At 72.1% G+C, this 115,343-nt stretch carries 95 protein-coding genes and 1 pseudogene (2 of these 96 running past the window's edge); 59 read left to right on the plus strand and 37 right to left on the minus strand.

Going from position 1 to position 115,343, the window contains the following annotated elements:
* From ACZ66S_RS21945 to ACZ66S_RS21970, 6 genes are all read right to left on the minus strand, one after another.
* Positions 1-286 carry the start of a cytochrome P450 gene (locus ACZ66S_RS21945; RefSeq protein WP_469903190.1) on the minus strand. 941 nt of this gene lie to the left of the window's left edge, so only the first 286 of its 1,227 coding nucleotides appear in the window; its start codon is at positions 284-286; its stop codon lies off the left edge, out of view.
* A 149-nt stretch (positions 287-435) separates the two neighbouring features.
* Positions 436-672, minus strand: a complete 237-nt coding sequence (locus ACZ66S_RS21950) for a DUF6213 family protein (RefSeq protein ID WP_007380390.1) — start codon at positions 670-672, stop codon at positions 436-438.
* A 25-nt stretch (positions 673-697) separates the two neighbouring features.
* A complete protein-coding gene (locus ACZ66S_RS21955) occupies positions 698-2,083 on the minus strand; it encodes an NADP-dependent succinic semialdehyde dehydrogenase (protein WP_469903191.1) in 1,386 nt (461 codons plus the stop codon).
* A gap of 71 nt (positions 2,084-2,154) precedes the next feature.
* Positions 2,155-2,613: an NUDIX hydrolase gene (locus tag ACZ66S_RS21960; RefSeq protein WP_469903192.1), complete on the minus strand. Its 459-nt coding sequence runs from the start codon at positions 2,611-2,613 to the stop codon at positions 2,155-2,157.
* Positions 2,610-4,148: an ATP-dependent DNA ligase gene (locus ACZ66S_RS21965; RefSeq protein WP_469903193.1), complete on the minus strand. Its 1,539-nt coding sequence runs from the start codon at positions 4,146-4,148 to the stop codon at positions 2,610-2,612. Before ACZ66S_RS21965 ends, ACZ66S_RS21960 begins: the two co-directional genes overlap by 4 nt.
* A 29-nt stretch (positions 4,149-4,177) precedes the next feature.
* Positions 4,178-5,113 (minus strand): NAD(P)/FAD-dependent oxidoreductase, encoded by a 936-nt coding sequence (locus tag ACZ66S_RS21970; RefSeq protein ID WP_469903194.1) that lies wholly within the window; start codon positions 5,111-5,113, stop codon positions 4,178-4,180.
* Between the two features lie 64 nt (positions 5,114-5,177).
* Here ACZ66S_RS21970 and ACZ66S_RS21975 point away from each other — a divergent pair, with 64 nt between their 5' ends.
* Positions 5,178-5,750 carry a helix-turn-helix domain-containing protein gene (locus ACZ66S_RS21975; protein WP_469903195.1) on the plus strand — a complete coding sequence of 191 codons (573 nt, stop codon included), beginning with the start codon at positions 5,178-5,180 and terminating at the stop codon, positions 5,748-5,750.
* A gap of 94 nt (positions 5,751-5,844) precedes the next feature.
* Positions 5,845-6,681 (plus strand): prephenate dehydratase, encoded by an 837-nt coding sequence (locus tag ACZ66S_RS21980; protein ID WP_469903196.1) that lies wholly within the window; start codon positions 5,845-5,847, stop codon positions 6,679-6,681.
* A gap of 37 nt (positions 6,682-6,718) precedes the next feature.
* Here the strand turns inward: ACZ66S_RS21980 and ACZ66S_RS21985 are convergent, their stop codons facing one another.
* A complete protein-coding gene (locus ACZ66S_RS21985) occupies positions 6,719-7,192 on the minus strand; it encodes a Dps family protein (RefSeq protein WP_469903197.1) in 474 nt (157 codons plus the stop codon).
* A 232-nt stretch (positions 7,193-7,424) separates the two neighbouring features.
* Between ACZ66S_RS21985 and ACZ66S_RS21990 the strand changes: the two genes are divergently transcribed.
* The 5 genes from ACZ66S_RS21990 to ACZ66S_RS22010 all read left to right on the plus strand — a co-directional run bounded on the left by ACZ66S_RS21990 (position 7,425) and on the right by ACZ66S_RS22010 (position 12,006).
* Positions 7,425-8,393 carry an NADPH:quinone oxidoreductase family protein gene (locus tag ACZ66S_RS21990; RefSeq protein WP_469903198.1) on the plus strand — a complete coding sequence of 323 codons (969 nt, stop codon included), beginning with the start codon at positions 7,425-7,427 and terminating at the stop codon, positions 8,391-8,393.
* Positions 8,390-9,571: an acyl-CoA dehydrogenase family protein gene (locus ACZ66S_RS21995; protein WP_469903199.1), complete on the plus strand. Its 1,182-nt coding sequence runs from the start codon at positions 8,390-8,392 to the stop codon at positions 9,569-9,571. The genes ACZ66S_RS21990 and ACZ66S_RS21995 overlap by 4 nt, the downstream gene beginning before the upstream one ends.
* Positions 9,568-10,641 (plus strand): acyl-CoA dehydrogenase family protein, encoded by a 1,074-nt coding sequence (locus ACZ66S_RS22000; protein WP_469903200.1) that lies wholly within the window; start codon positions 9,568-9,570, stop codon positions 10,639-10,641. The genes ACZ66S_RS21995 and ACZ66S_RS22000 overlap by 4 nt, the downstream gene beginning before the upstream one ends.
* Before the next feature lie 181 nt (positions 10,642-10,822).
* Positions 10,823-11,680 carry a phosphatidylinositol-specific phospholipase C/glycerophosphodiester phosphodiesterase family protein gene (locus tag ACZ66S_RS22005; RefSeq protein WP_469903201.1) on the plus strand — a complete coding sequence of 286 codons (858 nt, stop codon included), beginning with the start codon at positions 10,823-10,825 and terminating at the stop codon, positions 11,678-11,680.
* Between the two features lie 131 nt (positions 11,681-11,811).
* The gene (locus tag ACZ66S_RS22010; RefSeq protein ID WP_365448636.1) at positions 11,812-12,006 is read left to right on the plus strand and encodes a hypothetical protein; all 195 of its coding nucleotides are present in this window, start codon (positions 11,812-11,814) and stop codon (positions 12,004-12,006) included.
* Between the two features lie 2 nt (positions 12,007-12,008).
* Here ACZ66S_RS22010 and ACZ66S_RS22015 read toward each other — a convergent pair whose 3' ends face one another.
* The 3 genes from ACZ66S_RS22015 to ACZ66S_RS22025 all read right to left on the minus strand — a co-directional run bounded on the left by ACZ66S_RS22015 (position 12,009) and on the right by ACZ66S_RS22025 (position 14,919).
* Entirely contained in the window at positions 12,009-13,247 is a 1,239-nt protein-coding gene (locus tag ACZ66S_RS22015) for a phosphodiester glycosidase family protein (protein WP_469903202.1), read from the minus strand.
* Positions 13,248-13,319: 72 nt separating this feature from the next.
* Positions 13,320-13,706: a DUF779 domain-containing protein gene (locus tag ACZ66S_RS22020; RefSeq protein WP_469903203.1), complete on the minus strand. Its 387-nt coding sequence runs from the start codon at positions 13,704-13,706 to the stop codon at positions 13,320-13,322.
* Complete coding sequence (locus ACZ66S_RS22025; RefSeq protein WP_469903204.1) at positions 13,684-14,919, minus strand: bifunctional class I SAM-dependent methyltransferase/NUDIX hydrolase; 1,236 nt, start codon at positions 14,917-14,919, stop codon at positions 13,684-13,686. The genes ACZ66S_RS22020 and ACZ66S_RS22025 overlap by 23 nt, the downstream gene beginning before the upstream one ends.
* Before the next feature lie 153 nt (positions 14,920-15,072).
* Between ACZ66S_RS22025 and ACZ66S_RS22030 the strand changes: the two genes are divergently transcribed.
* From ACZ66S_RS22030 to ACZ66S_RS22065, 8 genes are all read left to right on the plus strand, one after another.
* The gene (locus tag ACZ66S_RS22030) at positions 15,073-16,722 is read left to right on the plus strand and encodes a cellulase family glycosylhydrolase (protein WP_469903205.1); all 1,650 of its coding nucleotides are present in this window, start codon (positions 15,073-15,075) and stop codon (positions 16,720-16,722) included.
* A 157-nt stretch (positions 16,723-16,879) separates the two neighbouring features.
* A complete protein-coding gene (locus ACZ66S_RS22035; protein ID WP_469903206.1) occupies positions 16,880-18,931 on the plus strand; it encodes a galactose-binding domain-containing protein in 2,052 nt (683 codons plus the stop codon).
* Between the two features lie 24 nt (positions 18,932-18,955).
* Positions 18,956-19,546: a TetR/AcrR family transcriptional regulator gene (locus ACZ66S_RS22040; protein WP_469903207.1), complete on the plus strand. Its 591-nt coding sequence runs from the start codon at positions 18,956-18,958 to the stop codon at positions 19,544-19,546.
* 54 nt (positions 19,547-19,600) lie between these two features.
* Positions 19,601-19,936 carry a VOC family protein gene (locus tag ACZ66S_RS22045; RefSeq protein ID WP_469903208.1) on the plus strand — a complete coding sequence of 112 codons (336 nt, stop codon included), beginning with the start codon at positions 19,601-19,603 and terminating at the stop codon, positions 19,934-19,936.
* Positions 19,937-20,003: 67 nt separating this feature from the next.
* Positions 20,004-22,379, plus strand: a complete 2,376-nt coding sequence (locus tag ACZ66S_RS22050) for an ATP-binding cassette domain-containing protein (protein ID WP_469903209.1) — start codon at positions 20,004-20,006, stop codon at positions 22,377-22,379.
* A gap of 344 nt (positions 22,380-22,723) precedes the next feature.
* Entirely contained in the window at positions 22,724-23,086 is a 363-nt protein-coding gene (locus ACZ66S_RS22055) for a bifunctional 3-phenylpropionate/cinnamic acid dioxygenase ferredoxin subunit (RefSeq protein ID WP_469903210.1), read from the plus strand.
* Positions 23,083-24,243: an NAD(P)/FAD-dependent oxidoreductase gene (locus ACZ66S_RS22060; RefSeq protein ID WP_469903211.1), complete on the plus strand. Its 1,161-nt coding sequence runs from the start codon at positions 23,083-23,085 to the stop codon at positions 24,241-24,243. The genes ACZ66S_RS22055 and ACZ66S_RS22060 overlap by 4 nt, the downstream gene beginning before the upstream one ends.
* Before the next feature lie 87 nt (positions 24,244-24,330).
* Positions 24,331-25,458, plus strand: a complete 1,128-nt coding sequence (locus ACZ66S_RS22065) for an aromatic ring-hydroxylating oxygenase subunit alpha (RefSeq protein ID WP_469903212.1) — start codon at positions 24,331-24,333, stop codon at positions 25,456-25,458.
* Here ACZ66S_RS22065 and ACZ66S_RS22070 read toward each other — a convergent pair.
* A complete protein-coding gene (locus ACZ66S_RS22070) occupies positions 25,446-26,192 on the minus strand; it encodes an IclR family transcriptional regulator (RefSeq protein ID WP_469903484.1) in 747 nt (248 codons plus the stop codon). The genes ACZ66S_RS22065 and ACZ66S_RS22070 overlap by 13 nt on opposite strands.
* 208 nt (positions 26,193-26,400) lie before the next feature.
* On the opposite strand from ACZ66S_RS22070, the gene betA reads away from it, so the two are divergent.
* From betA to ACZ66S_RS22100, 6 genes are all read left to right on the plus strand, one after another.
* Complete coding sequence (gene betA / locus ACZ66S_RS22075; RefSeq protein WP_469903213.1) at positions 26,401-28,071, plus strand: choline dehydrogenase; 1,671 nt, start codon at positions 26,401-26,403, stop codon at positions 28,069-28,071.
* A 183-nt stretch (positions 28,072-28,254) separates the two neighbouring features.
* A complete protein-coding gene (locus ACZ66S_RS22080) occupies positions 28,255-29,724 on the plus strand; it encodes an aldehyde dehydrogenase family protein (RefSeq protein WP_469903214.1) in 1,470 nt (489 codons plus the stop codon).
* Between the two features lie 20 nt (positions 29,725-29,744).
* On the plus strand, positions 29,745-30,836 hold the full coding sequence (locus ACZ66S_RS22085; RefSeq protein WP_469903215.1) for a quaternary amine ABC transporter ATP-binding protein: 1,092 nt from the start codon (positions 29,745-29,747) through the stop codon (positions 30,834-30,836).
* Positions 30,833-32,842: an ABC transporter permease gene (locus tag ACZ66S_RS22090; protein WP_469903216.1), complete on the plus strand. Its 2,010-nt coding sequence runs from the start codon at positions 30,833-30,835 to the stop codon at positions 32,840-32,842. The genes ACZ66S_RS22085 and ACZ66S_RS22090 overlap by 4 nt, the downstream gene beginning before the upstream one ends.
* Before the next feature lie 13 nt (positions 32,843-32,855).
* On the plus strand, positions 32,856-33,821 hold the full coding sequence (locus ACZ66S_RS22095) for an ABC transporter substrate-binding protein (RefSeq protein WP_469903217.1): 966 nt from the start codon (positions 32,856-32,858) through the stop codon (positions 33,819-33,821).
* Between the two features lie 191 nt (positions 33,822-34,012).
* Positions 34,013-36,451, plus strand: a complete 2,439-nt coding sequence (locus ACZ66S_RS22100) for a GcvT family protein (RefSeq protein WP_469903218.1) — start codon at positions 34,013-34,015, stop codon at positions 36,449-36,451.
* Positions 36,452-36,477: 26 nt separating this feature from the next.
* Here ACZ66S_RS22100 and ACZ66S_RS22105 read toward each other — a convergent pair whose 3' ends face one another.
* Both ACZ66S_RS22105 and purU read right to left on the minus strand, forming a co-directional pair.
* Positions 36,478-37,269: an IclR family transcriptional regulator gene (locus tag ACZ66S_RS22105; protein ID WP_469903219.1), complete on the minus strand. Its 792-nt coding sequence runs from the start codon at positions 37,267-37,269 to the stop codon at positions 36,478-36,480.
* A 32-nt stretch (positions 37,270-37,301) separates the two neighbouring features.
* On the minus strand, positions 37,302-38,174 hold the full coding sequence (gene purU, locus ACZ66S_RS22110; protein ID WP_469903220.1) for a formyltetrahydrofolate deformylase: 873 nt from the start codon (positions 38,172-38,174) through the stop codon (positions 37,302-37,304).
* A 209-nt stretch (positions 38,175-38,383) separates the two neighbouring features.
* On the opposite strand from purU, the gene ACZ66S_RS22115 reads away from it, so the two are divergent.
* Positions 38,384-40,489 carry an alpha-galactosidase gene (locus tag ACZ66S_RS22115; protein WP_469903221.1) on the plus strand — a complete coding sequence of 702 codons (2,106 nt, stop codon included), beginning with the start codon at positions 38,384-38,386 and terminating at the stop codon, positions 40,487-40,489.
* Between the two features lie 131 nt (positions 40,490-40,620).
* Positions 40,621-40,830 (plus strand): annotated as a pseudogene (locus ACZ66S_RS22120) (RICIN domain-containing protein); the annotation flags it as partial.
* A 52-nt stretch (positions 40,831-40,882) separates the two neighbouring features.
* Here the strand turns inward: ACZ66S_RS22120 and ACZ66S_RS22125 are convergent.
* Entirely contained in the window at positions 40,883-44,482 is a 3,600-nt protein-coding gene (locus ACZ66S_RS22125; RefSeq protein ID WP_469903485.1) for a LamG-like jellyroll fold domain-containing protein, read from the minus strand.
* Between the two features lie 573 nt (positions 44,483-45,055).
* Here ACZ66S_RS22125 and ACZ66S_RS22130 point away from each other — a divergent pair.
* The 5 genes from ACZ66S_RS22130 (at position 45,056) to ACZ66S_RS22150 (ending at position 51,112) form a co-directional block, all read left to right on the plus strand.
* A complete protein-coding gene (locus tag ACZ66S_RS22130) occupies positions 45,056-46,075 on the plus strand; it encodes a LacI family DNA-binding transcriptional regulator (RefSeq protein ID WP_469903222.1) in 1,020 nt (339 codons plus the stop codon).
* Positions 46,076-46,282: 207 nt separating this feature from the next.
* Positions 46,283-47,530, plus strand: a complete 1,248-nt coding sequence (locus tag ACZ66S_RS22135; protein WP_469903223.1) for a sugar ABC transporter substrate-binding protein — start codon at positions 46,283-46,285, stop codon at positions 47,528-47,530.
* A 20-nt stretch (positions 47,531-47,550) separates the two neighbouring features.
* Entirely contained in the window at positions 47,551-48,507 is a 957-nt protein-coding gene (locus ACZ66S_RS22140; protein ID WP_469903224.1) for a carbohydrate ABC transporter permease, read from the plus strand.
* Positions 48,504-49,313, plus strand: coding sequence for a carbohydrate ABC transporter permease (locus ACZ66S_RS22145; RefSeq protein WP_469903225.1), 810 nt, complete (start codon positions 48,504-48,506; stop codon positions 49,311-49,313). Before ACZ66S_RS22140 ends, ACZ66S_RS22145 begins: the two co-directional genes overlap by 4 nt.
* A 62-nt stretch (positions 49,314-49,375) precedes the next feature.
* Positions 49,376-51,112, plus strand: coding sequence for an amylo-alpha-1,6-glucosidase (locus ACZ66S_RS22150; RefSeq protein WP_469903226.1), 1,737 nt, complete (start codon positions 49,376-49,378; stop codon positions 51,110-51,112).
* A gap of 6 nt (positions 51,113-51,118) precedes the next feature.
* Here the strand turns inward: ACZ66S_RS22150 and ACZ66S_RS22155 are convergent, their stop codons facing one another.
* The gene (locus tag ACZ66S_RS22155) at positions 51,119-52,366 is read right to left on the minus strand and encodes a cytochrome P450 (protein WP_469903486.1); all 1,248 of its coding nucleotides are present in this window, start codon (positions 52,364-52,366) and stop codon (positions 51,119-51,121) included.
* 50 nt (positions 52,367-52,416) lie between these two features.
* Positions 52,417-53,772, minus strand: a complete 1,356-nt coding sequence (locus ACZ66S_RS22160; RefSeq protein WP_469903227.1) for a glutamine synthetase family protein — start codon at positions 53,770-53,772, stop codon at positions 52,417-52,419.
* 259 nt (positions 53,773-54,031) lie between these two features.
* On the opposite strand from ACZ66S_RS22160, the gene ACZ66S_RS22165 reads away from it, so the two are divergent.
* From ACZ66S_RS22165 to ACZ66S_RS22205, 9 genes are all read left to right on the plus strand, one after another.
* Positions 54,032-54,220: a ferredoxin gene (locus tag ACZ66S_RS22165; RefSeq protein ID WP_266524449.1), complete on the plus strand. Its 189-nt coding sequence runs from the start codon at positions 54,032-54,034 to the stop codon at positions 54,218-54,220.
* 1 nt (position 54,221) lies between these two features.
* Complete coding sequence (locus tag ACZ66S_RS22170) at positions 54,222-55,412, plus strand: NAD(P)/FAD-dependent oxidoreductase (RefSeq protein ID WP_469903228.1); 1,191 nt, start codon at positions 54,222-54,224, stop codon at positions 55,410-55,412.
* Positions 55,413-55,423: 11 nt separating this feature from the next.
* Positions 55,424-56,230 carry an acetoacetate decarboxylase family protein gene (locus ACZ66S_RS22175; protein WP_469903229.1) on the plus strand — a complete coding sequence of 269 codons (807 nt, stop codon included), beginning with the start codon at positions 55,424-55,426 and terminating at the stop codon, positions 56,228-56,230.
* Between the two features lie 34 nt (positions 56,231-56,264).
* Positions 56,265-57,728 carry an aldehyde dehydrogenase gene (locus tag ACZ66S_RS22180; protein WP_469903230.1) on the plus strand — a complete coding sequence of 488 codons (1,464 nt, stop codon included), beginning with the start codon at positions 56,265-56,267 and terminating at the stop codon, positions 57,726-57,728.
* On the plus strand, positions 57,721-58,665 hold the full coding sequence (locus tag ACZ66S_RS22185; RefSeq protein ID WP_469903231.1) for a 3,4-dihydroxyphenylacetate 2,3-dioxygenase: 945 nt from the start codon (positions 57,721-57,723) through the stop codon (positions 58,663-58,665). The genes ACZ66S_RS22180 and ACZ66S_RS22185 overlap by 8 nt, the downstream gene beginning before the upstream one ends.
* 3 nt (positions 58,666-58,668) lie before the next feature.
* Positions 58,669-59,523, plus strand: a complete 855-nt coding sequence (locus tag ACZ66S_RS22190; RefSeq protein WP_469903232.1) for a fumarylacetoacetate hydrolase family protein — start codon at positions 58,669-58,671, stop codon at positions 59,521-59,523.
* Positions 59,524-60,094: 571 nt separating this feature from the next.
* Positions 60,095-60,763: a TetR/AcrR family transcriptional regulator gene (locus ACZ66S_RS22195; RefSeq protein ID WP_469903233.1), complete on the plus strand. Its 669-nt coding sequence runs from the start codon at positions 60,095-60,097 to the stop codon at positions 60,761-60,763.
* A 77-nt stretch (positions 60,764-60,840) separates the two neighbouring features.
* Positions 60,841-60,975, plus strand: a complete 135-nt coding sequence (locus tag ACZ66S_RS22200; protein ID WP_469903234.1) for a hypothetical protein — start codon at positions 60,841-60,843, stop codon at positions 60,973-60,975.
* A 205-nt stretch (positions 60,976-61,180) separates the two neighbouring features.
* Positions 61,181-62,638, plus strand: coding sequence for an APC family permease (locus ACZ66S_RS22205; protein ID WP_469903235.1), 1,458 nt, complete (start codon positions 61,181-61,183; stop codon positions 62,636-62,638).
* A gap of 63 nt (positions 62,639-62,701) precedes the next feature.
* Here ACZ66S_RS22205 and ACZ66S_RS22210 read toward each other — a convergent pair whose 3' ends face one another.
* On the minus strand, positions 62,702-63,412 hold the full coding sequence (locus ACZ66S_RS22210) for a type 1 glutamine amidotransferase (protein WP_469903236.1): 711 nt from the start codon (positions 63,410-63,412) through the stop codon (positions 62,702-62,704).
* Between the two features lie 93 nt (positions 63,413-63,505).
* Between ACZ66S_RS22210 and ACZ66S_RS22215 the strand changes: the two genes are divergently transcribed.
* The 6 genes from ACZ66S_RS22215 to ACZ66S_RS22240 all read left to right on the plus strand — a co-directional run bounded on the left by ACZ66S_RS22215 (position 63,506) and on the right by ACZ66S_RS22240 (position 72,871).
* The gene (locus ACZ66S_RS22215) at positions 63,506-64,996 is read left to right on the plus strand and encodes an aldehyde dehydrogenase (protein ID WP_469903237.1); all 1,491 of its coding nucleotides are present in this window, start codon (positions 63,506-63,508) and stop codon (positions 64,994-64,996) included.
* Positions 64,993-65,739, plus strand: coding sequence for a gamma-glutamyl-gamma-aminobutyrate hydrolase family protein (locus tag ACZ66S_RS22220; protein WP_469903238.1), 747 nt, complete (start codon positions 64,993-64,995; stop codon positions 65,737-65,739). Before ACZ66S_RS22215 ends, ACZ66S_RS22220 begins: the two co-directional genes overlap by 4 nt.
* A 366-nt stretch (positions 65,740-66,105) precedes the next feature.
* Positions 66,106-67,092, plus strand: a complete 987-nt coding sequence (locus ACZ66S_RS22225) for a hypothetical protein (protein WP_469903239.1) — start codon at positions 66,106-66,108, stop codon at positions 67,090-67,092.
* Between the two features lie 41 nt (positions 67,093-67,133).
* Complete coding sequence (locus ACZ66S_RS22230; RefSeq protein WP_469903240.1) at positions 67,134-68,990, plus strand: HSP90 family protein; 1,857 nt, start codon at positions 67,134-67,136, stop codon at positions 68,988-68,990.
* Positions 68,991-68,992: 2 nt separating this feature from the next.
* Positions 68,993-71,920: a hypothetical protein gene (locus tag ACZ66S_RS22235; protein ID WP_469903241.1), complete on the plus strand. Its 2,928-nt coding sequence runs from the start codon at positions 68,993-68,995 to the stop codon at positions 71,918-71,920.
* 111 nt (positions 71,921-72,031) lie between these two features.
* On the plus strand, positions 72,032-72,871 hold the full coding sequence (locus ACZ66S_RS22240) for an endonuclease/exonuclease/phosphatase family protein (protein ID WP_469903242.1): 840 nt from the start codon (positions 72,032-72,034) through the stop codon (positions 72,869-72,871).
* Between the two features lie 19 nt (positions 72,872-72,890).
* On the opposite strand, the gene exaC is transcribed toward ACZ66S_RS22240, so the two are convergent.
* The 5 genes from exaC to xylB all read right to left on the minus strand — a co-directional run bounded on the left by exaC (position 72,891) and on the right by xylB (position 79,584).
* Positions 72,891-74,414 carry an acetaldehyde dehydrogenase ExaC gene (exaC, locus tag ACZ66S_RS22245; protein ID WP_469903243.1) on the minus strand — a complete coding sequence of 508 codons (1,524 nt, stop codon included), beginning with the start codon at positions 74,412-74,414 and terminating at the stop codon, positions 72,891-72,893.
* A 56-nt stretch (positions 74,415-74,470) separates the two neighbouring features.
* Positions 74,471-75,751, minus strand: coding sequence for a GAF domain-containing protein (locus tag ACZ66S_RS22250; protein WP_469903244.1), 1,281 nt, complete (start codon positions 75,749-75,751; stop codon positions 74,471-74,473).
* 97 nt (positions 75,752-75,848) lie between these two features.
* Positions 75,849-76,448: an N-acetylmuramoyl-L-alanine amidase gene (locus ACZ66S_RS22255; RefSeq protein ID WP_469903245.1), complete on the minus strand. Its 600-nt coding sequence runs from the start codon at positions 76,446-76,448 to the stop codon at positions 75,849-75,851.
* Between the two features lie 474 nt (positions 76,449-76,922).
* Positions 76,923-78,131 carry an ROK family protein gene (locus tag ACZ66S_RS22260; protein WP_469903246.1) on the minus strand — a complete coding sequence of 403 codons (1,209 nt, stop codon included), beginning with the start codon at positions 78,129-78,131 and terminating at the stop codon, positions 76,923-76,925.
* Positions 78,132-78,138: 7 nt separating this feature from the next.
* The gene (xylB, locus tag ACZ66S_RS22265) at positions 78,139-79,584 is read right to left on the minus strand and encodes a xylulokinase (RefSeq protein WP_469903247.1); all 1,446 of its coding nucleotides are present in this window, start codon (positions 79,582-79,584) and stop codon (positions 78,139-78,141) included.
* Between the two features lie 182 nt (positions 79,585-79,766).
* Between xylB and xylA the strand changes: the two genes are divergently transcribed.
* Together xylA and ACZ66S_RS22275 are read left to right on the plus strand one after the other, a co-directional pair.
* A complete protein-coding gene (gene xylA / locus ACZ66S_RS22270; protein ID WP_469903248.1) occupies positions 79,767-80,933 on the plus strand; it encodes a xylose isomerase in 1,167 nt (388 codons plus the stop codon).
* A gap of 479 nt (positions 80,934-81,412) precedes the next feature.
* Positions 81,413-81,889: a hypothetical protein gene (locus tag ACZ66S_RS22275; protein WP_469903249.1), complete on the plus strand. Its 477-nt coding sequence runs from the start codon at positions 81,413-81,415 to the stop codon at positions 81,887-81,889.
* Positions 81,890-81,906: 17 nt separating this feature from the next.
* Here the strand turns inward: ACZ66S_RS22275 and ACZ66S_RS22280 are convergent, their stop codons facing one another.
* From ACZ66S_RS22280 to ACZ66S_RS22290, 3 genes are all read right to left on the minus strand, one after another.
* A complete protein-coding gene (locus ACZ66S_RS22280; protein ID WP_469903250.1) occupies positions 81,907-83,247 on the minus strand; it encodes an esterase-like activity of phytase family protein in 1,341 nt (446 codons plus the stop codon).
* Between the two features lie 212 nt (positions 83,248-83,459).
* Positions 83,460-84,731: an SWIM zinc finger family protein gene (locus ACZ66S_RS22285; RefSeq protein ID WP_469903251.1), complete on the minus strand. Its 1,272-nt coding sequence runs from the start codon at positions 84,729-84,731 to the stop codon at positions 83,460-83,462.
* A complete protein-coding gene (locus tag ACZ66S_RS22290; RefSeq protein WP_469903252.1) occupies positions 84,728-87,499 on the minus strand; it encodes a DEAD/DEAH box helicase in 2,772 nt (923 codons plus the stop codon). The genes ACZ66S_RS22285 and ACZ66S_RS22290 overlap by 4 nt, the downstream gene beginning before the upstream one ends.
* Before the next feature lie 297 nt (positions 87,500-87,796).
* Here ACZ66S_RS22290 and ACZ66S_RS22295 point away from each other — a divergent pair, with 297 nt between their 5' ends.
* Together ACZ66S_RS22295 and ACZ66S_RS22300 are read left to right on the plus strand one after the other, a co-directional pair.
* Positions 87,797-88,855, plus strand: coding sequence for a fatty acid desaturase family protein (locus ACZ66S_RS22295; protein ID WP_469903253.1), 1,059 nt, complete (start codon positions 87,797-87,799; stop codon positions 88,853-88,855).
* A gap of 157 nt (positions 88,856-89,012) precedes the next feature.
* Positions 89,013-89,195 (plus strand): hypothetical protein, encoded by a 183-nt coding sequence (locus ACZ66S_RS22300; protein ID WP_020137233.1) that lies wholly within the window; start codon positions 89,013-89,015, stop codon positions 89,193-89,195.
* A gap of 52 nt (positions 89,196-89,247) precedes the next feature.
* Here the strand turns inward: ACZ66S_RS22300 and ACZ66S_RS22305 are convergent, their stop codons facing one another.
* Positions 89,248-90,360, minus strand: coding sequence for a hypothetical protein (locus ACZ66S_RS22305; RefSeq protein WP_469903254.1), 1,113 nt, complete (start codon positions 90,358-90,360; stop codon positions 89,248-89,250).
* A gap of 136 nt (positions 90,361-90,496) precedes the next feature.
* Positions 90,497-90,796, minus strand: coding sequence for a hypothetical protein (locus ACZ66S_RS22310; RefSeq protein WP_469903255.1), 300 nt, complete (start codon positions 90,794-90,796; stop codon positions 90,497-90,499).
* Positions 90,797-91,147: 351 nt separating this feature from the next.
* Between ACZ66S_RS22310 and ACZ66S_RS22315 the strand changes: the two genes are divergently transcribed.
* On the plus strand, positions 91,148-92,509 hold the full coding sequence (locus tag ACZ66S_RS22315; RefSeq protein ID WP_469903487.1) for an FAD-dependent oxidoreductase: 1,362 nt from the start codon (positions 91,148-91,150) through the stop codon (positions 92,507-92,509).
* Here the strand turns inward: ACZ66S_RS22315 and ACZ66S_RS22320 are convergent, their stop codons facing one another.
* The gene (locus ACZ66S_RS22320) at positions 92,510-93,034 is read right to left on the minus strand and encodes a PadR family transcriptional regulator (protein WP_469903256.1); all 525 of its coding nucleotides are present in this window, start codon (positions 93,032-93,034) and stop codon (positions 92,510-92,512) included. It lies immediately after the preceding gene.
* 105 nt (positions 93,035-93,139) lie between these two features.
* On the opposite strand from ACZ66S_RS22320, the gene ACZ66S_RS22325 reads away from it, so the two are divergent.
* Positions 93,140-93,895: an alpha/beta fold hydrolase gene (locus ACZ66S_RS22325; protein WP_469903257.1), complete on the plus strand. Its 756-nt coding sequence runs from the start codon at positions 93,140-93,142 to the stop codon at positions 93,893-93,895.
* Positions 93,896-93,901: 6 nt separating this feature from the next.
* Here the strand turns inward: ACZ66S_RS22325 and ACZ66S_RS22330 are convergent, their stop codons facing one another.
* Positions 93,902-94,501: a class I SAM-dependent methyltransferase gene (locus ACZ66S_RS22330; protein ID WP_469903258.1), complete on the minus strand. Its 600-nt coding sequence runs from the start codon at positions 94,499-94,501 to the stop codon at positions 93,902-93,904.
* 151 nt (positions 94,502-94,652) lie between these two features.
* On the opposite strand from ACZ66S_RS22330, the gene ACZ66S_RS22335 reads away from it, so the two are divergent.
* From ACZ66S_RS22335 to ACZ66S_RS22355, 5 genes are all read left to right on the plus strand, one after another.
* Positions 94,653-95,426, plus strand: a complete 774-nt coding sequence (locus tag ACZ66S_RS22335) for an MHYT domain-containing protein (RefSeq protein ID WP_469903259.1) — start codon at positions 94,653-94,655, stop codon at positions 95,424-95,426.
* A 64-nt stretch (positions 95,427-95,490) separates the two neighbouring features.
* Positions 95,491-98,016 (plus strand): sensor histidine kinase, encoded by a 2,526-nt coding sequence (locus ACZ66S_RS22340; protein WP_469903260.1) that lies wholly within the window; start codon positions 95,491-95,493, stop codon positions 98,014-98,016.
* Entirely contained in the window at positions 98,013-98,486 is a 474-nt protein-coding gene (locus ACZ66S_RS22345) for a roadblock/LC7 domain-containing protein (protein WP_469903261.1), read from the plus strand. The genes ACZ66S_RS22340 and ACZ66S_RS22345 overlap by 4 nt, the downstream gene beginning before the upstream one ends.
* A gap of 22 nt (positions 98,487-98,508) precedes the next feature.
* Positions 98,509-98,922 carry a DUF742 domain-containing protein gene (locus tag ACZ66S_RS22350; RefSeq protein ID WP_469903262.1) on the plus strand — a complete coding sequence of 138 codons (414 nt, stop codon included), beginning with the start codon at positions 98,509-98,511 and terminating at the stop codon, positions 98,920-98,922.
* A gap of 129 nt (positions 98,923-99,051) precedes the next feature.
* On the plus strand, positions 99,052-99,657 hold the full coding sequence (locus ACZ66S_RS22355) for a GTP-binding protein (protein ID WP_355749842.1): 606 nt from the start codon (positions 99,052-99,054) through the stop codon (positions 99,655-99,657).
* A gap of 30 nt (positions 99,658-99,687) precedes the next feature.
* Here the strand turns inward: ACZ66S_RS22355 and ACZ66S_RS22360 are convergent, their stop codons facing one another.
* The gene (locus ACZ66S_RS22360; protein WP_469903263.1) at positions 99,688-100,116 is read right to left on the minus strand and encodes a PPOX class F420-dependent oxidoreductase; all 429 of its coding nucleotides are present in this window, start codon (positions 100,114-100,116) and stop codon (positions 99,688-99,690) included.
* A gap of 94 nt (positions 100,117-100,210) precedes the next feature.
* Between ACZ66S_RS22360 and ACZ66S_RS22365 the strand changes: the two genes are divergently transcribed.
* Positions 100,211-100,624 carry a roadblock/LC7 domain-containing protein gene (locus tag ACZ66S_RS22365; RefSeq protein ID WP_469903264.1) on the plus strand — a complete coding sequence of 138 codons (414 nt, stop codon included), beginning with the start codon at positions 100,211-100,213 and terminating at the stop codon, positions 100,622-100,624.
* Between the two features lie 123 nt (positions 100,625-100,747).
* Entirely contained in the window at positions 100,748-101,629 is an 882-nt protein-coding gene (locus ACZ66S_RS22370; RefSeq protein WP_469903265.1) for a DUF6397 family protein, read from the plus strand.
* A 1-nt stretch (position 101,630) separates the two neighbouring features.
* Here the strand turns inward: ACZ66S_RS22370 and ACZ66S_RS22375 are convergent, their stop codons facing one another.
* Positions 101,631-102,497, minus strand: a complete 867-nt coding sequence (locus tag ACZ66S_RS22375) for an acyl-CoA thioesterase (protein ID WP_469903266.1) — start codon at positions 102,495-102,497, stop codon at positions 101,631-101,633.
* Between the two features lie 37 nt (positions 102,498-102,534).
* Positions 102,535-105,048: a DEAD/DEAH box helicase gene (locus ACZ66S_RS22380; protein ID WP_469903267.1), complete on the minus strand. Its 2,514-nt coding sequence runs from the start codon at positions 105,046-105,048 to the stop codon at positions 102,535-102,537.
* 145 nt (positions 105,049-105,193) lie between these two features.
* Here ACZ66S_RS22380 and ACZ66S_RS22385 point away from each other — a divergent pair, with 145 nt between their 5' ends.
* Positions 105,194-105,988 (plus strand): metal-dependent hydrolase, encoded by a 795-nt coding sequence (locus ACZ66S_RS22385; protein ID WP_469903268.1) that lies wholly within the window; start codon positions 105,194-105,196, stop codon positions 105,986-105,988.
* A gap of 107 nt (positions 105,989-106,095) precedes the next feature.
* Here ACZ66S_RS22385 and ACZ66S_RS22390 read toward each other — a convergent pair whose 3' ends face one another.
* The 4 genes from ACZ66S_RS22390 to ACZ66S_RS22405 form a co-directional block, all read right to left on the minus strand.
* Positions 106,096-106,359: a type B 50S ribosomal protein L31 gene (locus ACZ66S_RS22390; protein WP_469903269.1), complete on the minus strand. Its 264-nt coding sequence runs from the start codon at positions 106,357-106,359 to the stop codon at positions 106,096-106,098.
* Between the two features lie 84 nt (positions 106,360-106,443).
* Positions 106,444-106,914: a DUF5709 domain-containing protein gene (locus ACZ66S_RS22395; RefSeq protein WP_469903270.1), complete on the minus strand. Its 471-nt coding sequence runs from the start codon at positions 106,912-106,914 to the stop codon at positions 106,444-106,446.
* Between the two features lie 296 nt (positions 106,915-107,210).
* Positions 107,211-108,992, minus strand: coding sequence for an ABC transporter ATP-binding protein (locus tag ACZ66S_RS22400; protein ID WP_469903271.1), 1,782 nt, complete (start codon positions 108,990-108,992; stop codon positions 107,211-107,213).
* Complete coding sequence (locus ACZ66S_RS22405; protein WP_469903272.1) at positions 108,989-110,935, minus strand: ABC transporter transmembrane domain-containing protein; 1,947 nt, start codon at positions 110,933-110,935, stop codon at positions 108,989-108,991. Before ACZ66S_RS22405 ends, ACZ66S_RS22400 begins: the two co-directional genes overlap by 4 nt.
* 306 nt (positions 110,936-111,241) lie before the next feature.
* Here ACZ66S_RS22405 and ACZ66S_RS22410 point away from each other — a divergent pair, with 306 nt between their 5' ends.
* Entirely contained in the window at positions 111,242-112,864 is a 1,623-nt protein-coding gene (locus tag ACZ66S_RS22410) for a peptide-N4-asparagine amidase (protein ID WP_469903273.1), read from the plus strand.
* A gap of 174 nt (positions 112,865-113,038) precedes the next feature.
* Here ACZ66S_RS22410 and ACZ66S_RS22415 read toward each other — a convergent pair whose 3' ends face one another.
* Positions 113,039-113,476, minus strand: coding sequence for a MarR family winged helix-turn-helix transcriptional regulator (locus ACZ66S_RS22415; protein WP_469903274.1), 438 nt, complete (start codon positions 113,474-113,476; stop codon positions 113,039-113,041).
* 94 nt (positions 113,477-113,570) lie between these two features.
* On the opposite strand from ACZ66S_RS22415, the gene ACZ66S_RS22420 reads away from it, so the two are divergent.
* On the plus strand, positions 113,571-115,343 hold the 5' portion of the coding sequence (locus ACZ66S_RS22420; RefSeq protein WP_469903275.1) for an ABC transporter ATP-binding protein. The gene runs 66 nt beyond the window's last position; 1,773 of the gene's 1,839 nt are visible here — the first part of the coding sequence; the start codon lies at positions 113,571-113,573; its stop codon lies off the right edge, out of view.

A 115,343-nucleotide genomic window follows, 5' to 3' on the forward strand; every position in this document is an offset into this window, starting at 1 on the left:
CGCCGGCCGCCCCGGAGCCCTGCGGGACGAAGTGCGGGGTGAACCGGGTGACCGCCCGGTCCCTGACCGCCTGGCGGCTGAAGCGCGGGTCGTCGGCCACCGCACGTACGTCGTCGTACCGGGTGACCAGCCACGCCCAGCCCTCGCCGTGGGGGAGCCGGATCCGGGTCAGGGGACCCTCGCGCATCAGCTCGGTCAGCACCGGGTCGAAGTCGACGCCCTTCATGTCGAGTGCCGGCCAGTGCCGGAGCGGGGGCAGGATCTCGGTGATCGTCTCTTCGCTCATCCCGCACCGTCTCGTCCCGGAACCTAGAACTGGTCCCGTCCACGATCACCCGGGGAACGGACGACGTCACGCCGGGTTGCACCGAACGCGGGACCGCGCGAGCGGTCACCCACGCTCCGCGGACGGCGACTGCCAGGGCGCCCCGACCGCTACGGCGCCCCGCCGCTGCTGTGCGCGATGCACGCGACGTCGATCCGATCGGCCAGCTTCGCGAGCTCGATCGTCAGCGCGGCGACCGTGTCCTCGTCCAGCCCGTCGGCCCCGGCCTCGACCAGGTGCAGCCACCGCCCGCCAAGACTGCGGAGCAGCTTGCTCACATCGGCCGCGGCCACCTGGAGGGTCCCGCGGTCGTCGACGATCAGAGGCAGAGTCACTTCGCGGTTCACACCCGGGATGTTAGCCGCGCAAGTGTCACGCTCCGTGCCAAACCGTCGTGATGTTGCAGAACTCCCTGATTCCGTGCCCGGACAGCTCACGCCCGTACCCGGACCGCTTCACCCCGCCGAACGGGAACGCCGGATGCGAGGCGGTCATCCCGTTGACGAACACCCCGCCGGCCTCCAGATCCCGGACGAACCGGTCGACCTCGGCCTCGTCGCGGGTCCACACGTTGGAACTGAGCCCGAACGCCGAGTCGTTGGCGATCAGCACCGCCTCGTCGAGGTCGGCCGCCCGGTACAGCGTGGCCACCGGGCCGAAGGTCTCCTCGCGGTGGATGCGCATCTCGCGGCTCACGTCGGCGACGACGGTCGGCGGGTAGTACCAGCCGGGCCCCTCTGGCCGTTCGCCGCCGCACAGCACGCTCGCCCCGCTGCGCCGGGCGTCGTCGACCAGCTCCTCCAGGTCGGTCCGCCCCTGCTCGCTGGCGAGCGGTCCGACCTCGGTGTCCTCCTCCAGCGGGTCGCCGACCTTGAGCGCCTCCATGCCCGCGACGAACCGCTCGGCGAACCGGTCGTAGACGTCCGTGTGCACGATGAACCGCTTGGCGGCGATGCAGGACTGCCCGTTGTTCTGCACACGGGCGGTCACCGCGATCTCGGCGGCCCGGTCGACGTCCGCGGACGGCATGACGATGTACGGGTCGCTGCCGCCGAGTTCCAGCACGGTCTTCTTCACCATGTCCCCGGCGGTGGCGGCGACCGCGCGTCCGGCGGGCTCGCTCCCGGTGAGCGTGGCCGCCTTGACGCGTTCGTCGCGCAGGATCTCGTCGATCGCGCCGGACCCGACGAGCAGGGTCTGGAAGCAGCCCTCCGGGTAGCCCGCCTGGTGGAAGAGGTCCTCCAGGAACAGCGCGGTCTGCGGCACGTTCGAGGCGTGCTTGAGCAGGCCGACGTTGCCCGCCATCAGCGCGGGCGCGGCGAAGCGGACGACCTGCCACAGCGGGAAGTTCCACGGCATCACCGCGAGCACGGGTCCGAGCGGCCGGTAGCGGACCAGGGCGCGGGAGGCGCCGGAGTCCTTGACGTCGTGCTCGGCGGGCTCCTCGTCGGCCAGCAGCGACTCCGCGTTCTCGGCGTACCAGCGCATCGCCTTGGCGCACTTGGCGGCCTCCGCGCGGGCCTGCTTGACCGGCTTGCCCATCTCGGTCGTCATGACCTTGGCGATGTCCTGCTGGAGGCCGTCGAGGAGTTCCGCGGCCCGGTTCAGCAGTCGGGCGCGGTCCGCGAAGGAGGTCGTCCGCCAGGTGCGGAACGTCGCCTCCGCGAGCTGGAGCCTGCGCTCGATCTCCTCCTCGCCCATGGCCTGGTACGTCTTGAGCGTCTCGCCGTTCGCCGGGTTCACCGTCGCGATGGGCATGACCGACCTCCTGAAGAGCTGAATGTGCTTCGACCTTCCCGCGCGGCGGGGGCGGCCGCAACGCGTGGACGTCAGGCCGAGTGCTCAGCCAGCCGGTCGAGAAACGCGGCCTGCGCCTTGACGATCACGGACCGGGCCCGGTCGAGGCCGAACCACTCGACGCGGTCCAGCTCGGGGAACTCCCGCGTCTGCCCGGACTTCGGCGGCCACTCCATGCTGAACACCCCCGGGACCACGGTCGCCGGATCGAGGTCCGCCTCGATCGCCCACGCCGTGACGACCTTGCCGTTCGTCTGCCGGACCTCACCGAGCGGTACGGCCTCCCCGTCGGGCGGCTCCAGCCCGAGCTCCTCCCGGAACTCCCGGCGAGCCGCGTCCCAGGCGGCCTCCCCGGGCTCGTACTCGCCCTTCGGGAGGGTCCAGGCCCCGGCGTCGCGCCGGGCGAAGAACGGGCCGCCCATATGGCCCAGCAATACCTCCAGGCCGTCCCCGGTGTGCCGGAACAACAGCAGGCCCGCGCTCGTCCTCACGGCCGCACCTCGGGGTGCGCGGCCAGCAGCGTCTCGACCGTGTCGGCGTCCTCGGGGCGCTTGTCCTCGCGGTAGCGGACCACGCGGGCGAAGCGGAGGGTGACCCCGGCCGGGTAGCGGGTCGACCTCTGGAGGCCGTCGTAGGCGATCTCGACGACGAGTTCGGGCCGTACGGTCACCACGTAACCGCTGCTGTCGACGGCCAGCTCCTGGAGCCGCTCGGTCTGCCAGGTGAGCATGGCGTCGGTCATGCCCTTGAAGGTCTTGCCGAGCATGGCGAAGCCGCCGTCGGCCGTGCGGGCGCCGAGGTGCAGGTTGGAGAGCCTGCCGGTACGGCGGCCGTGGCCCCACTCGGCGGCCAGCACCACCAGGTCGAGGGTGTGCACGGGCTTGACCTTCAGCCAGGAAGCGCCGCGCCGGCCCGCGCTGTAGGGCGCGTCGAGGGACTTCACGACCACGCCCTCGTGGCCGCGTTTCAGGGTCTCGGCGAGGAACTCCTCGGCCTCGTGGACGTCCTCGGGACCCGACACCAGCGTGCGCCGGACCCGCATCGGCTCCGGCACCAACCGGGCCAGCTCCGCGTGCCGTTCGGCGAAGGGCAGGTCGAGGAGGTCGCGGTCGTCGACCGACAGGGCGTCGAAGAAGACGGGCGAGACGGGCACCGCCTCGGCGGCCGTCGTCACGTCCACCCGGGAGCCGACCCGCCCCGCGGTCACCTGGAAGGAGCGCGGGCGCCCGTCCTCGTCGAAGGCGATCACCTCGCCGTCCAGGATGAACCGCTCACCCCGCAACTCCAGTGCCGCTGCGGTCAGTTCGGGCAGCCGGTCGGTGATGTCGTCGAGGGTGCGGGTGTACAGCCGCACGACGTCGCCGTCCCGGTGGATCTGGACGCGGATGCCGTCCAGCTTCTCCTCGACCACGCAGGTGCCGAGCTTCTCGACCGCCTCGGCCACCGAGGAGGCGCTGTGCGCCAGCATCGGCAGGACCGGGCGGCCGACGGTGAGCCGGAAGCGGTCCAGGGCGGGCGGGCCGTCGGTGAGCAGGGCCTCGGCCACGGTCTGGAGGGAGCCGGCGAGCATCACGGCACGGCGGACGTCGGCCGGGGGCGCCCCGGTCGCCTGGGCCAGGCCCTCGACCGCCACCGCGTCCAGCGCCCCCTGCCGCACCTCGCCGGTGATGAGACCGAGCAGGAACCGCTGCTCGGGCTCGGTGGCCGCACCCATCAACGCGCCGACCAGCCGGGCGCGTTCGGCCTGGGAACCCGCGCCCGCGACCTTGCCCAGCTCGCTCAGCAGGGCGTGCACCGCGCCGACGGTCAGGGTCGGCTCGGCGGCCGGGGCGACCGGGCGGCTCAGCACCTTCCAGCCGACGCCGAGCCGGCCCTGCGGGAGCCGTCCCGCCAGGTACGGGATGACGATCGGGACGTCGTCCGCCTCGGCGTCGCGGAACAGCTCGGCGAGGAGCGCGATCTTCTTCGAGCGCGCCGAGGTCTCGGCGACGTCCTGGGACACCTGGGCCAGCCGGGCAAGCAACATGACTCCAGGGTGTACCGGAGACGGCCGGTCTACACCCCGGCGGCCGCGTCGAGGTCGCTCATCAGCAGCTCGCCGTTGACGGTCGCGGCGGCCCGGTACCCGGCGCTCGCCGCGTTGATCACCTGTTCGCCGAAGCCGGCCACGTTGCCCACCGCGTACACCCCGGGCACGGTCGTCCGCCAGGTCGCGTCGACCACGGGGTAGCTGCCGAAGGGCGTCTCCTGGAACTCCGCCCCGAGCCGCTCCAGCAGGCCGTTCTGCGGGACGGCCCGCGGGGCGGTGAAGACGACCTCGCGCGGGTGCGCCGTGCCGTTCCGCAGCCGTACGGCGGTGAGCCTGTCGTCGGTCACCTCCAGTCCGGCGACCTCGCCCGGCACCACCTTGACGCCGGCCGCGGCCAGCCTGCGCAGGTCGTCGTCCGCGAGCTCGGACTCGGCGACCGTGTGGAGGAACAGGGTCACGTCCTTCGACCACTGGGAGACCATCAGCGCCTGGTGCACGCTCAGCGGGGTCGTGGCCAGCACGCCGAAGGCCTGGTCGCGGACCTCCCAGCCGTGGCAGTACGGACAGTGCAGGACGTCCTTGCCGAAGCGCTCGGCGACCCCGGGCACGTCCGGGAGCTCGTCCCTGAGGCCGGTCGCGACGACCAGGCGACGGGCCTGGACCACGCGTCCGCCCGCGAGGGTCACGGTGAAGCCCGGCGCGACCTCGGTCACCCGGTCCCGGACCAGCTCGACGCCGTACCCCTCGACCTCCTCGCGGCCGATCGCCAGGAACTCGGCGGGTGCCATGCCGTCCCGGGTGAGGAAGCCCTGCATGTGCGCGGAGGGCGTGTTGCGCGGTTCACCCGCGTCGACGACCAGGGTGCGACGCCGGGCCCGGCCCAGGACCAGGGCGGCGGACAGACCCGCCGCGCCGCCACCGACCACGATCACTTCGTATGTCTCGCCGTATGTCTCGGTCATGCCGACACGGTCGCTCCGGGGACGCGGGATTGACAAACAACTTTGCCGATTCTGCAATACGGGTATGAGTACCGACGAAGTTCTCGCCGAGGTGGGACCCCGGCTCAGGCGGCTGCGCAAGGACCGGGAGGTGACCCTCGCGGCCCTCTCGGAGACCACCGGCATCTCCGTGAGCACCCTCTCCCGCCTGGAGTCCGGCCTGCGCAAGCCCAGCCTGGAGCTGCTGCTGCCGATCGCCCAGGCCCACCAGGTGCCGCTGGACGAACTGGTCGGCGCCCCGCCGGTCGGCGACCCCCGGGTGCGCTCGGCACCGCTCGAACGGCACGGGCGCACCTTCTGGCCGCTCACCCGGCAGCCGGGCGGCCTCCAGGCCTTCAAGGTGCTGGTGCCGCGCCGCGAGGAGGAGCCGGAACTGCGCACCCACGAGGGCTACGAGTGGCTGTACGTGCTGGCGGGGCGGCTGCGGGTGGTGCTGGCCGACCACGACGTGGTGCTGGCGGCGGGGGAGGCGGCGGAGTTCGACACCCGGGTGCCGCACTGGTTCGGTTCGACGGGGGAGGGGCCGGCGGAGTTCCTCAGCCTCTTCGGGCCGCAGGGGGAGCGGATGCACGTACGGGCCCGACCCCGCAAGGCGTGAGCGGCGGCGGCGTTGCTGGACGCCCTGATCCCGGATCGGGCGTTCCTGGTACGTTACGGAGCTTCTGCCGCCCGACGACAAGAGACCGAAGCCCGTGACGACCGTCGCTTACCAAGGTGAACCCGGATCCAACTCGGCGACCGCCGCCAACGCCCTGTACCCGGGGTGCGCCGAGCAGCCCTGCACGGGCTTCGAGCAGGCGCTGGACGCGGTCACGCTCGGCACGGCCGACGTCGCCGTGATCCCGGTGGACAACTCCGCGGCGGGACGGGTGGCGGACGTGCACCACCTGCTCCCCGAGTCGGGGCTGTTCATCATCGCCGAGTACTTCCTCGCCATCCGCTTCGACCTGATGGGCGTGCCCGGCGCGACGGCGGACCAGGTGGAGTGCGTACGCAGCCATGTGCACGCCCTCGGGCAGTGCCGCAAGGTGCTGCGGGACGGCGGCTGGCGCACCCTCGTCACCGACGACACCGCCGGCGCGGCGCGCGAGGTGGCCGAACTGGGCGACCCGCGGCACGCGGCGCTCGCCCCGCCCGCCGCGGCCGGGCTGTACGGCCTCGACGTGCTGCGTGCCGGGGTCGAGGACGACCCCGACAACACCACCCGGTTCGTCGTCCTGTCCCGGGAGGCCGTGGTGGGCCCGGACACCGGGGAGCCGACGATGACGAGCCTGTTCTTCTCCGTGCGCAACATCCCGAGCGCGCTCTTCAAGGCGCTGGGCGGGTTCGCCACCAGCGGGGTGAACCTCACGAAGATCGAGAGCTACCAGGTCGGCGCGGGCCTCGACGCCAGCCGCTTCTACGTCGAGGTCGAGGGGCACCCCGACGAGCGGCACGTCGCCCTCGCCCTGAACGAACTGCGGTTCTTCTCCACCGAGGTGCGGATCCTCGGCGTGTACCCGGCCCATCCGCACCGGCTCGCGCGCTGAACGCCCTCGCGCGGCCGGCCCGGGGCGGTCCGGCCGGCTAGGCCCGGTGCTCGGCCTGGAACATCCAGCTCTGCTTCTCCAGGTCGGCGGCGAGGCCGATCAGCAGGTCCTCGGTGACGGGGTCCGCGGGGCCGGTCTTCTCGATGCGTTCCCGTACCCGTCCGACGACCGCGGAGAAGGCCCCCACCAGCGCGCCGACCGCGTCGACGTCCTTCGTCCAACCGGGTGAGAACTCCGGCACCCCGCTGGTGGCCGCGACGGTGGCGGCCCGGCCGTCCGGACTCACCCCCAGCGCCGCGGCGCGCTCGGCCACCGTGTCGGCGTACGCGCGGGCGGTGGTGACCACCTCGTCGAGCTGGAGGTGGATGGAACGGAAGCGCGGCCCGTACAGGTTCCAGTGCGCCTGTTTCGCGACCAGGGAGAGGTCGAGCAGGTCGACCAGGGTCTCCTGGAGGGCGCTGCCCGCGATCTCGCGTTCCTTGTCGGGCAGCGGGCTGTTGATGACCGTCATGTGCGCGGGTCCTTTCCGGGGATCGCCGGGGCCGCCCCCGCGGGAGGCGGGTGCCCGGCTCGTCCCTGTCACCCTGTTCAGGCCGCACCGGTCCTGCAACCGCTGAGCGGCCCCCGGTGCGCGGGCCGACTCTTTCCCCGCGGACGGTTCCCTGATCGGCAAGCGACCGCTTAGTATGCGGAGGACCCCGGTCAGATCCCGGCACGACGACGCAGTCCCGTGGAGGCCCCCCATGCAGGCTTGGCAAGTGCACGAGAACGGCGAGCCGAGCGAGGTGATGCGCCTCGCGGACGTGGCACGGCCCGCGCCCGGCGACGGCCAGGTCCTGCTGAAGGTGCGCGCCGCGAACATCAACTTCCCGGACGTGCTGATGTGCCGGGGCCACTACCAGGTCCGCCCCCCGCTGCCCTTCACCCCGGGCGTGGAGATCTGCGGCGAGACCGAGGACGGGCGGCGCGTGATCGCCAACCCCGCGCTGCCGTACGGCGGTTTCGCCGAGTACGCCGTCGCGGACACCGCCGCTCTGCTGCCCGCGCCGGACTCGCTGGACGACGCCGAGGCCGCCGCGCTGCACATCGGCTACCAGACCGGCTGGTTCGGGCTGCACCGACGGGCGCACCTGGAGGCCGGCGAGACCCTGCTCGTCCACGCTGCCGCAGGAGGGGTCGGCAGCGCGGCCGTGCAGCTCGGCAAGGCCGCCGGGGCCACCGTCATCGGGGTCGTCGGCGGTGCCGACAAGGCCGCCATGGCCCGCGAGCTGGGCTGTGACGTGGTGGTCGACCGGCGCGCCGAGGACGTCGTCGCCGCCGTGAAGGAGGCCACCGGGGGCCGGGGCGCGGACGTGATCTACGACCCCGTGGGCGGCGCGGCCTACACGCAGTCGACCAAGGTCGTCGCCTTCGAGGGGCGGATCGTGGTCGTCGGCTTCGCCAGTGGCACCATCCCGAACCCCGGCCTCAACCACGCCCTGGTGAAGAACTACGCGATCCTCGGCCTGCACTGGGGCCTGTACAACACCAAGAACCCCAAACTGGTCCAGCACTGCCACGAGCAGCTCGTCGAACTGGCCGCCCGGGGCGCGATCAAGCCCCTGATCAGCGAGCGGGTGCCGCTGGCCGGAGCCGCGGACGCCGTGCAGCGCCTCGGCGACGGGGTGACCACGGGCCGCATCGCCGTCGTACCCACGGGAGCACAGGCATGACCGACGCCGCCGAACTCAAGCGCCGTACCGCCGAGTTGCTGGCCGCACACCCGCCCGCGACCACGGACCGGCTCGACTTCCTCAAGGCCCGCTTCGACGCGGGGCTCGCCTGGGTGCACTACCCCGAGGGCCTCGGCGGGCTGAACGCCCCCCGCTCCCTCCAGGCCGTCGTGGACGCCGAGCTGGAGGCCGCGGGCGCCCCCGACAACGCCCCGCGACGCAACGGCATCGGCCTCGGCATGGCCGCGCCGACGATCCTCAAGTACGGCACCGAGGAGCAGAAGCAGCGCTATCTGCGGCCCCTGTGGGTGGGGGAGGAGGTCTGGTGCCAGCTCTTCAGCGAGCCCGGCGCCGGCTCCGACCTCGCCGCGCTCGGCACCCGGGCCGTCCGGGAGGGCGAGGACTGGGTCGTCAACGGGCAGAAGGTGTGGACCTCCGGGGCCCACAACTCCCGCTGGGCCATCCTCATCGCCCGCACCGACCCGGACGTGCCCAAGCACGCGGGCATCACCTACTTCGTCTGCGACATGACCGACCCCGGCGTCGACGTCCGCCCGCTGCGGCAGATCACCGGCGAGGCCGAGTTCAACGAGGTCTTCCTCACCGACGTCCGCATCCCCGACTCCCGGCGCCTCGGCGAGGTCGGCGACGGCTGGCGGGTCGCGCAGACCACGCTGAACAACGAGCGCGTCGCCATCGGCGGCATGCGGCTGCCCCGCGAGGGCGGCATGATCGGCCCGGTCTCCAGGACCTGGCGCGAGCGCCCCGAACTGCGCACCCAGGATCTGCACCAGCGCCTGCTGAAGCTCTGGGTGGACTCCGAGGTCGCCCGTCTCACCGCCGAACGCCTGCGCCAGCAGCTCGTCGCCGGCCATCCCGGCCCCGAGGGCGCCGGCATGAAGCTCGCCTTCGCCCGCCTCAACCAGGAGATCAGCGGCCTGGAGGTCGAACTGCGCGGCGAGGAGGGCCTGTTGTACGACGACTGGACCATGCGCCGGCCCGAACTGGTGGACTTCACCGGCCGGGACGCCGGATACCGCTATCTGCGCTCCAAGGGCAACAGCATCGAGGGCGGGACCAGCGAGGTCCTGCTGAACATCGTCGCCGAGCGCGTCCTGGGCCTCCCGGCCGAGCCGCGCACCGACAAGGACGTCGCCTGGAAGGACCTGGCCCGATGAGCGACCTGCTGTACTCGGAGGAGGAAGAGGCGCTGCGGGCCGCCGTACGCGACCTGCTCGCCGACCACTGCGACGCGCCCGGCGTGATCGCCCGCACCGAGTCGGACGCCCCGCACGACCTCGCGGCCTGGAAGGCCCTCGCCGACGGCATGGGCCTCGCGGGACTCCTGGTCCCGGAGGACAAGGGCGGCCAGGGTGCCTCGCACCGCGAAGCGGCCGTCGTCCTGGAGGAGTTGGGCCGCGCGGTGGCCCCCGTGCCCTACCTGACCAGTGCGGTCGTCGCCACCGAGGCACTGCTCGCCTGCGACGCCGACGAGCTGCTCGCCGAGCTCGCGTCCGGGCGCAGGATCGGCGCCCTGGCCGTCGCCCTCAACGTGGCCCCGGGCGGCGCCTACACCGTCGTACGCCGTGAGAACGGAGCCCTGCACGGTGAGTTGACCGCGATCGCGGACGCCGCCGCGGCCGACGTGCTGCTGGTGCCCGCGGACGACGGCGGACTGTACGCGGTGGACGCCTCCGCCGTGGACGTCACCCCGCAGATCCCCTTCGACCTGACCCGGCCGCTCGCGGCCGTCACCCTCGACGGGGCCGAGGGCCGCCTGCTGGGCGAGGCCGAGGCCGCCGTCCACCGCGCGCTGCGGGCCGGGGCCGGACTGCTCGCCTCCGAGCAACTCGGCCTGGCCGACTGGACGTTGACCGAGACCGTGCGCTACCTCAAGGAGCGCAAGCAGTTCAACCGGCCGGTCGGCGGTTTCCAGGCGCTCAAGCACCGGCTCGCCCAGCTCTGGCTGGAGGTCGTCAACCTCCGGGCCGCCGCCCGCAACGCGGCCGACGCGCTGGCGACGGGTGAGGACACCGACGTGGCGGTCGCCGTCGCCCAGGCCTACGCGGCGTCCGTGGCCGTGCACGCCGCCGAGGAGGCGCTCCAGTTGCACGCCGGCATCGGCATGACGTGGGAGCACCCGGTCCATCTGTACCTCAAGCGGGCCAAGGCCGACTCGATCGCCTACGGCACGGCCGGCGCGCACCGCGCCCGACTGGCCGAACTCGTCGACCTCCAGGCGCCGTAGGCCGCACCCGGTGAACGCCGGTGAAGCCCGCCCCACCAGGGGCGGGCTTTTCCGTGCGCTCGGCCAGAAGGGGTGAACGGGCGGCGGCGGTCCGGCCAACTCCTGGCACGTACAGGTCCATTGAGTACCCAAGGGCCCCATACTCCCTGTGGTTCCGACCCGTCCCGCAGGGAGGCAGAACATGGCCCTCATCACCCGTCGCAGAGCCCTCACCACCCTCGGCGCCGCGGCCGGCGCGACGCTCGCCGCGCCCGTCGGCAGCGCCTGGGCCGACAGTCGAAAGCACCGGCCGCGCCCGCTGTGGCGTGCCCACGCGCACAACGACTACGAGCACCCGCGCCCCCTTCTCGACGCCCTCGACCACCGCTTCGGCAGCGTCGAGGCCGACATCTTCCTCGTCGGCGACCAACTCCTCGTCGGCCACACCGTGGACGACCTCGACCCGGCGCGCACCCTGGAGTCCCTCTACCTCGACCCGCTCGCCAGGATCGTCAAGGCCCACCACGGTTCCGTGTACCGCGGCGACCGCCGGCCCCTCCAACTCCTCGTCGACATCAAGACCGAGGGCTCCTCGACCTACCTCGAACTCGACCGTCACCTGCGGCGCTACCGGCACCTGTTCACGACGTACGTCCACGGCAAGGTCGTCCCCGGACCGGTGACCGCCGTGATCTCCGGCGACCGCGCCGCCCGCCCGCCGATGGAGGCCCAGAGCGTGCGCCGGGCCTTCTACGACGGCCGGCTCGCCGACCTCGGCACCGCGGCGCCCGCCTCCCTCATCCCGCTGATCAGCGACAACTGGACGCTCAACTTCACCTGGCTCGGCGAGGGCGCCTTCCCCGACGCCGAGCGGCAGAAGCTGCGGAGCCTGGTCCGGCAGGCCCACGCGCGCGGACAGAAAGTGCGGTTCTGGGCCACTCCGGACCTGGCCGGACCCGCCCGCGACGCGCTGTGGAGCGAACTCCTCGCCGCCGGCGTCGACCACCTCAACACCGACGACCTGGCGGGCCTGGAGGCCTTCCTGGACACCCACCGCTAGGCGCCTTCGCGCGCGCCCGGACACCACTCGTTCGGAGGACGCCTCAGCCGCCCGGACGAACCCTCCGCTACGCCACACTTGCGGCCGAACGCCGCGAAACAGACCCGGTGGCGTGGCGGAGGAGGCTGTCCATGGCGATTTCCATCTCGGTACTGGTGCTGCTGCTGATCCTGGCGGTGATCTTCGTGCGCAGCGGCGGACTCAAGGTCTCCCACGCGGTGGTGTGCACACTGCTCGGCTTCTACCTCGCCAGTACGAGCCTCGCGCCCACCATCCACAGCGGCCTCACGGCGACCGCCGGGATCGTGAGCGGTCTGCGGCCCTGACCTCAGCCCGTCGCGAAGACCCCGATGCCGTTCGGGACGGGGCGTTCGGCGCCGCCCGAGGGGTGGTTGACGGCGGTGACGGTGCCGGACCCCGATCTGCGGGCGGCCATCGTCGTGGAGCCGCCGCCGTCCAGGCTGAAGGCGTCGACCGAGCCCAACGTCCGCATGGTGTCCGCGACTTCGGCGATCGTCAGGCCGCCCCGGTAGTCGGGGGAGCCGTCCAGCGCGAGGAGATACAGCCGCCGGCCGCTGTCCGCGATCCCCACGGCCGTGCGCACGGCAGACGTGGTGTCGTCGAGGCCGGGCAACGGGACCCCGTCGTCGAGCACCGGGTAACCGCCGAGCGCGAACCGGTACGGGGTGCCCGCGGAGGCCGCCACCAGTCGGTGCTGCACGGTCACCGCGGAGCCCACCGAGAGCTTGCGCAGGTACTGCGCGCCGGCCTCCCGGCCCACCAGCACGGTCGTGCCGGCGGCGATCGGCCCGCGGCCCGGGGTGTCGGCGGTGGCGACGACCTTCCCGTCCCGGACGGTCACCTCGTGGGTGTCCGTGCTGCACGGGGCGGCCCGGTCGCCGTCCGTCCCGCAGGTCGCCCGCACCCGGGACGCGCTGCCCCAGTCCGAGGTGAACGCCCCGACCGAACCCACGGGCAGCGCGTACTGGTTCAGCCCGCGGAGCGTCAGTTGGCCCTCGGGCGTCCGCACCGAGCCGTCGAGCGCCAGGTCGTCGAGGCGGGCCCGCCGGTCGGTGCCCACGCCGAACACCTCCTTCGTGCCCGTGCCGGGCGGCAGGGCGGGCCCGAAGCGCTGCCCCTTCGGCACCGCCGCCTTGAGCGCGCGGCCCTGCGCGATCGCCGGACCCACGCTCGCGCCGGTGGCCTCGACGCCCGGGTGCTGGGTCTCCGAGATGTTGAAGAAGTCGCCGTTCACCCCCGCGAGGGCGCCCTGTGCGGTGGCCAGCCGGGACACCGTGGCCCGCGCGGCCACCGCCCCCGGGTACAGCAGCTCCACCCGCACCCGCGGCTCCGCCAGGTCCACGCGGATGACATGGGCGTGGGCCACGCCCGCGGCGGCGGAGATGTCGAACTGCTCGTAGTGCACGCCGGTCGCGAGCCGCGTCCACGCCGGCGCGGCGCCGGCCGGTGCCGCGCCCACCAGGGCCGCACCGGCCAGCGTGCCGAATGCCGCGAGGAACGTGAGGACCGATCTGCCTGCGCCGGAACGTCTTTGACGGTGCGTCACAGCTCTCCCTGAGGTCGTGTCGACTGTTCCAGAACTCAGGTGAAGTGCACCAGACGACGATGACCCGGGGGGCTACTCGGCGCCGACCACACGCGAACGGACGAGGAAACGCACCCCCTCGGGTGCTTCCAGGGAGAATCCGCTGCCCCGGCCGGCCACGACGTCGACGATGAGCCGGGTGTGGGCCCACACCTCGTACTGGCTCCTCGACATCCAGAAGGTCACCGGCTCCCCGACCCCCGGCACCTCCAGCTCGGCGAGCAGCACGTCCGAGCCGCCGGTGCGGAACTCGCCCTCCGGGTAGCACATCGGCGCGCTGCCGTCGCAGCACCCGCCCGACTGATGGAACATCAGCGGCCCGTGCGCCTCCCGCAGTCGGCGCAGCAGCTCGGCGGCCGCGGGCGTGAGCTCGACACGCGGCACCTCGTCGTACACGTCACGTGCGGAATCCTCGTCCATGGTCGGAGTCCAGCACGGGGAAGGTTGCGAGGGGGTTGCACGGCTCCTGACCGGCGAACGGCGTGAAGTGTGCCGGAGTGTGGTCGACCGGCAGGTCCGGGCGCCAGGCGGTCAGGCCCTGGGCGCTGCAGACGAAGAGGTTCTCCGGGAGGCGGTCCAGGGCGAACCAGCGCCAGTCGCCGACGCGTTCGTCCGGCTGGTCGGACGGCTCGCCGTGCCACGCGGTGACCCGGGTGGCCACGGTCATCCGGACCACACCGTCGACCTGGTCGAGGAGCGTGCCCAGGAGCCGTACGTCGGACGGGCGGGCCTCGATGCCGGTCTCCTCGCGGAGTTCGCGCACGACGGTCTCTTCCAAGGACTCGCCGGGCTCCACCGTGCCGCCGGGCAGCTCCCAGGTCCCGCGCCGGTGCCGGCCCAGGAGCAGCCCGCGCGGGCCGTACAGGATGGCGCCGACCCCGATCGCCGCGTGCGGGACCGGGGGGCGGCTGCCGCGCGGGCGGGAGGAGACCCGGACCGGCCGGGTGGCCCGGAGGATCCGGTACGAGGCGTGGTTGTCCTCCTGCGGCGCGTCCAGGACGTCGATGCCCTCGACGCGCAGGCCGTGCTCGCCGAGCAGGTCCGTCCACAGCTCCGGCGTCAGCACCCACATCCGCACCTCCACCTCGCCGCCTCCGGCGAGCCCCAGAATCTCGGGCCGGGCCTCGACGACCGTGGAGGGGCCGTCACCGCGCGAGTTGGTGTGCAGCACGGTGAAGCACAGCGTCCCGCCCGGGCGCAGCGCCCAGGCCAGGGCGGGCAGCAGCCGGCGCGGGTCGATGTACGGCACCGCGTTGACGGAGTAGACGACGTCGTACGGTTCCGCATCGCCGAGGTGGGCGACGGCGTCGGCCCTGATCAGGCGCAGGCCGGGCAGGGAGCCGTAGCGGGCGCGGGCGCGTTCGTGCTGGGTGGGGGAGGAGTCGACCGCGTCCACCGAGGCGCCGTACGTCCGGACCAGGTGCGCGGCGTGCCGGCCCGGGCCGCAGCCGAGGTCCAGCACCCGCCGTCCGGCGAGCTCGCCGAGGATCCCGGCGCCCGGGCCGGTGCCGCGCAGACCCCAGTCGAAGCGCTCCAGCTCCGGCAGTTCGGTGCCGCGCCGCAGATGGTGGTCGCCGTAGGCCTGCCAGGCCTCGGCGTTGACGGTGTCGGGGCCGACGGGTGGTGTGGTCAACGTGCCTCCCGGGTGCGGTGGTCGAGGCTCGGAACCCTATGCGCGCTCACGGCCCTTTGCCGTCCCGCATCTTGACGTGTACTTGACCGGTTGGCTTCTATGGGAGCGCTCCCATACACCTTCCGGCTGCACCACCCACCCCCTGGAGCCGCAGTGAGAAGAACGCGAAAGAACCCCTTATCCACCCTCCTGGCCAGGCTGGCGGCCCTCGTCGGACTGGTGGTGCTCGGCGCCCTCTGTCCCGGCACGGCCCAGGCCGCCCAGGAACCCGGTGTCCAGGCCGCCGGTCTGCACATCAGCAACGGCCGCCTGGTCGAGGGCAACGGCAACGACTTCGTGATGCGCGGCGTCAACCACGCCCACACCTGGTACCCCGACGAGCTGGACTCGCTGGCCGACATCAAGGCACAGGGCGCCAACACCGTCCGGGTGGTCCTCGCCGACGGGCACCGCTGGACCGCCAACACCGCTTCCGACGTGGCGAACGTGATCGCCCAGTGCAAGGCCAACCGGCTCATCTGCGTCCTGGAGGTGCACGACACCACCGGATACGGCGAGGACACCGCCGCCGGCACCCTCGACCAGGCCGCCGACTACTGGATCGGCCTGAAGAACGTGCTGGCCGGCCAGGAGAACTACATCGTCATCAACATCGGCAACGAGCCCTGGGGCAACACCGACCCCGCGGGCTGGACCGCCCCGACGATCGCCGCGATCCAGAAGCTGCGGAACGCCGGCTTCGAGCACACGATCATGGTGGACGCGCCCAACTGGGGCCAGGACTGGCAGCAGGTCATGCGCACCAACGCCCAGGCCGTGTACGCCGCCGACACCACCGGCAACCTGATCTTCTCGATCCACATGTACAGCGTCTTCGACACCGCGGCGGAGATCACCGACTACCTGAACGCCTTCGTGAGCGCCGAACTGCCCATCGTGATCGGGGAATTCGGCGGCCCCGCCGACCAGTGGGGCGATCCGGACGAGGACACCATGATGGCCACCGCCGAGCAGCTCGACATCGGCTATCTGGCCTGGTCCTGGAGCGGCAACACCGACCCGATCCTCGACCTCGTGCTCAGCTTCGACCCCGCCCGGATGACGGCGTGGGGTCAGCGGATCTTCAACGGCGCCAACGGCATCGCCCAGACCGCCAGGGAGGCCACGGTCTTCGGCGGCGGTTCCACCGACACCCAGGCCCCGACCGCGCCCGGCGCCCCGACCGCCTCCGCGGTCACGGCGACCTCGGCCCACCTGTCCTGGACGGCGTCCACTGACAACGTTGGCGTGGCCGGGTACGACGTGGTCCGCCTCGGCGGCGGCACGGAGACCAAGGTGGCGGCCTCGACGACGAGTTCGGTGACCGTGACCGGACTGTCCGCCGGTACGGCGTACACCTTCGCCGTCTACGCCCGGGACGCGGCCGGCAACCGGTCGGCCCGTTCGGCGACGGTGGGCGTCACGACGACGAGCACGCCCGCCGGGAGCTGCTCCGTCGGCTACCGGGTGGTCGGCGAGTGGCAGGGCGGCTTCCAGGGCGAGATCGTCGTCCGCAACACCGGTACCGCCGCGGTGACCGGCTGGAAGCTCGGCTTCACCTTCGCCGACGGACAGACCGTCTCCAACATGTGGGGCGGCACGGCCGCGCAGAGCGGTGGCTCGGTGACCGTCACCCCGGCCTCCTACACCAGCACCATCGCCGCCGGAGGCTCGGTGACCCTGGGGTTCATCGGCAGTAAGGGCGCCACGAACACCGCACCCGCCGCTTTCACTCTCAACGGAGCGGCCTGCGTGAACGGTTGACGTCCCCCAGGTATCAGGTCAACTGTCCCGGACCCTTGACTCGGAACGCGCCCGGTCGCGATCCTCGACGCATCTATTGCGCCGGTCATGACAAGTCCAAGGGCAGTCAAAACGCCCTCGGTCGACGGCGCATCCCGCCGACCGAGGGACGTGGGCCATGCCTGGACGCTCCTGCCGCAGTCGCAAGAACATCACTGTCGTCTCCGTGCTCTTCCTGGTGCTGGCCGCGATCCTCGGTCCCACGCCGAGCTCGGCGGCCACCGACTGGTGGACACCGACGGCCCGGCCCGCCCCCGACGCCGGAGTCGACGTCACCGGGGCTCCCTTCACCGGCACCAACGCGGCCGGCGAGGTCCGGGGGTTCGTCGACGCCCACAACCACCTCTTCTCCAACGAGGCCTTCGGCGGACGCCTGATCTGCGGCAAGGTCTTCTCCGAGGCCGGAGTCGCCGACGCGCTCAAGGACTGCCCCGAGCACTACCCCGACGGCACCCTCGCGATCTTCGACTACATCACCCACGGCGGCGACGGCAGGCACGACCCGACCGGCTGGCCGACCTTCAAGGACTGGCCGGCGTACGACTCGATGACCCATCAGGCCAACTACTACGCCTGGGTGGAACGGGCCTGGCGCGGCGGTCAGCGGGTGCTCGTCAACGACCTCGTCACCAACGGGATGATCTGCTCGGTCTACCCCTTCAAGGACCGTGGTTGCGACGAGATGACGTCGATCCGCCTCCAGGCCAAGCTCACCTACGACCTCCAGGCCTTCGTCGACAGGATGTACGGCGGCACCGGGAAGGGCTGGTTCCGGATCGTCACCGACAGCGCGCAGGCCCGACAGGTCATCGAGCAGGGCAAGTTGGCCGTCGTCCTCGGCGTCGAGACCTCCGAGCCCTTCGGCTGCAAGCAGATCCTCGACATCGGGCAGTGCAGCAGGGCGGACATCGACAAGGGCCTCGACGAGCTGTACGGGCTCGGCGTGCGCTCGATGTTCCTGTGCCACAAGTTCGACAACGCCCTGTGCGGGGTCCGCTTCGACGAGGGCGGCCTCGGCACCGCCATCAACGTCGGGCAGTTCCTGTCCACCGGCACCTTCTGGAAGACCGAGGACTGCAAGGGCCCGCAGCACGACAACCCCATCGGCACGGCGGCCTCCGCTGCCGAGGCGGACCTGCCGGCCGGCGTCGAGGTCCCGTCGTACGACAAGGCCGCGCAGTGCAACGTCCGCGGGCTCACCGAGCTCGGCGAGTACGCCGTGCGGGGCATGATGAAACGCAAGATGATGCTCGAGATCGACCACATGAGCGTCAAGGCCACCGGCCAGGTCCTCGACATCTTCGAGGCCGCGAACTACCCGGGCGTGCTCTCCTCGCATAGCTGGATGGACCTCAACTGGACCGAGCGGGTCTACTCGTTGGGTGGTTTCGTCGCCCAGTACATGCACGGCTCCGAAGGGTTCGCCGCCGAGGCGAGGCGTACGAACGCCCTGCGCGACAAGTACGGCGTCGGATACGCCTACGGCACCGACTTCAACGGCATCGGCGACCACCCGGCACCGCGCGGGGCGGACGCCCCGAACAAGGTGACGTACCCCTTCAGGAGCGTCGACGGCGGCTCGGTCGTCGACCGGCAGACCTCGGGGCAGCGCACCTTCGACCTCAACACCGACGGGGCCGCGCACGTGGGCATGATCCCCGACTGGATCGAGGACATCCGGCTCGTCGGCGGGCAGGACGTGGTCGACGACCTGTTCCGGGGTGCCGAGTCCTACCTCGACACCTGGGGCGCCTCCGAGCGGCACCAGGCGTCCGTGAACCTGGCCACCGGGCGCACGGCCACGGCCAGTTCGTCGGAGTCCAACCCCTTCACCAGCTACCAGCCCGGGCGGGCCGTGGACGGCGACGACTCCAGCCGCTGGGCCAGCGACTGGAGCGACGACCAGTGGTGGCAGGTCGACCTGGGCTCCACCCACCTGGTCTCCAAGGTCACGCTCGACTGGGAGCGGGCGTACGGGACGTCGTACCGGATCGAACTGTCGACGGACGGCACGAACTGGCAGAGCGTCTGGTCCACGACGTCGGGCGACGGCGGCCTGGACACCGCCAGGTTCGCGGGCACACCGGCCCGGTACGTCCGGGTCCACGGTCTCGACCGCGGCACCGACTGGGGATACTCGCTGCACGAGGTCGGCGTCCACAGCGGCTGACCTGATCGACAGCGGGGGACACGCATGGCACGCATGCCGTCGGCCGAGCGGCGCAGACAGCTCACGGAAGCCGCCATCAGGGCGATGGCCCGGGACGGCGTCGCCAGGACGACGACCCGGTCCATCGCCGCCGAGGCCGGCGTGTCCCTCAGCGTCTTCCACTACTGCTTCGACTCCAAGCAGGCCCTCGTCGAGGCGGTGATCACCACGCTCACCGACCACTCGGTGAGCGTGGTGCGCGAGGCACTGCGCCCCCAGGGCGGCCTGGAGGAGACCGTCGCCGCCGGGTTCCGGGCCTACTGGGACCACGTCCGCGCCAACCCGGAAGCGCACATGCTGACCTACGAGCTCACGCAGTACGCGCTGCGCGAGCCCGGCTTCGGGCATCTCGCCAGGCGACAGTACGAGCTCTACGGCGAGGCCTACGCCGAGCTGATCGAGCAGCTCCGCGGGGACATGGACCTGGAGCTGCGGGTGCCCGTCTCCGTCCTGGCCCGCTATCTCGCGGCCATGACCGACGGGCTCACCCTGAACTACCTCGTCCTCGGCGACGCGGCCGCCTGGGCGGACATCCTCGACACCGTCACGGCGCACATCGCGAGCCTGGTGCGCTGAGAGCGGTCAGGATCGGAGAAGCGCGGCCCGTCGGCCGTGGCTAGCGTGGCGGGCATGGACATCCGGATGCGGGCGAGCTTCCTCCCTCACGCCGACCCGGAGGCCTCCCTGGCCTTCTACCGGGACGTACTGGGCTTCGAGGTCCGCGGTGACGCGGGCCACGACGGCACGCGCCGGCTCACGGTCGGCCCGGTGGGGCGGCCCGACACCTCGATCGTGCTGCAGCCGGGGGACGAGGCCCCCGGGCTCCTGCTCGCCACCCCCGACCTCGACTCCGTCTTCGAGTGGCTCCAGGCCCGCGCCGAGGTGATCCAGGAGCCGATCGAACAGCCGTCCGGCGTCCGGGACTGCGCCTTCCTCGACCCCGCGGGCAACACGATCCGCGTCTAGGAGCTGCGCTGAGGCGTCCGCGTCGACGTAATGTTCGAAGCTGTCGAAAACGGGAGGACACGTCACCATGAGCAAGGCCACCGCGGGCAACCGGCACGCCGCTGACAGCCACGACCTGATCCGCGTGCACGGGGCGCGCGAGAACAACCTCAAGGACGTCAGCATCGAGATCCCGAAGCGCCGGCTCACGGTCTTCACCGGAGTCTCCGGCTCCGGCAAGAGCTCGCTGGTGTTCGACACCATCGCCGCCGAGTCCCAGCGGCTGATCAACGAGACCTACAGCGCCTTCGTGCAGGGCTTCATGCCGACGCTCGCCCGGCCCGAGGTCGACGTCCTCGACGGCCTGACCACCGCGATCACCGTCGACCAGCAGCGCCTCGGCGGCGACCCGCGCTCCACCGTCGGCACCGTCACCGACACCAACGCGATGCTGCGGATCCTCTTCAGCCGACTCGGCACCCCGCACATCGGCTCGCCCAAGGCCTTCTCCTTCAACGTCGCCTCCATCAGCGGGGCGGGCGCGGTGACCATGGAGCGCGGCGGGCAGACCGTGAAGGAGCGGCGCAGCTTCAACATCGTCGGCGGCATGTGCCCGCGCTGCGAGGGCCGGGGCACGGTCAACGACATCGACCTCACCCAGCTCTACGACGACTCCAAGTCGCTCAACGAGGGCGCGCTGACGATCCCCGGCTACAAGGCCGGCGGCTGGGGGTACCGGCTCTACAGCGAGTCCGGCTTCTACGACCCGGACAAGCCGATCCGGAAGTACACCAAGCGCGAGCTCCAGGACTTCCTGTACCGCGAGCCCACCCGCATGAAGATCGCGGGCATCAACATGACCTACGAGGGTCTCGTCCCGCGCATCCAGAAGTCGATGCTCGCCAAGGACCGCGAGTCGATGCAGCCGCACATCCGCGAGTTCGTCGACCGGGCGATCACCTTCATGGTGTGCCCCGACTGCGAGGGCACCCGGCTCAACGAGGGCGCCCGGTCCTCGAAGATCAAGGGGATCAGCATCGCCGACGCCTGCGCGATGCAGATCAGCGACCTCGCCGACTGGGTCCGCGCGCTGGACGAGCCGTCGGTGGGGCCGCTGCTGACGGCGCTGGGGGAGACCCTCGACTCCTTCGTGGAGATCGGCCTCGGCTATCTCTCCCTCGACCGCCCCTCGGGCACCCTGTCCGGCGGCGAGGCGCAGCGCACCAGGATGATCCGCCACCTCGGCTCCTCCCTCACCGATGTCACCTACGTCTTCGACGAGCCGACGATCGGGCTGCACCCCCATGACATCCAGCGCATGAACAACCTGCTGCTGCGCCTGCGGGACAAGGGCAACACGGTGCTCGTCGTGGAGCACAAGCCGGAGACGATCGTGATCGCCGACCATGTCGTCGACCTCGGCCCCGGTGCCGGTACGGCGGGCGGCTCGGTGTGCTTCGAGGGCACCGTGGCGGGGCTGCGGACCAGCGGCACGGTCACCGGACGCCACTTCGACGACCGGTCCGGACTCAAGGACACGGTCCGCAAGGCCACCGGCGCGCTGGAGATCCGCGGCGCGGCCACGCACAACCTCCAGGACGTCGACGTCGACATCCCGCTCGGGGTGCTGACCGTGATCACCGGGGTCGCGGGCTCCGGCAAGAGCTCGCTGGTGCACGGGTCGATCCCGGTCACGGAAGGGGTCGTCTCCGTCGACCAGGGCGCCATCCGCGGTTCCCGGCGCAGCAACCCGGCGACCTACACCGGGCTCCTCGAGCCGATCCGCAAGGCGTTCGCGAAGGCCAACGGGGTGAAGCCGGCCCTGTTCAGCGCCAACTCCGAGGGCGCATGCCCCACCTGCAACGGGGCCGGGGTCGTCTACACCGACCTCGCGATGATGGCCGGGGTCGCCACCACCTGCGAGGAGTGCGAGGGGAAGCGGTTCCAGGCCTCGGTCCTCGAGTACCACCTCGGCGGGCGGGACATCAGCGAGGTGCTGGCGATGCCGGTGACAGAGGCGTTGGAGTTCTTCGACACCGGCGAGGCGCGTACGCCGGCCGCGCACCGGATCCTGGAGCGCCTCTCGGACGTCGGGCTCGGCTACCTCACCCTCGGCCAGCCGCTCACCACGCTGTCCGGCGGTGAGCGGCAGCGGCTGAAGCTTGCGACCCACATGGGCGAGAAGGGCGGCGTGTACATCCTCGACGAGCCGACGACCGGCCTCCACCTCGCCGACGTCGAGCAGTTGCTCGGCCTGCTGGACCGGCTCGTCGACTCCGGCAAGTCCGTCATCGTCGTCGAGCACCACCAGGCGGTCATGGCCCACGCCGACTGGATCATCGACCTCGGCCCCGGCGCGGGCCACGACGGCGGACGGATCGTGTTCGAGGGGACGCCGGCGGAGCTGGTGGCCACGGGAGGCACGCTCACGGCGGAGCATCTGGCGGCGTACGTGGGGGAGTGACGGGGATGCGCCCCGGGCCCTGTCCCGGGCCCGGGGCGGGTGGGGGTGCGGGTCGGGAACGGGTCGCGCTCCCCTCCCGCCCGGCCGGAACCGACCTCTTGACCCATGGCTCCCCCACCTCGATGCTCGGTTGCGCATAGCGCTGCATGTCGCGAATGAGGCAACCGAGAGTGCGGTCGGAGGAGTGCCCCCGCCCAGTTGCCCATGTCGCACTGGGTTGCGTAGGAAGCAACACTGATTTCGGTGCCGTCGTGCCCTGTGGACGCCTTGACAAGGGTTTGCGGGCGCCCCCAAACTGACGTTGCGTTCAACGCAATCCGTTTCGCTATACGCACCGAGGTGTCATGATGATTCCCGCGTGCCGTCTCGTGGATCTCCCCCGAGGCGAGGCCTACCGGCTCGACATCGATCCGCCGGTCTCGGTGTTTCACACCGACGACGGCGAGGTCTTCGCCATCGACGACACCTGCACCCATCAGGACGCCTCGCTCGCCGACGGCTGGCTGGAGGGCTGCGAGGTCGAATGCCCGCTGCACGCCTCGAAGTTCGACCTGCGGACCGGTGCCGTGGACGCCCCGCCGGCCAAGCGTCCGGTCCGCACCCACGAGGTCCACGTCGAGGACGGCACGATCTACGTCCGGCTGTCCCTGGACGCCCCCAACCTGCCGCCCTGCGTCGCGGCCCGGCTCGCCGGCGGACCCGCGTGAGGACGGTCGCCGTCGTCGGCGCCTCGCTCGCCGGACTGTCGGCGGCGCGCTCGCTGCGCGGGCAGGGCTACGACGGGCGGCTCGTCGTCATCGGCGACGAACTCCACCGCCCGTACGACAGGCCCCCGTTGTCCAAGGAGTTCCTGGCCGGTTCCCTGGCCGAGAGCGAACTCGCGCTGGAGCCGGACGACGAGGACCTGCGGGCCGAGTGGCTGCTCGGGGTCCGGGCCGTCGGTCTCGACGGTCCGCGGCGCGCCGTACGGCTCGCCGACGGCAGCGAGGTGCGGGCGGACGGCGTCGTCATCGCTACCGGCGCCGCCGCCCGGACCCTGCCCGGCACGGAGGATCTGGCCGGGGTGCACACCCTGCGCACCCTGGACGACGCCCGCGCCCTGCGCGACGAACTGGCCCTCGGGGGACGGCTGGTGGTGATCGGCGGCGGCTTCATCGGCGCCGAGGTCGCCTCCACCGCGTACGCCCTCGGACTCGACACGACCGTCGTGGAGGCGGCCTCCACCCCACTGGCCGGACCGCTCGGCGAGACCATGGGCGGGATCGTCTCCGCCCTCCACGCGGACCACGGCGTACGGCTGCTGTGCGGGGTCGGCGTCCAGGGGCTGCGCGGCGGGAGCCGGGTCGAGGCCGTCCTGCTGGCGGACGGCCGCAGCCTCCCCGCCGACATCGTCGTCGTGGGGGTCGGCGCCCGCCCCTGCGTCGAGTGGCTCACGGACTCGGGCCTCACCCTCGACGACGGCGTCACCTGCGGCGCCGACGGCCGCACCGGCCTGGCCGGCGTGGTGGCGGTCGGTGACTGCGCCTCCTGGTACGACCCGCGCGCGGGCCTGCACCGCCGCGTCGAGCACTGGACCGGCGCCCGGGAACGGCCCGACGCGGCCGTGACCGCGCTGCTGGCGGGCGGCGCGGTGGAGCCGAGCACGCCGAGACCGCCGTACTTCTGGTCCGACCAGTACGGCGTGAAGATCCAGTTCGCCGGTCACGCGGCGGTCGCCGACAGCGTGACCATCGAGGAGGGCGCCCGGGACGACCGCAACGTCCTGGCCGTCTACCGGCGTTCCGGGCATCCGGTCGCCGTGCTCGGGATGAACCAGCCGCGGCTGTTCACGCGCTGGCGCAAGCAGCTCGCCGCCGCGGCCTGACAGCACTCGCTGTCGCTCCGTCCAGAACGCCGTCCGCTCTTCCCTGCGTGCACCACCGGCCCACGACGTTCCCCCGAGGAGTGCCCTGTGACCTCGACCAGCCTGCCGGACAGCCTGATCGCCACCCTTCCCGGCACCTCCTACACCGATCCCGCGGTCTTCGTCCAGGAGCAGGAGCGCATCTTCGAAGCGATGTGGTTCTGTGCCGTCCGCGCCTGCGACCTGCCCAGGCCCGGTGCCTTCAGGACCGTGGAGGTGGGCCGGGAGAGCATCCTGATCACGCGCGCGCGGGACGACTCGGTGCGCGCCTACTTCAACGTCTGCCGGCATCGCGGCGCCCGGCTGTGCACGGAGGAGTCCGGGGAGGTCAAGCGGGCGTTCCAATGCCCGTACCACGCCTGGACGTACGACCTGACGGGCAAGCTGGTGGCCGCGCCCAACCTGACGAAGATGCCGGACGTGGGCCGGACCGAGTACGGCCTGGCGGGCGTGGCGGTGCGCGAATGGCTCGGCTATGTGTGGGTGTGCCTGGCCGAGGACCCACCGCCCTTCGAGGAGGTCGTCCAGGACGTGGTCGCGCGCCTCGGCGACACCGAGTCCATCGAGCACTACGACATCGGGGGCCTTGAGGTCGGCCGGCGGATCGTCTACGACGTGAAGGCCAACTGGAAGCTGATCGTCGAGAACTTCATGGAGTGCTACCACTGCGCGACGATCCACCCCGAACTCACCGAGGTGCTGCCGGAGTTCGCCGACGGGTACGCGGCCCAGTACTACGTGGGACACGGGGCGGAGTTCGGTGCGGACGTCCGGGGGTTCACCGTCGACGGCTCGGAGGGGCTCGACCGCATCCCGGGGGTCTCCGCGGACCAGGACCGCCGGTACTACGCGATCACCGTACGGCCGCAGGTGTTCGTCAACCTCGTGCCCGACCATGTGATCTTCCACCGGATGTACCCGGTGGCGGTGGACCGAACGGTCGTGGAGTGCGACTGGCTGTACCTGCCGGACGTCGTGCGGGAGGGGAAGGACGTCAGCCGGTCGGTGGAGCTGTTCGACCGGGTCAACCGGCAGGACTTCGACGCGTGCGAGCGGACCCAGCCCGGGATGCGCTCACGGCTGTACGCCAAGGGCGGTGTGCTGGTGCCCAGCGAGCACCACATCGGCGAGTTCCACGACTGGGTCCAGGGACGGTTGGGGGCTCAGCCCAGGTAACCCATCCGGTGACTGATCTCCTCGGCACCCTTGACCAGGACGGGGGCGAGTTCGTGCAGTCGCTCCTCGGAGAGCCGGTACGAGGGCCCCGAGGCGCTGAGCGCCGCGATGACCTCTCCGTCCCGGTCGCGCACCGGCGCGGCCATGGCGTGCAGACCGAGCTCCAGCTCCTCCAGGGCCCAGGCGTACCCGCGCTCCCTGGCCTCGGCGAGGTTCTTCTCCAGCTTCGTCTTCGCGGTGATGGTGCGCGGGGTGACCTTCTTCAGGCCCGCCTCGGTCAGCAGCGCCGCGCGCTCCCCGGCGGGCAGGTGGGCCAGCAGGATCTTGCCGCTCGACGTGGCGTGCAGCGGGGTGAGCTGTCCGACCCAGTTCTGCGCGGTCACGGCACCCGGGCCGCGCACCTGGTAGAGGTTGACCGCGTACCGCTCCTGGAGCACGGCGAGGTTCACCGTCTCGCCGATCTCCTCGGCGAGGTCCTCGCAGACGGGGCGGCTCTGCTGGGTGATGTCGATGCGTCCGGTGACCGCGCCGGCCAGCCGCACGATGCCGAAACCGAGCCGGTACTTGCCGCGCTCGCCCGCCTGTTCCACCAGGCCGCGCGCCTCCAGGGCGCCGAGGAGCCGGAACGCCGTGGACTTGTGCACGTCGATCTCGGCGGCCACCTCGCTGACCCCGGCCTCGCCGCGCTGGGCCAGGATCTCCATGACGTGAATGGCCCGGTCGACGGACTGCACCCCGCCGCTCGACGACCCTGTCGTTTCGTTATCCGGGTTGTAGTTGCTCACAACGCAACTATACGGGGGGTAAACAACAAGCACGTGAGTCTGTTCCGCGGACCCGGTGCATGGGTCGTGGAAGTTGCGTGCTTCGCAACCTGGTGCGTATCACGCTACCCGTACTAGCATGCCGCGCGTATCGACGGCGCGAGCGAGACGAGGCACCATGGCTCCTCAGCAGTACGACTTCGTCATCGTCGGTGGTGGATCGGCCGGCAGCGCACTGGCCAACCGGCTCTCCGCCGACCCGGGCAACCGGGTGCTGGTCCTGGAGGCCGGCCGGCCGGACTACCCGTGGGACGTCTTCATCCACATGCCCGCGGCGCTGACCTACCCGATCGGCAGCCGCTTCTACGACTGGAAGTACGAGTCCGAGCCCGAGCCGCACATGGGCGGCCGGCGCGTCTACCACGCCCGCGGCAAGGTGCTGGGCGGCTCCAGCAGCATCAACGGCATGATCTTCCAGCGCGGCAACCCCATGGACTACGAGCGCTGGGCCGCCGATCCCGGCATGGAGACCTGGGACTACGCGCACTGCCTGCCGTACTTCAAGCGCATGGAGAACTGTCTCGCGGCCGACCCGGACGACGAGTTCCGCGGCCACGACGGCCCGCTCGTCCTGGAGCGCGGGCCGGCCACCAACCCGCTCTTCGGCGCCTTCCTCAAGGCCACCGAGGAGGCCGGGTACGCGCCGACCGACGACGTCAACGGCTTCCGGCAGGAAGGCTTCGCCGCGTTCGACCGCAACGTCCACCGCGGCCGCCGGCTGTCGGCCTCCAAGGCGTACCTGAAGCCCGCCAGGAAGCGGCCCAACCTCACGGTCAGGACCCGCACCCTCGTCACCCGGATCCTGTTCGAGGGCAAGCGGGCCGTCGGCGTCGAGTACCGGCGCGGCCGCGGGGCGCCGCAGCGGGTGCGCGCCGCGGAGGTCGTCCTGTGCGGCGGCGCGATCAACTCCCCCCAACTGCTGCAACTGTCCGGCATCGGCAACGCCGAGGAACTGCGCGCCCTCGGCGTCGACGTCGTCCACGACCTGCCGGGCGTCGGCGAGAACCTGCAGGACCACCTGGAGGTGTACATCCAGTACGCCTGCAAGCAGCCCGTCTCCGTGCAGCCGTACCTCGCGAAGTGGCGCGCCCCCCTCATCGGCCTGCAATGGCTGTTCCGGAAGGGGCCGGCCGCCACCAACCACTTCGAGGCGGGCGGGTTCTGCCGCAGCAACGACGACGTGGACTACCCCAACCTGATGTTCCACTTCCTGCCGATCGCGGTCCGCTACGACGGCTCGGTGCCCGCCGGCGGCCACGGCTACCAGGTTCACGTGGGGCCGATGTACTCGGACGCCCGCGGTTCCGTGAAGATCAGGAGCCGGGACCCGCGGGAGCACCCGGCACTGCGCTTCAACTACCTGTCCACCGCACAGGACCGCCGCGAGTGGGTCGAGGCGATCCGTGTCGCCCGCGGGCTGCTCAACCAGCCGGCCCTGGCCCCCTACAACGACGGGGAGATCTCGCCCGGCCCGTCCGTCGCGACCGACGAGGAGATCCTCGCCTGGGTCGCCAGGGACGGCGAGACCGCCCTGCACCCCTCCTGCACCTGCCGGATGGGCACCGACGACATGGCCGTCGTGGACCCCGCCGACCTGCGCGTGCACGGGGTCGAGGGGCTGCGGGTCGTCGACGCGTCGGTGATGCCCTACGTCACCAACGGCAACATCTACGCACCGGTCATGATGATCGCGGAGAAGGCGGCCGACCTCATCCTCGGCAAGGAGCCGCTCGCGCCCTCCGAGGCCGTGTACTACCGGCACCGGGACGCCCGCACCCAGGCCGGGTGACACGGATTTCACCCGCGGCCGCATGCGCCGGAAACCTGCCGGGCCCCGCCGCGCACCGGGCGTCCGCGTGCCCGAACCGTCATCCCCCAACCCCTTGACGTGGGTTGCCGCAGTCTCCAGAGTGTTCCACCACAAGCAATGCGATGCGCCATGCGCAACGAAATCGCTCGAAGGGCTCCCGACGTGGCAGACCTGTACGTGGACGGTGAATGGCGGGAGCCGGTGGCCGGAGGGCGCCGGGAGATCCGGTGTCCCGCCGACGGCACGCTCTCCGCCACCGTGTCCGAGGCGACACGCCCCGACACCGAGGCCGCCGTCGCGGCCGCCCGCCGGGCCTTCGACACGGGGCCCTGGCCGCGCACCCCCGAGCGCGAACGGGGCGCCCTTCTGCTGCGCACCGCCGACCTGATCGAGCGCGACGCCAAGGAGTTCGCCCGCGCCGAGTCGCTGGACACCGGCAAGCGGCTGGTGGAGAGCGAGTACGACATCGCCGACGTCGTCTCCTGTCTCCGCTACTACGGCGGGCTCGGCGGCGCCGACGCCGGCCGCGTGATCGACACCGGACGGGACGACGCCGTCAGTCGCGTGGTGCACGAGCCGATCGGGGTCTGCGGACTGATCACACCCTGGAACTACCCCCTTCTGCAAGCGAGTTGGAAGGTCGCCCCGGCTCTGCTCGCCGGAAACACGATCGTCCTCAAACCCAGCGAGCTCACCCCCTCCACCTCCGTCCTGCTGATGAAGGCACTGGAGGAGGCCGGACTTCCCGTCGGGGCCGCGAACCTGGTCCTCGGCACCGGACCGGAGGTGGGGGCGCCGCTCGCCGAGGACCCCCGCGTCGACATGGTCTCCTTCACCGGAGGCGTGGAGACCGGCAAACGGATCATGGCGACCGCCGCCGCGACCGTGAAGAAGGTCGCCCTGGAACTCGGTGGCAAGAACCCCAACGTCGTCTTCGCCGACGCCGACTTCGAGACGGCCGTGGACTTCGCGCTCACGGCCGTCTTCCTGCACTCCGGCCAGGTCTGCTCGGCCGGCGCCCGGCTGATCGTCGAGGACCGCCTGCACGACCGCTTCGTCGACGAGGTGGTCCGCCGCGCCCGGGGGATCCGCCTGGGCGGCCCCTTCGACCCCGAGGCCGAGACCGGGGCGCTGATCTCCGACCGGCACCTGGCGAAGGTCGAGGCGTATGTCGCCGCGGGCGTCGCCGAGGGCGCCGTCCTGCGCTGCGGCGGCGAGCGGCCCGCCGACCCGGCCCTCGCGCACGGCCACTACTACCCGCCCACCGTGCTCGACGAGTGCCGGCAGGACATGCGGGTGGTGCACGAGGAGTCCTTCGGACCGGTGCTGACCGTCGAGCGCTTCAGCGATGAGGACGACGCCGTACGCATCGCCAACGACACCGAGTACGGCCTCGCCGGGGCGGTCTGGACGCAGGACGCCGGCAAGGCCCAGCGGGTCGCCCGCAGGCTGCGGCACGGCACGGTGTGGATCAACGACTACCACCCCTATGTGCCGCAGGCCGAGTGGGGTGGCTTCGGGCACTCCGGTGTGGGCCGGGAACTGGGACCGACCGGCCTCGACGAGTACCGCGAGCCCAAGCACATCTGGCAGAACATCCAACCCCGGCCGCAGCACTGGTTCCGCGGCTGAACGCCGAGAAGAGGTCGACCATGACCCCAACCCAGACCGAGGCGCCGCCGCGCCGCGGCACCCCCGAGGACGCGGCCCCCACGCCCGTCATATCCGTACGCGGGCTGTGGAAGGTGTTCGGGCCGAAGGCGGACCAGGTACCGGACTCCGAGGAGCTGCGCGGGCTCACCCGCCGCGAACTCATGGACCGCGCCGGCTGCACCGCCGCCGTGCGCGACGTGAGCTTCGACGTCGCGCCCGGCGAGGTCTTCGTCGTCATGGGACTGTCCGGCTCCGGCAAGTCCACCCTGGTGCGCTGTCTGACCCGGCTGATCGAGCCCACCGCCGGCGAGATCGTCTTCGAGGGCGAGGACATCCGGGACGCCGACGAGAAGCGGCTGCGCGAACTGCGGCGCAGCAAGTTCTCCATGGTCTTCCAGCACTTCGGTCTGCTGCCCCACCGCCGCGTCGTCGACAACGTGGCGTTCGGACTGGAGATCCGCGGCGCGGGCCGGGCCGAGCGCACCAGGCGGGCGCTGGAGGTCGTCGAACTCGTGGGCCTCGCGGGCTACGAGAACTCCTATCCCGACCAGCTCTCCGGCGGCATGCAGCAACGCGTGGGCCTGGCAAGGGCGTTGGCGGGCGATCCCGACGTCCTCCTCTTCGACGAGCCCTTCTCGGCGCTCGACCCGCTGATCCGCCGTGACATGCAGAACGAGGTCATCCGGCTGCACCACGAGGTCGGCAAGACCATGGTGTTCATCACCCACGACCTCTCCGAGGCGCTGAAGCTCGGCGACCGCATCCTGATCATGCGGGACGGCAGGACGGTCCAGTGCGGCACCGGCGACGAACTCGTCGGCGCCCCCGCCGACGACTACGTACGCGACTTCGTCAAGGACGTGCCGCGCGGCGACGTGCTGACCCTGCGCTGGATCATGCGCCCGGCCGCTCCCGAAGATCCCCTGGACGGGCCCGAGTTGGGGCCGGACGTGGTGGTGAAGGAGGCCACCCGCGCGGTGCTCGCGGCGGAGAAGCCCGTCAAGGTCGTCGAGAACGGCGAACTGCTCGGCATCGTCGGCGACGAGGAGATCCTCGCGGTGGTCGCCGGACAGGAAGGCGACACCCGATGACCGTCGCCATGGAGAAACCCGAGACCTCGGGGGAGGCCGCGCAGGCCCCACCGCCCCCGCCCGTCGCCCCCGCCCGCAGGATCAGCCGGTCGATGGTGGTCGGCGCGATCCTCGTCGGCTGGCTCGTCCTGTTCGTCGTGCTGCGCGGGAAGCAGACCCTGTCGCTGGCCGCGGCCGACCTCACCGAGCTGCACCGCCGGCTCAACGACGTCAACGACTCCATCGGCGCCAACCGCAACTCCAACCCGCTGTTCCTGTACTTCTTCAACGAGATCCGGCTGGTCATCGACAACCTGGTGACCTTCGTCCAGGACCTCATCTCCCAGCCGTCCGGCGACCGCCCGTTGCCGCAGATCGGCTGGCTCGGCGTGGTCGGTCTCGCCGGCTACGTCTCCTGGGCGGTGGCCAACTGGCGGGTCGCGCTGCTGGCCGTGGCCGGCTTCACCTTCCTCGGCCTCCAGGGCCTGTGGCAGGAGAGCATGGACACCCTGGCCCTGACCCTGTCCGCGGTCCTGGTCGCGCTGCTGTTCGCCCTCCCGCTGGGCGTGTGGGCGGGCCTGTCCGAGCGGGTCAACCGGATCGTCACGCCGTTCCTGGACTTCATGCAGACGATGCCGACCTTCGTCTACCTGGCACCCCTGACCCTGTTCTTCCTCATCGGCGGGGCCTCCGCCACCATCGCCACCGTCATCTACGCGGCACCCCCGGCCATCCGCATCACCGCGCACGCCGTCCGCTCGGTGCCCGCGACGACGGTAGAGGCGGCCGCCTCGATGGGAGCCACCCGCAGGCAGTCGCTGCTCCAGGTGCTGCTGCCGATGTCCAAACGGACCGTGGTGATGGGCGTCAACCAGACCATCATGGCCGCCCTCGCGATGGTGACCATCGCGGCCCTGATCGACGCGCCCGGCCTCGGCAAGACCGTCGTCCAGGCCCTCCAGTCCCTCGACGTCGGCACGGCCTTCAACGCGGGCCTCGCCATCGTCGTCATGGCGATCGTCCTGGACCGGGTCACCACCGCGGCGAGCGGACGCGCGGAGGCGGCCCGGCGGTCCGGTAACCCCCTGCTCCGCTGGCGGCGGCACCTGCTCGTCGCCGGGGGAGCGGCGGCGGCCGTACTCGTCTACCTGTCGCACACCTACGTGTGGGCGGCCGAGTTCCCCGGCGACGGAAGCACCGGCAGCAACATCGCCAGCGCCGCCGACAACGTGACCACCTGGGCGCAGGACCACCTGTCCGGGCTGACCAACGCCTTCCGCGACGCGCTCACCAACGGGCTGCTCAACCCGTTCCAGACGCTCCTGACCGACTCCCCGTGGTGGCTCGTCGGCGCCGCCCTGACCGGGATCGCCGTGGTCCTCGGCGGACGGCGGGCCGGGATCACCACCGCCGTGTGCGTGGGCCTGCTGGTCGCCACCGGGGTGTGGTCGGACGGCATGACGACCCTGGCGTCGACCGTCGTGGCGACCGTGCTCGTCATGCTGCTCGGCGTGGTGATCGGCGTGTGGATGGGCCGCAGCGCGCTGGTCGACCGGCTGGTCCGGCCGACCCTCGACGCGGCCCAGGTCATGCCGCCGTTCGTCTATCTCGTGCCGTTCCTCGCGCTGTTCGGCGCGACCCGGTTCACGGCCATCGTGGCGGCGATCGTCTACGCGGCACCGGTCGCCATCAAGATCATCGCCGACGGGGTGCGGACCGTGCCCGCGACCACCGTCGAGGCGGCCACCTCCGCCGGGTGCAGCACCTGGCAGATCATCACCAAGGTCCAACTGCCGATGGCCCGCGGCGCCCTGACGCTCGCGACCAACCAGGGCCTGATCTACGTGCTGTCGATGGTGGTCGTCGGCGGCCTGGTGGGCGCGGGCGCCCTCGGCTACGACGTGGTCGCGGGGTTCTCGCAGGGACAGCTCTACGGCAAGGGCCTGGCGGCCGGGCTCGCCATCGTCCTGCTCGGTGTCATGTTCGACCGGATCACTCAGGCAGCGGCTCGCCGCACCAGCGATTGAGGAGCAGCACACGATGGCAAGACACTGGCGAGCCGGCGCGGCCGGCCTGGCCGTCCTCGGCCTCACCCTCACGGCCTGCGGCGGCGCGAAGGTCGGTGACTCCTCGGAGGCCGGCGGTTCGGGCAGCTCCGGCAAGTGCGGCACCTTCAACCTCGCGGTCAACCCCTGGGTGGGCTACGAGGCGGACGCGGCGGTCGTCGCGTACGTCGCCGAGCACGACCTGAAGTGCAAGGTGACCAAGAAGGACCTCAAGGAGGAGATCGCCTGGCAGGGCTTCGGGACGGGCGAGGTCGACACCGTCCTGGAGAACTGGGGCCACGACGACCTGAAGAAGAAGTACATCACCCAGCAGAAGACCGCCGTCGAGGCCGGCTCCACCGGCAACAAGGGCATCATCGGCTGGTACGTGCCGCCGTGGCTGGCCAAGGCCCACCCGGACATCACCGACTGGAAGAACCTCGACAAGTACGCAGCGAAGTTCAAGACCTCGGAGTCCGGCGGCAAGGGCCAGCTCCTGGACGGCGACCCGTCGTACGTCACCAACGACGAAGCCCTGGTGAAGAACCTGAAGCTGGACTTCAAGGTGGTGTACGCGGGCAGCGAGACCGCGCTGATCCAGGCGTACCGCAACGCCGAGAAGAACAAGGAGTGGGTGATCGGCTACTTCTACGAGCCGCAGTGGTTCCTCTCCGAGGTGCCGCTGGTCAAGGTCGACCTGCCCGCGTACAAGGCGGGCTGCGACGCCGATCCGGCCAAGGTCGCCTGCGACTACCCCGTCTACGACCTCGACAAGATCGTCAGCGCCAGGTTCGCCAAGTCGGGCAGCCCCGCCTACGACCTGGTGAAGAAGTTCAACTGGACCAACGACGACCAGAACACCGTGGCCAAGTACATCGCGGTGGACAAGATGACGCCGGAGGCGGCGGCCAGGAAGTGGGTCGACGCCAACCGCGACAAGGTCGACGCCTGGATCAAGTGACCCCGACCGGGAGGCCCGGTGGGCGGTGCGCGCGTGCGTGCCGTCCACCGGGCCCTGCCGTTTCCCGGGGCGGTCCGCAGGCCGTTTCCCGACGTCACGGGACCTCTTGACACCCACCGGCACGGCGGGCACATTGAGTTGCGCAGCCTGAATCATGTTGCGTACAAAGCAACTTAACCGGAGGTGCGGCGATGGCGGGACCCCGAGTGGTCATCATCGGAGCGGGCGTCGTCGGCGCGGCACTCGCCGACGAGATCTCCGCGCGAGGCTGGACCCGGGTCACCGTGGTCGACCAGGGACCGCTCCCGGCCACCGGAGGGTCGTCGTCGCACGCGCCCGGCCTGGTCTTCCAGGCCAACCCCTCCAAGACCATGACCGAACTGGCCCGCTACACCGTCGAGAAGCTCTCCTCCCTCGACGTGGACGGACAGCCCTGCTTCCTCCAGGTCGGCGGCCTGGAGGTGGCGACCACCCCGGAGCGTGTCACCGAACTCCACCGCCGACACGGCTGGCTCACCGCCTGGGGCGTCGAGTCGCGGATCCTGACCGCCGACGAGTGCGTCGAGCAGCACCCCCTGGTCAACCGCGACCGGGTCCTCGCCGGCCTCCACATCCCCACCGACGGCCTCGCCAAGGCCGTCCTCGCCGTCGAGGCGCAGATCCGCCGGGCCACCGAGCGTGGAGTGACCTTCCTGGCCCGCCACGAGGTCCTCGACGTCCTGCGGGCCGACGGCGAGGTGACGGGCGTCCGCACCGACCAGGGCGACCTGGAGGCCGACATCGTCGTGTGCTGCGCCGGCATCTGGGGCCCGCGGATCGCCCGCATGGTCGGCATGAACCTCCCGCTCACCCCGCTCGCCCACCAGCTCGCCTGGACCGGCCCGGTCCCGGCGCTCGCGGGGCAGACCGAGGAGGCGGTGCGCCCGATCCTGCGCCACCAGGACGCCGACCTGTACTACCGCGACCGCCATGACACCCTCGGCATCGGCTCCTACGGCCACCGCCCCATGCCGATCACCGCAGACGAGATCCTCTCCTTCGACGAGGCCGACGCGATGCCGTCCGTCCTGGAGTTCACCGAGGACGACTTCGCGGACGCCTGGACCGAGACGCAGTCACTGCTTCCGGCGACGCGGGACGCCAAGGTCGAGGAGGGCATCAACGGCCTGTTCTCCTTCACCACCGACGGCCTGCCCCTGCTCGGCGAGTCCCCGGACGTCAAGGGTTTCTGGGTCGCCGAGGCCGTCTGGGTCACCCACTCCGCCGGCGTGGGACGGGCCGTCGCCGAGTGGCTGGTCGACGGCCACTGCTCCTCCTTCGACCTGCACGAGTGCGACGTCAACCGCTTCGAACCGCACCAGCTCTCCCCGGAGTACGTCCTGGCCCGCGACTGCCGGAACTTCGAGGAGGTCTACGACATCCTCCATCCGCTGGAGCCGTCCGGGGACCCGCGCCCGATCCGCATCAGCCCTTTCCACACCCGCCAACAGGAGCTCGGCGCCTTCTTCCTGGAGGCCAACGGCTGGGAGCGGCCGCACTGGTACGAGGCCAACGCCCCCCTGGTGGAGGGCCGTTCGATCGTCACCCCCAACGACTGGGCCGCCCGGTACTGGTCGCCGATCGTCGCCGCCGAGGCCCAGGTCACCCGCGAGACCGTCGCGATGTACGACATGACGGCCCTCAAGCGCCTGGAGGTGAGCGGACGGGGCGCGGCCGACCTCCTGGAGCGGCTGTGCACCGGCAGGGTCGCCAAGTCCGTCGGCTCGGTGACGTACACCCTGCTCCTGGACCACGACGGCGGTATCCGCAGCGACATCACCGTCGCGAGGCTCGCCCCGGACCTCTTCCAGGTCGGCGCCAACGGCAACCTCGACCTCGACTGGTTCACCCGCCACCTCCCCGCCGACGGCACCGTCCAGGTCCGTGACATCACCCCCGGGACCTGCTGCATCGGCCTGTGGGGACCGCTGGCCCGGGACGTCCTCCAGCCGCTCACCGACGAGGACTTCTCGGCGACGGGCCTGAAGTACTTCCGCGCCAAACGCGCCCACATCGGGTCCGTCCCGGTGACCGCCATGCGCCTGTCCTACGTCGGCGAGCTGGGCTGGGAGCTGTACACCACGGCCGACCTGGGCCTGAAGCTGTGGGACACACTGTGGCGAGCGGTCCGGCCGCTGGGCGGGATCGCGGCCGGGCGGGGCGCCTTCAACAGCCTGCGCCTGGAGAAGGGTTACCGCTCCTTCGGCACCGACATGACCTACGAGCACGACCCCTACGAGGCCGGCGTCGGCTTCGCCGTCAGGGCCGACAAGGAGGACTTCGTCGGGAAGGCGGCGCTGGAGCGGCGCGGGGCCGACGTACGACGGAGGCTGACCTGCCTGACCGTCGAGGACCCGCGCGCCGTCGTGATGGGCAAGGAGCCGGTGTACGACGGGCGGCGCGCGGTCGGGTACGTCACCAGCGCGGCCTTCGGCCACACGATCGGCAAGGGCATCGCCTACGCCTGGCTCCCCGCGGAGCTCGCGACCACCGGCCGTGCGCTGCACATCGGCTACTTCGACCAGCGGGTGGAAGCGGTCGTGGCCGAGGAGCCGCTGTTCGACCCGGCGATGTCCCGTCTGCGGGGCTAGCGGGAGCCACCACCGCACCCCGGGCCTCAGCCCACGTACCCCAGGCGGCGGCTGAGTTCGTCGGCGCCCGCCACCAGCACCGGTGCCAGCTCGTGCATCCGCTCCTCGGTGAGCCGGAAGGCGGGGCCCGAGGCGGTGAGGGCGGCGACGACCTTGCCGTCACGGGAACGCACCGGCGCCGCCATGGCGTTGAGGCCCTCCTCGTACTCCTCCACGGTCATGGCGTAGCCCTGCTCGCGGACCTGCACCAGCTCGGCCTCCAGTCGCGGCCGGGAGGTCAGGGTGCGGGCCGTCATCCGCTCCAGCCCGGCCGCCGCGACGAGTTCGTCCCGGCGCGCGTCCGGGAGATGGGCGAGCAGGACCTTGCCGCTCGACGTGCAGTGCATCGGCGTCAGCCGGCCGACCCAGTTCTGCGCGGTGATGGCGGACCGGCCGCGCACCTGGTCGAGGTTGATCACGTGATGGGACTCCAGGACCGCGATGTTCATCGTCTCGCCCAGGGTGTCGGCGAGGCGCTCGCAGATCCGGCGGCCGTGCCTGGTGACGTCGATGCGCCCGGTGACCGCGCCCGCCAGCCGCACGATGCCGAAGCCGAGGCGGTACTTGCCGCGCTCGCCCTCCTGCTCGACCATCCCGTGCGCCTCCAGCGCGCCGAGCAGACGGAACGCGGTGGACTTGTGGACGTCGATCGCCTCCGCGACCTCACTGACGCCTGCCTCGCCGCGCTGGGCGAGGATCTCCAGCACGGTGACGGCCCGGTCGACGGACTGCACCCCGCCGCCGGAGGCGCCCCCGGACTCGGTGCCGTAGCTGCTCATGGCGGAACCCTATGCGAACAGGTCGGCGCTGGTCAGCGGAAGACCACCGTGCGACGGCCGTTGATCATCACCCGGCTCTGGCTGTGCCACTCCACGGCCCGGGCGAGGACCTGCGCCTCGACGTCCCGGCCCAGGGTGACCAGACTCCCGGCGCTCTGGGCGTGGTTCACGCGGATGACGTCCTGCTCGATGATGGGCCCCTCGTCGAGGTCCGGGGTGACGTAGTGGGCGGTGGCCCCGACCAGCTTCACGCCCCGCTCGTGCGCCTGGACATAGGGCCGGGCGCCCTTGAAGCTCGGCAGGAACGAGTGGTGGATGTTGATCGCCCGGCCCTCGAGCTGCTTGCACAGGTCGTTCGACAGGATCTGCATGTAGCGGGCGAGGACCACGAGGTCGACGTCCAGCCGGTCGACCAGGTCGAGCAGTCGCGCCTCCGCGTCCGCCTTGGTCTCCGGGGTCACCGGCACATGGTGGTAGGGGATGCCGTAGCTCTCGGCGAGCGGGGCGAAGTCCCGGTGGTTGGAGACGATCGCCGGGACCTCGATGCCGAGCGCGCCGGTGCGCTGCCGGAAGAGCAGGTCGTTCAGGCAGTGGCCGTACCTCGACACCATGATCAGGGTGCGGGTCGGGGTGGTCGCGTTCCGCAACTGCCAGGTGATCCGGTACGCCTCGGCGACCGGTGCGAAGCCCGACCGCAGCTCCTCCAGACCGGTGTCCGGGTCCGAGACGTCGAAGTGGACGCGCATGAAGAAGCGGTCCTGGAGCCGGTCGTCGAACTGCTGGCTCTCCTGGATGTTCCCGGAGTGCCCGACCAGGAAGCCGGTGACGGCGTGGACGAGGCCGGAGCGGTCCGGGCAGGACAGGGTGAGGACGAACTCGCGGTCGGAGTGCGGTCGAAGAGACACTGAGTCCTCCCGAAGGCTGCGCAATACGCAACAGTGTGACTGATACGCAACATGGTCCCGGCTGGGGCCGCCCCCGGTCAAGAGCCTGCTCCCGGTACGGCGACAGCGGAGAAGGGGGCGCTTGTACGACCGGTCACCGGCGTGTGAGGATCGCGAAAGGCCGCCCCGTGCCCTTCCGGCACACCATCCGTCCCGGAAGGGGAACCGCGTTGACCGCAGCCGCCCACCCGCCCGCGGAGACACGTCTCTGGTCGCATCCGGGGCTCGGGCTGCACGCCCTCCTGGGAGCCGGCGGATCGGTCCGGCTGGGGGCGCCCGGCCAGGACTGGGCCGCCCTCGTACCGCTGGTCGAGATCACCGCCACCGGGCACGGACGCCTGTGGTCGGGCGAGCGCTTCGTCGAGACGGCGATCGGCGACCGTCTGGCCTACCGCGACCACGGGACGGTCCGCGACGGAGACCGTGCGCGCACCACGATCCGCCTGGCGGACCCGCGGACGGGGCTGGTGGCCGAGGTGCTCCTGGAGACGGTGGCGGACGCCGCTGCGCTGCGCTCGCGGGTGCGCCTGGTCAACGAGGGCCGGGCCCCGCTGCGGCTGGAGAGCGTGAGCACGCTGACCCTCGGCGGCATCACCGACCCGGACGGCGGCGTCGACGGGCTGACCCTGCACTGGGCGGACAACGACTGGCTCGCCGAATGCCGTTGGCGCGAGGCTCCCTTCCGGGAGCACATCCCCCCGCTCAGCCGGCTCGCGCACGGCCACGAGGGACGGGGCTGCTTCGGGCGCCACTCGCAGGGGAGCTGGTCCACCGGCCGCCACCTGCCGATCGGGGCGCTCACCGACCCCTCCGGGCGGACCTGGCTGTGGCAGATCGAGTCCAGCGCGGGCTGGCGCTTCGAGACCGGCGAACGCGAAGGCGCCGCCTACGCCGCCCTGTTCGGCCCCGACGACGCCCACCACCAGTGGTGGCACACCCTCGCGCCCGGCGAGGAGTTCGTCACCGTGCCCGCGGTCCTCGTCCGCGGCGGGGCCGGCGGCCTCGACACCGCCTTCGGTGAACTCACCGACCACCGCAGGCGGTTCCGCCGCGCCCACCCCGACCACCGCGCCCTGCCGGTGATCTACAACGACTACATGAACACCCTCATGGGCGACCCGACCACCGACAAGCTGCTCCCGCTGATCGCGGCGGCGGCGAGGGCGGGCGCCGAGGTCTTCGTCGTCGACGCGGGCTGGTACGACGACGACGCGCAGGGCTGGTGGGACGCCGTCGGGGCGTGGGAGCCCGCCCGGGGCCGCTTCCCCGGCGGCATCCAGGAGGTGCTGGACGCGATCCGGGACCACGGCATGGTCCCGGGGCTGTGGCTGGAGCCCGAAGTCGTGGGCGTGCGCAGCCCGTTGGCCCGTACCCTGCCGCCCGAGGCGTTCTTCCGGCGCGGGGGGCTGCGCGTGACGGAACACGGACGCCACCACCTGGACCTGCGCCACCCCGCCGCCCGGGCCCACCTCGACGCGGTGGTGGACCGGCTGGTCGGCGACTGGGGGGTCGGGTACCTCAAGCTCGACTACAACATCAACAGCGGACCCGGCACGGAGAACGGCACGGAGAGCCCCGGCGCCGGACTGCTCGGCCACCACCGCGCCCACCTCGACTGGATGTCCGGCCTCCTCGACCGGCACCCCGGCCTGGTCCTGGAGAACTGCGGCTCCGGCGGGCTGCGCATGGACTACGCCCAACTCTCCGTCGCCCAGCTCCAGTCCACCAGCGACCAGCAGGACCCGTTGCGCTGTCCGCCCATCGCCGCGGCCGCCGCCACCGCCGTCACCCCCGAGCAGGCCGCCGTGTGGGCCTACCCCCAGCCCGACGACACCGCCGACCGGATCGCCTTCACCCTCACCGGCGCGCTGCTGGGCCGGGTCCACCTCTCCGGCTTCCTCGACCGCATGGACGACGGGCAGTTCGACCTCGTCCGCTCGGCGATCCGCGTCTACAAGGACATCCGGCCCGGGATCGCCGACGCCCGCCCCTTCTGGCCGTTGGGCCTGCCGGGCTGGGAGGACGCCTGGATCGCCCACGGTCTGCGGGGGCGCGACGCGACGTACCTCGCGGTGTGGCGGCGCGAGCGGCCCGGCGCCCCGGCGGGCCGCACGCTCACCCTTCCCCACCTGCGGGGCGTCGACCTGTGCCCTGAGGTGCTCCAGCCCACGACGGCCGACGCCACGGCGGAGTGGGACCCGGCCGGGGGAGAGCTGACCGTTGGTCTGCCGCGTCCCGACACGGCCGTACTCCTCGGTCTGCGTGCGACCTCGTGAGCGTCTGACCCCACCTACTCGCGGCCTTCCTTCCGGTCGGCGGCGCCCTCCCGGGTGAGCGCGCCCGGCCCGGCGGGTCCTGCGTGCTCGTCACCGCGGACGACCGAGCACCACCGCGGTCACCTTCGAAGGCCACCGTCGGGCAGCGCATCGGGCAGTGGGTCGACAACAGTCCGACGGGAAGCTGGAACCTGGTCAGGACGGCCGACGGCCACTACCGGTTCCAGGCGGTCGGGAACACGAGCCTGTCTCTGACCGGAGCGTCCGCCGGGGCGCCGCTGACGCTCCAGAACGCCGTCGCCGACGGCTCGCAGGACTGGCGGCTCGTCGCGGCCGGCTGACCCTCGGACCGGGTACCGGCGGCGCCCGGGGGCGCCGCCGGCACCGCTCAGCTCACCGCACCTCCCGCGCGTACGGCGCCACGGCGATCCGGTCGATCAGCGGCGCGTACCGGGAGCGGAGCAGCACCCCGGGGAAGGTGTCCGAGGCGTAGGTCGTGCCGTCGAAGTTCGGCAGCTCCTCGGAGCGGAAGCCGATCGTGTTCTGTCCCTTCTTCAGGGTGACCGGGACGGTCAGCTCCCAGAAGTTGTTCTGGTGGAAGCTGTGCGGGAAGCCGACCCGGCGCGTCTCCCCGCCGTTCACGGTGACGTCGGCGTGGCGGGCCAGCGGGTCCGGGTTGTAGTGGGTGGCCTCCGACTGCTCCGGGTTGGAGTAGCGGACGCGCAGCGCGTACAGACCGGCCCGGTCGGCCGTGACGGTGAAGGTGGCCGTGTTGCCGTTGCCCGGGTCGCCGCCGATGCCCGTGATCGCCGTGCCGTCGGTGGCCAGGGAGAGCGGGGTGAGCGTGGCCGAGCCCGCGAGCACGGCGTCCTGGGCCTCGTACGTACGGGTCTTCAGGGCGCCCTCGCTCGGCGTGACCGTGAGGCGGTCGACGAGGGTGACGGACGAACCGCCCGTCACCGTCACCTTGTTGACGCCGCCGGACAGGGAGACGGCGACGCTGCTCCGCTTCTTCGCCAGGCGCAGGACGTCGTGTCCGTTGACGGCGAGCCGGGCGCCGGTGCCGCCGAGGGTGTCGACGTCGAGGGTCGCCTCCCGGTCGGCGGGGGAGTACACCCAGAACGTCGCCGTCTGGCCCTTGGCGAGCCGGACCGCGCCCGAACCCGAGCCCGGCACGTCGTACACGGGACGTGCCCCGCCGCCCGGCCAGGCCAGCTCGCCCTCGTAGACCCGCGTGCCGGCCGAGGCGTTCGGCAGGGAGAGGGTGAGGCGGTCGACGATGGCGTCACCCTTCGTCACGCTCTTGCCATCGAGGCTCTTCGCGGCGAGCGTCAGGGTGTGGCTGCCCTTGGTGAGCTTCACCTGGGTGTCGGTGTGGTCCCACACCACCCACTTGTAGCCGAGCGGGAGGTACAACCGCTGCTCGCTGTCGGCCTGTCCGTCCACCCGCAGGAAGACGTCGGTGGGGCCCTGCTCCTTCACCTTGTCGTAGGTGTTGAGGGAGTTGGCGAAGACGCTCAGGTCGTAGGTGCCGTCCTCGGGCACGTCCACGGTGAAGTCGAGCGTGACGTCCGAGCCGGTGCGCAGCCCGCCCACGTCGTAGCCGCCGGAGGTGTAGAACTTCGACACGTCGGAGGTGGAGCCCTCCGGGCCGTTCTTCGAGTAGCCGGACCCGGTGTGCGCGGCGTCCTCGGCCTCGTAGGAACCCTGCCAACGGACCGGCGGGGACTGCGTGTTCGTCGCCTTCCCGGCCGGGCTGAGGACGATCTCGTACGCCGAGGACTCCTTCAGCCTCGGCAGCGTGCCGTCACCGAAGTCGACGGTGACCGAGCCGTCCTCGCCGACCTTCAGGTTCTTCTCGGTGAGCAGCTTCGGGCCGGAGTTGTCGCCGACCTGGCCGCTCCACTCGATCTCCCGCACCCAGGCGTGCACGTTCGTGCCGAAGAGCTTCTTCCGGACGCCGGAGAAGGTGATGTGCCCCTTGCCGGTGGAGCCGCCGAAGAGCAGCCGGGCCTGCTTCTTCGTCTCGTCCAGCGTGGCCACGCCCTGCATCGTGTAGTTCTGGCCGGGGAACGGCGGGTTCACCGTCACGGTGTGCCCGCTCATGGAGGCGTACGCGTTCAGCAGCCACCACTGGCCGTTGCCGCGGTTGGACTGCACCGCGGAGTCGGAGAGGTTGCCGTCGATGTTCCAGTAGGCGATGTCGGCGTCCACCTTGGACTCCTCGATCGCGGAGACCCACTGGATCATCTGGCCGGGCACGGAGGTGTGGTAGTTGAAGGCGTACTCGTTGATGTTGACGGGCAGCCGGGTGCCCTCGCGCGAGGTCCCCGCGAAGAGGTCCTTCTCCCACGCCCGGTACTTGGCGACGCTCGCGCGCACCGCCTCCGGGTGGCTCAGCTCGTGCCAGGTGATGACGTCCGGGAGGGTGCCCGCGGCCAGGGCGTGGGTGAGGAAGCCCTTCACCTGGTCGTACAGGACGCTGGTGTTGGGGCCGGCGATCCGCGCGTTCGGCATCCTGCCCTTGATGAGCCGGTAGGCGGAGTCCCAGGCGGCGAAGTAGTCGTCCGGGTCGCTGAGCCAGCTCACCTTGTCGTAGCTCCACTGACCGGTGCCGAACATGTTGCCCTCGGGCTCGTTGAACGGCACGAAGACGACGTTGTCCTGGTACTGCTCCGGCAGCTTCAGGACCTGGTCGACCTGCTTGGCGATCTTCTCCTCGTAGAGCCGGAGCTTCTCGGCGGGGGTGTCGCCCGGCCACTCGTAGGGGAAGCCGCGGTGGATGTCGGTCATGTAGATGTACACGTCGCCGTCGGTGGAGTCGGCGAGCGGCTTCACCACGTCCAGCGCGTCGGCCCCGGGGTGCTGCGGACCGTCCTGGGCCTTGGTGGAGACCGTGCGCAGCCCCATGCCCTCGATGAGGTTGTTGGTGGGCACGTCCGGTCCGTACACGCCGTAGAGGGTGCCGGAGGCGCCGCCGTGGAAGGCGCCGGTGTCCGAGCCGAGATCGACGGTGAGCTGCCCCTCGCGGACCACGGTGACACTCGCCTTCACGGCGCGTCCGGCCGCCGTGCCCGCCACCGTGAAGGTCCCGGGCCGGGCGTACTTCTCGGGCGGTACGGCGTCCCAGACGATGGACGCGTCGCGGTCGTAGCCGTCGGAGAAGGTGGAGCGGACGGCGGCCGGCAGGGCCGGGGCGGTCCCGTCGGTCGTACGGACGTCGAACGAGGTCTTCGAGAGGTCCTGGAGCGTCGGCACGGTCCCGACCAGGCCGGCCACCTGCTCGGCGGTGAGCGCGGAGTGCCACACGGCGAAGTCGTCGACGGCCCCCTTGAGCAGCGGGTCCGGGTAGAAGGACTTGCCTATGTAACCGGCCGCGGTCGTCGACCCGCTCAGCAGGTCCTTGGCCTTGACGGCGGTCGCGGTGGAGGAGACGGCCACGCCGTCGAGGTAGGTGGTGAGCCGGCCGGCGGAGGAGTCGAGGGTGACGGTCACCGTGCGCCAGGCGTCCGCGGTCAGCGCCGCGTAGCCGCGGACCTGGGCCTCGGCACCGCCACCGCCGGTGGTCACGGAGGTCTGGAACAGCCCGCTGCCGTTGTACGGCGTGCTGAACAGGTACTTCGTGGTGTCCGTGCCCAGGTCGAAGATCCGTTGCCAGGACGACGTGTCGCCGCTCCACTTCACCCGGGCGGAGACGGTCAGGTCGCTCGCGTCGCCGACCACCTCGCGGGGCAGCCGGACGTAGGCACCGTCGGAGGTGGGCGCCCCGCCGGGCAGGGACAGCGCCCTGCCGCCGTCCGGGCCGGCCACGGACTGGGCCGTCGCGCCGTTCACCAGACTCGCCGTCAGGCCGTTGCCCGAGCTGTCGGTGATCGTCCCGGAGGCGAGGTCGTCCTGGTCGAAGGTGTAGCGGGCGGCGGGCCCGGGCGCCTCCGCCGCGTGCGCGGACACGGCGGGCGCGGCCAGCAGGCCCGCGCCGAGGGCCAGCGCCATGGCGGCCGGCGCCCGGCGGCGCGTGGATCTGTCAGCGGATGACATGGATACGTCCTCAATCGTCGCGGTGCGGATGGGGATGCGGATGGGGATGGGGATGGGGATGGGGATGCGATCGCGGTGGCGGTTGCGGATGGATGCGGTGACGGCGGCGGTGCTGATGTGGTTGTGGCTGGTGCTGCGGCTGCGGCTGCGGCTGCGGCTGCGGTGGGGGTGGCGGCTGCGGTGGGGGTGGCGGTGGCGGCCTGGATCCGGGTCGGCTCGACTCGGTCGCCGTCGAACCGATTCGATCCAGGCGGGGGAAAGGGCAGGAGACGCGTGCGGGGGAGAGGCGGGTGGGGCGGCTCTGCGACGGCATGCGCGGGCATCCCGTCATGGGCGGCCGCGCCGAACCGGTTCGGCGAAGCTAGCACCGGGACTTGCGGCCAGCAATCCCCTCGGCACGGCGATCTCGACGCCCCCCGGGCCCTGCCAGGGAATCCGGCACGGGTATTGACAGGCACCCGGGCAGTTCCTACGTTCACTTCCACGCGAACCGGTTCGACAGCCGGTCGCCCGTCCCAAGGAGTCGCCGTGAACATCGGTGAGATCGCCCGGCGGGCCGGTGTCTCGCGCAGCACCGTGTCCTACGCGCTGAGCGGCAAGCGCCCCGTGTCGGAGGACACCCGCCGGAAGATCCAGCGGATCGTCGACGAACTGGGATACCGGCCCAGCGCCAGTGCCCGCGCCCTGGCCAACGGCCGCACCAGCACCATCGGCCTGGTCTTCCCGCCCGCCGGGAACCACTACACCGGCATGCAGCTCGACTTCATCGGCAGCGTGGTGGAGGCCGCGGCGGCCCACGACTACGACGTGCTGCTGTCACCCAGCGGTGTCGACAGCGACCGCTCCTTCCAGCGGCTGCTAGGGGAGCGGCGGGTCGACGGCGCGATCCTGATGGAGATCCGGCTGGAGGACGACCGGGCCGATCACCTGGCCGCGCTCGGCTTCCCGTCGGTCGCCATCGGCCGCACCGCCCACCCGGAGGACGGCTGGTACGTAGCCCTGGACCACACCGCGCTGGCGGCGGCCTGTGTGCACCACCTCGCCGACCTCGGCCACCGCCGGGTCGCCTTCGTCAACCGGCCCGAACAACTCCTGCGGACCGGATACGAGTCGGCGCACCGCGGTCTTGACGGCTTCACCAAGGCCGCGGCCGAACGCGGGCTGACCGTCCGCACCTACTGCTGCGGGGACGACGCCGCCGCGGGCCAGGCCTGCGTGGAACGGATCCTGCACGACGACCCGGCCACCACGGCCCTGGTCACCCTGAACGAGGCCGCGCTGGGCGGCCTGTACCGGGGGCTCGCCCAGGCGGGCCGCCATGTGCCGCGCGACTTCTCCGTCACCGGGGTCGTCGCCAACCGCTGGGCGGAGACGGTGACCCCGCAGCTCACCGCGGCGGACGTACCGGCGGCCGAGATGGGCCGGCTCGCCGTCGACCTGCTCGTGGAGCGGCTGGACCAACCGGACGCGCCGCCCCGCCAGCACCTCCTCACCCCACCGATCTCGCTGCGGGCCAGCACCGGGCCCGCGGGCACACCGCAGACCTGAGCAGTCCCCCTCCCGGAGCACTCCTCGCACCGGCACTCGTCACACCACCCCTTCGCACACCGGCAACTCGTCACACCGCCACTCCTCATACCGGCACCCCTCACACCGCTGCGCGCCCGGGACTTCAGGCGGCGTCGTCCGCGGTGCCCTCCTCCCCGCGCGACCCACCGCCGTGGCACCCGCATGCCTCGAACCGAAGGAACCGCCATGAACAGCTTCTCCGGACGACACCGTCCGACCGCCGCCGTCCTGATCTCCCTGGCCGTCGCCACCGGCGTCACCGCCTGCGGCTCCGGCTCCGGCAGCAGCGGCACCGAGGGCGCCGACAGCGGCACGTACACCGTCTGGGACCCCTACCCGCAGTTCGCCGAGGGCTCCGCCTGGACGAAGCTGCTGGACAAGTGCGGCAGCGCGGCGGGTGTGAAGGTCAAGCGGACCGGCTACGACACCAGCGACCTGACCAACAAGGCCCTGCTGGCGGCACAGCAGGGCAACTCCCCGGACCTCCTCGTCGTCGACAACCCGGTGGTCTCCACCCTGGCCGAGGCGGGCGTCCTGACCACGACCGACGACAACAAGCTGGACACCTCCAAGGTCGACCCCAACCTCCTCGCGGCCGGCCAGTCGGGCGGCAAGACGTACGGCACCCCGATCGGCGCCAACACGCTCGCCCTCTACTACAACAAGAAGGTCCTGGCGGACGCCGGCGTCGACATCGCCTCCGTGACGGACTGGGCGTCCCTGACGGCGGCGCTGGAGAAGGTCAAGAAGGCCGGCAAGAAGGGCATCACCTTCTCCGCGATCGGCACCGAGGAGGGCAGCTTCCAGTTCCTGCCGTGGTTCTGGGGCGCGGGCGCGCAACTGACCCGGCTCGACTCCGCCCAGGCCGAGTCGGCGCTCACCCTGTGGAAGGACTGGGTCAAGGGCGGATACGCCCCCAACTCGGTCCTCAACAACACCCAGACGACGAGCTGGCAGGAGTTCGCCACCGGCGACTACGCCTTCGCGGAGAACGGCACCTGGCAGCTCGCCAACGCCAGGAAGGCCGGTTTCGCGTACGGCGTGCTCCCGATACCCGGCGCCTCCGGCGGCAACGCGGCCGCCCCGACCGGCGGAGAGTTCGTCACCCTCCCGGTCCAGGACGACACCGGCCGCTACGCCACCGCCCAGAAGCTGGCGACCTGCCTGACCAGCACCCAGAACCTGTACGACACCGACACCACCCTGTCCTACGTGGCGCCCACCACCGAGGTCCAGGACAAGCAGGTGGCGGCCGACGCCGGGCTGAAGCCCTGGGTCGCCGCGGTCCGGACGGCCAAGGGCCGCACCAGCGACGACCTCGGCACCCAGTACCCCAGGATCTCGGAGCAGATGTGGAAGGCCGTCCAGTCCGCACTCAGTGGCTCCACGTCCCCGAAGGACGCGCTGGCCGACGCGCAGTCAGCCGTCAAGTGACCGCGTCCCGAGGCCGGTTGATGAGCCGGACGACACAAGTACCGCGCCCGCGGACGGACTCCGAGAGCGCCGCCCCCGAGGCGCGGCGCCATCCGGCCTCCACCCGGGGGAGGGCCGCCTGGGCGTTCCTCACCCCGGTGACCCTCTACCTCGCCCTGTTCTACGCCTATCCGCTGTACCGCAACATCGACCTGAGCCTGCGCCACTACACCGTGCGCTCCTTCGTGCACGGCGACGCCCCGTTCACGGGCCTGGCGAACTACCGCACGGTCCTCGACGACCCCACGTTCGCACCGGCCCTGCTCCACACCGCGGTGTTCACCGCCGTGTGCCTGGTCTTCCAGTACGCGATCGGTCTGGCCCTCGCGGTCTTCTTCCACCAGAACTTCCGGCTCTCCGCCACCCTGCGGGCCCTGTTCCTGGTGCCGTGGCTGCTGCCGCTGATCGTGTCGGCGTCCACCTGGTCGTGGATGCTGAACAGCGACTCCGGCATCGTCAACGCCGTCCTGCACGCCGTCGGCGTCGACCCGGTGAACTGGCTGACCTCACCGTCCTGGTCGCTGACCTCGGTGATCATCGCGAACATCTGGATCGGTGTGCCCTTCAACCTCGTCGTGCTGCACAGCGGTCTCCAGTCCATCCCCGCCGGCCTCTACGAGGCGGCCGCCCTCGACGGAGCGGGCCCCTGGCGGCGGTTCTGGAGCATCACGTTCCCGCTGCTGCGCCCGGTCTCCGCCATCACCCTCCTGCTGGGCCTCGTCTACACCCTCAAGGTCTTCGACATCATCTGGATCATGACCAAGGGCGGCCCGGCCGACTCCTCCACCACCTTCGCCACCTGGTCCTACCAGCTCGGCTTCGGCAACCTGCTGCCCGCGTTCGGCCCCGGCGCCGCCGTCGGCAACCTGCTCGTGCTCGCCGCCCTGGTCTTCGGCCTGGTGTACGTACGGGTCCAGCGGAAGCAGGCACTGTCATGAGAAGAGGTCTGAAGACCGCCCTCGGTCTGCTGCTGACCGGGATCATGCTCTTCCCGGTGTACTGGATGCTCAACGTGTCCCTCACCCGCGACCAGGACATGCGCAAAAGTCCACCCGACCTGTTCCCCGCCCACGCCACCCTGGAGGGCTACCGAGCCGTCCTCGACCAGCAGTTGCCCTACCTCGGCACCAGCCTCGTCATCGGCCTCGGCACCGTCGCCCTGACCGTGGCCCTGGCCGCCCCGGCCGGATACGCGCTGGCCAAACTGCGCCCGCGCGGCGGCGGAGTCCTGAGCTTCGTGCTGCTGGCCGCCCAGATGATCCCCGGCATCATCATGGCGATGGGCTTCTACGCCATCTACCTGCAACTCGGCCTGCTCCAGTCGGTGCCCGGGCTGATCGTCGCCGACTCCACCCTGGCCGTGCCCTTCGCGGTGCTCGTCTTCACCGCGTTCATGTCCGGCATCCCCGGCGAACTCCTCCAGGCCGCACAGGTGGACGGGGCACGACCGCTGCGCACCTTCTGGTCGGTCGTGCTGCCGATGAGCCGCAACTCCGTGGTCACCGTGTCGCTGTTCGCGTTCCTGTGGTCCTGGTCCGACTTCGTCCTGGCCGGCACCCTCGTCAACGGCGGCGCCCACGAGCCGATCACCCTCGGCATCTACCACTACATCGGCAACAACAACCAGCAGTGGAACGCCATCATGGCCACGGCCGTCGTCGCCTCCCTGCCGGCCGCGGTCATCCTCGTCCTCGCCCAGCGCTACGTCACCGCGGGCGTCACCGCGGGCGCGGTCAAGGACTGAACCCCGCGGCGCCACCCCGCCCGACCACCGACGATCCCTGCTCGAGAAACGAGTGCCCCGCCATGACCGCCGACCGCCCCGGCCCGGCCTTCTCCGTCCACGACATCCCGTTCAGCACGCACGGCTCCTGGTTCGGCATCTCCCCGGTGCTCGCGGAGAGGACGCGCTCCGAGGACCTCCACCTCGTCTCGCACCAGAACGGCATGCACGCCGTCCTGCGTCTGGCCCCCCTCGACCCCGCGACGGGCGAGCGGGCCGAGACCCGGGTCGAGGCCACCCCGGCCCTGCTGACCTGGACCGGCCCGGCCGGGCGGGTGGAATGCGCCTACGAGACACCGGACACCGTACGGCTGCGCGGTGCGGGCGTGCCGCTGCGGATCTCGGCGGCGGCGCGGACGCTGACCCCGTTCAGCGGCACGTACTTCTACCGCGAACCGGCCGCCGACGCCCATGTGTTCACCTCCTACGAGACCGGGCGCCGCTACCGGGTCACCCTGCTGTCCGGCACGCTGACCGACGTGTCCGGCAACCAGGCCCTGGGCAGTGCCGACCGCGGTGTCACCGTCGCCGCGGACGCGGAGGGCGGATGGGAGATCGCGGTCGAGGAACTGGACACCGCCCGCCCTGCCTACGCTCCGACGGCGGCCTTCGGGAAGGTCGTCGAGGCGGCGCGGAACTCCTTCGCGGACTTCGCCGACACCGTGGCCCCCTGGCGCTCGTCCGGCACCCCGGCCGCCGAACTCGCCGCCTACGTCCTGTGGTCGGCGACGGTACGCCCGGCCGGTCTGGTCACCCGGCCCGGCGTCCTGATGTCCAAGCACTGGATGGACAAGGTCTGGAGCTGGGACCACTGCTTCAACGCCCTCGCCCTGGCCCCCGGCCGGCCCGAACTGGCCTGGGACCAGTTCCAGTTGCCCTTCGACCACCAGGACGACAGCGGGGCGCTGCCCGACTCGGTGACCCACTCCGAGGTGCTGCGCAACTTCGTCAAACCACCCGTCCACGGCTGGACGCTCGGCCACCTGCGCCGCCGGCTGCCCAGCCCCCCGGACCGGGCGGAGCTGACCGCGACGTACGACAGGCTGGAGCGCTGGACGCGGTTCTGGCTCGACGCCCGACGCGCTCCGGGCGCCGCCCTGCCGCACTACCAGCACGGCAACGACAGCGGCTGGGACAACGCCACCACCTTCGACCCCGAACGCGTGGTCGTCACCGCGGACCTGGCCGCCTTCCTCACCCTCCAACTGCGTGAACTGGCCGCTCTGGCCGCGCACTTGGAGCGGCCGGAGGACGCCGGGCGGTGGACGCGGGCCGCCGAGGAGACGCAGCGGGCGATGCTCGACCAGCTCTGGACGGGCGACCGGTTCGTCGCCCGAGGTGTCGACAGCGGCGACACCTGGGGCACCTCCAGCCTCCTCGACCTGATGCCGATCGTGCTGGGCGAGCACCTGCCGGACGACATCGGCGCCGTCCTGGCGAGCCGGATCGAGGCCCATCTGACCCCGTACGGCCTGGCCACCGAGCTGCCCACCTCGCCGCACTACCGCTCCGACGGCTACTGGCGCGGCCCGATCTGGGCCCCCGCCACGGTCCTCGTCGAGGACGGACTGCGCCGGGGCGGGCACCTCCGGCTGGCGGACGAGATCAGCGCCCGCTTCCGTGCCCTGTGCGAGCAGCACGGCTTCGCGGAGAACTTCGACGCCCTGACCGGGACCGGCCTGCGCGACCGGGCCTACACCTGGACGGCCGCCGCGTACCTCCTCCTCGCCGAGGCCCACGCGGAGCGCACCGGCGGGTGAGACCTCTCAGGCCAGGGTGACCTCGACCGGCAGTTGCTTGATGCCGTTGACGAAGTTCGAGCGCACTCGGGGGACTTCGCCCACCAGGCGGATGTCGGCGAGACGCGGGATCAGCTCCTCGAACATGATCCGGATCTCGGTGCGGGCGAGGAGGTTGCCCAGGCACAGGTGCGGGCTGCCCTTGCCGAAGGTGACGTGGTCGTTGTGCTGCCGGGCCACGTCGAAGTCGTACGGGTTGCCGAAGACCTCCTCGTCGCGGTTGCCGGAGGCGTACCACATGACGACCTTGTCGCCCTCCCGGACCTGCTTGCCGCCGAGTTCGACGTCCCGGGTCGCGGTGCGCCGGAAGTGGTAGACCGGGGAGGCCCAGCGCAGGAACTCCTCGACCGCCGTGGGGATCAGCGAGGGGTCGTCCCGCAGCCTGGCGAGCTGCTCGGGGTGCTGGAGGAGGGCCAGCATGGAGTGGGTGATGGTGTGGCGGGTGGTCTCGTTGCCGGCCACCACCAGCAGCAGGAAGTAGTTGTCGAAGTCCTGCGCGGAGAGCGGGACGCCGTCGCGCGGGGTGGTGTTGACCAGCTTGGACACCAGGTCGGTGCCCTCGCCGCCGCGTCGCTTCCTCGCCAACTCCCGTCCGTACTCGAAGACTTCGAGGGAGGCGGGGGAGCGGAAGGGCAGATCGCGGTACTGCTCGCTCTCCGCGCTGTGCAGCAGGACGTCCGCGTAGTCGGGGTCGGTGTTGCCGATGATGCGGTTGCCCCAGTCGATGAGCTGCTGGTTGTCCTCCGGGGGTACGTCGAGGAGGCGGGCCAGGACGTTGATGGGGAAGTCCGCCGAGACCTCCCTGACGAAGTCGAAGGTGCCCTTGGCGAGGGCCGCGTCCAGGGTCTTCGCGGTCAGACCGCGCAGGAAGTCGGTGTAGCTGTTGATGACCCCCGCGCCGAACTGGCGCTGGATCACGCTGCGCAGGGCGCGGTGGCGGACACCGTCCAGCTCCAGGATCGAGGCGCGTTTCTTGATCTGGTCCTCGTCGACCTCCTCCAGGTTCACGAACCTGGTGGAGGTGAAGGTCTCCGCGTCGCGGTCCACGCGGGCGATGTCGGCGTGCCGGGTGACTGCCCAGAAACCGGAGTTGGGCGCCTCCTCGGGCTGCCAGTGCACCGGGTCCTCGTGGCGCAGGGTGTGGAACATCCGCCAGGGGGTGGTCCCGTCGGTGAAGTTGTCGAGGTCGGCGAGATCGACGTCCGCGAGCGGCATGGGCTCGACGGCGGCCGGAACAACAGTGGTCACGTGGTGGCTCCCAGTCGTCACAGGTGGTAGGCGTACTCGGTGAACTCCCAGTCGGTGACGTGCCGTTGGAAGCGTTCGACCTCGTTGCGCTTGTAGGTCAGGTAAGAGGTGGTGAAGTCCTTGCCGAGCAGGTCGCCCAGCGCGGTGTCGGCCTCCAGGGCGTCGAGCGCGGCGGGCAGGTCCATGGGCAGGAGGGCGGACCGGGCGGTGTCGTAGCCGTAGCCCTCCAGCGGCGCGGGCGGCTCCTCGCCGGCCTGGACGCCGAGCAGGGCGGCGGCGACGGTGCCGGCGACGATCAGGTAGGGGTTGGCGCTCGCGTCCCCGAGCCGCAGCTCCAGCCGGGCCCCGGAACCGCGCTCCGGCGGGACGCGCACCATGGCGCTGCGGTTGTCGAGGCCCCAGTCGATCAGCCAGGGGGCGAGGGTGTCGGGCCCGAAGCGCTTGTACGAGTTGACCGTCGGGTTGGCGAGGGCGGCGAGCGCGGGGGCGTGGGCCAGGATTCCGGCGACGGCGTGCCGGGCGGTCGCCGACAGGCCGTAGGACCCGGCCGGGTCGTCGAAGGCGTTGTCCCCCTCCTCGTCCTGACAGGACAGGTGGAGGTGGAAGCCGGAGCCGCCCGCGTCGCCGAAGGGTTTGGCCATGAAGGTGGCGAGGTTGCCCTCCTTGCGGGCCAGTTCCTTCACGGCGGCCTTGAAGCGGAAGGCCCGGTCGGCGGCGTCCAGGGCCTCGGAGTGGGTCAGGTTGATCTCGTACTGGCCGCCGTCGAACTCGTGGTTCCCGGTGACCACGCCGAGGCCGAGGTCCCGGAGGAGCCGCAGGGTGCGCAGCAGGTGGTTGCCGGGGTCGGCGCGCAGCCCCGCGGTGTAGACGGCACCGGACACCTCGGGGGCGCGGCGCCAGCCGGTGGGGGTCCCGCCGGCGGGCTCCAGCAGGAAGTACTCCAGTTCGGGGCCCACCACGGGCCGCAGCCCCTGGGCCGTGCACCGGGCCAGCACGGTCCGCAGCAGGTCGCGCGGCGACTCGGCGGCCGGACCCGACGTCGCCGGGTCGGTGACTTCGCCCAGACAGGTGGCGACGCCCGGTTCCCAGGGCAGCGCGGACAGGGTCGACAGGTCGGGCCGTACGCACACGTCCGGCAGTCCGGCGTCCAGTCCGCCCGCGACCGGGACCACGTTCCCCTGCGGGGTGGTGTGGTAGACGGCCTTGCAGAACGCCAGGCCGTGCTCGCAGGCCGCGGGCAGGTGATCCACCAGGACGTCGCGGGCCCGGTCCGTGCCGATGAGGTCGGGATAGATCACCCGGACCACGTCGATGCCGTCGGCGGTGAGCCGCTCGACGTGCCGGCGGATGTCTGGAGTGTCGTGAGCGCTCACCGATGCCTCCTTGGGCGGCTGGAGCAGCCTCGGGTGTCGTTTGAACCCGAACGTTATGGAGGAGGTCGTCCGCCCGCAAGAGGGCGACCCAAATAATTTATCCACCTGGATAGGTATTGACCAGGGTGGGGAGTCTGCCTACCTTGTTTGAAGCCAAACGAGTTGGGGGTGTCTCCGCACACCCCTTTGGCCGGGGCCCGGCCGAGCAGGCCGGGCCCCACTTCGCCCCTTCGCTCCCGCTCCCTCAGGAGGACCGGCCATGAAGGTCGTCGTCGACATGAACAAGTGCCAGGACCACGGCCAGTGCGTCTTCGCGGCCCCCGACGTCTTCTCGATGGACGAGGACGGCCGTCTGCTGTACGTCCCCGACCCGGACGACGCCCTGCGCGACGAGGTCGAGGAAGCCGCGGACGTGTGCCCGCTCCAGGCGATCCGGATCGAGGACTGACGTGGGCGCCGGCATCGTCGTGGCGGGCGCCTCCATGGGCGGCCTGCGCGCGGCCGAGCAACTGCGCGCCGCCGGCTACGGCGGCCGGATCACCGTCGTCGGCGACGAACCGCACATGCCGTACAACCGGCCTCCGCTGTCCAAGGAGGTCCTCGCCGGCAAAGCGCCCTTCGCCTCCCTCGCCTTCACCCCCAAAGCCGCCGCGGCCGACGTGGAGTGGAGGCTGGGCACCAGGATCGTCGCCGCCCGGCTCGACGCACGCACCGTCTCGCTCGACGACGGCTCGGTCCTGCCGTACGACGGTCTCGTCGTCGCCACCGGCATGCGGCCCCGCCGACTGCGCTGCCCGGGCCCGGCGGCCGGCCGGCACACGGTCCGCACGATCGACGACGCCCAGGGCCTGCGGGACGAGCTGACCCGGCCGGGCGCTCGCGTGGTCGTCGTCGGCGCCGGGTTCATCGGCTGCGAGGTCGCCGCGACGGCCGTGGCGCTCGGGGTGAGCGAGGTGACGGTCGTCGACCCGCTGCCCCTGCCCATGGTCGGTCCTCTCGGGGAACTGCTGGCGCGCGCGCTCCTCAAGAGGCACGAGGAACGGGGAGTGCGGTTCGTGCTGGGCACCGGTGTCTCCGGCTTCGCCGGCGAGGACCGCGTCACCGGGGTCGTCCTGTCCGACGGGACGGTCCTGGACGCCGACGTCGTCGTCGAGTCCGTCGGATCGGTCGCCAACACCGAGTGGCTGGACGGCAACGGACTCGACCTCACCGACGGTGTCCTCACCGACGAACGGCTCAGGGTCGGCGGCCGCCCCGACGTCGTCGCGGTCGGTGACGTCGCCCGCTTCCCCAACGCCCGCTACGACGGCGTACCCCGCCGCGTCGAGCACTGGTCGATCCCCACCGACACCGCCAAGCACGCCGCCAGGACCCTCGTCGGCGCCGAGTCGGCCCCCTTCGCGCCGCTGCCCACCTTCTGGAGCGACCAGCACGAGTTCCGGCTGCAGTCCTTCGGCGCACCCGCGCTCGGCAAGGACGACGTACGGATCCTGGACGGCGACCCCGAGGGTGACGTCCTGGTCGGCTACCACGCCGGCGGCCGGCTCGTCGGCGTCGTCGCGCTCGGCGGACCCGCCGTCGCGACCGGTGCCGCCCGCTACCGCGCCGAACTGCTGAAGCAGCCCGCCCTCACCGCGTAAGGAACCCCGTCATGTCTGCTGTCCGTGGCTACTTCCACCCCAAGACGGCGAGCGGTGCCTCGTCGCTGATCCCCGCTCCGCCATGGCGCTACTCCGGCGACCTGCTCACCGTCGAGTACCGCACGGATCCCGCCCGGGTGCGGGAACTGCTGCCCGAGCCGCTGGAGTTGGCGGACGAGGACCCCGGTGCCGTCGCCCTGATCTGGGCCGACTGGCAGTCCTGCTCGGCCTCCGGCGAGGAACTGCTCGACCCGGTGCTGGCCCAGTACAAGGAGGCCTTCGCGGTCGTCCGCTGCACGTACCGGGGCGAGACCTACTCCCGGTGCGTGTACATCTGGGTCGACAAGGACTTCGCGATCGCGCGAGGGCTGCACCAGGGCTACCCGAAGAAGCTCGGGTCGATCCACCAGACCCGCCCGCACCCCTACGGGCCCGCTCCGCGGATCGGGGCGGGAGCACGCTTCGGGGCGACGCTCGCCGCCGCGGACCGCCGGCTCGCCCAGACCGTGGTGACCCTGCGGGAGCCGTCCGCGACCAACGGGTTCGTCAACGGGCACGCCATGGCCCACCACCGCTGGCTGCCGTCGATCGAGAAGGGCAAGGGCCTGGCGCTGGACGAACTGGTCGCGTCCGGGGCGGCTTCCTTCGAGGGCGGTCAATCCTGGGTCGGAGACGCGGAGTTGGAGCTGTTCGAGGCGCCGACGGAGGAGCTGGCCCGACTGGAGATCCGCGAACCGATCGCCGCGTACTACCGCCAGGTCGGCGTCGTCTGGGACGGCGGCCGACTCCTGGAGTCCGGAACCTCCGGAGCCGAGTAACTCCCGCACACCACGCAGCACTTGGAGACCGGACATGACCGAACACACCCTCACGGTGGCCGGGGTCGCCGTCGACACCCGGCACTGGATCGGCGGCGAACGCGTCGCCTCCGCCGACACCTTCACCGACACCTCGCCGATCGACGGCGCCGTCCTCGGTGAGATCGCCCGCGGCGGACCCGCCGAAGCGGCCGCGGCCGTCGCCGCCGCCAAGGCCGCCTTCCCCGCCTGGGCCGCCACCCCGCGCGCCGAGCGGGCCCGCATCCTGCACGCCGTCGCCGACGGCGTCGAGAAGCGGATCGAGGAGCTCGCCGTCGTCGAGACCACCGACAACGGAGCACTGCTGCGCTCGCACCGACGGGGCGTCATGCCGCGCGTGGCGCACAACTTCCGTTTCTTCGCGGACTGGCTGCTGACGCTGGACCACGACGACTTCGAGACCCGCGGCCACACCAACCACGTCTCCTGGGACCCGGCGGGCCCCTGCGTGCTGATCACACCGTGGAACGCGCCGCTGATGCTGGCCACCTGGAAGGTCGCCCCGGCGCTCGCCGCCGGCAACACGGTGGTCCTCAAGCCCGCCGAGTGGTCCCCGCTCACCGCCTCCCTCCTCGCCGACATCGCCGCCGAGGCCGGGCTGCCCGCGGGCGTCCTGAACGTCGTCCAGGGACTCGGCGCCGAGATCGGCGACGCGCTGACCTCGCACCCGGACGTGCGCCGCGTCAGCTTCACCGGGTCCGTGCCCACGGCCCGCCGGATCAGTGCCTCGGCCGCCGCCAACCTCACCCCGCTCAGCCTCGAACTCGGCGGCAAGTCACCCCTGTTGGTGTTCGCCGACGCCGACCTGGACCTCGCCGTCGACCTCGCGGTGGAGCAGTACGACAACGCCGGGCAGGTGTGCCTGGCGGCCACCCGCATCCTCGTGGAGGAGACGGTCGCCGAGGAGTTCACCCGACGATTTGTCGACAAGGCAACCCGGCTGCGGCAGGGCGACCCCCGCGACGAGGCCACCGACATCGGCCCCAACATCCACCCCCGCCAACTGGAGAAGATCGACGGGTTCGTCCAGCGGGCCCTGGCGGCCGGCGCCCGCGCCGTCATCGGCGGCCATCCCGGGAACGGCCAGTACTACGCGCCGACCCTCCTCGCCGACGTGGACCAGGACTCCGAGATCGTCCAGGAGGAGGTCTTCGGGCCCGTCCTGACCCTCCAGACCTTCACCGACGAGGACGAGGCGGTCCGGCTCGCCAACGACACCCGCTTCGGGCTCGCCGCCACCGTGGCCACCGGTGACCGGGAGCGCGCCGAACGCGTCGGCGCCCGGCTCGTCGCCGGCACCGTCTGGATCAACTGCTTCTTCGTCCGCGACCTCCAGGCCCCCTTCGGCGGCTCCCGCCACTCCGGGGTCGGCCGCGAGGGCGGCACCTGGAGCTTCGACTTCTACTGCGACCTGAAGAACACCGTCACCGCGCCGAACGGATGGCAGAACCATGGGTGAGATCGTCGGGGCGGGCCTGCTGGCCCACGTCCCCACCATCGTGCTCCCGCAGGAGGAGCGGCTGGAACTGAACGAGGGCAAGGAGATCACCCTCGTCACCGGCCTCCACGAGCTGCGCCGGGAGGTGTTCGAGCGCGACGACTACGACACCGTCGTCGTCCTCGACTCCCACTGGGCGACCACCGTCGAGTTCGTGGTCACCGCCCAGCGGCGCCGGGCCGGCCTGTTCACCTCGGAGGAGCTGCCGCGCGGCATGTGCAGGATGCCGTACGACTTTCCGGGCGACCCCGAACTCGCCCTCAACATCGAGAAGTTCGCGGACAAGCACGGCACCTGGATCACCGCGATCGAGGACGAATACCTGCCGATCTACTACGCCACCATCAACCTCTGGAAGTTCCTGGGCGAGGGGCTGCCCGACAAGCGGTGGGTGACCATCGGGGTCTGCCAGACCGGCGACATGGAGGACCACCTGCGCCTCGGACGGGCGCTGGCGGACGGCATCGCCGCCACCCCCGGCCGCCGGGTCCTGCTGATCGCGTCCGGTGCCCTCTCGCACACCTTCTGGCCGTTGCGCGAACTGCGCGACCACGAGGCCAGCGACCCCGTGCACATCCGCACCCCCGAGGCCCGCGAGGCGGACCACGAGCGCATCGCCTGGTTCAAGGAGGGCCGCCACGACAAGGTCCTCGACACCATGGACGCGTTCTGGAAGGTCAAGCCCGAGGCGAAGTTCTTCCACTACCTGATGATGGCCGGCGCCCTCGGCGAACAGGCCTGCACCGCCCGGGCCCGTCAGTACGGCGAGTACGAGAACTCCGTCGGCACCGGCCAGGTCCATCTGTGGTTCGACCGGCCCGCCGACGGCTGGACCGGCGCCGGCCACTCCCGGGCCCCGCACCAGCGCACCCCGCACAGCCGTCCCCAGGAGGTCTGAGTCATGGCCGCGTTCTCCGAGTACCGGCGTATCCTCCTCGACGGCGCCGCCGTCCAGGTCACCGTCGACGGCGACGAACTGGTCGCCGGGGACGGCCGCCGCGTCAAGACCGACGAGGCCCTGCACCTGCCGCCGGTGGTGCCGTCCAAGGTGATCGCCGTCCACCTCAACCACCGCAGCCGCGTGGACGAGTTCCGCATCGACCTGCCGGACACCCCCACCTACTTCCACAAGCCGACCTCCTCCCTCAACTCCCACAAGGGCGCGGTCGTCCGCCCCGACGGCTGCAAGTGGCTCAACTACGAGGGCGAGGTGGCCATCGTCATCGGGAGGACCGCGCGGAACATCTCCCCGGCCGAGGCGGGGGAGTTCATCGCCGGCTACACCGTCGCCAACGACTACGGCCTGCACGACTTCCGCGACACCGACGCGGGGTCCATGCTCCGCGTGAAGGGCTCCGACACCCTGTGCCCGCTCGGCCCCGGCCTGGTCACCGACTGGGACTTCCACGGCAAGAGCCTGCGGACGTACGTCAACAGCGAGGTCGTGCAGGAAGGTTCGACTGACGAGATGAAGTGGGACATGCACTACCTCGTCGCCGACATCGCCCGCACCATCACGCTGTACCCCGGCGACGTCCTCCTGTCGGGCACACCCGCCAACTCCCGCCCCGTCCGGCCCGGTGACGTCGTCGAGGTGGAGGTGGAGGGACTGGGCCGCCTCACCAACCACATCGTGACCGGCCCGACCCCGATCCGCACCGACGTCGGCGCCCAGCCCACGGAGTCCGAGGAGGTCCTCTCCACGGCCCTCGGCGGCGACTGGGAGTTCCGCGGGATCAGGCCGCCTCGCCGCTGACGGGGAGGACGGGGGGTCGCGAGCGGGACCTCCCCGCTGGTGTGTCGACCTACGGTCGCGTCGGCGGCTCGGAGTTCCGGGGGATCCCCGGTCGGCTTGGCACTGACGGTCAGGGGGCCGGCCGTGAGGTGGGCCGGCCAGGTCGGACGAGGTGTGCTGACCGACGTCGGTTACCGGAAGGCCGTCACGCTCCTGGACCGCGACGGCCTTCGCCCCGGCCGCCGGCATGGGTCTGGCATCGGACCGGCGGGACAGGCATGGCACCGGCGGGACAGGCGAGGCCGTCGCGGGGCGGGCCGTGTTCGTCTGCCACCCCGCCCGGCGATCGAAGACCGGACTACCGGCACAGGGGGCGTCGGTCGGCCCGCAATCCGAGCAACGCCCCCGACACGTCAGGCCGGCCGCAGGCACCTGCGCAGGCGTCGCCGTGACCGCAGACGCCCATAGATCCCCGGTCCGTCCACCCCTTCCTCGGCGCCCCCGAATTCCGCTGTCCGCACCGGCGTGTTCGCCCGTCGTGGTGGGCTGCCGAGGGCTCGTCCCAGCGTTCTGGCCAGGTAGGGTCGCCGACATGACCGATTCCGCGGACGCCCCCGAGAGCCGACGGCCGCGCAAGCGAGTGCACTACGGGGAGGGGCGCGAGGCCCTGCTGAACGCGGCGGTGCGGGTGGTGGCCCGGGGCGGACTGCGCAGGCTCACCTACCGCGCGGTCGCGGAGGAGGCGGGCGTCACCCACGGGCTGGTGGTCCACCACTTCGGCTCGCGTGACGCCCTGATCGAGGAGACGCTCGCCCACACCATCCGCACCTCGCTCGACACCAGTGCCCTCGAACCCGGCACCGGCAAGGTCGAGGACTTCTCCTCGGGCGTGTCCGAGATGGTCACGGCGGATCCCGACAAGCAGGCGTTCCAGTACGAGCTGTTGCTCGAATCCCGCCGCAGGCCGGAGCTGCTGCCGCAGATCCGCGCCCTGTACGACGAGTACTTCGACGCCACCCGCCGCGAGCTGAACCGCATGCTCCCCGCGGGCACCGACAGGGCGCTGGCCAGGCTGGTCTTCGCGGCCCTGGACGGCCTCGTCCTGCACCAGCTCGTCCTCGGCGAGCCCGACGTCACCGACGCCGCGATCGACGAACTCCGCTCCCTGCTCAGGCTGCTCGACGCCGACGGCAACCGAAACGCCCACGACGCCCCCGACGCCACGCCCGACGGCGACGACGGACGCGACCCCCACACCTGACACGGCCGTGCCCGCCGGCGCGATGCTCGTCCTGCTGATCGGGCCCGCCCACCGCGACCGCAACACGTTCGGTTCGGGTGGAACAGCACGGCTGCGCGGGGCAGATCCTCGCCCGTGCGGAGGCGGCCGTGGTCCTGGCCGCGCTGGTGGCCCGGTTCCGCACGATCGACCTCGCGGGCAGGCCCACGCGCGCACACCGAGTTCCTCCGTAGCGTCACCCACCTGCCGATCCGGCCGGCCTGACCCGCACCGGCGGACCGGGGACCGAGCCGCTCGCGGCCCCGCGGGAAAATCCGGCCACCTGACGGGAAACCGCGCCGAACCCCTTGCCAAACGGATAGTTCCGACCCACCATGAGGCAACTCGTTTGGCTCGAAACAATTTCCCGCCCCTCCCCGCTCCCGGCAGGTGATTCGAGTGGACAGTCAGACAGCGGTCAGCACGGAGACCGCTTCCGATCCCTCCACGGCAGGCAGGCTCAAGCCCAACTCGCTCGGCGTCCTGGGCATCCTGTTCTTCGTCCTTTCCGCCCAGGCCCCGCTGACCGGCATCGCCGGTGCCGTCCCCATCGCGGTCGGCATCGGCAACGGGGCCGGCACCCCCGCCGCGTACCTCGTGGCGGGCGCCGTGGTCCTGCTGTTCTCGGTCGGCTTCGTCGCCATGGGCCGCCACGTGGTGGACGCGGGCGCCTTCTACACCTACATCGGCAAGGGGCTCGGCCGCCCGACCGGCTCCGGCAGCGCCGGTGTGGCCCTCTTCGCCTACTGCGCCATCCAGGCGGCCATGTACGGGCTGTACGGCGCCACGGTGAGCTCCCTGGTCGAGCACTACACCGGCACCCATGCGGCGTGGTGGGTCTGGACCCTGGTCACCATGGTGATCGTGCAGGTACTCGGCGCCTCCGGCATCGAGATGGGGGCCCGGATCCTCACCGTGTTCGTGCTGGCGGAGTTCAGCATCCTGATCGTCTTCGCCCTCGTCACCCTCTTCAAAGGCGGCGGTCCCGAGGGCCTCGGGTTCACCGACAGCTTCTCGCCCTCGGCCGCGCTCCAGGGCGCCCCGGGTGTCGCGCTCATGTTCGCCGTCGCGTCGATGTTCGGCTTCGAGGCCACCGCCATCTACGGCGAGGAGGCCCGCGAACCGCGCAGGACCGTCCCCCGGGCCACCTACCTGTCCGTCGCGGTGGTCACCGGCTTCTTCGCCTTCACCTCGTGGATGCTGATCTCCGCGCACGGCGCGTCCCACGTCACGGCCGAGGCGGGCAAGGCCCTGGAGAGCGGGGACGCAGCCGGCTTCGTGTTCGCGCCGATCGCCGCGCAGTTCGGCGGCTGGGTCGACGACGTCCTGCCGATCCTGCTGGCCACCTCCCTGTTCGCCGGCATCCTGGCCTTCCACAACTCGGCCAACCGCTACCTGTTCTCCCTCGGCCGCGAACGGCTCCTGCCGCATGCCCTGACCGCCCTCAACCGCCGGCACTCGCCCTGGACGGCCGGCATCGTGCAGACCGTGCTGTCGGTGCTGCTGGTGATGCCCTTCGCCCTCCTGGGCAAGGACCCGGTGCTGACCCTGTTCTCCTGGTTCAGTGGCGTGGCGGTGCTGGCGATCATGCTGCTGTACTTCCTGACCTCGGTCTCGGTCATCGTCTTCTTCCGTCGGTCGGGCGTGGACAACCGCCCCTGGAACACGGTGATCGCCCCGGTCCTGGGCGCGCTCGGCATCGCCGGGGCCATCTGGCTCATCGTCGAGAACTTCACCACGCTCATCGGCGGCGACCGCACCACCGCGATATGGCTCCAGCTCGCCGTCCCCGCGGTCCTGGTCGTCGGCCTGGTGGTCGCGCGGGTCACCAGGAGCGGGGCGGCGGCCGCCGGCTGACCCCGCGGTGAGGTGCGGCCCGGACCTCCCCGCCGGGCCGCACCCGCGGCGCTCGGGCCGCCGTCACACGGGGGTGTTCGCCACCCGGTCGAGGAACGCGTCGGTCAGGCGCCCGGCGTTCTCCCGTGCCACGGATTCCAGGGCCCGGCTGCGGGCGAGCAGCTCCTCCGGATCGACACCCTGCCGCACGCACTGCTCCCTGCCGCCGAGGTCGAGATACCGGCGCACGACCGTCGTGGTGATCTCCGGGTGGAACTGCACCCCCATGCTGCGACCGGACCGGAAGGCCTGCGCGCACACCTCGTTGCGGGCCACCTCCACAGCCCCCGGCGGCGGGGCGCAGCGGTCGTAGTGCCACTGGAACCAGGGCCCCTCCGGCACGAGGGAGGGGTCGTCGCTGTCGATCCGGGTCCAGCCGATCTCGGGTCGCGGCGCCGGTCCGACCGAACCGCCGAGCGCGGTGGTCAGGGCCTGCGCGCCGAAGCAGACGCCCAGTACCGGGACGCCGAGGCCGTGGGCCTTGCGCAGCAGGGTGAGTTCGCCGCCGATCCAGGTGCCGACCGCCGTCTCGTCGTACACCGACCAGGGGGCGCCGAGCGACACGACCAGGTCCCAGTCGTCGGGCGCGGGGAACGTGAAGGAGACGTCCGGCGCGTGGTGGCGCTCCGCGGGCACGACGGTCACGGTCGTGAGGTCGTACCCGCGCTCCTGGAGTCGTGCCCCGATCAGTCCGGGCTCGGTCGCGTGGTCGTGCATGAGGACGAGTGCGCGCACGGCGGGTGCTCCTTTCCGTTGCCGGGGGCCTCTTGTGCCGGGGCCCGGGCCGATCATATCGTTTGGATTCAAATAATATCTCGGAGGTCTTCCATGCCAGACGTCACGCACGAGGAGTGGCTGCGCCGGGCCAAGGTGCTGGACGTGTCCGGTGCCCATCACATCGACGGGGCCGACGACCCCGGCGGGGGAGCGGCCTTCACCCTCGTCTCGCCCCGCGACGGCCAGGCGCTGGCCCAGGTCGCGGACGCGGGACGGGTCGAGGTCGACCTCGCCGTGCGGGCCGCCCGGCGGGCCTTCGACTCGGGCCCGTGGCCGCGCCTCGCCCCCGCCGAGCGCGGCCGGATGCTCCTGCGCATCGCCGACCTGATCGAGGAGCGACGCGAGGAACTGGCCCTGACGGTCAGCCTGGAGATGGGCAAACCCGTCACGGACGCGTACGGCATCGAACTGCGCGCGCTCGTCAACACCTTCCGCTGGTACGGCCAGCTCGCCGACAAGCTCACCGACGAGTCCCCGCACACCGCCCCCGACGCCCTCGCCCTCGTCACCCGGGAACCGGCCGGTGTCGTCGGCGCCGTCGTGCCCTGGAACTTCCCCCTGACGCTGGCGGGCTGGAAGGTCGCCCCGGCGCTCGCGGCCGGCTGCACGGTCGTACTGAAGCCGTCGGAGAACTCCCCGCTCTCCGGGCTGCTGCTGGGCCGCCTCGCCACCGAGGCGGGACTGCCGCCCGGCGTCCTGAACGTGGTGGGCGGCAACGGGCCGGTGGCCGGGCGAGCGCTCGGCCTGCACCCCGACGTCGACGTGCTGGCCTTCACCGGCTCCACCGCCGTCGGCCGGCACTTCCTGCGCTACTCCGCCGACTCCAACCTCAAGCGCGTCTGGCTGGAGCTGGGCGGCAAGTCGCCGAACATCATCCTGCCCGACGCCCCCGACCTGGAGCAGGCGGCGGCCACCGCCGCCTGGGGCATCTTCTTCAACCAGGGCGAGATGTGCACCGCTCCCTCCCGGCTCCTCGTGCACTCCTCCGTCGCCGAACAGGTCACCGAGGCCGTCGTCGCGCGGGCGCGGGAGCTGCGGGTCGGGGACCCCCTCGACCCGGCCACCGAGATGGGCGCCCTGGTCACGGAGGCCCACCTGGCCCGCGTCGAGGACCACATCGCCACCGGCCTCGACGAAGGGGCCCGGCTGCGCGCCGGCGGCGGCCGCACCCTGACCGGGACGGGCGGCAGCTTCCTGGAGCCCACCGTCTTCGACCGGGTCGGCCCCGGCATGCGGCTGGCCCGCGAGGAGATCTTCGGCCCCGTCCTGTCCGTGCTCACCTTCGACGACCTCGACGAGGCGGTACGGCTCGCCAACGCCACCGAGTACGGCCTCGCCGCCGCCCTGTGGACCTCCGACCTGTCCACCGCCCACAAGGTCTCCCGCGCCCTGCGGGCCGGCACCGTCTGGGTCAACTGCTACGAGGAGGGCGACCTGACCGTGCCCTTCGGCGGCATGAAGCAGTCGGGCAACGGCCGTGACAAGTCCGTGCACGCCCTGGAGAAGTACACCGAGCTCAAGACGACCTGGATCCAACTGTGAACCCGGAGCACAGGTCCGCGCGGCCTCTGATCGCGATCCCCGCCCGTTTCTCCGCCACCACGTCCGCCCTCCGGTACGCCGCCGAGGTCAACGCCCGCGCGCTGGTCGAGGCCGTGTGGCGGGCCGGCGGCGAACCGGCGGGCATCCACCCCGCCGCCGGGGACGTCCCGGCCCGCCTCGCCCGCTTCGACGGCGTCCTGCTCCCCGGCGGCGGCGACCTCGCCCCGCACCGCTACGGTGCTGACGGCACCCACGCGGCCGTCTACGACGTCGACGACCTCCAGGACGCCTTCGACCTCGAAGTCGCCCGCGCCGCACTGGACTCGGGCCTGCCCCTGCTGGCCATCTGCCGCGGCCTCCAGGTCGTGGACGTGGCCCTCGGCGGCACCCTGGAACAGCACATGGAGAGCGACCACCGGCACCTCGTCCACCCGGTCACGATCCGGCGCGGCACCCTGCTGGAACGGGCCACCGGCGCTGAGAAGACCGACGTCTCCTGCTACCACCACCAGCGCGTGGACCGCCTGGGCAAGGGACTCACGGCCACCGCGCACGCCGCCGACGGCACGGTGGAGGGCCTCGAACTCCCCGACGCCCGAGGCTGGTTCACCGCCGTCCAGTGGCACCCCGAGGACACGGCCCACGAGGACCCCGCCCAACAGGGCCTGTTCGACGCCCTGGTCCGAGCGGCCCGAGACGGGGGCGGTCGCATCGCTCGGCGAAGGCGGACCTCCCCGCGGTGACCGAGGTGGGAGCGGCGTCCGTCATGGAGCGACCGGCACCTGTGGCCTTGGCCCCGACAGCACGCCACGGCCCCGTACACGCCGTCGCCGGTGGCGTGGCACGAGCCCCGGGCGCCGCAGCGGTGCTCGGTCGCGGCCCGGCGGGCGTACCGCATACCGCCCCGCAACACCCGAACAGGCCCTCCGATGATGCGGGCGGCGACCAGGCCCTCGCCGCGGCCCTGTGCCGACTGCTCGCGGCCCGCCCGGCGCCCGGGGCGGCTGCGTCAGGACCCGTGGAGCGCGGGTGAAAACCCTGTGGAAGCGGTGTCAGTGGGGCCGTTTATGCTGCACGGACGATCACGCGGGACCAGGGGAGGGCGCGTCATGTTCGGCAAGCTGTTCGGCAGGGACACGGAGAGACCGGAGGAGAATCCGTACGCCCTGCCCGTCCCGCGCAGGCAGCGGAACGGGACGTATCCGCTGCGCGCTCTCGGGGACACGCGGGTGCTCGCGCTGGTGGAGGCGGCCGACGCCGGTGACTGGACGGCCGTCAAGGCGGCCCTGGCCCCCTTCGACCTCGGCCGTGACCACAAGGTCCTCGGCGAGTTCGCCGAGTTGGACGGTGTGCAGGACTGGATCGGCAAGGCCGTCGAGGAGGACGCGGAGCACCGGGCGACCGCCCTGCTGATATCCGGTACCCGGCACGTCAGTTGGGGCTGGGAGGCCCGCACCTCCGCGCGCGCGGTGAACGTCACGCAGGAGCAGTGGCGCGTCTTCCACGAACGGCTGGAGATCGCCGAGGAGCAGTTGCTCGCGGCCGCCGAACTGCGGCCCGACTGGATCACCCCGTGGAGCCGCCTCCTCACCTCGGGTCGCGGCATGTCCCTGGGCCCGGCGGTCAACGAGACCCGGCGCGACGCAGCCCTGCGCCGCGACCCGCTGGACCTGGAGACCCACATCGGGTGGGTGTCCCAACTCCAGCCCCGCTGGGGCGGCGAACCGGGCCAGGCCCTGGCGTTCGCCCGCGAGGCCTTCGCCGGCGCGCCCGACGGACACCGCCTCGGCTGCGTGATCGCCATGGCCCACATCGAGGAGTGGGTGGAGTCGGACAGCCAGGACCACCTCGACACCCCCCAGGTACAGGAGGAGTTGAGGGAGGCGGCCCGACGCAGCATCCTGCACCCCGCCTACGGACGACCCCTCGGCTGGCAGCAGGACTTCAACATCTTCGCCATGGCCCTGGCCCTGTCCTCCGAGAGCATCGTGGCCCCGCGTGTCTTCCACGAACTGGGCGGCGCCTACACCTCGTGGCCCTGGACGTACATGGCGCAACCGGAGAAGGCGTACGCCCGCTTCCGGCGCCGCGCCTGACCCGCCCGCCCTTCGTCGACGACCTCACCCCGGACTGCCCGATGACTCTGCCCGACACCCCTTCGAACCCGGCCGGCGCCGACCGCACCTTCCAGGTGGACCTGCGCGGCCTCGTCGACCTCCTCTCCCACCACCTCTACTCCAGCCCCCGCGTCTACCTGCGCGAGCTCCTCCAGAACGCCGTGGACGCGCTGACCGCCCGGCACAACCTCCAACCGGGCGCCCCCGCCGACGCGTTCGGCATCCGCCTGTACGCCGACGGCTCCGTGGTGCGCGTCGAGGACGACGGCGTCGGACTCACCGAGGCCGACGTGCACACCTTCCTCGCCACGATCGGCCGCAGCAGCAAGCGGGCCGACCGCATCGCCGAACAACGCGCCGACTTCATCGGCCAGTTCGGCATCGGCCTGCTCTCCTGCTTCCTGGTCGCGGACGAGATCCACGTCGTGAGCCGTTCCGCCCGCACCCCCGACGCACCCGCCGTGGAGTGGCGCGGACGCGGCGACGGCAGCTACACCGTCCGCACCCTGCCCGCCGCCACCCGCCCCCGCCCCGGCACCACCGTCACGCTGACGCCCCGCGCCGACGCCGGCGAGTGGACCCGCCCGGCCCAGGTGCACGCGCTGGCCCGCCACTTCGGCTCCCTGCTGCGCCACCCGGTCACCTTCGACGACGGCACCGCTGGCCCCGGCGGCCCGGGCGCGCCCGTCAACCCCGAGCCCGCGCCCTGGGCGCGCACCCACCCCACCCCCGGAGCCCGCTCCCGCGCCCTGGCCGCCTACGGCGAGGAGGTGTTCGGGTTCAAGCCGCTGGACACCATCGAACTGGACCTGCCGGCCGTGGGTCTGAAGGGCATCGCCTGCGTGCTGCCCGAGGCGGTCCCCGCCGGCCGCCGCCACGGCCACCGCGTGCACGTCAAGGGCATGCTGCTGTCCGAGCAGGCCGAGGAGATCCTGCCCGACTGGGCGTTCTTCGTCCGCTGTGTCGTCGACGCCGAGAGCCTGCGCCCGACGGCGTCCCGCGAGTCCCTGTACGAGGACGACACCCTCGCCGCCGTACGCGACGCCCTCGCCGAGCACCTGCGCGCCTGGATCGCCAAGGCCGCCGCCAGCGACCCCGAACTCCTCGGCCGGTTCCTCCAGGTGCACCACCTGGCCGTGAAGTCGCTCGCCGTGCACGACGACGAGATCATGAGGATGCTGCTGCCCTGGCTGCCGTTCGAGACCACCGACGGACACGCCACCCTCGACGAGTTCGCGCGCACCCACCGCACCGTGCTCGTCACGTCGAGCGTGGAGGAGTTCCGCCAGGTCGCGGCGATCGCCTCGGCCGCCGGACTCGGCGTCGTCAACGGCGGCTACACCTACGACCGCGCCCTGGTCCACCGGCTGCCCGAGGTCCGCCCCGAGGTCACCGTCGCCGACCTCGACCCGGCGACCCTCACCGCCCACCTCGACCCCGTCGACCGGGAGACGGAGCTGGCCGCCGCGGCCTACCTCGCCCAGGCCCGTGACGCCCTCGCCGTCTTCGACTGCGATGTCGCGCTGCGCACCTTCCAGCCCGCCTCCGCCCCCGCCCTGCTCCTCGACAGCCGCGAGGCCCGGCACGAACGCACCCGCTCCCAGCTCGCCCGCGAGCAGCAGGGCGGTGTGTGGGGCGACATCCTCGGCGCCCTGCGCCAGGAGGCCCCGCGGGCCCAGCTCATCCTCAACCAGCTCAATCCGCTGGTGCGCACCGCCGTCGCCATCGACGAGCCCGAGCTGGCCCGCACCAGCGCCGAAGCCCTCTACGGACAGGCCGCGATGCTGTCCCGCCGCCCGCTCAGGCCCGCCGAGTCGAGCCTCATCAACCGCTCCTTCCTCGACCTCCTCGCCCACGCCCTCCGCAAGGACCGCTGACGATGCCCACCGTGATCCAGACCACCGACGAGCTGTACCAGGCGCTCCAGGAGAACGACGAGCGTCCCTACGGCCGCACCCGCACCGTCACCGCCGAGGAACTCGTCGACGCCGCCGAGCAGTTCGCGGAGCCCGTACCGCTCGTCCACGCCCTGCTCGAACTCCAGGAGGCGTACACCTACGGCTCCGAGCCGCGGAAGTCGCCCGTCGTCTTCGCCCGGCTGCTCACCCTCTTCGACGAGCAGCCCGACGTGTTCGACGACCGGCTGCGGCACATGATCTTCTGGCGGTTCAAGTGGGTGGGCCACGCCCTGCGCCAGTTGCCCGAGATACCGCTGGCCAGCCTGCGCCAGTGGCTGACCGAGATGCGCGACCGCTACGAGAAGGCCGGCCTGGGCCTGCAGCCCTACTACGGACAGGCGTACCAGCTCGCCGCCCACGTCGGCGAGGACACCGCCCTCGCCTACGAGCTGTGGGCCGGCCGCACCCGCACCCGGCTCAGCGACTGCGAGGCCTGCGAGATCTGCGAGCGCGCCCTGTTCCACCTCGTGGCCGGCGACGACGAGCGGGCCCTGCGCACCTGGGAACCCGTCCTGAACGGCAAGGAGTCCTGCCAGGAGGAGCCGTCCCGCTCCATCTCGTACGCGCTGCTGCCCCTGCTGCGCACCGGCCGCGCCGACCGGGCCCGCGAACTGCACCTCGTCGGCTACCGCGGCTGCCGCCGCAACCCCGCCATGTCCGGCGAGGTCGGCCGGCACCTGGAGTTCTGCGCACTGACCGGCAACGAGGCCCGCGGTCTGGAACTGCTCGCCGAGAACCGGAACCTGTTCGACGAGGTCGACTCGCCCCTGGACCAGCTCCACTTCCTCACCGGCGTCGAGGTCCTGCTGCGGCGCGTCGAGCACCTCGGCCACGGCGACCTGCCCGCCGCCGGCTACCCCGGCCGCACCTGGACGGTGGCCGGGCTGCACGCCGAGGTCCAAAGCCGCGCGGACGACCTCGCCGCCCGCTTCGACGCCCGCAACGGCACCTCGACCCACACCGACCGCCGCAGGGCCCGCCTCGACCGGGCCCCCCTCCTCGACGCGCTGGAACTGACCCTGCGCACCCGCAGCCTCGACGACGTCGCCCCGGCCGCCCCGGTCGCCGCGCCGGCCCCCCGCGGCGCCGCCGCCCTCCCCGACGACCTGGCCGAACTCATCCGCCAGGCACGGCAGTCCGAGGAGCAGGGCCACCCGGACGCCCGGCCCCGCTTCGTCCGGCTGCGCACGCTCGTCGCCGCCCGCGACTACACCCACCCCGACGACCCCGCCGTAGGGCCCCTGGTCCGGCTGCGCGCGGACCTGCTCGCCGACGAGGCGAGCGAGGCCGGCAACAAGGACCGGTTCGCCGAGGCCGCAGCCCTCCACGAGGAGGCCGCGGGCCTCTACGACGACGCCGCCGAGCCCGGCCACGCGGCTGTCGCCCGCGCCTGCGCCCTGTTCGCCACCGCCCAGATCCCCGGGGAGGAGGCCGACGAGGCCAAGGCGGCCGCACTGACCGACGTCCACGCGTCCCTGGTCCGCCTGCACGAGGAGGCGAGCGGTCTCGCCCCCTACCAGGAGGCCCGCCTGCTGCGGCTGCGGGCGACCGCGCTCGGCCTGCGCCTCCAGACCACGGGCAGCAAGGAGCACGTCGCGCCGGTCTTCGCCGAGGCGGACCTGCTGCACGCCTTCGCCACCCGACACGACCTCGACGGGCAGATCTCCGGCGCCCTGCTCCTGCGGGCCAGCACGCACGCCATCTCCGGCGACCTGCCCGCCGCCGTCACCGAGATCGACGCCCTCCTCGACCGACTGAAGGCGCAGGGCCCCGCCTGGCACCTGCCCCGCACCCTCGGCCTGCGCGCCCGGCTCCAGCTCGCCCTCCGGGACCCGCAGACCGCGCACACCGACCTCACCGAAGCCCTGCGCCAGGCCGCCGAGTGGCCCTCCGACACGGTCGACCTGACCCGCCTCCACGGCGATCTCGCCGAGGCCTGCATGCACCTGGGCCGCCCCGAGGAGGCCCTGCGGCACCTGACGCGTTCGGCGGAGATCAGCCTCCGCGACGGCGACCGCATCGACGCGTTCTGCACCTACAGCAACGCGGCCCAGCTCAGCCTCGACCTGGGCCGCGTCGAGGACTGCATCGCCCTGCTGGACTCCCTGCTGACCGAACCGGACGTCACCGCCGGAGAACTGGACGACCGGCTCGCCGCCCAGCTCCGCCTCACCCGCGCCCGCGCACTGCGCGCGGGCGAGGACATCAAGGCCGCCACGGCCGAGTTCGCCGCCCTCGCGGCCGAGTCGGCGGGCTGGGACGACGACCCCGGCAGCCACGCCATGATCGCCGCCGAGACGGCCGTACTCCTCGGCGAGTCCGGTGAGTTCGGCTCCGCCCGCGAGGCCGCGGACCAGGCGATCGCCGCCCACGCCAAGGCCCCCCGCTACGAACTGCTCAGCAACTGCCTGCGCGAACTCGGCCGGCTCCAGGCGCAGCAGCGGGGCGCCGACGGCCTGACCGACGCCCTCGCCTACCTCGCCGACGCCGACCGGATCGCCGACGAGGCCCGCGCCGCCGGGTACGAGGCCGCCGGCCGTTCCCTGGACAGCGCCCTGGCCTACGAGCACGGGCGGGTCAACGCCTACGCCGGCGCGTACGAGGACGCGCTGGCCGCCCTGGAGAAGGCCCTGACCCTGCTCGGCGAGCCGGGCCCGGGGGACGACCGGGCCGGCGAGTGGGCCGAGTGCGTCCGCCTCGCGGGCGCCGTGGAGGGCCTCTACCTGGAACGCCCGGCTCCCGCCCTCACCCGCCTCGACGCGGCGATCGCCCTGCTGACCGCCGCGGGCCACACCGAGGAAACGGAGTCGCTGACCTCTCTGGCGGCCCGGTTGCGCGACGAGGAGTGACACGGCGGCCGGCCCGCGGGACCCGTTCCCGTTCCGCGGGCCGAGCCCGGTGTCATAACCTCGGGAAGCAGACATCGGGGGCCCGGTACGTCCGTCCACGCTGAGGAGGCGATGGTGCTCGGAAAGGGCACGTGGTTGATCGTGGGTGCCATGATCGTGGCCTGGATGGTGCTGTCCGGCCCCAGCGCCCCGAGCGGAGCCCTCGACGCCGGATCACTGCCCCCCGAACCGGTCGAGCCCGTGGTGCCGAACCGGGTCATGACCTGGAACCTCTGCAACCCCTGCGAGACGGGCAACGACGACCGGGCCGCGGAGATCGCCCGCTTCGCGCCCCAGGTCGTCGGCCTGCAGGAGGCGTGCGTGAGCGACGTCGAGAAGATCCGCGACTACCTCGAGAACCTCCACGGACTCGTCTACCACGTCGAGTACGCGCCGGTCCTGCAGAGCTGGGGCCGTTGCGGGGGAGCGCCCTGGAACCCGGGCGGCTACGGCGAGGCCATCCTCTCCGTGGCCCCGATGAGCGACGTCGTCGCCGAGGAGTACCCCGACGGCGGCTCCGAGGACCGCGGGTACATGGCGGTCACCACCACCGTGGGCGGCCACCGGGTCCGCGTCTTCAACACCCACCTCGCCGAACGACGCCAGGAGGCGGTCCGGGCGGACCAGGTCGGCGTGCTCGCCAAAGAGGTCGCCCGGCACGACCGCACCATCGTCATCGGCGACTTCAACTCCGTGCCGGACGGCTACGAACTCACCCCGATGTGGAAACTGGCCGCGGACGCGGACCCGCAGTGCCGCCCGGGAGCCGGCGGCGCCTGCGAGCCGACCACCGACTGGCAGAGCAAGTTCGACTACGTCTTCCTGCGCGGCTACGCCCCCGTCCGCCACCGGGTCGACCCGAACCCGGTGTCGGACCACCATGTCCTGTACGCGGACGTGAACCCGGCCTAGGGGACGCCCGGACCTCGGCCTAGAAGAACCCGAGCTTCTTCGGCGAGTACGACACGAGCAGGTTCTTCGTCTGCTGGTAGTGCTCCAGCATCATCTTGTGCGTCTCCCGCCCGATCCCCGACTGCTTGTACCCGCCGAACGCGGCGTGCGCCGGGTAGGCGTGGTAGCAGTTGGTCCAGACGCGGCCCGCCTGGATCGCCCGGCCCGCCCGGTACGCGGTGTTCATGTCCCGGGTCCACACGCCGGCCCCGAGGCCGTACAGCGTGTCGTTGGCGATCTTCAGGGCGTCGTCGAAGTCGTCGAAGGAGGTCACCGAGACGACCGGGCCGAAGATCTCCTCCTGGAAGATCCGCATACGGTTGTCGCCCTCGAAGATGGTCGGCTGGACGTAGTAGCCGCCCTTCAACTCGCCGTCGTACTCGATGCGTTCGCCGCCGGTGAGGACCTTCGCGCCCTCCTGCCGGCCGACGTCCAGGTAGGAGAGGATCTTCTCCAGTTGGTCGTTGGAGGCCTGGGCGCCGATCATCGTGTCGGTGTCGAGGGGGTGCCCCGGCCTGATGAGCTCGGTGCGGGCGACGGCCGCCTGGAGGAACTCGGCGTAGTTGCCGCGCTGGATCAGCGCCCGGGACGGACAGGTGCAGACCTCGCCCTGGTTCAGGGCGAACATCGTGAACCCCTCGAGTGCCTTGTCCCGGAAGTCGTCGTCCCGCGCCCAGACGTCGTCGAAGAAGATGTTCGGCGACTTGCCGCCGAGTTCCAGGGTGACCGGCTTGATGTTCTCCGAGGCGTACTGCATGATCAGCCGCCCCGTGGTCGTCTCGCCCGTGAACGCCACCTTGTCCACCCGCGGACTCGACGCGAGCGGCTTGCCGGCCTCCACCCCGAAGCCGTTGACGATGTTCACCACACCCGGCGGCAGCAGGTCCGCGATCAGGCTCATCCAGTAGTGGATGGACGCCGGGGTCTGCTCGGCCGGTTTGATGACGACCGCGTTGCCCGCCGCGAGGGCCGGGGCCAGCTTCCACACCGCCATCAGGATCGGGAAGTTCCACGGGATGATCTGCGCGACGACACCGAGCGGCTCGTGGAAGTGGTACGCCACCGTGTCGTCGTCGATCTCGCCGAGCGAACCCTCCTGCGCACGGATCGCCCCCGCGAAGTACCGGAAGTGGTCGATGGCCAGGGGGATGTCGGCCGCCAGCGTCTCGCGCACCGGCTTGCCGTTCTCCCAGCTCTCCGCGACGGCGAGCTTCTCCAGGTTCGCCTCCATACGGTCGGCGATCCTGAGGAGGACGTCGGAGCGTTCCGTCACCGAGGTCCGGCCCCAGGCGGGCGCGGCGGCGTGCGCGGCGTCCAGCGCCCGCTCCACGTCCTCGGCGGTACCGCGCGCCACCTCGGTGAAGGGCTGCCCGTTCACCGGCGACGGGTTCTCGAAGCACTGCCCACGCGCCGGCGGCACGTACTCGCCACCGATGAAGTGGTCGTAGCGCGCCTGGTAGGAGACGATCGCGCCCTCGGTGCCGGGTGCCGCGTAACGGGTCATGCTGGCCAGCCTCCTTCAGCAGCGCCGCCCGCCGTCGGGCGGCTCTGCGCGTGAGGCTAGGAGCGCGGACGTTGCAACCACGTTGCCGTCGGCGCGGCCAGCTCCGACTCCAGCGCGGCCAGCCGGGCCCGCACACTCGGCGTGGGCCGCACCGCCGCGAGCGCCCGCCACACCTCCACGTCGTCCTCGCCCCACGACGCGTGCGCCCAGTCCGCCAGCAGGTCGGGGTCCCGGCGGGCGACCAGCGCCGTGCGCAGCCCGTCGGCGACCCGGCGCCTGAGCCGCACCACCGCCGGGGCCTGCGAGGCCGGCAGCAGCGGTCCGCCGTACCCGCGCGCCGCCGCCGTCACCGCCCCGCTCTCCAACCGCCGTTCCACCACCGCCACGTCCGACTCGACCGGCACGGTCAGCCGGTACGGCCGTGACGCCAGCAGCCCGGGCCCCAGGACCCTGCGCAGTCTGGCGAGTTCGGCCCGCAGCGTCACCGGCGTCACCGACTCGTCCTCGTACAGCGCGCACAGCAGCTCGTCCCCGGTCAGGCCCTCCGGGTGCCGGGACAGCAGCACCAGGATCTCGCTGTGCCTGCGGCTGAGCCTGACCCGGCGACCGCCCCCGGCCAGCAGCGCCTCGTCCCGGCCCAGCGCGCTCAGCTCGATCCTGTCCGTGGCCGACTGCTGCGGCAGGAGCAGCGCGAGCTGGGACTCGGCGGCCCGCGCGACCGCCTGGACGAAGCCCAGGCTGTGCGGATGGGCGAGCCCGTCCCCGCCGGTGATGTCCACGGCCCCGAGCACCCGCCCGGTCCGCGGATCGTGCACCGGCGCCGCCGCGCAGGTCCACGGCTGCACCCGGCGGATGAAGTGCTCGGCCGCGAACACCTGCACCGGCCGGTCCACCGCGACCGCCGTACCCGGCGCGTTCGTCCCCACCGCGGTCTCCGCCCACCGCGCGCCCGGCACGAAGTTCATCCACTCCGCCTGCCGGCGGGTGCTCGCGTGGCCCTCCACCCAGAGCAGCCTGCCGTGTTCGTCGCACACCGCGAGCAGGTGCTCCCCGTCGGAGGCGAAGGTCCCCATCAGCTCACGGAACAACGGCATGACCCGTGCCAGCGGATGCTCGGCCCGGTACGAACCGAGGTCGCCGTCGCTGAGTTCGACGCTCGCCGTGCCGTCGGGGCCGACGCCGGCCCGCGCGGAACGCCGCCACGAGTCGGCCACCACCGGTCGCACCGGCCGCTGCACCGTGCCCGCCTCGGTGAACGTCTCGTGCGCGCGCCGCAGCAGCCGGACCCGCTCGGCGGGGTCGGCGCCCGGCTCCAGGGCCACCCACGGATCGGTCAACTCGGCCTCCCGGAACGCGATGCGGCTGGAGACATCGTCACTCCCGGTACGCGCGCAAACAACCTCTTCGACGGGCGTCACCCGAACGATGGGCGGCTCACACGGCTTCGACCATCCGCAGGTAACGGTCCCAGTCCCACAGCGGCCCCGGGTCGGTGTGGTCCGTGCCCGGCACCTCGTAGTGGCCGATGATGTGCGCCCGGTCCCTGGGAATGCCGTATCTCCCGCAGATCCCCGCCGTGAGCTTCGCGGACTCCTGGTAGAGGGCGTCGGTGAAGTAGGCGGGCCGGTCCACCCACCCCTCGTGCTCGATGCCGATGCTGTGGGTGTTGTAGTCCCAGTTCCCGGCGTGCCAGGCGACGTCCGCCTCCCGCACGCACTGCGCGACATGACCATCGGCCGAGCGCACCACGTAGTGGGCGGACACCTGCTTGGCCGGGTTGCGGAAGATGTCCAGGGCGTCGGTGTAGGTGGTCTGGGTGACGTGGATGATCACCCGGTCCACCTGGTAGGACCAGGGGCGGTCCGACGCCGTGAAGTTGGCCGACGTGGCCGGCTGCCACTCGGCGAACGGGTGGTCGACGGGCTGCGGGGTGGCCCCGGCCCGCGTCTCGGGAAGCAGCGCGTACGGTACGGCGGCCAGGACGGCCCCCTTCAGCAGCCGCCGTCGGTCGAGTGGCGGTCTGGCGCGTTCCATGGTCAAGTGCCTTTCGTCTCAGCGGCGTTGGGCCGAGCGGGGTCACCGCGGTGAAACGGAGCCGGTCGGGTGCTCCGCGGACATGGAGCCGGTCGTGTGCTCCGCGGTGAGTCTCGCGCGCCGACGGCCGTTCCCGGCGGATCTCGGTGGCGTGGGTGTGGTTGGTGTCGCGGACGGGCGGGTCGTGCGGGTGTGGTCGGTGTCGCGCACGGAAAGGCCGTGCGGGTGCGGTTGGTGTCGCGGACGGGCTGGCCGTGCGGGTGTGACTGGTGTCGGAGACGGATCGGGGACGTGGGTGTGGTTCGTGCCGTGCACGGACGGGCCCCGCGAAGGCCGTTCGTCCGTGGCGGTGGTGTGCCTCGTGTGCATCACGCTACGGCCGGATCCGGTCGGGCGGGGCGGCGCCGGTGTTCCGGTGGACGACGTCGGGAATGTGGACAACCCGCTCACTCGTCCGGGTGAGTTGACGGACGCTCAGGCCCGGGCACCCACAACCGCAGGGTCGTCCAGCACGGCCCGCACCACCGAGTGCGCCGCCCCCAGCAGCGGGCCCTCGGAACCCAGGTCGGACACCGACACCGGGCAGGCCGGACCGGCGGTGCGCCGGGCCAGCTCGTCCCGCAGGGAGGGCAGCAGCCAGGGCGCGAGCCCGGCCAGCGCACCGCCGAGCACGACGGCTTCCGGGTCCAGCAGATTGACCGCCCCGGTCAGCGCGATCCCGAGCGCCTGCCCGGCCTCGCGCAGGGCGCCCCGTACGGCCTCGTCGCCGTCCGCCGCGTGCTGGGCGAGCAGCCCCACCTGGTCCTCGCCCGGCTCCAGGCCGGCCGCCCGCAGCACCGCCTCCTCGCCGGCGTACTGCTCCAGACACCCGCGTCCGCCGCAGGGGCACCCGGGTCCGTCCGGGCGGACCGGGACATGGCCGAGCTCGCCCGCGAAACCACGGGTGCCGCGCAGCAGTTGCCCGTCCACGACCAGCGCCGCGCCGATGCCGATCTCCGCCGAGACGTGCAGGAAGTCATGGGGGGTGCCGTCGCCGAGCCAGAGTTCGGCCAGCGCGCCGAAGTTGGCCTCGTTGCCCACGGTCAGCGGGAGGTCGTCGGGCAGCAGGGTGCCCAGATCCGTGTCGTGCCAGTCGAGGTTCGGGGCGCGGACGACGGTCCGGGCGTCCCGCGCGACCAGACCCGGCACGGCCACCGCGAGTCCGGCGGGCCACAGGCCCTCGCCCTCCGCCTCCATCACCACCCGGCGCACCAGCGCGGTGAGTTCGGCGATCACCGGTTCGGGGGAGCGGCCCCGGTTCGCGGCGTACCGCACCGACCGCGACCGCACCTGCCCGCGCAGGTCCACCGCGCACACCGCGAGGTGGTCGACGCCGATCTCGGCGCCTATGCCGGCGGGCCCGCGCCCGCTCACGGCGAGTGCGGAGCCCGGTCTGCCCACCCGGCCGGGACGCTCGGGGCCGAGCTCCTCCAGCAGCCCCGAGCGTATGAGCTCGTCCACGAGGGTCGACACCGCGGCCCGGGTCAGACCGATCCGCGAGGCCACCGCGGCACGCGACAGCGGCCCCTCGGCACGCACGGCGTGCATCACGCGGGCCAGGTTGCGGCGGCGCATGCCCCGCTGGGTGTCGGGCAGGCCGCGCCCCGGTCCCGCCGGATGGGCGTCGTGCAGCGGTGCGGTCATGCCTCCCTCACTCCCCAGAGGTCCCCCGCTCCAGCAGCGGCGCCGCGTCGGAGAGTACCCCGGCGATCCTGGCCAGCGTCTCCTCGTCCCGCTCCACGGCCTCCAGGACGGGTCCCGCGGCGGTGTTCCAGCGCCGGGCGACCGCGCCCGGGTCCTCGCCGGTCAGCAGTCCGGCGGCCTGGGCGGCGGCGCCGAGGGCGACCAGTTCCTTGGCCTCGGGCACCTGGACGGGACGCCCCGAGAGCCGTCGTACGGTCTGCTGCCAGGCGGCGCCCTGCGCGCCGCCGCCGATCAGCAGCAGCGGGGTCGAACGGTCCGCGTCCTGGTCGAGCACCAGGTCCAGCGCCCCGAGCAGCGCCTGTACGGCACCGTCGTAGGCGGCCTGGAGGAGCTGTCCGCCGGTGGTGTCGTGGCGCAGGCCGTGCAGCAGGCCGGAGGCGTTGGGCAGGTTCGGGGTGCGCTCGCCGTCCAGGTAGGGCAGCAGGGTGACGCCGGAGACCGGCTCGACGGCCTCGCGGTCGAGGTTCAGCAGGGCGGCGACCCGGTCGACGGCGAGCGTGCAGTTCAGGGTGCAGGCGAGCGGCAGCCAGTCGCCGTGGGCGTCGGCGAAGCCCGCCACGGTGCCGGTCGGGTCCGTGGGGCGGTGCTTGGAGACGGCGTAGACCGTGCCGGAGGTGCCCAGGCTCATCACCGGCGTCCCGGGGCGCAGGCCGAGGCCCAGCGCGGCGGCCGCGTTGTCGCCGGTGCCCGGGGCGACCAGGGTGCCCTTCGAGAACGGCAGGTCATGTCCGTCGCGCACGGTGCCCGCCACCTCGCCGGGCCGGACCACGCGGGGGAGCAGGGCGGGGTCGAGGCCCACGTGGGCGAGGATCTCGCTGTCGTACGCCTCCGTCGCGGAGGCCCACCAGCCGGTGCCGGAGGCGTCGCCGCGGTCGGTGGTGCCCTCCCCGGTGAGCCGCTCGGTGAGGTAGTCGTGGGGCAGCCGTACGGCCTTCGTGGCGCGCAGGGCCTCCGGCTCGTGCTCGGCGAGCCAGGCCCACTTCGTGACCGTGAAGGAGGCGCCCGGGACGCTGCCGGTCCGCTCCGCCCAGGCCTTCGGGCCGCCCAGCTCCTCGATGAGACGCCTGGCCTGCGGCGCGGAGCGCACGTCGTTCCAGAGCAGGGCCGGGCGTACCGGCTCGCCCTGTGCGTCCAGCGTGACCAGGCCGTGCTGCTGGCCGCCGATCGACACCGCGGCGGCCTCGCGGGCGGCGTCCCCGCACTGGCGCAGGGCCTCGGACAGCGCGTCCCACCACTGGCGCGGGTCGCTCTCCCGGCCGGCCCCGGAGGAGACGGTGTGCGGGGCCTGGCCGCGCGCGACGACCTGGCCGGTGGCCGCGTCGACCACCAGTGCCTTGGTGGACTGGGTGGACGTGTCCACGCCGACGACGAGCGGACCCTCGGCTGCTGACATCGGTCTCTCCCTTGTTGCGCGGCTCGTGATCTTGCTGAGGCCGGGGCCTCGACGGGGCTCGCGACCTCGATGTGGTTGTTGTCTCCACTCCGGAGACAGCTTGTCTCTTCCCAGAGACGTGTGCGCATACTAATTTGTAAACCGCCATGACGAAATAGTCCGGAGCAGCAAGGAGCCGCGTCATGAACTACCAGCCCACCCCCGAGGACAGGTTCACCTTCGGCCTGTGGACCGTCGGCTGGCAGGGAAGGGACCCGTTCGGCGACGCCACCCGCGGTGCCCTCGACCCGGTCGAGACGGTGCAGCGCCTGGCCGAGCTCGGCGCCCACGGCGTGACCTTCCACGACGACGACCTGATCCCCTTCGGGGCCTCGGACAGCGCTCGCGAGGGTCACATCAAGCGCTTCCGTGAGGCCCTGGACGCGACCGGCATGAAGGTGCCGATGGCGACCACCAACCTCTTCACGCACCCCGTCTTCAAGGACGGCGCGTTCACCGCCAACGACCGCGACGTGCGCCGTTACGCCCTGCGCAAGACGATCCGCAACATCGACCTGGCGGTCGAGCTCGGCGCCGAGACCTACGTCGCCTGGGGCGGCCGCGAGGGTGCCGAGTCCGGCGGGGCCAAGGACGTGCGCGTCGCCCTGGACCGCATGAAGGAGGCCTTCGACCTCCTCGGCGAGTACGTCACCGAGCAGGGCTACGACCTGCGCTTCGCCATCGAGCCCAAGCCGAACGAGCCCCGCGGCGACATCCTCCTGCCCACCGTCGGCCACGCGCTCGCGTTCATCGAGCGCCTGGAGCGTCCCGAGCTGTACGGCGTGAACCCCGAGGTCGGCCACGAGCAGATGGCGGGGCTGAACTTCCCGCACGGCATCGCGCAGGCCCTGTGGGCGGGCAAGCTCTTCCACATCGACCTCAACGGCCAGTCCGGCATCAAGTACGACCAGGACCTCCGCTTCGGCGCCGGCGACCTGCGTGCCGCCTTCTGGCTCGTCGACCTCCTGGAGAGCGCCGGGTACGCCGGCCCGAAGCACTTCGACTTCAAGCCGCCGCGGACCGAGGACCTCGACGGGGTGTGGGCGTCGGCCGCGGGCTGCATGCGCAACTACCTCATCCTCAAGGAGCGCGCCGCCGCCTTCCGTGCCGACCCGCAGGTCCAGGAGGCGCTGCGTGCCTCGCGTCTGGACGAGCTGGCGCAGCGGACGGCCGCGGACGGCCTGAAGGCGCTGCTCGCGGACCGCAGTGCCTTCGAGGACTTCGACGTGGAGGCGGCCGCCGCCCGCGGCATGGCCTTCGAGCAGCTCGACCAGCTCGCCATGGACCACCTGCTGGGTGCGCGCGGCTGAACCGAACCCACGCGCGTGCGTGTTTTTCGTGGCCGTGCGGGGCAGCGGCAGCGGGTGGCGATCGCGCGGGCCCTGGCGATGCGGCCGCGGGTGCTGCCGCTGCCGCCGGCCCGTGCGCCGGTCGCCACCGTCCGCGCGCCTGCCGCGTCCACGTGCCGGGCACCGTGCCCTGGGCGCCCGCCACGGTGGTGCGCCCGTCTGCGTGGACCTGTGCGTCTGACGGAACCGGAGCGTCTGCCACGGCGGTGGGCGCTTCTGCCCGGACCTGTGCGTCTGCCGGAATCGGTGCGCCTGCCCGGATCTGAGTCCCTGGCTGGATGCGCGCGCAGGCCGCCGGGCTCAGGGGCCTGCCTCGATCCACGCGCCCGCCCCCGATCCTCGTGCGGAGTGTGCCGGAATCGTGTGGTCCACGGCATGAGGGCGTATCAACGTCCGCGCGGGGGTCGCTTCCCGACCGGTTCGAGGTGACCGTGGACGGTATGGCCATGCCGCCGGTACCGCCCCAGCCGCCCGGACCGCCGGGTGACATCCCACCCCCGGGCGGGGGTTTCGGACCGCCCCCCGACGACCACGGGCGCAACGGCCCGCACCGGTACGGCGGTATGCCGTCGACCCAGCCGATACCGTCCGTCGGCCACGATTCGGGCGGACCCGGCCCCCGCGCCCCACGACGCCGCCGCGGCCCGTTGTTCGCCCTTCTCGCCGTGATCGCGGCGGCCTTGGCCGTCGCCCTCGTGGTGTTCATGGCGTCGGGCAACGACGACTCGCCGGACAAGAGCCCGCCCCCGTCGACCAGCACGAGCGGCTCTCCGAAGCCGTCGTTCAGTCTGCCGACACAGCTCCCCAGCGAGCTGCCGAGCGAGCTCCCGTCCCAGTTCCCGAGCGACCTGCCGAGCAACCTGCCCAGCGAGTTCCCGAGCGATCTCGAGTCGTTGCTCCCGTCCCTGATCGGGTGATCCGGCGTTCGGGAGAGTCAGAGCCGGTGCGGCAGCCTGACGTACGTCACCGTCGTCTCCACCCCGCTGTCCACCAGCCGGCCCTCGGCGTCGAACGCCCCGGTCCCGTCCGTCATCCCGAAGTCGTTGTCGTTGATCAGGGCGAGCGTGTCGTGGTCCACCCGCGCGACGCCCTCGATCTTTCCGGGCACGCCGGCGACCGTGCCCAGGTCGACGACGAGCTTCTTGGCGAGCACCGGCACTCCCGAGGCCGCCGGATCGTCGAGCTGCTCCAGCGAGGGCGACGTCGAGTCGTCGTCCCAGGAGCCGCCGAGGATGTCCGAGGACCGGCCCAGGCGCACCAGTTGCAGCCGTGCGGCCTTGTCGGTGCGCTCCTCGACCAGCAGCCGGTCACCGCCCACCGAGACGATCGAGGAGATCTTGAGCTCGGAGGTGTCGTCCTCGCTCGGGTCGACCACGTTCACGGGGTCGAAGCGGTAGGCGTACTCCGCGGTGACCGCCTTCTTCCGCGGTGAGAAACGCAGCAGCCGGGTGTTCCGCGAGGCCTCCCCGGCGTCCGTGTCCGGCAGGGACAGCGGGCTCTGCACGGCCAGCACCAGGTCGCCGCCGGGCAGTTGGGCGAGCCCCTCGAAGCCCCGGTTGACCTTCCGGTGCAGCAGCACCGACGGCAGCGCCTCCACCACCGGGTAGCCGGCGCCGGTGAGGTTCAGCCCCTTGGGCACGTAACGCGTGAGGACCTTCCCGCGCGCGGAGACGTGCACCAGGCTCGGCCCGTACTCGTCCACGAGCCAGAAGGTGCCGTCCTCGGCTCGCACGATGCCCTCGGTGTCCAGGCCGTTCGGGTTGTACGACAGGGCCGTGAGCGCGTTGTAGTCGTACGGCGCCTCGTCACGCCCCTGCTGGTCGGACAGCCCTGTGACGGCTCGGCCGGAGGAGGTGGTGATCGGGATCGCGTCGAGCACCTTCACGGTGTCGCCGGACACCCTGATCCGCACGATCGCCGGGTCGAAGCCCGGGACCGGGAAGGTGCGGCGCTTCGTGCCGGCGACCTTGATCTGGCCGTTGGGGCCGCGGTCGGTGACGGTCCAGAACTCGCCCTTGCGGCCCGTCGGGAAGATGTCGCTGCCGATGCCGCCGAGGTCCACCCCGCGGTCGTCGTCCACCGTGCCCGGCAGCAACTTGTTGCTGAACGCGCCGAGCGGGATGTCGCCGAGCGTCGCCGTACGGACGACCTTCGCCTCGTCGGCCGGGGCACCCGTGGCCGGACCCGCCGCGCCCAGGGCGGCGACCAGGGCGAGGGGTACGCCCGCCGCGGCGGTGCGTCTGACGGGCCGTCGGCCGGTGGAGCGCGGGGTCATGGGTCCTCCTGGGGAACCTGGTTCGCTGACAGTGGCCAGATTTGGGCCCCGCCCGGAACGCCGCGCGACCGGCGGGTGAACGCCTGGCATCCGCCGTACGTCGACCCGGCACCGCGACACGCACACGCGTGCCGCGTGCTCGGCCGGGGGTGACGTGGCGTGTCCCGCGCGACCCCCTCAACCTGGCCCGGATCCCGCGGGGACCCGCGCAACTACCCCGTGCGCTCGACCGAGGTGAGTTCCGCCGAGGCCAGGGCCGTCGCCGGGTCCAGGGCCGCCGGGCCCGCGGGCGTCCAGCGTCCGTGGTCCTTCCGGTACGGCCACCACCGGCCGTCCCGCCCGAGGCGCACCTGGGCCCGCGCGCCGACGACCGTCCACCGGTTGCCGTCCGCCGTGAGCGCAGGGCGTTCGTCCTCGTCCCAGGCCGCCTCCAGAGCGGTACGCGCGCGTGCGAGGGCGCCGCCCGACGGCTCCCAGGTCTCTTCCAGCACGGACAGCGCGTCCACGCCACCGAGCCCCCACGCGCGCGTGGCGTCCGCCAGCGACTCCGAAACGCGTCCCGATCCGGCGGCGAGACGTTCCACCAGTGCCTGGTCGGGCGCGGCGACGGCGAGGCGTACGGCGTCCTGGCCGAGCGACAACTTGGGCGGGTGCGAATGACGTTCGGACGGCCGCCGGAGGGCCTCCGCGAGCAGCCGGTGTGCCTCCACGGCGGTCCGGGCGGCCAGATGGCGTACTGCGACCGGGTCGACTCCCGGTCCCGGCGGTGCCTCGGTGTCCAGGGCGGGCGGCAGGCCGGGCTCCTCGGGCAGCGGGGCGGGCTCGGGCAGGGGCGGCAGGATGTCGCCGGTCGCGTACGCCTCGGCGGCATCGACTCCCTCCGGCTCAGGAGCCTCCTGCTCGGGCACGGCACCGCTGCGGGCCTGGAGGTCGTCCAGGAGGGCGTTTTCGGCCCGACCGCGCATCAGCAGCAGCACGAACGGGTCCTGGTCCAGCAGGCGGGCCATCTGATAGCAGAGAGCCGCCGTGTGCCCGCAGTGGTCCCAGGCGCCGCAGTCGCACTCCGGTTCCAGATCGCCCAGCCCCGGCAGGAGTTCGATGCCCTCGGACGCCGCGTCCTCCACCAGGTGCGGCGGCATCTCGCGGTCAAGCAGCGCCGCGACGTGCCCGGCCCTTTCGACGGCCATGTCGAGGAGACGGTCCCACTGGCCGTCCGACAGTTCGGCCAGCAGGACGTCGGCCCGGTGCGCGGTGCGGTCCCGGTCCTGCACGACGGCCGTGATGCGCCCGGGACGCACCGACACGGCGCCCACCGCCCCCGCGCGGGCGAGACCGCGGCCCGTCTTCACCTGCGCCGAGTCCAGCGCGGTGTCCTCCAGCGCCCGCAGCCACGCCTGGCCCCACCACGTCCGGGCGAAACCCCGCCCGTGCGCGGGCGGCAGCGCCGCGAACGTGCGCTCCGTGTCACCCTCGTGTCCCGTCATCGTGCGCCCCCTCGCAGTTCCACCAGGTCGGCCAGCTCCGCGTCCGTCAGCTCGGTCAGCGCCGCCTCGCCGGAACCGAGCACCGCGTCGGCCAACTCCCTTTTGCGGCGCAGCATGTCCGCGATGCGGTCCTCGACCGTCCCCTCCGCGATCAGCCGGTGCACCTGCACCGGACGCGTCTGGCCGATGCGGTACGCGCGGTCGGTGGCCTGCGCCTCGACGGCCGGGTTCCACCAACGGTCGTAGTGCACGACGTGCTCGGCCCGGGTGAGGTTCAGACCGGTGCCCGCCGCCTTCAACGACAGCAGGAACACCGGGACTTCACCCTCCTGGAAGCGCCGCACCATCGCCTCGCGCCGGGCGACCGGCGTCCCGCCGTGCAGGAACTGCGAGGGCAGACCGCGCGTCGCGAGATGCCGTTCGATCAGCCGGGCCATGCGCACGTACTGCGTGAACACCAGGACGCCCGCCCCTTCGGCGACCATGGTGTCGAGGAGTTCGTCCAGCAGTTCCAGCTTCCCGGAACGGCCGGCGACGACCGGCTGCTCCTCCTTGAGGAACTGCGCGGGGTGGTTGCAGATCTGCTTGAGCCCGGTCAGCAGCTTCACGATCAGCCCGCGCCGCGCCATGCTGTCCGCCCCCGCGATCTCCTCCAGGGTCTCGCGCACCACGGCCTCGTACAGGCCGGCCTGTTCCGGGGTCAGCGACACGGCACGGTCGGTCTCCGTCTTCGGCGGCAGCTCCGGGGCGATTCCCGGATCCGACTTGCGGCGGCGCAGAAGAAAGGGGCGCACGAGCCGGTTCAGACGCTCCGCGGCGGCCGGGTCCTGACCGCTCTCCACGGCCTGCGCGTACCGGGCGCGGAAGGTGCCGAGCCGGCCCAGCAGCCCCGGAGTCGTCCAGTCGAGGATCGCCCACAGTTCCGACAGGTTGTTCTCCACCGGGGTACCGGTGAGCGCCACGCGTGCGCGTGCCCCGATCGAGCGCAGCTCCCGGGCCGTCGCCGAGTACGGGTTCTTCACGTGCTGCGCCTCGTCCGCCACGACCATCCCCCACGCGGCCTCGGCCAGCCGGGACGCGTCCAGGCGCATGGTGCCGTAGGTGGTGAGCACGAACTCCCCGTCGGCCAGACCGTCGAGCTCGCGCCGCGGACCGTGGAAGCGGCGCACGGGCGTACCGGGTGCGAACCTCTCGATCTCACGCTGCCAGTTGCCCATCAGGGACGTCGGGCACACCACGAGAGTGGGTCCGGCGGTCTCCGGGTCGGTCTGCCGGTGCAGGTGCAGCGCGATCAGGGTGATGGTCTTGCCGAGTCCCATGTCGTCGGCGAGACAGCAGCCGAGGCCCGAGGACGTCATGCGGGCCAGCCAGTTCAGGCCGCGGCGCTGGTAGTCCCGCAAGGTCGCGGTGAGCGCGGCGGGCTGCGGGACCGGCTCCTGACCCTCCGGGTCCGCCAGCCGGTCCCGCAGGGCCGTCAGCCACCCGGTGGGCCGTACGTCGACCCGGCTGCCGTCCACCTCCGCGGAGCCCGTCAGAGCGGCTCTCAGGGCGTCCACGGGCGTCACCTTGCGGTCCTGCCGGACGCGGGCCCGGTGCACCTCGTGCGGGTCGACCAGCACCCACTGGTCGCGCAGCTTCACCACCGGCCGGTTGGCCTCGGCCAGTCGGTCCAGCTCCTCGCGCGTGAGCTGCTGGTCGCCCAGCGCGAACGACCAGTCGAACGCGAGCAGGGCGTCGGCGGACAGGAACGACGGAGTGTCCGACGGCACCCGGTCGCTCGCGTCCGGTGGACCGACCGTCGCGCGCGTGGTGAGCCTTCTGGCCATGTCCTTCGGCCAGTGCACCTCGACGCCCGGCTCGGACAGGGCCCGCGCGCCCGTCGAGAGCAGATCGGTGATCTCCTCGTCGGTGAGTTCGACCGCGTCCGGCACGGCCGCCGAGAGCAGCGGGGCGAGCGGGGGCCACGCGCGTGCGGCCCTGCGCAGCGCCAGCAGGCCGTCCATCCGCGCGTGGGGGCCGAAGGCGGTGGCGCCGCCCCATACGTCGGCGGCGTCCGCCACCAGCGTCGGATCGCTCACGCTGTGCACCTGGAGCACGGCCCGGAAGGCCGGTTCCCCACCACCGTCCAGGCCGTGCGCCTCGATCCGCAACGAGACACGCACGCCCGCGTCGTGGCCCGCGGCGACATCGGCCGCCCACGCCCGCTGCTCCGGCACGTGCCGAGGTTCCCGGGCGGCGTAGGCGGGTGCGCCCGTCACGAGGGGCGCCGCGGGGGAGCGGGGCAGGGTGTCGGCGACCGCGTCCAGGAAGGCGCGCAGCACCTGTTCGGGTTCGGGCAGCCGCAGCGGCTCGGCGGTGCTCAGCGGCACGGAGTGCGCCTCGGGAGGCATCGCCGCGGCGAGCCGGCGGACCCGCTCGACGTCCGCGGCGCCCAGGGGACCCACCCGCCAGGCGTCGTGGTCGGTGGGGGACAGGCCCGGCAGCAGCAGGCCCCGGGCCACGCACTGCAGGGCCAGTACGCTCGCGGCCCCCCAGAACACCGTCGCCCGGTGCCCGTGCGGGGAGGTACGCGCACGCGTGAGGACCGGCAGGGCGGCACGGACCGGGAGCAGCAGCGCGGGCAGGCTCACCAGACCGACACCGCCGTCGTCGGGCCGCACGAGCGTCAGGTCCTCGACCGTCCCCGCCGCGACAGCGGGAGGAGGAGCGCCGTCGGGCCGCCAGAAGGCCACACTGCCGGTCCGGGCCGGGTCACCGGGCACGAACACGGCGCAGCACGACGCCAGTTCGGCGATGTCGGACGGTGATACCGCGGGGAACCTCTGACCAGAGATCGCGGGACTCCTCAAACTTGACTACTTCGTCGGAGTGGTCGAGGGTACCTCACCTCCGGACCCCTCAGGCCGTGCTCTGCGTCACGCTCGCGCGGGGGTGTTGTCAACCCCCCTGCCTGCCCGGTGCTGGCCCCCGCAGCCACACGGGGGGTTGCCGCATGGTCGCGACACGTCACCGAACCGTACGTTTCCTCAGGTCAGCACGTTTTCTGAGAGAGCCGGAGTCCGGACATGTCCCTGAGTGCCGCAACCGTCGTACCCCAGCCGCGCGGTACGTCCGGCTCCCCGCCCGGCGGAAGCGAGTTCGCGCCCCTCCTCCGCGCGGTGAAGGGGCAGGGGCTCCTGGAGCGTCGGCACGGCTGGTATGCCCGGGCCGTCGCCGTCAACACGCTCGCCCTCGCCGGAATCGTCACGGCCGTCGCCCTGTCCGGCGACTCCTGGCGGACCCTGCTGCTGGCCCCGCTCCTCGCCGTGTTCGGTGCCCGGACCGCCTTCATAGGGCACGACGCCGGCCACGCGCAGATCACCGGCGACAAGGCGACCGGCCGCCTCATCGGTCTCGTCCACGGCAACCTGCTGCTCGGGATGAGCTACTCGTGGTGGAACCACAAGCACAACCGCCACCATGCCAACCCCAACCACATCGACAAGGACCCCGACGTCGCCGCCGACATCCTGGTCTTCACCGGCGAACAGGCCACGGGGCGCACCGGCTTCAGGCGCTGGCTCACCCGCCACCAGGCCTGGCTGTTCTTCCCGCTCACCCTCCTCGAAGGCGTCGCCCTGAAGATCCAGGGCTTCCGGGACCTGCGCCGACAGGCACCGGGGGAGCGTGCCGTCGAGGGCACGCTCCTGGTGCTCCACGTCGCCGCCTACGCCACCCTGCTGCTGACCACCATGTCCCCCGGGAAGGCGCTCGCCTTCGGCGCGCTCCACCAGGCGCTGTTCGGACTGCACCTCGGGATGGCCTTCGCCCCGAACCACAAGGGCATGGAGATGCCGGACCCGGACGGGGAGCCCTGGGGCCACCTGCGCCGCCAGGTGCTCACCTCCCGCAACATCCGCGGCGGCACCCTCACGGACTGGTTCCTCGGCGGCCTCAACTACCAGATCGAGCACCACCTGTTCCCCAGCATGCCCCGGCCCCATCTGCGCCTCGCGCAGCCGTTGGTGCGGGCCCACTGCCGGGAACTGGGTATCCCCTACACGGAGACAGGGCTCGTCGACTCCTACCGGCAGGCCCTGAGCCATATGCACGAGGTCGGCGAGCCGCTGCGGGCGGACCGCTAGGAGGCCGCGCACCCCGGGGCGTCTCAGGGGCCAGGTCTCAGGGATGTCTCAGGGTCGCGGTTCGGAACCGCGGGAAGCGCGGACCCGTTTCTCTGGACAGAGAGCGGATCCGTCTCTCGCACAGAGAGCGGCAACCGCCGCGAAGGAGGCGACGCACATGTCGAAGAACGCGAAGATCGCCGCGGGGGGAGTGGCGGTCGGACTGCTCCTGCTGATCTGGCTGCCCTGGTGGGCCGCACTCCTGATCGTCCTGGGAGTCCCGGCCGCCGCGTACCTCACCCTGGACCCCTCACAGCGGCGCCGGCTGCGCCGCGTCACCCGCAAGGAACTCGGCCGCTGACGCACCCGCACCGGCCGGGAGACGGCGGCCCGGACGGTGCGGCGCGGCGGGCTCAGCTAGGACGTACGGCCATCTTGTCGAGCGCTGCCAGCAGTCCGGGCAGCTCCGGGCCCCGGCCCACCGGCAGCACCTCGCCGGGCTCGTCGTCGAGCAGCACGAACGCGATGTCGTCGGTCCTGGCCACCAGTGACCAGCCGGGGCCGTCGGCGCGCAGCGTCCGGGCGTCGCCCGAGGCGAAGGACGACCGGACCCGTCCGAGGGGAGGCGGCGAATCCACGTAGGCGCGGGCCTCGGCGAGGACGCGCCGGACGCCGCTGTGTCCCTTGAAGGCAGGCTTCCCGGCCGCCCCGGAGCCCCCGGCGCTGTCACCCGCGGCGCCGTCCCTCACGGACCTGTCGCCCGAAGTCCCGGTTCCCGACGTCCCGTCTTCTGGGGTCCCGCCTCCCGGAACCCCGTCTTCCGCAGCCTCATCGCCCGTGCGCCCGCCCTGCGAGACATCGTCGGCCGAGGCACCCCGGACGGAGACATCGCGGTCCGACGCGCCGCCGTCCGTGGTTCCGCCGCCCGTGGTGCCGTCGCCCGAAGGGACGCCGTCCGTCGTAGCGCCCTTCTCGCCGTTCACCGGCCCGGCGCCCACCGCGGACCCGCCGTTGGGGCTCGGGAAGGCCGCGTCGTCGATCTGTTCCCGCCACATCGCCCACTGCAGGGCGATCTCGTCGGCGCCCAGGCGCCGCTGGGCGGATCCCCACGTGGAGGTGTCCGGCGGCGCCAGCAGTGGCCCGTCGGCGATCTCGGGATCGGGGTCGTGCGGGGCCGGCACACCCGGCGCGGCGACGGCGACCGCGAGCGGCCAGCCGGGCAGGGCGGCCACAACCGTGCGCTCGTCGGGGGACAGGTCGTACTCCATGCCGCAGTCCCAGGACGCGATGGCGACGGCGACCAGCGAGACGTCGTCGATCACGACGGTCCACCTGGCGCCGCTGCCGTCCTGGCCGAGCACCAGGCCGTACCCGTCGGCCAGCGGTGCCAGACCGAGCGCCGCGCAGGCCTCCGGGTAGTCGTCGCCCAGCACGCTCGGGAACTTCGCCGGCGTCAGCAGCACCGCCGTCAGCACATAGAGCGCGTCGTCCTCGGCGGCGACGGCGTCCTCGTCCGTCCCGGCCATCCCAGCCTCCCCATCGGTTCGTCCAACGGCGCGCACCCTAGTGTGCGGGGAAGGCGCTTGTCACGGCCTCCAAGAACACCCGGAGCTGCAGTTTTCCGGCTGGACGGGGGCGAATCGACCACCCTTCGCCGACCGCTCAGGCCGTCGGCAGTCCGAGGAGCGCCCGTGCCACCGTACGCGGGGACTCGTCGCGCTCCCGCGCGAGCGCGATGACGGCACGGCACGCGAGTTCGTTGACCCCGAACGACAGCGCCTCCGGCGAGACCCAGGCCGAGGCCTCGTCGATCCGGTCCTGGTCGTCCTCGGCGCAGGCCGAGACGTACGCGGCGGCCGCCTCGAACAGATTGTGCGGGCGGCCCTCCCGGCCACCGGCGGCCGGCTCGGTGCGCAACGACTTGACGATTCTGGTACCGGACCTGCGGAACCTGTCCCACATGCCGACCACCTTCCCCCTGCGTGACGTGATCCTGCCGCACGTTCGTCCTCCGCTCCTCAACGTAAGGTCGCAGCCCTGACGGCAGAAGAGGGCCTGAGCGCCACGGTGCGGTCCACGCGGGTGCACGGGTGCACGGGTGCACGGGTGCACGGGTGCACGGGTACGCGGGCCGCCGTCCGCCTCCGTTCGCCGTCGTCCAAAAGGGCCGGAAAACGGTCAACCCGTTCGGCGGCACGGGATACTTGAGCTCTCTCGCGACAAGGCGACCAGGGGAGTGGACCGGTGAACTCTGCCGCAGGGAAGGACCGTTGGGGAGTGGGCGGCGGCCGGGGCGGACGGCATGCCGTCGTCGTGGGCGGGAGCCTCGCGGGGCTCCTCGCGGCCCACGTCCTGGCCGGGCACGTCGACCGGGTGACCGTCGTCGAGCGCGACCGCTTCCCGGAGGGCGCACAGCCACGGCCCGGCGTGCCGCAGGGCCGCCACCCGCATGTCCTGCTCAAGGGCGGCCAGACGGCCCTGGAGTCGCTCCTGCCGGGGTTCCTGACGGAGCTGCAGGAGGCGGGCGCGCCCCGGGTGGGCATGCCGGAGGACATGGTGCTGTGGCAGAGCGGCCGCTGGTTCCGGCGGGTGTCCGCGACGACGCACATCTACACCGGCTCCCGTGCGCAGCTAGAGGAACTGGTGCGGCGGCGGGTCCTCGCCGACCCGGTGATCGGCGTCCTGGAGGGGACCGGCGTCGTCGGACTCCTCGGTGACGCCACACGCGTGCGTGGCGTTCTGGTGCGGGACCGTTCCGGAGGCACCCGTGCGGAGCCCCGCCCCCTGGAGGCCGATCTGGTCGTGGACGCCTCAGGCGGCGGTACCAAGGCCCCGCAGTGGCTCGCGGCGATCGGCGTCGAGCCTCCGCACGAGGAGACCATCGACACGGGCCTCGCCTACGCCTCCCGCGTCTACCGGGCCACGAACGGCGCCCTCGACGGCGACACCCGCGGCTACTACGCCTATCCGGACCCCGAGCAGGTGCACGCCGGAGGTGCGCTGCCCCTGGAGGACGGCAGCCACCTGGTGATCGTCTCGGGTCTCCGCGGCGACGAACCGCCCACGGGCGACGACGAGTTCGTGACGTACGCCAAGCGGTTGCCGCACCCGCTCCTGCACCGGTGGCTGGACGAGGCCGAACCGCTGTCCCCGGCGTTCGGCTACCGGCGGACCGCGAACATCCGCCGACGCTACGACCTCCCCGGCCGTCCGGCAGGGTTCCTCGCCACCGGCGACGCCCTGTGCACCTTCAACCCGATCTACGGGCAGGGCATGGCCGTCGCCGCGATGAGCGCGGTCGCCCTGCGGGAGGCGCTGGCCGACCGGCGCCGGACGCCGACGACGCGGCGGGTGCAGCAGGCGCTCCTCGACGCGTCCCGGCTCGCGTGGGACATCTCCGCCGGGGCGGACCGCAAGATGCCGGGGGCGGTGGGCACCGCGACCGACGGCAGGCCCGCCGACCGGTTCGCCGGGTGGTACCTGGGCCGCGTCCAGGAGCGCGCCCCCGGCGACCCCGTCGTGGGGCGGGCCTTCCGGGCCGTCCTGACGCTCTCCGAGCCCGTCACCGCCCTGTTCGCCCCGCCCGTGGCGAGGGCCGTCCTCTTCGGCCCGCCCGCGCCGACGCCGACCGAGCCGCCGGCGACACCGGAAAAGCCCGGGTCCCCGGTGTCCTGATCATGCGGAGAGCGACGTGATCGTCTCCCGCAGCCAGCCGAGCTCGGCCCGGGACGTGGCGCGGGCGATGGTCAGCACCCCGCGCCGGAACGGATCGTCCAACTCCTCGGCGCTCAGCGGCCGGTCGCCCTCGTAGAAGAAGCTCGCGGGCTCCTCCAGAAAGGCGAGCCGGCGCCGTAGTACGGCCGTCTGCGCGCCCGCGTCGTCCAGGTGCCGCAGGAAGGCGAGGACCGTGAACCACCGGTTCTCGTCGGTGATGTCGCGTGCTGCCGGTTCGGCGAGCCGGCGGCGCAGTTCCTGGCGGCCCTCGTCGGTCAGGGTCAGGACATGGCGGGGTGCGGCCACGGCGCCGGGTTCCGTCGTGCGCGCCAGCAGTCCCGCCTTCTCCAGCCGCTTGATGGCCGGATAGAGCGTGCTCTCGGCCACGGGACGCACGTGACCCGCCAGCGCCGCGATGCGTTTGCGCAGCTCATAGCCGTGCAGCGGGGTGTCGTAGAGGAATCCGAGGATGGCGAGCTCCAGCATGCACGCATTCTGCCGCACCGACGCTGTACCTCCCTGTCGTATTACTACGACTTCGCAATACATCGGTGACGATGTATCGTCGAGTGACGAGCCGAGGGAGGGCACATGAGGCAGGCCGAGTTCGACGGCAGGGGAAGCCGCGTCCGCTGGACCGAGGCGCCCGGTGCGGAACCGGCACGCGTGTACGTGCACGGTCTGGGAGCGGTCTCGACCGTCTACCACGCGCACATCGCGGCCCGGCCCGAACTGGCGGGCCGACGCAGCCTGTTCGTCGACCTGCCCGGACACGGCACGAGCGACCGCCCCGAGGACTTCGGCTACACGCTGGAGGACCACGCGGACGCCCTGGCGGCCGTTCTGGACGCCGCGCGCCTGACCGGTGCCGAACTCGTCGCGCACAGCATGGGCGGGTCGGTCGCGCTCGTGCTCGCCCACCGCAGACCGGAGCTCGTCTCGCGGCTGGTCCTCACGGAGGCCAACCTCGACGCCGCACCTCCGGAGACGGCGGGCAGCACCTGGATCGACGCCTATGAGGAGGACGACTTCGTGGCAGGCGCCCACGCGCGCGTGCTCGACAAGGTCGGCCCGCTGTGGGCGGCGACCATGCGCCTGGCCGACCCCCGCGCCCTGCACCGCAGCGCGGCCGGACTCAGGCGGGGATCGGCGCCCATGATGCGCGCGATCCTCGAAGGACTGCCGATCGAGCGCGTGTACCTCCAGGGCGAGCTCAGTGGCGAGCTGGCGGGGCGGGAGGCGCTGGAGGCGGCAGGAGTCCGCGTGGTGACCGTCCCCGGCGCCGGGCACAACGTCATGTTCGACAACCCGGACGCCTTCGCCGCGGTGGTCGCCGGGAAGGAGTGACCGCGTTCAGTCCGCGCGGACGGCCAGGGCCAGGAAACGGTCGTCGGCGTCGACGTACGACCGCACGCGCCATCCCGAACCGGCCAGCAGAGGACGGAGGTTGGGCTCGGCGCGCAGGTCCTCCGGGGTGACCTGACGGCCCTGGCGCGCGGCGAGCGCCGCCCTGCCGATCGGATGGAACAGGGCCAGGACGCCGCCGGGCCGCACCACCCGGGCCAACTCGCGCAGGTTCTCGGACGGGCTCGGCAGGTGGGAGATCAGTCCCGCCCCGAAGACGGCGTCGAGCGACCGGGAGCGGAGCGGCAGCGCGGCCACGTCCGCGAGCAGTAGCCGCCCGTCCCGGTCCCTGCCCGCCCGTACGGCCGCCTGCAGCATGGCCGGGGTCAGATCGGCCCCCACGACCACTCCGGAGGGCCCCACGGCCGCCCGCAGCGGTGGCAGGGCGCGTCCGGTGCCACAGCCGGCGTCGAGCACCCGGTCGCCCTCGCGCAGACCGAGCTCCGCGACCGCGGCGGCGTAGGCGGGGCCGTCGTCCGGGAACCGGCTGTCCCAGTCGGCGGCCCGGGCCGAGAAGAACTCCTGGACGTGTGTGTGGTCGTCGCTCATGCTCCGCATGATCCCTCACCGACACGGATGACGACCGGGCGCACACGTTCGAACCTGACGCGATCGTTCCGACGCATCTCTGCGCCATATTGCAACACCTTTCGAAATGCGCCCTCTTTGTGCGCCCCTGCCCCCCTAGCGTCCCCTGGCCATGGGACACCTGGACCACGCAGCCCTGGGCTGGCTCACGCCCGCACTCTCGTACGTCATGGCCTGCATCGGCGCCGCGCTCGGGCTGCGCTGCACCGTGCGCGCCCTCGCCGCCACCGGACGGTCGCGCCGCAACTGGCTCGTCACCGCGGCCTCGGCCATCGGGACCGGCATCTGGACCATGCACTTCGTGGCCATGCTCGGCTTCAGCGTCAGCGGTACCGACATCCGCTACGACGTGCCGCTGACCATCGCGAGCCTCCTGGTCGCCATGGTCGTCGTCTCCGTCGGCGTCTTCGCGGTCGGCTACGGCCGCGACCGGGCCCGCGCGCTCTTCCTGGGCGGACTCACCACCGGCCTGGGCGTGGCGAGCATGCACTACCTGGGCATGGCGGCGGTACGGCTGCACGGCGGCGTCCACTACGACCCGGTCCTCGTCGGACTCTCCGTCCTCATCGCCGTCGTCGCGGCGACGGCGGCCCTGTGGGCTGCGCTCAACATCAAGTCGCCCGTGGCCGTCACGATCGCCTCGCTCATCATGGGCGCCGCGGTCAGCAGCATGCACTACACCGGGATGTTCGCGGTGAGCGTGCGGGTCTCGCCCTCCGGGGCCGTCCTGCCCGGGGCGACGGCGATGCAGTTCATCTTCCCGCTCGCCGTCGGGCTCGGCTCCTACCTGTTCCTGACCTCGGCCTTCGTCGCGCTGTCGCCCACCTCGGGCGAGCGCGAGGCCTCCGCATCGGCGCAGCGCACGGTCGAGAGCGTCCCCTCCTAGCGGCGGATCCGGGCCCGGACGGCCCGACGACACGCCCCCGAACCACTCCCCGAGCGAGGAGGCCATGCGTACACCGCGCAGGAACCCCACAGCCGGTGCCGAGACACCGCAGCAGACACCCGCGCGCGGGCGTCGCGCCCACGCCGGACCACCGGCCGACGAGAACCTGGACGACCCCGTCGGTCCCCCGGCCGAGGACATACCCGCGCGCGCGGGACACTGGCGGATACGCCCCCGCACGGTCCGTGCCAAGATCGTCTGCCTGCTCATGGTGCCGGTGGTCTCCCTGCTCGCGCTGTGGGCGTACGCCACCGTCAGCACCGCCCAGGACGTGTCCCGGCTGCGGCAGTTGCAGCGCGTGGACGAGGCCGTCCGCTCACCCCTCGCCGCCGCCGTGACCGCGCTCCAGACGGAACGTGCCGCCGCCGTCCGTTGTGCGACCGACCCGTCCGCCGCGCGCAGCGACGACCTCCGCAGGCTCGCCGGGCGCACCGACGAGGCCGTGGCACGACTGCGGCTCGGCGACGACAACACGGTCGCCGACAGCGAGGAACTGCCCGCCGGGGTCGCCCGGCGGCTCGAGGACTTCGTGAGCGGCGCGGAACAACTGCGCTCCGCGCGCGCCGCCGTGCTCGACCGCAGCGCCGGATGGGACGAGACGTACGGCCGCTACACCAGGAGCATCGCGGGCGCCTTCGCGGTGGGCGGTGCCCTCACCGGCATCCAGGACGCCGAAGTCGGCTCCGACGCACGCGTGCTGCTGGAGTTCTCCCGCGCGGGCGAGTCGCTGGCCCAGGAGGACGCCGTACTGGCGAGCGCACGGCTGTCGGGCGTCCTCGCCGGAGAGCGGCTGCGGCTGTTCACCGGGGCCGTCGACACCCGACGCGCCCTCACCGAGAGCGCCGTGGCCGACCTGCGGGGCTCCGACCGGGTCGCCTGGCGGAAGGTCGTCGGCAGCGCCGCCTACGCCACCGTGACCGCCGCCGAGGACCGGGTCCTGGCCGCCGCCCCCGGCGTCCGCGCCGTCCGGTCAACGCCGGAGGGCACCTGGCAGACGGCACACACGCGCGTGCAGGACGGGATGCGGGCCGTCGAACGGTCAGCGGGAAGCGGCGTCGCCCACCGCGCCGACCCGTTCACCCGGGGACTGCTCACCCCGGCCGGGGCCGCCGTCCTGCTCGGCCTGATCGCCGTCGCCGCGTCCCTCGTCATCTCGGTGCGCATCGGCCGCGGACTCGTCGTCGAGCTCGTCAGCCTGCGCAACAGCGCCCTGGAGATCGCCCGCCGCAAACTCCCGGAGGCCATGGAGCGGCTGCGCGCGGGCGACGAGATCGACATCCGGTCCGAGGCCCCGCCCGGCCCGCCCTCGGAGGACGAGACCGGCCAGGTCGCCGAGGCCCTGGCCACCGTGCACCGCGCCGCGCTGCGGGCCGCGGTGGAGCGCGCCGAGCTCGCCAGCGGCATCTCCGGGGTATTCGTCAACCTCGCCCGCCGCAGCCAGATCCTCGTCCACCGCCAGCTCAGCCTGCTCGACAGCATGGAACGCCGCTCCGACGACCCGAACGAACTGAGCGACCTCTTCCGGCTCGACCACCTCACCACCCGCATGCGCCGCCACGCGGAGAGCCTGATCATCCTCTCCGGAGCGGCACCCGGCCGCGGCTGGCGCATGCCGGTCCCGCTGACCAACGTCGTCCGCGCGGCCGTCTCCGAGGTCGAGGACTACGCGCGCGTGGAGGTGCGCCAACTGCCCGACGCGTCCGTCGTCGGCGCCGCGGTCGCCGACCTCACCCACCTGCTGGCCGAGATCATCGAGAACGCCGCCCAGTTCTCACCGCCCCACACGCGCGTGCGCGTCACCGGCGAACCCGTCGGCAACGGCTACGCCGTCGAGGTCGAGGATCGCGGCCTCGGCATGGGCAAGGAGACCCTCGCGGAGGCCAACCGCCGTATCGAGCAGTCCGAGGCGCTCGACCTGTTCGACAGCGACCGGCTCGGCCTGTTCGTGGTCAGCAGACTCGCCGCCCGGCACGGCATCAAGGTGCACCTGCGCACCTCGCCCTACGGCGGCACCACCGCCGTCGTCCTGCTGCCCACGGCGTTGCTGCACATCAAGGCGGCGGAACGTTCCCCCGCCCGGGCCGCGGACCACGAACGGCTCACGGAACGCGAGTACGCGCGCGTGGCCGCCACCGAACGGGAACAGGAGTCCGTGCCTGCCCCGTCCGAACGGCCCGCCCTCGTGGCCCCCCTGGCCGCCGCGGCCGACCGGGGAAGGTCCGACACGCCGCCCTCCGGAGTCACGGCCCTGCGTCTGCACCGGCCGCCCGAGGAACCGGAGGAGGCCGACGACCTTCCCCGCCGGGTACGGCAGGCGAACCTCGCTCCCCAGTTGCGCGAGCAGCGCTCCGAGGAGCCGGCCCCGGCGGCCGCCGCCCGGGACGACGACGGCCGTACACCCGAGGCCGTCCGGGACCGGATGGCGGCGTACCGGGACGGCTGGGCGCGCGGCGGGGGCAGGCAGCCGGGCCATGGCGCCACCCCAGATTCCCCAGCGGGCAGAGACAGCAGCGAAGGAGACCGAGGATGATCCAGGACCCGAGCACGAGGGCCGACATGGGGATCCCCCCGCGCGAGCGCGGCCGGGAATGGGGCAGGTCCGGCGAGCTCGACTGGCTGCTGGACGACCTGGTGCTGCGCGTGAGCGAGGTACGCCATGCCGTGGTGCTCTCCAACGACGGCCTCGCCGTGGGCGCCTCGACGGATCTGCGCCGGGAGGACGCGGAACACCTCGCCGCGGTCTCCTCCGGTTTCCACAGTCTGGCCAAGGGCGCGGGCCGGCACTTCGGTGCCGGAGGAGTGCGCCAGACCATGGTCGAGATGGACGACGGCTTCCTGTTCGTGGCCGCCGCGGGAGACGGCTCCTGTCTTGCCGTCCTCACCGCGGTGACCGCGGACATAGGCCTGGTCGCCTACGAGATGGCACGGCTGGTCAAGCGGGTCGGCGAGCACCTCTACACGCCGCCGCGCGTGGGCGCGCGGCCACCCGCCGCCGGATGAGAGGGAAGGGCGGTCGGCTGAGATGACCGAGGACATGGCGGGCGTCCCGTACGAACAGGGCAGCCAGTGGTACGACGGCGAGGCAGGACCCCTCGTCCGCCCCTACGCGATGACGGGCGGCCGCACCCGGCCCGGCCCCACCGGGGTGCGTTTCGACCTCATCGCCCTCGTCACCCTCGACGTCGGCGCGCCCGGGGCCGGCGACGACACGGCGCTCGGGCCGGAACACCGGGCCCTGGTCGACCTGTGCCGCACCGAGACGCAGTCGGTCGCGGAGCTGTCCGCGGGCGCCGACCTGCCCGTGGGCGTGGTCAGGGTGCTCCTGGGAGACCTCCTGGAACTCGGCTGCGTCACCGTCAGCCGTCCGGTGCCACCCGCGCAGTTGCCCGACGAACGGATTCTGCGCGAGGTGATCGAAGGACTGCGGGCGCTGTAGATGAACGCTCAGAACCGGGCAATAAGCGGTCCAACCCCCCGAAGGGGGACTCCAGTTGTCATGATGCTGCCTTCGCGACCCCGTACCGACGTCGCCGCCCGTCGCCGGCCCTCCCGAGAGAAGTGATCGATGGTCTCCGAGAACTCCGACGCCCAGGGCGGCGAGCCGACCGCCCTCGCGCTGAAGATACTGGTCGCCGGCGGGTTCGGCGTGGGCAAGACCACCCTGGTCGGCGCGGTCAGCGAGATCAGGCCGCTGCGCACGGAGGAACTGCTCAGCGAAGCAGGCCAGTTGGTGGACGACACCGACGGTGTGGACCAGAAGGTCACCACCACCGTCGCCATGGACTTCGGGCGGATCACCATCCGCTCCGGCCTGTCCCTCTACCTCTTCGGCACCCCGGGCCAGGACCGCTTCTGGTTCCTGTGGGACGAGTTGTCACAGGGGGCCCTGGGTGCCGTCGTCCTCGCGGACACCCGGCGCCTGGAGGACTGCTTCCCGGCCGTGGACTACTTCGAGCACCGGCACATCCCGTTCGTGGTGGCCGTCAACTGCTTCGCCGGCGCCCGCACCTACGGCGCCCACGACGTCTCGCGCGCCCTCGACCTCGACCAGGGCACGCCCGTGGTGCTGTGCGACGCACGGGACCGCGACTCGGGCAAGGAGGTGCTGATCCGGCTGGTCGAGTACGCCGGGCGGATGCACACCGCCCGGCTGCTCGACTCGGTGGGCTGACCACGGGCGAGGGACCGGCCCACCGGCACGTCACTCCGCGACGGCCCTCTCCGCCAGCACCTTGTCGATCCGCACACGGACGAGCAGTTCCCCCGGAACGCCGTTGCGGGCGCCGAACTCCTCGGCCCGTTCCTCACCCATGTACCGCGCCGCGATCCGGCCGGCCCAGTGCCTGACCTCGTCCAGATCCTCGGACAGCAGCGCCCGGCCCTGCAGCACCACGTAGTCGAAGGGCGGCCGGTCGTCGTCCACGCACAGCGCGACACGGCCGTCCCGCGCCAGGTTGCGCCCCTTCACGGTCGCCTTCCCGGTGTTGAACACCAGGTCGTCACCGTCGAGCACGAACCAGATCGGGGCCACGTGCGGACTTCCGTCGGCCCGGACGGTCGACAACTTGCCGGTGCGGGTGCCGTGCGAGACGAACTCCCGCCATTGCTCATCGGTCATCTTCTGTGCCATGTCCCCATTCTCCTTGCCCCGTTGACGGTCGTGGGGAAGGCTTGCTGGGAGATCCTCCGGGCAGGAGGAGACGTCACACGGGGAGACGGGACACATGCCGCAGAAGCAGGGGCTCGGCTGGCTGCTGGACGATCTGACCGAGCGCGTCGAGCACGTGCGGCACGCACTGGTGCTGTCCAACGACGGGCTGGTGACCGGCGCCAGCACCGGACTGCGCCGCGAGGACGCGGACCATCTCGCCGCCGTCTCGTCCGGACTGCACAGCCTCGCCAAGGGCTCGGGACGGCACTTCGGCGCAGGCCAGGTACGCCAGACGATGATCGAGTTCGACGACGCGGTCCTGTTCGTCACCGCGGCGGGCACCGGAAGCTGCCTGTGCGTGCTGAGCGGCTCCGAGGCCGACATCGGCCGGATCGCCTACGAGATGACGCTGCTCGTCAACCGGGTCGGCGAACACCTCGACGTGGACGCCCGCCGCCCCGAGCGGAGCCCGGCGCCAGAGCTCTGACCTGCGCGTTCTTCAGTCCCTCGGAGTTATCCACAGGCTCCCCACGCATCTCGTCCCACCGGCTACGGTTTCTGTCACAGCGAGCGTACACAGCGTGAGCGCCGACTCCACGGGGGAGCGAGCATGGCGAGCAGCACCATCACCCAACTGCAGCGGACTGCCTACACCTCCAGCCGCGCCGCGCGGGAACTGGGCCTCAAGCGCAGCGAGTTCGACCTCGCGGTCCACCTCGGCCAGATCCGGACGGTCCCTGACGAAGGGGGAGGGGGCCGACGCGTCGCGCGGTCCGAGGTCGACCGGCTGCGGGCCACCGACGGCTTCCCCGACGCACTGCGTGACCGCGTACGGGTCGTGGGCACCACCGAGGGCGCGAAGGCCATGGACATCCCCGTCGGCAGGTTCACACGCCTCGCCCGCCTCGGCCTGTTCTCACCGGTGCGCTTCTACCTGAACCGGTACCGGGCCGTCGTGTGGCTGTATCTGGTCGACGAACTCGAGGAGTTCGTCAGGGTCGAGGAGAACACCGCACTGCTGACCGCACGGCGTATGCCCGAGAGCCTGCGCGACCTGCTGGACGAGGGCGTGGACCTGCGCGCCCGCAACTGGCGCGGGCGCCACCGAGGTTTCCTCCTGCGGCTCGCCGAGGACCCCTGGGCGAGCGCCGGAGTCCTCGCCGCGTTCCTCGACCCCGTCCGGGTCGCACAGCTCGTCCCGGACCCCTACGAGCGGTCCCATCTCAGCCGCTTCCGGCCGGGACCACCGGCGCACGGGGCACAGGGCACCCCCGCCGGGCAGCTCGTCGAGAAGATCATGACGGCGGACGACCCGGCCGAGATCGCCTGGCTGAGCACCGAACTGCACCGTGCCCTCGAGGACGCGCGGCGATTCCGTCCCGCACCACGACCGGCGGTCCGACAGACACCTGCCACCCCGCCGGCGCAGGAACCGGCACTCCCGGCACCGTCCCGCGGACTGCTGGGCTGGCTCCGCCGCAGAAGCGCCTGAGCTACAGCGGGCGGAACAGCCCCTCCTGGACGACCGAGACCAGCAGCCGTCCTTCCACGTCGTAGATCCGGCCACGGGCGAGCCCACGTCCGCCCGTCGCGATCGGCGACTCCTGGTCGTACAGGAACCACTCGTCCGTGCGGAACGGACGGTGGAACCACATGGCGTGGTCCAGCGACGCGATGTCGAAGCTCCGCGGGCCCCACAGGGGCTGCACCGGGAGGCGGACGGCGTCCAGGAGCGTCATGTCGCTCGCGTAGGTCAGCGCGCAGGTGTGCACGACCGGGTCGTCCCCGAGCGGCCCGACCGCGCGCATCCACACCGCGCTGCGCGGCTCGGCGTCCTTGACCTCCTCGGCGGTCCAGCGCAGCCGGTCCACGTACCGGATGTCGAAGGGCTGGCGGCGCGCCATCCGCTCCAACTGCTCGGGCAGCTCGCCCAGATGCTCCCGGATCTCGTCGCCGACCCTCGGCAGGGACTCCGGGTCCGGGACCTTGCGCGCGGGCGGGAGCTGGTGCTCGAAAGGACCTTCCTCAGGCTTGTGAAAGGAGGCGGTGAGATTGAAGATCGTGCGGCCCTGCTGCACGGCGGTGACCCGGCGAGTCGTGAACGACCGCCCGTCCCGCACCCGCTCGACCTGGTACACGATCGGAACGCCGGGCCGGCCCGGACGCAGGAAGTACGCGTGCAGCGAGTGCACCGGGCGCTCGCCGTCCGTGGTCCGGGCGGCGGCGACCAGCGCCTGGCCCGCCACCTGGCCGCCGAAGACCCGCTGGAGGGACTCGTGCGGGCTTCGGCCGCGGAAGATGTTGACCTCGATCTGCTCCAGGTCGAGCAGGTCGACGAGCCTCTCGGCCGGGTTCGTCATGGGTGGGTTTCTCCTTGGCTCACAACTGGCCGCCGGCTCAGAGCTGCCCGACAGCGGTGACCCGGACGACCGCGCGGCCCTCCGCGTCGGAGGCGGTGAGGTCGATCTCGGCGCTGATGCCCCAGTCGTGGTCGCCGTTCGGGTCGGCGAAGGTCTGCCGGACGCGCCACAGCCGGTTCTGCGGCTCCTCCTCGATCCGCAGCAGCTTGGGGCCGCGGGCGTCAGGGCCGGTGCCGAGGTCGTCGTACTCGTCCCAGTACTTGTCCATCGCCTCGCCCCACGCGTCGGCGTCCCAGCCGGCCTCGCCGTCCATCTCGCCGAGCTCCTCGACCTGGTCGAGGGCGGCGAGTTCGACGCGGCGGAACAGGGCGTTGCGGACCAGGACGCGGAAGGCGCGCGCGTTGGCGGTGACGGGCTTGACCTCGTCGGCCTTCTCCTGGGCCTCCTCGGCGGTCATCACCTCCGGGTTGGCGAGCTGCTCCCACTCGTCCAGGAGACTGGAGTCGACCTGGCGGACCGTCTCGCCGAGCCACTCGATCAGGTCCTGCAGGTCCTCGGACTTGAGGTCGTCCGGGATGTTGTGGTCGAGCGCCTTGTAGGCACTCGCGAGGTAGCGCAGGACGATGCCCTCGGTGCGGGCGAGGTCGTAGAGGGAGACCAACTCCGTGAAGGTCAGCGCCCGCTCGTACATGTCGCGGATGACGGACTTCGGGGAGAGGGGATGGTCGCCGACCCAGGGGTGGCTCTTGCGGTAGGTGTCGTACGCGTGGAAGAGCAGCTCCTCCAGGGGCTTCGGGTACGTGATGTCCTGGAGGCGCTCCATGCGCTCCTCGTACTCGACGCCGTCCGCCTTCATCGCGGCCACGGCCTCGCCCTTCGCCTTGTTGAGCTGGGCCACGAGGATCTGCCGCGGGTCGTCCAGGGTGGACTCCACGACAGACACCATGTCCAGGGCGTAGGACGGCGATTCCGGGTCGAGCAGCTCGAACGCGGCGAGCGCGAACGTGGACAGCGGCTGGTTGAGCGCGAAGTCCTGCTGGAGGTCCACGGTGAGACGGACGATCCGGCCGGTGGCGTCGGGCTCGTCGAGCTTCTCGACGATGCCGCCGTCCAGCAGCGAGCGGTAGATGGCGATCGCCCGCCGGATGTGCTTGAGCTGCTGCTTGCGCGGCTCGTGGTTGTCCTCCAGGAGGTGCCGCATCGCCGCGAAGGCGTTGCCGGGCCGGGCGATCACCGACAGCAGCATGGTGTGGGTGACCCGGAACCGGGACGTCAGCGGCTCCGGCTCGGAGGCGATCAGCTTCTCGAAGGTGTTCTCCGACCAGGCGACGAACCCCTCGGGCGCCTTCTTGCGGACGACCTTGCGGCGCTTCTTCGGGTCGTCGCCCGCCTTGGCGAGCGCCTTCTCGTTCTCGATGACGTGCTCGGGGGCCTGTGCGACGACGAAGCCCGCCGTGTCGTAGCCGGCCCGGCCCGCGCGGCCGGCGATCTGGTGGAACTCGCGGGCACGCAGGGTACGGACGCGGTTGCCGTCGTACTTGGTCAGCGCCGTGAACAGCACGGTGCGGATGGGCACGTTGACCCCGACGCCGAGGGTGTCGGTGCCGCAGATGACCTTGAGCAGACCGGCCTGGGCGAGTTTCTCCACCAGACGCCGGTACTTGGGCAGCATGCCGGCGTGGTGGACGCCGATACCGTGCCGGACGTAGCGGGAGAGGTTGCGGCCGAACTTGGTGGTGAAGCGGAAGTTGCCGATCAGGTCGGCGATCTGCTCCTTCTCCTCGCGCGTGCACATGTTGATGCTCATCAGCGCCTGCGCCCGCTCCACGGCCTGCGCCTGCGTGAAGTGCACGATGTACACCGGCGCCTGCCTGGTCTCCAGGAGTTCCGTCAGGGTCTCGGTGAGCGGGGTGAACTTGTACTCGTAGGAGAGGGGCACGGGACGGGTCGCCGAGCGGACCACCGACGTCGGCCGGCCGGTGCGCCGGGTCAGGTCCTTCTCGAACATCGCGACATCGCCGAGCGTCGCCGACATCAGGACGAACTGTGCCTGGGGCAGCTCCAGGATCGGGATCTGCCAGGCCCAGCCGCGGTCGGCCTCGGCGTAGAAGTGGAACTCGTCCATGACGACCTGGCCGACGTCCGCGTTCCTGCCGTCGCGCAGCGCGATCGACGCCAGCACCTCGGCGGTGCAGCAGATCACCGGGGCGTCGGAGTTGACGGAGGCGTCGCCGGTCAGCATGCCGACGTTCTCCGTGCCGAACATCTTGCACAGCTCGAAGAACTTCTCCGACACGAGCGCCTTGATGGGCGCGGTGTAGAAGGTGACCTCGTCACGGGCGAGGGCGGCGAAGTGCGCACCCGCCGCGATCATGCTCTTGCCGGAGCCGGTGGGCGTCGACACGATCACGTTCGCGCCGGACACCACCTCGATCAGCGCCTCCTCCTGATGGGGGTAGAGCGTCAGACCCCGCTCCTGGGCCCACGACTCGAAGGCTTCGTAGAGGGCGTCGGGATCGGCGGTCGGCGGGAGCTGATCGATGAGGGTCACCCACCCATCTTGCCTGCCCGGATGCCCGAGGGGGGAATCGGATGCGAGCCCGAAGATCACGACCAGTACGCTGTGTCGCCGACGAAGCGTCAGCGGCGCCGGTCAACTGGACAGTGGCACACGAGGAATGGGGCGGGCAACGCCGATGATGGGACCAGCACACTCACTGTCGGGCGCCGCGGCCTGGCTGGGCATAGGAGCGGCTGCCGCCGCCTCGGGGCACACCATGCCCTGGCCCGTCCTGCTGGCCGGGGCCCTGATCTGCGCGGGTGCCGCGCTCGCCCCCGACCTGGACCACAAGGCGGCCACGATCTCGCGGGCCTTCGGACCGATCTCGCGGGCCCTGTGCGAGATCGTCGACAAGCTCTCGTACGCCGTCTACAAGGCCACCAAGAAGCAGGGGGACCCGCGTCGCTCCGGCGGGCACCGCACGCTCACCCACACCTGGCTGTGGGCGGTGCTGATCGGTGCGGGCTGCTCGGTGGCGGCGATCACCGGTGGCCGCTGGGCGGTGCTGGCGATCCTGTTCGTGCACATGGTGCTGGCCATCGAGGGCTTGCTGTGGCGCGCGACCCGGGGCTCCAGCGCGGACGTTTTGGTCTGGCTGCTGGCCGCGACCAGCGCGTGGATCATCGCGGGCGTCCTGGACAAGCCGGGCAACGGTTCGGACTGGCTGTTCACGCAGCCGGGCCAGGAGTACCTGTGGCTGGGACTGCCGGTCGTACTGGGCGCGCTCGTGCACGACATCGGGGACGCGCTGACGGTCTCCGGCTGCCCGATCCTGTGGCCGATCCCGGTGGGCCGCAAGCGCTGGTACCCGATCGGTCCGCCGAAGATCATGCGGTTCCGGGCCGGGAGCTGGGTGGAGCTGAAGGTGCTCATGCCGGCGTTCATGCTGCTCGGGGGCGTGGGCTGCGCGGCGGCCCTCAACTTCATCTGAGGCCAGGGCACGGGCCCGGACGCGGGCCGGGGCGCCCACCGTGGCCCCTACCGGGGCGTCGGCCGAGGCGCCTACCGGGGCGTCGGCCGGGGCATGGGGGCTACCTGTCAGCCCTGAGCGGTCCCGGTCCCGCCTCCGTAGCGCCGTTCGAAGGCGGCCACGCGTCCCTCAGAGTCCACCGTCCGCGCCTTGCCCGTGTAGAAGGGGTGGCTCTCGGAGGAGATCTCCACGTCCACCACCGGGTACGTCTCGCCGTCGTCCCACTCGATGGTCTGGTCGCTGGTGGCGGTCGACCGGGTCAGGAAGGCGTAGCCGGCGGAGCGGTCGCGGAAGACGACCTCGTGGTAGTCGGGGTGCTTGTCCTGCTGCATGGATGCTCCTCCGGGGACGCGTCGTACGGCGGGGGCGGTACGGCGGTGGGGGGTGGTGCGGGAACCTCCGGGCGGCCCCGCCGGTCAGCCGGGCAGGGACTCCTCGTCGACGATGTGCATGGCGGCCTCCTCCGCGGACGCGGCGGCACCGTCGATGCCCACGTCCGTGGCGACCAGCGCGCTCTCCTCGTCCTCGTGCGCCCCTTCGTCGGGGGCCACGAGACGGCCGGAGCGCATCGCGCCGACCTCGTTGTCCAGGAGTTCGCCGTCGGTGCCGTCGCAGTCACCGATGCCGTCGCCGTCGACCGGCGCGAGGTCGGGCGTCTCCTCGGCGAGCCGCTGGTCCAGGGTCTCGCCCTGCCGGCGCTCGGCGGCCGTCACACCGTCGTGCTCCACCGCCCACGGCCGCTCCGGCGGGGACCAGCCGCGGTCGAGCGGGTCGCCGACCCCGTCGTCATCCAGGGTGTCCTCCGCGTCGAGCAGTCCCGCGTCGTCCTGGATCTCGGAGCCGTCGGGCTGGTAGACGTCGTCTCCCCATCCGTCGGAGCTGTCCACGGGTACCTCCAGGTGAAGGGGACGGGCCCGGTCCTCCCGCGGCCCGGGGCGGACCACGGCCTCACGGGGCACTCGCCGCGCCCACCGTCGAACCGTACCGTCCGCGGGCGCTCCCTGAGCCGGTGCTGCTGTCCAGCCTTCCACCCCCGCTCGGGACTGCGCAACGCCAGCGCGGGCGCCGCGGCGGCGGGAGCGGGTGGGGAGGGGGCCGGAGATCGGGGGGCAGGGGGGTGAGCTGCGTCGGTTCGGACGGGCCGGGGTGGGCCGACGCCCCACGCCACCCCCACTTCCACCCCTCACCCGTGCCAGGACCTCCACAGCGCCGCATACGCCCCATCCGCCGCGACGAGCTCGTCATGGCTGCCCAGTTCGCTGATGCGGCCGTTCTCGACGACGGCGATGACGTCGGCGTCGTGGGCGGTGTGCAGGCGGTGGGCGATGGCGACCACGGTGCGGCCGTCGAGGACACGGGCCAGGGAGCGTTCGAGGTGCCGCGCCGCCCGCGGATCGAGCAGCGACGTCGCCTCGTCCAGGACCAGCGTGTGCGGGTCGGCCAGCACCAGGCGGGCCAGTGCGACCTGCTGGGCCTGGGCCGGGGTGACGGTCAGCCCGCCGGAGCCGACCTCGGTGTCGAGGCCGTCGTCGAGCGCGCGTGCCCACCCGTCCGCGTCGACCGCGCCGAGGGCCGCCCAGAGCTCGGCGTCCGTGGCGTCCGTCCGGGCGAGCAGGAGGTTGTCGCGCAGGGAGCCCACGAAGACGTGGTGCTCCTGGTTGACGAGGGCGACGTGCTCACGGACCCGTTCGGCGGACATCCGGGACAGCTCGGCCCCGCCGAGCGTGATCCGGCCGTCCCGGGGCGCGTAGATGCCGGCCAGCAGCCTGCCCAGGGTGGACTTGCCGGCGCCCGAGGGGCCGACCAGCGCCAGCCTGGTGCCGGGCGGGACCTCCAGGGACACCTTGCGCAGTACGTCGACGCCCTCCAGGTAGCCGAAGTGCACCCGGTCGGCGTGGACGTCCCGCCCTTCGGGAGCAAGTTCGGCGTCACCGCCGGCCGGCTCGATGTCCCGGACCCCGACCAGCCGGGCCAGCGACACCTGGGCCACCTGCAGCTCGTCGTACCAGCGCAGGATCAGCCCGACCGGATCGACCAGCATCTGTGCGATCAGGGCGCCGGTCGTCAACTGACCGACCCCGATCCAGCCCTGGAGGACGAACACCCCGCCGACCATCAGCACTGACGAGAGGATCATGACGTGGCTGACGTTGATGCACGGGAAGAGCACCGACCGCAGCCACAGCGTGTACCGCTCCCAGGCCGTCCACTCCTTGATCCGCCGTTCCGACAGTTCGATGCGGCGTGCGCTCAGCCGGTGCGCCTCGACGGTGCGTCCGGCGTCCACGGTCTCCGCGAGCGCGGCGGCCACGGCGGCGTACCCGGCGGCCTCCGAGCGGTATGCCGAGGGGGCCCGCCTGAAGTACCAGCGGCAGCCGATCACCAGCAGCGGCAGGGCGAGGAGCACGGCGGCGGCCAGGGGCGGCGCGGTGATCACGAGCCCGCCGAGGAGCAGGGCCGCCCACACCACGCCGATCGCGAGCTGCGGCACGGCCTCGCGCATCGCGTTGCCGAGCCGGTCGATGTCCGTCGTGATCCGGGACAGCAGGTCACCGGTACCGGCCCGTTCCAGGACGCCCGGCGGGAGGCCGACCGCCCGGACGAGGAAGTCCTCGCGCAGGTCGGCCAGCATGCGCTCGCCGAGCATCGAACCGCGCAGCCGCACCTGCCGTACGAAGAGGGCCTGAACGACCAGTGCGATCACGAACAGTCCGGCCGTGAGCTCCAGATGGAGTTCCCGGGCCCCGTCCGACACCCGCTCGACGAGGTCGCCGAGGAGCCACGGACCGACCATGGAGGCCACCACCGCGACGGTGTTGACGCCGACGAGGAGCGCGAAGGCGCGGCGGTGCCGTTGGAACAGTTCGGCCACGTAGGCGCGGACGGTCGCGGTGGCCCCGACGGGCAGGGTGGTGGCCGTTGTCGGTGCCGCCGGGTCGTACGCCGGTGGCGCCACGCCGATCATGCGCTCTCCTCGATCTCTTCCAGTTCGTGCAACAGGTCTCGCTCGTTCAGTACTTCTCGCTCGTTCAGTACGTCTTGCTCGTGCAGTGCGTCCTGCCCGCGCGCCACGTCCTGCCCGTGCACCACGTCCCGCTCGTTCCGTACGCCTTGTTTGTTCGGTGCCTGTCGGTCGTGCGGCACGCCCTCAGTCGCGGTCTCGTCCTCCGTCTCGCGGGTGACGACCACCCGGTACCGGGGCTCCTTGCGCACCAGTTCGCGATGCACGCCGACCGCCGCGACCTCACCCTCGTGCACCAGCACCACGCGGTCGGCGTGGTCCAGGAGCAGCGGCGAGGAGGTGAACACCACGGTCGTGCGCCCGGCCCGCAGGTCCCGGACCCCCTGGGCGATCCGTGCCTCGGTGTGGGAGTCGACGGCGGAGGTGGGTTCGTCCAGGACGAGCACCTCCGGGTCGGTGAACAGGGACCGGGCCAGGGCGAGCCGTTGGCGCTGGCCGCCCGACAGGGACCGCCCGCGTTCGGTGATGCGCGCGTCCATCGGGTCCTCGGCGCCCAGGGAACCCTGCACCAGGGCAGCCAGCACGTCCGCGCACTGCGCGGCCGCGAGCGCCGCCTCGGCGTCCACGTCACCCGAGGCGGGCACGTCGAGCAGGTCGCGCAGGGTTCCGGAGAGCAGGACCGGGTCCTTGTCCTGGACCAGGACCGCCGTGCGCGCCGAGCCGAGGGGCAGCTCGTCCAGCGGCACCCCGCCCAGCCGCACCGACGTGCCCGGCTCCGCGGGGTGCCCGCCGAGGCGTTCGGCGAGCAGCCCTGCCGCGTCCGGGTCGCCGCACACCACCGCGGTGAGCCGGCCGGAGGGGGCGAGCAGACCGGTGACCGGGTCGTACAGGTCCCCGCTCGGCGGGCCGTCTGCGTCGCGGCCCCGGTCCCGGGAGCCCTCGGCGGACGTGGCCCGCGCCAGCGACAGCACCCGGGCGGCCCGCGTCGCCGACGGCCTGGAGAAGGAGTACGCCATGGCGATCTCCTCGAAGTGCCGCAGCGGATAGGTCAGGATCATGACCGAGCTGTAGACGGCGACCAGTTCGCCGATCTCGACGCGGCCCTGCTGGGCCAGACGGACGCCGTACCAGACGACCGCGATGAGCAGCAGCCCCGGCAGCAGGACCTGGATCGCGGCGATCAGGGACCACATCCGGGCGCTGCGCACCGCCGCGTGGCGGACCTCCTGGGAGGCCCTGCGGTAGCGGTCGAGGAAGAGTTCCTCGCCGCCGATGCCGCGCAGCACCCGCAGCCCGGCGACGGTGTCGGAGGCCAGTTCGGTGGCCCGGCCGGCCTTCTCGCGCTGGAAGTCCGCGCGTCGGGTCGCGCGGGGGAGCAGCGGCAGGGCCGCGAGGGCCAGGACCGGCAGGCCCACGGCGACCACTGTGCCGAGCGCCGGCTGGTAGACGACCAGCCCGGCGCAGACCACGACGATGGTGACCGCCGCCGCGGTGAACCGTGACCAGGCCTCCACGAACCAGCCGATCTTCTCGACGTCGCCGGTGGAGACGGCCACGACCTCGCCGGCCGCGACCCGCCGGGTCAGCGCCGAGCCCAGGTTGGCGGCCTTGTGCGCCAGCAACTGCTGGACGCGCGCGGCGGCCGTGATCCAGTTGGTGACGGCGGTGCGGTGCAGGAAGGTGTCGCCGAGTGCGCTGCCGAGGCAGCACAGGGCCAGCAGGCCGCCCGCGAGGGCGAGTCGGCGCCCGGAGTGGTCGACGACCGCCTGGACGGCCACCCCGACGCACAGGGGCAGCGCGGAGACGGAGAGGAAGTGCAGCAGTCCCCAGGCCAGTGACTTGAGCTGTCCGCCCAACTGGTTCCTGAAGAGCCACCACAGGAACCGGGAGCCCGAGCGGGCGTCCGGCACTCCCGGGTCGGGATAGGGAAGGTCTTGGATCTGCATGACGTGTGACGTCCCAGCGGCTCGTGTCAGGGGGGTGGGAGGGAGCCGCACACAGCGGCTGCAAACCGTGAAAGGTTCGCCGCAGAGCGTGGTCGGAGGCAACAGGTTTTCCGCCGGATCGCACAGATCCTGCTGCGCCCGAGGGAAACGTGCCGGACGGGCCCGGCTGCCACCGAAGAGCAGGTGCCGGACGGGCCCGGCTGCCGCCGAAGAGCAGCGCGCCGTACGGGCCCGCCTGCCCCCGAAGAGGCGTGCGGGACGGAGGCGTCATTGCGGGACGTGCCCGTCTCGCCGTAGAACACGGCCATGAAGAGACGGATCGCCATGTCCATGCTCGCCGGAGCGACCCTCCTGGCGGGCACCCTGTTCGGAGCGGCACCCGCCCGGTCCGCGCAGGCCACACCCCCAGCGCCCCAACAGGCCGTCGTTCCCGCCGAGTTCGGCACCGACTGGCACGACCCGGTCACGGCCGCCCCGCCCGTCACCAGGCCCTCGGGCCGGTCGTGCCACGTCACGCTCGCCCAGGCGCAGTTCCGTGACTTCACCCCGTACAGGGGCAGTTACGCCCCGCCCGAGGGGTGTGGCGACCGCTGGGGCAAGGTCGTGCTGCGGATGGACGGCAAGGTCAAGGGGCGGCAGTACGACCGGCTCGGGTATCTGCACGTCGGCGGGGTCGAGATCTTCCGTACGTCCACACCGCAGCCCTCGCCCGACGGCATCGAGTGGTCCGTCGAGAAGGACGTCACGCGCTACGGCGACACCTTCCGCCGGGCGCACGACGTGGAGATGCTCATCGGGAACGTGGTCGACGACACGTACACCGGGATCATCGACGTGAAGGTCACGCTCACCTTCTACCCGGGGCGCGAGACCGCCTCGGTGCCGGACCGGGTGCTGACGCTCGACGACCACACCCTCACCACCCCGCGCAACAGCGAACGCGTCGTGGCCGAGGTGTACGCCACCGGCTCGGGCGGCGGCTGCGAGGAGTACTGGTACCTCGCCGTGCCCTCGGACGCGCCGTACTCCTGTCAGGCCGACGGCGGCCCCTACCGCGAGGTGCAGATCAAGGTGGACGGTCAACTGGCAGGGACAGCGGCCCCGTTCCCGACCGTGTGGACCGGTGGCTGGTCCAACCCCTTCCTCTGGTACGTCGTTCCGGGCCCCCGCGCCTTCGACGTCAAGCCGATCGAGTACGACCTGACGCCCTTCGCCGGCATCCTCAACGACGGGCGCCCGCACCGCGTGGAGGTCGTGGTGGCCGGTGTCCCCGAGGGCCAGTCGGGCTGGAGCACCCCCGTGAACGTCCTCGTCTGGCAGGACGCCGGGCGGGCGCACGTCCCCGGGAGGCTCACCGCCCACACGAGCGGCGAACTCGCCAACTCCTCGACGTACACGCCCGGTTCGGAACACGGTGTGGACACCCGGGGCGACCACCGGCTCACCGTCGCCGGGTACGTCGACACCTCGCACGGCCGCGTCACGACCACCGTCCGCCGTTCGCTCACGAACACCTCCACCCACCGCTGGGCCGACGGCGAGAACCCCGACGCGCTCAAGGCGATCTGGACGGACGACGAGTCGGTCACCGTCGACGGTCGCGGTCCGGCGAGGACCACCCGCGCCCACCGCACGTACACGATGGACGGCACCACCACCATCGGCGCGGGCGACCGGCTGCGCACCGTGCTGACCCTCGGCGACCGCGCCGACGTCACGGTGACCCGGGCGGGCCACCGCACCGGGTGGTACCGGCTCGACGACACCTACACCGGCGACGCCACGTACACGATCAACGTTCCGCGCGACCAGCGGCACGCGGTGGGGACGAGCAGCGAGCGCTACCGGATCCGCGGTTCGGGCGGCTGCTACGACCGTTCCGTGGCGACCGCCCAGGGCGTGGTGACCGAGGAGACCAACGGCTGCTGAGGCGAGTTGTGCGCACTGTGTCACCGGCGACGTGATGCACCTGTCCGAAACGCGACGGTCCGGCGCGTGATCGACGGGCCCTCCAGGGCGAGCAAGTGCACCCCTCGTTCAAGGAGGGTCCGTGCCGCCGTACGCGGAACGGCCCCGTCCGCCCCTCCCGCCACGGCGTCTTCGTCAGTACTGCCCGTCCACCAACGTGTCCAGCAGCCCCCCGAGGACGTCCCGCTGCTCGTCCGTGAGCGGGGCGAGGATCTCCTCCGCGGCGGCCCGGCGTACGTCCCGCAGGCCCCGCAGGGTCTTGAGGCCGTCCTCGGTCAGCTCGATGCGGATCACCCGGCGATTGGCCGGATCGGGCACCCGGCGCACCTTGCCGCTCGCCTCCAGTCCGTCGACGAGCGTGGTCACCGCGCGCGGCACCACCTCCAGCCGCTCCGCGAGATCGGCCATGCGGGGCGGAGTCTCCCAGTGCGCGAGCGTGCGCAGCAGCCGGGACTGGGCCGGGGTCACACCGAGACCGCGCTCATGGAGCTGGCGCTTCTGGATGCGGTGCACCCGGCGCGTGAGCCTGAGCAACTGCTCGGCGAGCAGGCTGTCGGAATCCGGCGTGGTCATGCGGGAACAATATCAGGACCTAATTCATTGTGAGCATAGGTAACAATGAGCTAGGCTCCGTCAGTCCGCTCCACCTCACCTTCCGCAGGAGACCATGCCCCGCGATCACATCGACTGGACCCCCACCCCCGGCACCGAGACCGAGCAACCGCGTCAGGTGCGCCGCATCCTCCGGCTCTTCAAGCCCTACCGCGCCAAGCTCGCCGTCGTCGGCCTGCTGGTCGGCGCCTCCTCCCTCGTCACCGTGGCCACCCCGTTCCTCCTGAAGGAAACGCTGGACGTGGCCATCCCCGAGGGCCGCACCGGACTGCTCAGTCTGCTCGCGCTGGGCATGATCCTCAGCGCCGTCCTCACCGGCTTCTTCGGCGTCCTGCAGACCCTGATCTCCACGACGGTCGGGCAGCGCGTCATGCACGACCTGCGCACCGCGGTCTACGGCCGCCTCCAGCGCATGTCGCTCGCCTTCTTCACCCGCACCCGCACCGGCGAGGTGCAGTCCCGCATCGCCAACGACATCGGCGGCATGCAGGCGACCGTCACCTCGACGGCCACCTCCCTGGTCTCCAACCTGACCAGCGTCGTCGCCACGATCGTCGCGATGATTGCCCTCGACTGGCGCCTGACCGTCGTCTCGCTGCTGCTGCTCCCGGTCTTCGTGTGGATCAGCCGCCGGGTCGGCAACGAACGCAAGAAGATCACCACCCAGCGCCAGAAGCAGATGGCCGCGATGGCCGCGACCGTGACCGAGTCGCTCTCCGTCAGCGGCATCCTGCTCGGCCGCACCATGGGCCGTTCCGACTCGCTGACCCGGTCCTTCGCCGACGAGTCCGAGAGCCTGGTCGATCTGGAGGTGCGGTCGAACATGGCCGGCCGCTGGCGCATGGCCGTGATCGGCATCGTCATGTCCGCCATGCCCGCCTTCATCTACTGGACCGCGGGCCTCGCCCTGCGGACCGGCGGCCCGGACATCTCCATCGGCACCATCGTCGCCTTCGTCTCGCTCCAGCAGGGCCTGTTCCGCCCGGCCGTGAGCCTCCTGTCGACCGGTGTCCAGATCCAGACCTCCCTCGCGCTCTTCCAGCGCATCTTCGAGTACCTCGACCTGCCGATCGACATCACCGAGCGGGAGGACCCGGTCCACCTCGACCGCGTCAAGGGCGAGGTCCGCCTGGAGAACGTGGAGTTCCGCTACGACGGCGAGGGCGACGACCGGGGCCCCGTTCTCGACGGCATCGACATCGACGTCCCCGCGGGCAGCAGTCTCGCGGTCGTCGGCCCGACCGGCGCCGGCAAGTCCACGCTCGGCTATCTGGTCCCGCGCCTCTACGACGTGACGGGCGGCCGGGTCACCCTCGACGGGGTCGACGTGCGCGACCTGGACTTCGACACCCTCGCGCGGGCCATCGGGGTCGTCTCGCAGGAGACGTACCTCTTCCACGCCTCGGTCGCCGACAACCTGCGCTTCGCCAAGCCGGACGCGACGGACGAGGAGATCGAGCAAGCGGCGCGGGCGGCCCAGATCCACGACCACATCGCCTCGCTGCCGGACGGGTACGACACCGTCGTGGGCGAGCGCGGCCACCGCTTCTCCGGTGGTGAGAAGCAGCGCCTGGCCATCGCGCGGACCATTCTGCGGGACCCGCCCGTCCTCATCCTGGACGAGGCGACCAGCGCGCTGGACACGCGTACCGAGCACGCCGTGCAGGAGGCCATCGACGCGCTCTCGGCCAACCGCACCACGCTCACCATCGCGCACCGGCTGTCCACCGTCCGGGGCGCCGACCAGATCGTGGTCCTCGACTCCGGCCGGGTGGCCGAGCGCGGTACGCACGAGGAACTGCTGGAGCAGGAGGGCCGGTACGCGGAG

Source organism: Streptomyces sp. NPDC107471, from assembly GCF_055582845.1.

Excerpts from the sequence above, each read along its gene's own strand:
- ACZ66S_RS22100 (WP_469903218.1), top strand. The coding sequence starts at position 34,013 with ATGGCGGGACCCCGAGTGGTCATCATCGGAGCGGGCGTCGTCGGCGCG.
- ACZ66S_RS22350 (WP_469903262.1), top strand. The coding sequence starts at position 98,509 with ATGACCGAGGACATGGCGGGCGTCCCGTACGAACAGGGCAGCCAGTGG.
- ACZ66S_RS22135 (WP_469903223.1), top strand. The coding sequence starts at position 46,283 with ATGAACAGCTTCTCCGGACGACACCGTCCGACCGCCGCCGTCCTGATC.
- xylA (WP_469903248.1), top strand. The coding sequence starts at position 79,767 with ATGAACTACCAGCCCACCCCCGAGGACAGGTTCACCTTCGGCCTGTGG.
- ACZ66S_RS22140 (WP_469903224.1), top strand. The coding sequence starts at position 47,551 with ATGAGCCGGACGACACAAGTACCGCGCCCGCGGACGGACTCCGAGAGC.
- ACZ66S_RS22325 (WP_469903257.1), top strand. The coding sequence starts at position 93,140 with ATGAGGCAGGCCGAGTTCGACGGCAGGGGAAGCCGCGTCCGCTGGACC.
- ACZ66S_RS22105 (WP_469903219.1), bottom strand. The coding sequence starts at position 37,269 with ATGAGCAGCTACGGCACCGAGTCCGGGGGCGCCTCCGGCGGCGGGGTG.
- ACZ66S_RS22010 (WP_365448636.1), top strand. The coding sequence starts at position 11,812 with ATGGCGATTTCCATCTCGGTACTGGTGCTGCTGCTGATCCTGGCGGTG.
- ACZ66S_RS22190 (WP_469903232.1), top strand. The coding sequence starts at position 58,669 with ATGGCCGCGTTCTCCGAGTACCGGCGTATCCTCCTCGACGGCGCCGCC.
- ACZ66S_RS22175 (WP_469903229.1), top strand. The coding sequence starts at position 55,424 with ATGTCTGCTGTCCGTGGCTACTTCCACCCCAAGACGGCGAGCGGTGCC.
- ACZ66S_RS22165 (WP_266524449.1), top strand. The coding sequence starts at position 54,032 with ATGAAGGTCGTCGTCGACATGAACAAGTGCCAGGACCACGGCCAGTGC.
- ACZ66S_RS22145 (WP_469903225.1), top strand. The coding sequence starts at position 48,504 with ATGAGAAGAGGTCTGAAGACCGCCCTCGGTCTGCTGCTGACCGGGATC.
- ACZ66S_RS22125 (WP_469903485.1), bottom strand. The coding sequence starts at position 44,482 with ATGGCGCTGGCCCTCGGCGCGGGCCTGCTGGCCGCGCCCGCCGTGTCC.
- ACZ66S_RS22035 (WP_469903206.1), top strand. The coding sequence starts at position 16,880 with ATGCCTGGACGCTCCTGCCGCAGTCGCAAGAACATCACTGTCGTCTCC.
- ACZ66S_RS22000 (WP_469903200.1), top strand. The coding sequence starts at position 9,568 with ATGAGCGACCTGCTGTACTCGGAGGAGGAAGAGGCGCTGCGGGCCGCC.
- ACZ66S_RS22375 (WP_469903266.1), bottom strand. The coding sequence starts at position 102,497 with ATGACGAACCCGGCCGAGAGGCTCGTCGACCTGCTCGACCTGGAGCAG.
- ACZ66S_RS22215 (WP_469903237.1), top strand. The coding sequence starts at position 63,506 with ATGCCAGACGTCACGCACGAGGAGTGGCTGCGCCGGGCCAAGGTGCTG.
- ACZ66S_RS22090 (WP_469903216.1), top strand. The coding sequence starts at position 30,833 with ATGACCGTCGCCATGGAGAAACCCGAGACCTCGGGGGAGGCCGCGCAG.
- ACZ66S_RS22300 (WP_020137233.1), top strand. The coding sequence starts at position 89,013 with ATGTCGAAGAACGCGAAGATCGCCGCGGGGGGAGTGGCGGTCGGACTG.
- ACZ66S_RS22295 (WP_469903253.1), top strand. The coding sequence starts at position 87,797 with ATGTCCCTGAGTGCCGCAACCGTCGTACCCCAGCCGCGCGGTACGTCC.
- ACZ66S_RS21995 (WP_469903199.1), top strand. The coding sequence starts at position 8,390 with ATGACCGACGCCGCCGAACTCAAGCGCCGTACCGCCGAGTTGCTGGCC.
- ACZ66S_RS22230 (WP_469903240.1), top strand. The coding sequence starts at position 67,134 with ATGACTCTGCCCGACACCCCTTCGAACCCGGCCGGCGCCGACCGCACC.
- ACZ66S_RS22085 (WP_469903215.1), top strand. The coding sequence starts at position 29,745 with ATGACCCCAACCCAGACCGAGGCGCCGCCGCGCCGCGGCACCCCCGAG.
- ACZ66S_RS22355 (WP_355749842.1), top strand. The coding sequence starts at position 99,052 with ATGGTCTCCGAGAACTCCGACGCCCAGGGCGGCGAGCCGACCGCCCTC.
- ACZ66S_RS21965 (WP_469903193.1), bottom strand. The coding sequence starts at position 4,148 with ATGTTGCTTGCCCGGCTGGCCCAGGTGTCCCAGGACGTCGCCGAGACC.
- ACZ66S_RS22045 (WP_469903208.1), top strand. The coding sequence starts at position 19,601 with ATGGACATCCGGATGCGGGCGAGCTTCCTCCCTCACGCCGACCCGGAG.
- ACZ66S_RS22255 (WP_469903245.1), bottom strand. The coding sequence starts at position 76,448 with ATGGAACGCGCCAGACCGCCACTCGACCGACGGCGGCTGCTGAAGGGG.
- ACZ66S_RS22415 (WP_469903274.1), bottom strand. The coding sequence starts at position 113,476 with ATGACCACGCCGGATTCCGACAGCCTGCTCGCCGAGCAGTTGCTCAGG.
- exaC (WP_469903243.1), bottom strand. The coding sequence starts at position 74,414 with ATGACCCGTTACGCGGCACCCGGCACCGAGGGCGCGATCGTCTCCTAC.
- ACZ66S_RS22240 (WP_469903242.1), top strand. The coding sequence starts at position 72,032 with ATGGTGCTCGGAAAGGGCACGTGGTTGATCGTGGGTGCCATGATCGTG.
- ACZ66S_RS22370 (WP_469903265.1), top strand. The coding sequence starts at position 100,748 with ATGGCGAGCAGCACCATCACCCAACTGCAGCGGACTGCCTACACCTCC.
- ACZ66S_RS22310 (WP_469903255.1), bottom strand. The coding sequence starts at position 90,796 with ATGTGGGACAGGTTCCGCAGGTCCGGTACCAGAATCGTCAAGTCGTTG.
- ACZ66S_RS21990 (WP_469903198.1), top strand. The coding sequence starts at position 7,425 with ATGCAGGCTTGGCAAGTGCACGAGAACGGCGAGCCGAGCGAGGTGATG.
- ACZ66S_RS22020 (WP_469903203.1), bottom strand. The coding sequence starts at position 13,706 with ATGGACGAGGATTCCGCACGTGACGTGTACGACGAGGTGCCGCGTGTC.
- ACZ66S_RS22275 (WP_469903249.1), top strand. The coding sequence starts at position 81,413 with ATGGCCATGCCGCCGGTACCGCCCCAGCCGCCCGGACCGCCGGGTGAC.
- ACZ66S_RS22225 (WP_469903239.1), top strand. The coding sequence starts at position 66,106 with ATGTTCGGCAAGCTGTTCGGCAGGGACACGGAGAGACCGGAGGAGAAT.
- ACZ66S_RS22155 (WP_469903486.1), bottom strand. The coding sequence starts at position 52,366 with ATGCCGCTCGCGGACGTCGATCTCGCCGACCTCGACAACTTCACCGAC.
- xylB (WP_469903247.1), bottom strand. The coding sequence starts at position 79,584 with ATGTCAGCAGCCGAGGGTCCGCTCGTCGTCGGCGTGGACACGTCCACC.
- ACZ66S_RS22385 (WP_469903268.1), top strand. The coding sequence starts at position 105,194 with ATGATGGGACCAGCACACTCACTGTCGGGCGCCGCGGCCTGGCTGGGC.
- ACZ66S_RS22340 (WP_469903260.1), top strand. The coding sequence starts at position 95,491 with ATGCGTACACCGCGCAGGAACCCCACAGCCGGTGCCGAGACACCGCAG.
- ACZ66S_RS22195 (WP_469903233.1), top strand. The coding sequence starts at position 60,095 with ATGACCGATTCCGCGGACGCCCCCGAGAGCCGACGGCCGCGCAAGCGA.
- ACZ66S_RS22390 (WP_469903269.1), bottom strand. The coding sequence starts at position 106,359 with ATGCAGCAGGACAAGCACCCCGACTACCACGAGGTCGTCTTCCGCGAC.
- ACZ66S_RS21955 (WP_469903191.1), bottom strand. The coding sequence starts at position 2,083 with ATGCCCATCGCGACGGTGAACCCGGCGAACGGCGAGACGCTCAAGACG.
- ACZ66S_RS22410 (WP_469903273.1), top strand. The coding sequence starts at position 111,242 with ATGAAGAGACGGATCGCCATGTCCATGCTCGCCGGAGCGACCCTCCTG.
- ACZ66S_RS22280 (WP_469903250.1), bottom strand. The coding sequence starts at position 83,247 with ATGACCCCGCGCTCCACCGGCCGACGGCCCGTCAGACGCACCGCCGCG.
- ACZ66S_RS22320 (WP_469903256.1), bottom strand. The coding sequence starts at position 93,034 with ATGCTGGAGCTCGCCATCCTCGGATTCCTCTACGACACCCCGCTGCAC.
- ACZ66S_RS22305 (WP_469903254.1), bottom strand. The coding sequence starts at position 90,360 with ATGGCCGGGACGGACGAGGACGCCGTCGCCGCCGAGGACGACGCGCTC.
- ACZ66S_RS22150 (WP_469903226.1), top strand. The coding sequence starts at position 49,376 with ATGACCGCCGACCGCCCCGGCCCGGCCTTCTCCGTCCACGACATCCCG.
- ACZ66S_RS22185 (WP_469903231.1), top strand. The coding sequence starts at position 57,721 with ATGGGTGAGATCGTCGGGGCGGGCCTGCTGGCCCACGTCCCCACCATC.
- ACZ66S_RS22365 (WP_469903264.1), top strand. The coding sequence starts at position 100,211 with ATGCCGCAGAAGCAGGGGCTCGGCTGGCTGCTGGACGATCTGACCGAG.
- betA (WP_469903213.1), top strand. The coding sequence starts at position 26,401 with ATGGCTCCTCAGCAGTACGACTTCGTCATCGTCGGTGGTGGATCGGCC.
- ACZ66S_RS22180 (WP_469903230.1), top strand. The coding sequence starts at position 56,265 with ATGACCGAACACACCCTCACGGTGGCCGGGGTCGCCGTCGACACCCGG.
- ACZ66S_RS22095 (WP_469903217.1), top strand. The coding sequence starts at position 32,856 with ATGGCAAGACACTGGCGAGCCGGCGCGGCCGGCCTGGCCGTCCTCGGC.
- ACZ66S_RS22405 (WP_469903272.1), bottom strand. The coding sequence starts at position 110,935 with ATGCAGATCCAAGACCTTCCCTATCCCGACCCGGGAGTGCCGGACGCC.
- ACZ66S_RS22050 (WP_469903209.1), top strand. The coding sequence starts at position 20,004 with ATGAGCAAGGCCACCGCGGGCAACCGGCACGCCGCTGACAGCCACGAC.
- ACZ66S_RS21975 (WP_469903195.1), top strand. The coding sequence starts at position 5,178 with ATGAGTACCGACGAAGTTCTCGCCGAGGTGGGACCCCGGCTCAGGCGG.
- ACZ66S_RS22260 (WP_469903246.1), bottom strand. The coding sequence starts at position 78,131 with ATGACCGCACCGCTGCACGACGCCCATCCGGCGGGACCGGGGCGCGGC.
- ACZ66S_RS22235 (WP_469903241.1), top strand. The coding sequence starts at position 68,993 with ATGCCCACCGTGATCCAGACCACCGACGAGCTGTACCAGGCGCTCCAG.
- ACZ66S_RS22360 (WP_469903263.1), bottom strand. The coding sequence starts at position 100,116 with ATGGCACAGAAGATGACCGATGAGCAATGGCGGGAGTTCGTCTCGCAC.
- ACZ66S_RS22335 (WP_469903259.1), top strand. The coding sequence starts at position 94,653 with ATGGGACACCTGGACCACGCAGCCCTGGGCTGGCTCACGCCCGCACTC.
- ACZ66S_RS22055 (WP_469903210.1), top strand. The coding sequence starts at position 22,724 with ATGATGATTCCCGCGTGCCGTCTCGTGGATCTCCCCCGAGGCGAGGCC.
- ACZ66S_RS21970 (WP_469903194.1), bottom strand. The coding sequence starts at position 5,113 with ATGACCGAGACATACGGCGAGACATACGAAGTGATCGTGGTCGGTGGC.
- ACZ66S_RS22330 (WP_469903258.1), bottom strand. The coding sequence starts at position 94,501 with ATGAGCGACGACCACACACACGTCCAGGAGTTCTTCTCGGCCCGGGCC.
- ACZ66S_RS22400 (WP_469903271.1), bottom strand. The coding sequence starts at position 108,992 with ATGATCGGCGTGGCGCCACCGGCGTACGACCCGGCGGCACCGACAACG.
- ACZ66S_RS22285 (WP_469903251.1), bottom strand. The coding sequence starts at position 84,731 with ATGACGGGACACGAGGGTGACACGGAGCGCACGTTCGCGGCGCTGCCG.
- ACZ66S_RS21985 (WP_469903197.1), bottom strand. The coding sequence starts at position 7,192 with ATGACGGTCATCAACAGCCCGCTGCCCGACAAGGAACGCGAGATCGCG.
- ACZ66S_RS22040 (WP_469903207.1), top strand. The coding sequence starts at position 18,956 with ATGGCACGCATGCCGTCGGCCGAGCGGCGCAGACAGCTCACGGAAGCC.
- ACZ66S_RS22345 (WP_469903261.1), top strand. The coding sequence starts at position 98,013 with ATGATCCAGGACCCGAGCACGAGGGCCGACATGGGGATCCCCCCGCGC.
- ACZ66S_RS22005 (WP_469903201.1), top strand. The coding sequence starts at position 10,823 with ATGGCCCTCATCACCCGTCGCAGAGCCCTCACCACCCTCGGCGCCGCG.